107 protein-coding genes and 1 riboswitch (2 of these 108 running past the window's edge) are annotated in these 115,343 nt (G+C 48.1%); of the genes, 74 read left to right on the forward strand and 33 right to left on the reverse strand.

Annotated elements, in window-relative coordinates; translation table 11 throughout:
- From ACZ5R2_RS07150 to ACZ5R2_RS07170, 5 genes are all read left to right on the forward strand, one after another.
- Window positions 1-320 carry the 3' end of a heme lyase CcmF/NrfE family subunit gene (locus tag ACZ5R2_RS07150; RefSeq protein ID WP_464901613.1) on the forward strand. It extends 1,663 nt beyond the left edge of the window, so only the last 320 of its 1,983 coding nucleotides appear in the window; the start codon falls outside the window, past its left edge; the stop codon is at window positions 318-320.
- Between the two features lie 2 nt (window positions 321-322).
- Window positions 323-877, forward strand: a complete 555-nt coding sequence (locus ACZ5R2_RS07155; RefSeq protein ID WP_464901614.1) for a DsbE family thiol:disulfide interchange protein — start codon at window positions 323-325, stop codon at window positions 875-877.
- Entirely contained in the window at window positions 877-1,356 is a 480-nt protein-coding gene (locus ACZ5R2_RS07160) for a cytochrome c-type biogenesis protein (protein WP_464902329.1), read from the forward strand. The genes ACZ5R2_RS07155 and ACZ5R2_RS07160 overlap by 1 nt, the downstream gene beginning before the upstream one ends.
- Window positions 1,353-2,570, forward strand: a complete 1,218-nt coding sequence (ccmI, locus tag ACZ5R2_RS07165) for a c-type cytochrome biogenesis protein CcmI (RefSeq protein ID WP_464901615.1) — start codon at window positions 1,353-1,355, stop codon at window positions 2,568-2,570. Before ACZ5R2_RS07160 ends, ccmI begins: the two co-directional genes overlap by 4 nt.
- A gap of 132 nt (window positions 2,571-2,702) precedes the next feature.
- Window positions 2,703-3,461, forward strand: coding sequence for an MlaA family lipoprotein (locus ACZ5R2_RS07170; protein ID WP_464901616.1), 759 nt, complete (start codon window positions 2,703-2,705; stop codon window positions 3,459-3,461).
- A gap of 103 nt (window positions 3,462-3,564) precedes the next feature.
- On the opposite strand, the gene ACZ5R2_RS07175 is transcribed toward ACZ5R2_RS07170, so the two are convergent.
- Both ACZ5R2_RS07175 and rne read right to left on the reverse strand, forming a co-directional pair.
- Window positions 3,565-4,851 carry an outer membrane protein transport protein gene (locus ACZ5R2_RS07175; protein ID WP_464901617.1) on the reverse strand — a complete coding sequence of 429 codons (1,287 nt, stop codon included), beginning with the start codon at window positions 4,849-4,851 and terminating at the stop codon, window positions 3,565-3,567.
- Between the two features lie 405 nt (window positions 4,852-5,256).
- Window positions 5,257-8,277 carry a ribonuclease E gene (rne, locus tag ACZ5R2_RS07180; protein ID WP_464901618.1) on the reverse strand — a complete coding sequence of 1,007 codons (3,021 nt, stop codon included), beginning with the start codon at window positions 8,275-8,277 and terminating at the stop codon, window positions 5,257-5,259.
- Between the two features lie 726 nt (window positions 8,278-9,003).
- Between rne and rluC the strand changes: the two genes are divergently transcribed.
- A complete protein-coding gene (rluC, locus tag ACZ5R2_RS07185; RefSeq protein WP_464901619.1) occupies window positions 9,004-9,948 on the forward strand; it encodes a 23S rRNA pseudouridine(955/2504/2580) synthase RluC in 945 nt (314 codons plus the stop codon).
- A gap of 76 nt (window positions 9,949-10,024) precedes the next feature.
- Here the strand turns inward: rluC and ACZ5R2_RS07190 are convergent, their stop codons facing one another.
- Window positions 10,025-10,612, reverse strand: coding sequence for a Maf family protein (locus tag ACZ5R2_RS07190; RefSeq protein WP_464901620.1), 588 nt, complete (start codon window positions 10,610-10,612; stop codon window positions 10,025-10,027).
- A 146-nt stretch (window positions 10,613-10,758) separates the two neighbouring features.
- Here ACZ5R2_RS07190 and yceD point away from each other — a divergent pair, with 146 nt between their 5' ends.
- The 14 genes from yceD (at window position 10,759) to ptsG (ending at window position 23,178) form a co-directional block, all read left to right on the forward strand.
- Window positions 10,759-11,283: a 23S rRNA accumulation protein YceD gene (gene yceD, locus ACZ5R2_RS07195; RefSeq protein WP_464901621.1), complete on the forward strand. Its 525-nt coding sequence runs from the start codon at window positions 10,759-10,761 to the stop codon at window positions 11,281-11,283.
- Window positions 11,284-11,314: 31 nt separating this feature from the next.
- Window positions 11,315-11,485, forward strand: a complete 171-nt coding sequence (gene rpmF, locus ACZ5R2_RS07200; RefSeq protein WP_014232495.1) for a 50S ribosomal protein L32 — start codon at window positions 11,315-11,317, stop codon at window positions 11,483-11,485.
- Window positions 11,486-11,494: 9 nt separating this feature from the next.
- Window positions 11,495-12,520: a phosphate acyltransferase PlsX gene (gene plsX / locus ACZ5R2_RS07205; protein WP_464901622.1), complete on the forward strand. Its 1,026-nt coding sequence runs from the start codon at window positions 11,495-11,497 to the stop codon at window positions 12,518-12,520.
- Window positions 12,521-12,525: 5 nt separating this feature from the next.
- Window positions 12,526-13,476: a beta-ketoacyl-ACP synthase III gene (locus ACZ5R2_RS07210; RefSeq protein ID WP_464901623.1), complete on the forward strand. Its 951-nt coding sequence runs from the start codon at window positions 12,526-12,528 to the stop codon at window positions 13,474-13,476.
- A gap of 72 nt (window positions 13,477-13,548) precedes the next feature.
- On the forward strand, window positions 13,549-14,472 hold the full coding sequence (fabD, locus tag ACZ5R2_RS07215) for an ACP S-malonyltransferase (RefSeq protein WP_464901624.1): 924 nt from the start codon (window positions 13,549-13,551) through the stop codon (window positions 14,470-14,472).
- 32 nt (window positions 14,473-14,504) lie between these two features.
- Entirely contained in the window at window positions 14,505-15,239 is a 735-nt protein-coding gene (fabG, locus tag ACZ5R2_RS07220) for a 3-oxoacyl-ACP reductase FabG (RefSeq protein ID WP_464902330.1), read from the forward strand.
- Window positions 15,240-15,473: 234 nt separating this feature from the next.
- Window positions 15,474-15,707, forward strand: coding sequence for an acyl carrier protein (acpP, locus tag ACZ5R2_RS07225; protein ID WP_004406112.1), 234 nt, complete (start codon window positions 15,474-15,476; stop codon window positions 15,705-15,707).
- Window positions 15,708-15,799: 92 nt separating this feature from the next.
- Complete coding sequence (fabF, locus tag ACZ5R2_RS07230) at window positions 15,800-17,041, forward strand: beta-ketoacyl-ACP synthase II (RefSeq protein WP_464901625.1); 1,242 nt, start codon at window positions 15,800-15,802, stop codon at window positions 17,039-17,041.
- Window positions 17,042-17,127: 86 nt separating this feature from the next.
- Window positions 17,128-17,934, forward strand: coding sequence for an aminodeoxychorismate lyase (pabC, locus tag ACZ5R2_RS07235; protein ID WP_464901626.1), 807 nt, complete (start codon window positions 17,128-17,130; stop codon window positions 17,932-17,934).
- The gene (gene mltG / locus ACZ5R2_RS07240; RefSeq protein ID WP_464901627.1) at window positions 17,928-18,941 is read left to right on the forward strand and encodes an endolytic transglycosylase MltG; all 1,014 of its coding nucleotides are present in this window, start codon (window positions 17,928-17,930) and stop codon (window positions 18,939-18,941) included. Before pabC ends, mltG begins: the two co-directional genes overlap by 7 nt.
- A complete protein-coding gene (gene tmk / locus ACZ5R2_RS07245; protein ID WP_464901628.1) occupies window positions 18,941-19,579 on the forward strand; it encodes a dTMP kinase in 639 nt (212 codons plus the stop codon). Before mltG ends, tmk begins: the two co-directional genes overlap by 1 nt.
- The gene (gene holB, locus ACZ5R2_RS07250; RefSeq protein WP_464901629.1) at window positions 19,576-20,526 is read left to right on the forward strand and encodes a DNA polymerase III subunit delta'; all 951 of its coding nucleotides are present in this window, start codon (window positions 19,576-19,578) and stop codon (window positions 20,524-20,526) included. The genes tmk and holB overlap by 4 nt, the downstream gene beginning before the upstream one ends.
- Window positions 20,527-20,534: 8 nt before the next feature.
- Window positions 20,535-21,305 (forward strand): TatD family hydrolase, encoded by a 771-nt coding sequence (locus tag ACZ5R2_RS07255; protein WP_464901630.1) that lies wholly within the window; start codon window positions 20,535-20,537, stop codon window positions 21,303-21,305.
- 442 nt (window positions 21,306-21,747) lie between these two features.
- Window positions 21,748-23,178, forward strand: coding sequence for a PTS glucose transporter subunit IIBC (gene ptsG, locus ACZ5R2_RS07260; RefSeq protein WP_464901631.1), 1,431 nt, complete (start codon window positions 21,748-21,750; stop codon window positions 23,176-23,178).
- A 537-nt stretch (window positions 23,179-23,715) separates the two neighbouring features.
- On the opposite strand, the gene rrtA is transcribed toward ptsG, so the two are convergent.
- Entirely contained in the window at window positions 23,716-24,276 is a 561-nt protein-coding gene (gene rrtA / locus ACZ5R2_RS07265) for a rhombosortase (protein WP_464919430.1), read from the reverse strand.
- Between rrtA and ACZ5R2_RS07270 the strand changes: the two genes are divergently transcribed.
- Complete coding sequence (locus tag ACZ5R2_RS07270; RefSeq protein WP_464901633.1) at window positions 24,268-24,903, forward strand: tRNA-uridine aminocarboxypropyltransferase; 636 nt, start codon at window positions 24,268-24,270, stop codon at window positions 24,901-24,903. The two genes, rrtA and ACZ5R2_RS07270, sit on opposite strands and share 9 nt — an antisense overlap.
- Here ACZ5R2_RS07270 and ACZ5R2_RS07275 read toward each other — a convergent pair.
- The 3 genes from ACZ5R2_RS07275 to ACZ5R2_RS07285 all read right to left on the reverse strand — a co-directional run bounded on the left by ACZ5R2_RS07275 (window position 24,892) and on the right by ACZ5R2_RS07285 (window position 28,136).
- Entirely contained in the window at window positions 24,892-26,205 is a 1,314-nt protein-coding gene (locus ACZ5R2_RS07275; RefSeq protein WP_464901634.1) for an anti-phage deoxyguanosine triphosphatase, read from the reverse strand. The genes ACZ5R2_RS07270 and ACZ5R2_RS07275 overlap by 12 nt on opposite strands.
- Before the next feature lie 37 nt (window positions 26,206-26,242).
- Entirely contained in the window at window positions 26,243-26,827 is a 585-nt protein-coding gene (yfbR, locus tag ACZ5R2_RS07280; protein ID WP_464901635.1) for a 5'-deoxynucleotidase, read from the reverse strand.
- A 94-nt stretch (window positions 26,828-26,921) separates the two neighbouring features.
- On the reverse strand, window positions 26,922-28,136 hold the full coding sequence (locus tag ACZ5R2_RS07285) for a pyridoxal phosphate-dependent aminotransferase (protein ID WP_464901636.1): 1,215 nt from the start codon (window positions 28,134-28,136) through the stop codon (window positions 26,922-26,924).
- Window positions 28,137-28,457: 321 nt separating this feature from the next.
- On the opposite strand from ACZ5R2_RS07285, the gene ACZ5R2_RS07290 reads away from it, so the two are divergent.
- The 7 genes from ACZ5R2_RS07290 (at window position 28,458) to ACZ5R2_RS07320 (ending at window position 36,022) form a co-directional block, all read left to right on the forward strand.
- Window positions 28,458-29,759 (forward strand): isochorismate synthase, encoded by a 1,302-nt coding sequence (locus ACZ5R2_RS07290; protein WP_464902331.1) that lies wholly within the window; start codon window positions 28,458-28,460, stop codon window positions 29,757-29,759.
- Window positions 29,756-31,465, forward strand: a complete 1,710-nt coding sequence (gene menD / locus ACZ5R2_RS07295; RefSeq protein WP_464901637.1) for a 2-succinyl-5-enolpyruvyl-6-hydroxy-3-cyclohexene-1-carboxylic-acid synthase — start codon at window positions 29,756-29,758, stop codon at window positions 31,463-31,465. Before ACZ5R2_RS07290 ends, menD begins: the two co-directional genes overlap by 4 nt.
- Complete coding sequence (menH, locus tag ACZ5R2_RS07300) at window positions 31,452-32,252, forward strand: 2-succinyl-6-hydroxy-2,4-cyclohexadiene-1-carboxylate synthase (protein WP_464901638.1); 801 nt, start codon at window positions 31,452-31,454, stop codon at window positions 32,250-32,252. Before menD ends, menH begins: the two co-directional genes overlap by 14 nt.
- Window positions 32,253-32,286: 34 nt before the next feature.
- On the forward strand, window positions 32,287-33,153 hold the full coding sequence (gene menB, locus ACZ5R2_RS07305) for a 1,4-dihydroxy-2-naphthoyl-CoA synthase (protein WP_464901639.1): 867 nt from the start codon (window positions 32,287-32,289) through the stop codon (window positions 33,151-33,153).
- A gap of 144 nt (window positions 33,154-33,297) precedes the next feature.
- Window positions 33,298-34,284 carry an o-succinylbenzoate synthase gene (gene menC, locus ACZ5R2_RS07310; RefSeq protein WP_464901640.1) on the forward strand — a complete coding sequence of 329 codons (987 nt, stop codon included), beginning with the start codon at window positions 33,298-33,300 and terminating at the stop codon, window positions 34,282-34,284.
- 2 nt (window positions 34,285-34,286) lie between these two features.
- Window positions 34,287-35,768, forward strand: a complete 1,482-nt coding sequence (menE, locus tag ACZ5R2_RS07315; protein WP_464901641.1) for an o-succinylbenzoate--CoA ligase — start codon at window positions 34,287-34,289, stop codon at window positions 35,766-35,768.
- A gap of 86 nt (window positions 35,769-35,854) precedes the next feature.
- Complete coding sequence (locus ACZ5R2_RS07320; protein ID WP_464901642.1) at window positions 35,855-36,022, forward strand: hypothetical protein; 168 nt, start codon at window positions 35,855-35,857, stop codon at window positions 36,020-36,022.
- On the opposite strand, the gene ACZ5R2_RS07325 is transcribed toward ACZ5R2_RS07320, so the two are convergent.
- Window positions 36,019-37,890 carry an MFS transporter gene (locus ACZ5R2_RS07325; protein ID WP_464901643.1) on the reverse strand — a complete coding sequence of 624 codons (1,872 nt, stop codon included), beginning with the start codon at window positions 37,888-37,890 and terminating at the stop codon, window positions 36,019-36,021. The genes ACZ5R2_RS07320 and ACZ5R2_RS07325 overlap by 4 nt on opposite strands.
- 372 nt (window positions 37,891-38,262) lie before the next feature.
- Here ACZ5R2_RS07325 and ACZ5R2_RS07330 point away from each other — a divergent pair, with 372 nt between their 5' ends.
- Window positions 38,263-39,153, forward strand: coding sequence for a Tim44 domain-containing protein (locus ACZ5R2_RS07330; RefSeq protein ID WP_464901644.1), 891 nt, complete (start codon window positions 38,263-38,265; stop codon window positions 39,151-39,153).
- A 228-nt stretch (window positions 39,154-39,381) separates the two neighbouring features.
- Window positions 39,382-39,696 (forward strand): DUF1244 domain-containing protein, encoded by a 315-nt coding sequence (locus tag ACZ5R2_RS07335; RefSeq protein WP_464901645.1) that lies wholly within the window; start codon window positions 39,382-39,384, stop codon window positions 39,694-39,696.
- A 246-nt stretch (window positions 39,697-39,942) separates the two neighbouring features.
- Here the strand turns inward: ACZ5R2_RS07335 and ACZ5R2_RS07340 are convergent, their stop codons facing one another.
- On the reverse strand, window positions 39,943-40,686 hold the full coding sequence (locus ACZ5R2_RS07340; protein ID WP_464901646.1) for a YciK family oxidoreductase: 744 nt from the start codon (window positions 40,684-40,686) through the stop codon (window positions 39,943-39,945).
- 414 nt (window positions 40,687-41,100) lie between these two features.
- Here ACZ5R2_RS07340 and sohB point away from each other — a divergent pair, with 414 nt between their 5' ends.
- Window positions 41,101-42,162, forward strand: a complete 1,062-nt coding sequence (gene sohB / locus ACZ5R2_RS07345) for a protease SohB (protein WP_464901647.1) — start codon at window positions 41,101-41,103, stop codon at window positions 42,160-42,162.
- 185 nt (window positions 42,163-42,347) lie between these two features.
- Here sohB and ACZ5R2_RS07350 read toward each other — a convergent pair whose 3' ends face one another.
- A complete protein-coding gene (locus ACZ5R2_RS07350) occupies window positions 42,348-42,758 on the reverse strand; it encodes an H-NS family histone-like protein (RefSeq protein WP_464901648.1) in 411 nt (136 codons plus the stop codon).
- A 603-nt stretch (window positions 42,759-43,361) separates the two neighbouring features.
- A riboswitch (Lysine riboswitch) is annotated at window positions 43,362-43,561 on the forward strand.
- Window positions 43,562-43,674: 113 nt separating this feature from the next.
- Here ACZ5R2_RS07350 and ACZ5R2_RS07355 point away from each other — a divergent pair.
- Window positions 43,675-45,264 carry a Na+/H+ antiporter NhaC family protein gene (locus tag ACZ5R2_RS07355; RefSeq protein WP_464901650.1) on the forward strand — a complete coding sequence of 530 codons (1,590 nt, stop codon included), beginning with the start codon at window positions 43,675-43,677 and terminating at the stop codon, window positions 45,262-45,264.
- A gap of 105 nt (window positions 45,265-45,369) precedes the next feature.
- On the opposite strand, the gene ACZ5R2_RS07360 is transcribed toward ACZ5R2_RS07355, so the two are convergent.
- Entirely contained in the window at window positions 45,370-46,263 is an 894-nt protein-coding gene (locus tag ACZ5R2_RS07360; protein ID WP_464901651.1) for a LysR family transcriptional regulator, read from the reverse strand.
- A 91-nt stretch (window positions 46,264-46,354) separates the two neighbouring features.
- On the opposite strand from ACZ5R2_RS07360, the gene ACZ5R2_RS07365 reads away from it, so the two are divergent.
- Window positions 46,355-47,584: a multidrug effflux MFS transporter gene (locus tag ACZ5R2_RS07365; protein WP_464901652.1), complete on the forward strand. Its 1,230-nt coding sequence runs from the start codon at window positions 46,355-46,357 to the stop codon at window positions 47,582-47,584.
- A gap of 124 nt (window positions 47,585-47,708) precedes the next feature.
- A complete protein-coding gene (locus ACZ5R2_RS07370) occupies window positions 47,709-48,602 on the forward strand; it encodes a sulfite exporter TauE/SafE family protein (protein ID WP_464901653.1) in 894 nt (297 codons plus the stop codon).
- 98 nt (window positions 48,603-48,700) lie between these two features.
- Here ACZ5R2_RS07370 and rsmS read toward each other — a convergent pair whose 3' ends face one another.
- Genes rsmS through dinG form a run of 4 tightly spaced genes read right to left on the reverse strand, consistent with a single transcriptional unit; the run spans window position 48,701 to window position 52,316 of the window.
- Entirely contained in the window at window positions 48,701-48,874 is a 174-nt protein-coding gene (gene rsmS / locus ACZ5R2_RS07375; RefSeq protein ID WP_464901654.1) for a pleiotropic regulatory protein RsmS, read from the reverse strand.
- Window positions 48,874-49,422 (reverse strand): primosomal replication protein, encoded by a 549-nt coding sequence (locus ACZ5R2_RS07380; protein ID WP_464901655.1) that lies wholly within the window; start codon window positions 49,420-49,422, stop codon window positions 48,874-48,876. The genes rsmS and ACZ5R2_RS07380 overlap by 1 nt, the downstream gene beginning before the upstream one ends.
- A gap of 30 nt (window positions 49,423-49,452) precedes the next feature.
- The gene (locus ACZ5R2_RS07385; RefSeq protein WP_464901656.1) at window positions 49,453-50,223 is read right to left on the reverse strand and encodes a sulfite exporter TauE/SafE family protein; all 771 of its coding nucleotides are present in this window, start codon (window positions 50,221-50,223) and stop codon (window positions 49,453-49,455) included.
- Between the two features lie 17 nt (window positions 50,224-50,240).
- Window positions 50,241-52,316: an ATP-dependent DNA helicase DinG gene (gene dinG, locus ACZ5R2_RS07390; protein WP_464901657.1), complete on the reverse strand. Its 2,076-nt coding sequence runs from the start codon at window positions 52,314-52,316 to the stop codon at window positions 50,241-50,243.
- Window positions 52,317-52,831: 515 nt separating this feature from the next.
- Between dinG and ACZ5R2_RS07395 the strand changes: the two genes are divergently transcribed.
- Window positions 52,832-53,881 carry a porin gene (locus ACZ5R2_RS07395; RefSeq protein ID WP_464901658.1) on the forward strand — a complete coding sequence of 350 codons (1,050 nt, stop codon included), beginning with the start codon at window positions 52,832-52,834 and terminating at the stop codon, window positions 53,879-53,881.
- A gap of 62 nt (window positions 53,882-53,943) precedes the next feature.
- Here ACZ5R2_RS07395 and bioA read toward each other — a convergent pair whose 3' ends face one another.
- A complete protein-coding gene (gene bioA, locus ACZ5R2_RS07400) occupies window positions 53,944-55,221 on the reverse strand; it encodes an adenosylmethionine--8-amino-7-oxononanoate transaminase (RefSeq protein WP_464902332.1) in 1,278 nt (425 codons plus the stop codon).
- A 127-nt stretch (window positions 55,222-55,348) separates the two neighbouring features.
- On the opposite strand from bioA, the gene bioB reads away from it, so the two are divergent.
- From bioB to bioD, 4 genes are read left to right on the forward strand one after another with little or no spacing between them, the layout of a single operon-like run.
- Window positions 55,349-56,401: a biotin synthase BioB gene (gene bioB / locus ACZ5R2_RS07405; RefSeq protein WP_464901659.1), complete on the forward strand. Its 1,053-nt coding sequence runs from the start codon at window positions 55,349-55,351 to the stop codon at window positions 56,399-56,401.
- Entirely contained in the window at window positions 56,394-57,539 is a 1,146-nt protein-coding gene (bioF, locus tag ACZ5R2_RS07410; RefSeq protein ID WP_464902333.1) for an 8-amino-7-oxononanoate synthase, read from the forward strand. Before bioB ends, bioF begins: the two co-directional genes overlap by 8 nt.
- Window positions 57,540-57,550: 11 nt before the next feature.
- Window positions 57,551-58,354, forward strand: coding sequence for a malonyl-ACP O-methyltransferase BioC (gene bioC, locus ACZ5R2_RS07415; RefSeq protein WP_464901660.1), 804 nt, complete (start codon window positions 57,551-57,553; stop codon window positions 58,352-58,354).
- On the forward strand, window positions 58,347-59,027 hold the full coding sequence (gene bioD, locus ACZ5R2_RS07420; RefSeq protein WP_464901661.1) for a dethiobiotin synthase: 681 nt from the start codon (window positions 58,347-58,349) through the stop codon (window positions 59,025-59,027). The genes bioC and bioD overlap by 8 nt, the downstream gene beginning before the upstream one ends.
- Window positions 59,028-59,082: 55 nt before the next feature.
- Here the strand turns inward: bioD and ACZ5R2_RS07425 are convergent, their stop codons facing one another.
- Complete coding sequence (locus ACZ5R2_RS07425; RefSeq protein ID WP_464901662.1) at window positions 59,083-59,256, reverse strand: hypothetical protein; 174 nt, start codon at window positions 59,254-59,256, stop codon at window positions 59,083-59,085.
- A gap of 333 nt (window positions 59,257-59,589) precedes the next feature.
- Here ACZ5R2_RS07425 and htpX point away from each other — a divergent pair, with 333 nt between their 5' ends.
- Window positions 59,590-60,462 (forward strand): protease HtpX, encoded by an 873-nt coding sequence (gene htpX, locus ACZ5R2_RS07430; protein ID WP_464901663.1) that lies wholly within the window; start codon window positions 59,590-59,592, stop codon window positions 60,460-60,462.
- Here htpX and ACZ5R2_RS07435 read toward each other — a convergent pair.
- Window positions 60,447-61,061: a hypothetical protein gene (locus ACZ5R2_RS07435; RefSeq protein WP_464919431.1), complete on the reverse strand. Its 615-nt coding sequence runs from the start codon at window positions 61,059-61,061 to the stop codon at window positions 60,447-60,449. The two genes, htpX and ACZ5R2_RS07435, sit on opposite strands and share 16 nt — an antisense overlap.
- 204 nt (window positions 61,062-61,265) lie before the next feature.
- Between ACZ5R2_RS07435 and ltrA the strand changes: the two genes are divergently transcribed.
- The 15 genes from ltrA to oppF all read left to right on the forward strand — a co-directional run bounded on the left by ltrA (window position 61,266) and on the right by oppF (window position 79,737).
- Window positions 61,266-62,549, forward strand: a complete 1,284-nt coding sequence (ltrA, locus tag ACZ5R2_RS07440) for a group II intron reverse transcriptase/maturase (protein ID WP_464901665.1) — start codon at window positions 61,266-61,268, stop codon at window positions 62,547-62,549.
- 685 nt (window positions 62,550-63,234) lie between these two features.
- Window positions 63,235-67,185, forward strand: a complete 3,951-nt coding sequence (pulA, locus tag ACZ5R2_RS07445; RefSeq protein WP_464901666.1) for a pullulanase-type alpha-1,6-glucosidase — start codon at window positions 63,235-63,237, stop codon at window positions 67,183-67,185.
- A 216-nt stretch (window positions 67,186-67,401) separates the two neighbouring features.
- A complete protein-coding gene (locus ACZ5R2_RS07450; RefSeq protein WP_464901667.1) occupies window positions 67,402-67,824 on the forward strand; it encodes a nuclear transport factor 2 family protein in 423 nt (140 codons plus the stop codon).
- On the forward strand, window positions 67,821-68,555 hold the full coding sequence (locus tag ACZ5R2_RS07455; RefSeq protein ID WP_464901668.1) for an SDR family NAD(P)-dependent oxidoreductase: 735 nt from the start codon (window positions 67,821-67,823) through the stop codon (window positions 68,553-68,555). Before ACZ5R2_RS07450 ends, ACZ5R2_RS07455 begins: the two co-directional genes overlap by 4 nt.
- A 2-nt stretch (window positions 68,556-68,557) precedes the next feature.
- A complete protein-coding gene (locus ACZ5R2_RS07460; protein ID WP_464901669.1) occupies window positions 68,558-69,829 on the forward strand; it encodes an NAD(P)/FAD-dependent oxidoreductase in 1,272 nt (423 codons plus the stop codon).
- Window positions 69,830-69,840: 11 nt separating this feature from the next.
- Window positions 69,841-70,650: a DUF1365 domain-containing protein gene (locus tag ACZ5R2_RS07465; protein ID WP_464901670.1), complete on the forward strand. Its 810-nt coding sequence runs from the start codon at window positions 69,841-69,843 to the stop codon at window positions 70,648-70,650.
- Entirely contained in the window at window positions 70,647-71,885 is a 1,239-nt protein-coding gene (locus ACZ5R2_RS07470; protein ID WP_464901671.1) for a class I SAM-dependent methyltransferase, read from the forward strand. Before ACZ5R2_RS07465 ends, ACZ5R2_RS07470 begins: the two co-directional genes overlap by 4 nt.
- Window positions 71,882-72,406: a DUF2878 domain-containing protein gene (locus tag ACZ5R2_RS07475; RefSeq protein WP_464901672.1), complete on the forward strand. Its 525-nt coding sequence runs from the start codon at window positions 71,882-71,884 to the stop codon at window positions 72,404-72,406. Before ACZ5R2_RS07470 ends, ACZ5R2_RS07475 begins: the two co-directional genes overlap by 4 nt.
- 13 nt (window positions 72,407-72,419) lie before the next feature.
- Entirely contained in the window at window positions 72,420-72,962 is a 543-nt protein-coding gene (locus tag ACZ5R2_RS07480; RefSeq protein WP_464901673.1) for a chalcone isomerase family protein, read from the forward strand.
- 1 nt (window position 72,963) lies between these two features.
- Window positions 72,964-73,497 carry a DUF3833 domain-containing protein gene (locus ACZ5R2_RS07485; protein ID WP_464901674.1) on the forward strand — a complete coding sequence of 178 codons (534 nt, stop codon included), beginning with the start codon at window positions 72,964-72,966 and terminating at the stop codon, window positions 73,495-73,497.
- Window positions 73,498-74,130: 633 nt separating this feature from the next.
- The gene (locus ACZ5R2_RS07490; RefSeq protein ID WP_464901675.1) at window positions 74,131-75,792 is read left to right on the forward strand and encodes an ABC transporter substrate-binding protein; all 1,662 of its coding nucleotides are present in this window, start codon (window positions 74,131-74,133) and stop codon (window positions 75,790-75,792) included.
- A gap of 125 nt (window positions 75,793-75,917) precedes the next feature.
- Window positions 75,918-76,838: an oligopeptide ABC transporter permease OppB gene (oppB, locus tag ACZ5R2_RS07495; RefSeq protein ID WP_438460756.1), complete on the forward strand. Its 921-nt coding sequence runs from the start codon at window positions 75,918-75,920 to the stop codon at window positions 76,836-76,838.
- Window positions 76,839-76,852: 14 nt separating this feature from the next.
- Window positions 76,853-77,755 (forward strand): oligopeptide ABC transporter permease OppC, encoded by a 903-nt coding sequence (gene oppC, locus ACZ5R2_RS07500; RefSeq protein ID WP_438460757.1) that lies wholly within the window; start codon window positions 76,853-76,855, stop codon window positions 77,753-77,755.
- A 21-nt stretch (window positions 77,756-77,776) separates the two neighbouring features.
- Window positions 77,777-78,748, forward strand: a complete 972-nt coding sequence (gene oppD / locus ACZ5R2_RS07505) for an oligopeptide ABC transporter ATP-binding protein OppD (RefSeq protein ID WP_464901676.1) — start codon at window positions 77,777-77,779, stop codon at window positions 78,746-78,748.
- Complete coding sequence (oppF, locus tag ACZ5R2_RS07510; RefSeq protein ID WP_464901677.1) at window positions 78,745-79,737, forward strand: murein tripeptide/oligopeptide ABC transporter ATP binding protein OppF; 993 nt, start codon at window positions 78,745-78,747, stop codon at window positions 79,735-79,737. Before oppD ends, oppF begins: the two co-directional genes overlap by 4 nt.
- A 506-nt stretch (window positions 79,738-80,243) precedes the next feature.
- Here oppF and ACZ5R2_RS07515 read toward each other — a convergent pair.
- Window positions 80,244-81,191: an IS30 family transposase gene (locus ACZ5R2_RS07515; RefSeq protein WP_464901678.1), complete on the reverse strand. Its 948-nt coding sequence runs from the start codon at window positions 81,189-81,191 to the stop codon at window positions 80,244-80,246.
- A 362-nt stretch (window positions 81,192-81,553) separates the two neighbouring features.
- On the opposite strand from ACZ5R2_RS07515, the gene ACZ5R2_RS07520 reads away from it, so the two are divergent.
- The 4 genes from ACZ5R2_RS07520 to ACZ5R2_RS07535 all read left to right on the forward strand — a co-directional run bounded on the left by ACZ5R2_RS07520 (window position 81,554) and on the right by ACZ5R2_RS07535 (window position 85,217).
- Complete coding sequence (locus ACZ5R2_RS07520; RefSeq protein WP_464901679.1) at window positions 81,554-82,234, forward strand: hypothetical protein; 681 nt, start codon at window positions 81,554-81,556, stop codon at window positions 82,232-82,234.
- On the forward strand, window positions 82,224-83,420 hold the full coding sequence (locus ACZ5R2_RS07525) for a hypothetical protein (protein ID WP_464919432.1): 1,197 nt from the start codon (window positions 82,224-82,226) through the stop codon (window positions 83,418-83,420). Before ACZ5R2_RS07520 ends, ACZ5R2_RS07525 begins: the two co-directional genes overlap by 11 nt.
- 560 nt (window positions 83,421-83,980) lie before the next feature.
- Complete coding sequence (locus tag ACZ5R2_RS07530) at window positions 83,981-84,925, forward strand: glutathione S-transferase family protein (protein WP_464902334.1); 945 nt, start codon at window positions 83,981-83,983, stop codon at window positions 84,923-84,925.
- A gap of 109 nt (window positions 84,926-85,034) precedes the next feature.
- The gene (locus tag ACZ5R2_RS07535) at window positions 85,035-85,217 is read left to right on the forward strand and encodes a DUF2986 domain-containing protein (protein WP_464901681.1); all 183 of its coding nucleotides are present in this window, start codon (window positions 85,035-85,037) and stop codon (window positions 85,215-85,217) included.
- On the opposite strand, the gene ACZ5R2_RS07540 is transcribed toward ACZ5R2_RS07535, so the two are convergent.
- Complete coding sequence (locus ACZ5R2_RS07540; RefSeq protein WP_464901682.1) at window positions 85,192-85,674, reverse strand: LabA-like NYN domain-containing protein; 483 nt, start codon at window positions 85,672-85,674, stop codon at window positions 85,192-85,194. The two genes, ACZ5R2_RS07535 and ACZ5R2_RS07540, sit on opposite strands and share 26 nt — an antisense overlap.
- Window positions 85,675-85,771: 97 nt before the next feature.
- Window positions 85,772-86,380 carry a porin family protein gene (locus tag ACZ5R2_RS07545; RefSeq protein ID WP_464901683.1) on the reverse strand — a complete coding sequence of 203 codons (609 nt, stop codon included), beginning with the start codon at window positions 86,378-86,380 and terminating at the stop codon, window positions 85,772-85,774.
- Window positions 86,381-86,527: 147 nt separating this feature from the next.
- Between ACZ5R2_RS07545 and cydH the strand changes: the two genes are divergently transcribed.
- From cydH to ACZ5R2_RS07565, 4 genes are all read left to right on the forward strand, one after another.
- Window positions 86,528-86,620, forward strand: a complete 93-nt coding sequence (gene cydH / locus ACZ5R2_RS07550; protein ID WP_438460765.1) for a cytochrome bd-I oxidase subunit CydH — start codon at window positions 86,528-86,530, stop codon at window positions 86,618-86,620.
- Window positions 86,621-86,629: 9 nt separating this feature from the next.
- Complete coding sequence (locus tag ACZ5R2_RS07555) at window positions 86,630-87,793, forward strand: patatin-like phospholipase family protein (RefSeq protein ID WP_464901684.1); 1,164 nt, start codon at window positions 86,630-86,632, stop codon at window positions 87,791-87,793.
- A 175-nt stretch (window positions 87,794-87,968) separates the two neighbouring features.
- Window positions 87,969-89,186 (forward strand): sugar metabolism global transcriptional regulator Mlc, encoded by a 1,218-nt coding sequence (mlc, locus tag ACZ5R2_RS07560; protein ID WP_464901685.1) that lies wholly within the window; start codon window positions 87,969-87,971, stop codon window positions 89,184-89,186.
- A gap of 132 nt (window positions 89,187-89,318) precedes the next feature.
- Window positions 89,319-90,329: a chemotaxis protein CheV gene (locus ACZ5R2_RS07565; protein ID WP_464901686.1), complete on the forward strand. Its 1,011-nt coding sequence runs from the start codon at window positions 89,319-89,321 to the stop codon at window positions 90,327-90,329.
- Window positions 90,330-90,574: 245 nt separating this feature from the next.
- On the opposite strand, the gene purB is transcribed toward ACZ5R2_RS07565, so the two are convergent.
- From purB to mnmA, 3 genes are all read right to left on the reverse strand, one after another.
- Window positions 90,575-91,945, reverse strand: coding sequence for an adenylosuccinate lyase (gene purB, locus ACZ5R2_RS07570; RefSeq protein WP_438473584.1), 1,371 nt, complete (start codon window positions 91,943-91,945; stop codon window positions 90,575-90,577).
- A gap of 41 nt (window positions 91,946-91,986) precedes the next feature.
- Entirely contained in the window at window positions 91,987-92,604 is a 618-nt protein-coding gene (gene hflD / locus ACZ5R2_RS07575; RefSeq protein WP_438473583.1) for a high frequency lysogenization protein HflD, read from the reverse strand.
- A gap of 85 nt (window positions 92,605-92,689) precedes the next feature.
- Window positions 92,690-93,811: a tRNA 2-thiouridine(34) synthase MnmA gene (gene mnmA / locus ACZ5R2_RS07580; protein WP_464901687.1), complete on the reverse strand. Its 1,122-nt coding sequence runs from the start codon at window positions 93,809-93,811 to the stop codon at window positions 92,690-92,692.
- 255 nt (window positions 93,812-94,066) lie between these two features.
- Between mnmA and ACZ5R2_RS07585 the strand changes: the two genes are divergently transcribed.
- The gene (locus tag ACZ5R2_RS07585) at window positions 94,067-95,371 is read left to right on the forward strand and encodes an inosine/guanosine kinase (RefSeq protein ID WP_464901688.1); all 1,305 of its coding nucleotides are present in this window, start codon (window positions 94,067-94,069) and stop codon (window positions 95,369-95,371) included.
- Between the two features lie 152 nt (window positions 95,372-95,523).
- Here ACZ5R2_RS07585 and aqpZ read toward each other — a convergent pair whose 3' ends face one another.
- Window positions 95,524-96,216 (reverse strand): aquaporin Z, encoded by a 693-nt coding sequence (gene aqpZ, locus ACZ5R2_RS07590; protein ID WP_464901689.1) that lies wholly within the window; start codon window positions 96,214-96,216, stop codon window positions 95,524-95,526.
- A 159-nt stretch (window positions 96,217-96,375) separates the two neighbouring features.
- Window positions 96,376-96,606, reverse strand: coding sequence for a YkgJ family cysteine cluster protein (locus ACZ5R2_RS07595; RefSeq protein WP_464901690.1), 231 nt, complete (start codon window positions 96,604-96,606; stop codon window positions 96,376-96,378).
- A gap of 259 nt (window positions 96,607-96,865) precedes the next feature.
- On the opposite strand from ACZ5R2_RS07595, the gene ACZ5R2_RS07600 reads away from it, so the two are divergent.
- On the forward strand, window positions 96,866-97,309 hold the full coding sequence (locus ACZ5R2_RS07600) for a YcgN family cysteine cluster protein (RefSeq protein WP_438473579.1): 444 nt from the start codon (window positions 96,866-96,868) through the stop codon (window positions 97,307-97,309).
- Between the two features lie 71 nt (window positions 97,310-97,380).
- On the opposite strand, the gene ACZ5R2_RS07605 is transcribed toward ACZ5R2_RS07600, so the two are convergent.
- Window positions 97,381-97,530 (reverse strand): hypothetical protein, encoded by a 150-nt coding sequence (locus tag ACZ5R2_RS07605; RefSeq protein ID WP_464901691.1) that lies wholly within the window; start codon window positions 97,528-97,530, stop codon window positions 97,381-97,383.
- Between the two features lie 233 nt (window positions 97,531-97,763).
- Here ACZ5R2_RS07605 and ACZ5R2_RS07610 point away from each other — a divergent pair, with 233 nt between their 5' ends.
- The 7 genes from ACZ5R2_RS07610 (at window position 97,764) to ACZ5R2_RS07640 (ending at window position 105,726) form a co-directional block, all read left to right on the forward strand.
- Window positions 97,764-98,333 (forward strand): CHASE3 domain-containing protein, encoded by a 570-nt coding sequence (locus tag ACZ5R2_RS07610; RefSeq protein WP_464901692.1) that lies wholly within the window; start codon window positions 97,764-97,766, stop codon window positions 98,331-98,333.
- Between the two features lie 24 nt (window positions 98,334-98,357).
- On the forward strand, window positions 98,358-100,253 hold the full coding sequence (locus tag ACZ5R2_RS07615) for a response regulator (protein WP_464901693.1): 1,896 nt from the start codon (window positions 98,358-98,360) through the stop codon (window positions 100,251-100,253).
- Window positions 100,254-100,390: 137 nt separating this feature from the next.
- Window positions 100,391-101,164: a carbon-nitrogen hydrolase family protein gene (locus ACZ5R2_RS07620; protein WP_464901694.1), complete on the forward strand. Its 774-nt coding sequence runs from the start codon at window positions 100,391-100,393 to the stop codon at window positions 101,162-101,164.
- A gap of 140 nt (window positions 101,165-101,304) precedes the next feature.
- Window positions 101,305-101,757 carry a methyltransferase family protein gene (locus ACZ5R2_RS07625; RefSeq protein ID WP_464901695.1) on the forward strand — a complete coding sequence of 151 codons (453 nt, stop codon included), beginning with the start codon at window positions 101,305-101,307 and terminating at the stop codon, window positions 101,755-101,757.
- A 213-nt stretch (window positions 101,758-101,970) separates the two neighbouring features.
- A complete protein-coding gene (locus ACZ5R2_RS07630; RefSeq protein WP_464901696.1) occupies window positions 101,971-102,687 on the forward strand; it encodes a class I SAM-dependent methyltransferase in 717 nt (238 codons plus the stop codon).
- Window positions 102,688-103,177: 490 nt separating this feature from the next.
- The gene (locus ACZ5R2_RS07635; RefSeq protein ID WP_464901697.1) at window positions 103,178-104,443 is read left to right on the forward strand and encodes a LamG domain-containing protein; all 1,266 of its coding nucleotides are present in this window, start codon (window positions 103,178-103,180) and stop codon (window positions 104,441-104,443) included.
- Window positions 104,444-104,712: 269 nt separating this feature from the next.
- A complete protein-coding gene (locus ACZ5R2_RS07640; protein ID WP_464901698.1) occupies window positions 104,713-105,726 on the forward strand; it encodes a Gfo/Idh/MocA family protein in 1,014 nt (337 codons plus the stop codon).
- Window positions 105,727-106,060: 334 nt separating this feature from the next.
- Here ACZ5R2_RS07640 and ACZ5R2_RS07645 read toward each other — a convergent pair whose 3' ends face one another.
- Window positions 106,061-106,582: a hypothetical protein gene (locus ACZ5R2_RS07645; protein WP_464901699.1), complete on the reverse strand. Its 522-nt coding sequence runs from the start codon at window positions 106,580-106,582 to the stop codon at window positions 106,061-106,063.
- 477 nt (window positions 106,583-107,059) lie between these two features.
- Here ACZ5R2_RS07645 and ACZ5R2_RS07650 point away from each other — a divergent pair, with 477 nt between their 5' ends.
- Window positions 107,060-107,713 (forward strand): TetR/AcrR family transcriptional regulator, encoded by a 654-nt coding sequence (locus ACZ5R2_RS07650; RefSeq protein WP_464901700.1) that lies wholly within the window; start codon window positions 107,060-107,062, stop codon window positions 107,711-107,713.
- Window positions 107,714-107,735: 22 nt separating this feature from the next.
- Window positions 107,736-108,701 (forward strand): alpha/beta fold hydrolase, encoded by a 966-nt coding sequence (locus ACZ5R2_RS07655; RefSeq protein ID WP_464901701.1) that lies wholly within the window; start codon window positions 107,736-107,738, stop codon window positions 108,699-108,701.
- Between the two features lie 398 nt (window positions 108,702-109,099).
- Here the strand turns inward: ACZ5R2_RS07655 and ACZ5R2_RS07660 are convergent, their stop codons facing one another.
- From ACZ5R2_RS07660 to ACZ5R2_RS07680, 5 genes are all read right to left on the reverse strand, one after another.
- Window positions 109,100-110,887, reverse strand: coding sequence for a methyl-accepting chemotaxis protein (locus ACZ5R2_RS07660; RefSeq protein ID WP_464901702.1), 1,788 nt, complete (start codon window positions 110,885-110,887; stop codon window positions 109,100-109,102).
- Window positions 110,888-111,456: 569 nt separating this feature from the next.
- Complete coding sequence (locus ACZ5R2_RS07665) at window positions 111,457-111,606, reverse strand: hypothetical protein (RefSeq protein ID WP_464919433.1); 150 nt, start codon at window positions 111,604-111,606, stop codon at window positions 111,457-111,459.
- Window positions 111,607-111,707: 101 nt separating this feature from the next.
- Window positions 111,708-112,919, reverse strand: a complete 1,212-nt coding sequence (locus ACZ5R2_RS07670) for an acetamidase/formamidase family protein (RefSeq protein WP_464901704.1) — start codon at window positions 112,917-112,919, stop codon at window positions 111,708-111,710.
- Between the two features lie 258 nt (window positions 112,920-113,177).
- Window positions 113,178-113,615 (reverse strand): DUF3859 domain-containing protein, encoded by a 438-nt coding sequence (locus tag ACZ5R2_RS07675; protein ID WP_464901705.1) that lies wholly within the window; start codon window positions 113,613-113,615, stop codon window positions 113,178-113,180.
- Window positions 113,616-113,784: 169 nt separating this feature from the next.
- Window positions 113,785-115,343, reverse strand: partial view of a protein kinase domain-containing protein gene (locus ACZ5R2_RS07680; RefSeq protein WP_464901706.1) — the 3' portion only. The gene runs 187 nt beyond the window's last position; the window shows 1,559 of its 1,746 coding nt (coding positions 188-1,746); the start codon falls outside the window, past its right edge; the stop codon is at window positions 113,785-113,787.

Genomic DNA, 115,343 nt, shown 5'->3' on the forward strand with positions numbered 1-115,343 from the left:
TTGACATCAAGCGTGACGGTAAACTCATCAATACCTTGTACGCAGAAAAGCGCTTTTACACTACTCAACGCTCAATGATGACTGAAGCGGCCATCGATCGCGGTGTGACGCGCGATCTCTACGTTGCAATGGGTGAGCGTTTAGATGACAACGTTTCGTGGGCGGTCCGCCTTTACTACAAACCGTTTGTGCGTTGGATTTGGGCTGGCGCGCTGATGATGGCGATTGGCGGTATGGTGGCGATCAGTGATCGGCGCTATCGTTTTCGCAGCAAGCAGCCCGCCAAAGCCGGCAGCAAGCAGCGAACGCAGGAGGCATAACTATGAGTAAAAAGGTTCTTTATGTCCCTCTAGTCGCGTTTCTGCTACTCGTCGGGGTGTTCTTTATTCAACTGATTAAAAACGCCGGTGGTGATGACCCCACAAAGCTGGAGTCTGTGTTAGTTGGCCAAGCGGTTCCTGAGTTTCGCCTCGAAGATCTCGAGCAAGCCGGGATGCAGCACGACAGGGAGATTTTTGTAGGTCAGCCGTTGTTGCTTAACGTTTGGGCTACCTGGTGTCCGACTTGTTATGCCGAGCATACTTTCCTCAATCAACTTGCCGAACAAGGCGTTAAGATAGTCGGTCTTAACTATAAAGACGATCGCACTAAGGCGATTGGCTGGCTGCGCGACCTTGGCAATCCGTACCTTATCAGCCTGTTTGATGGCCGAGGCATGCTAGGGCTTGACCTTGGCGTGTATGGTGCGCCCGAGACCTTCTTGATCGATGCCGAGGGCATCATCCGTTATCGACATGTCGGCGATGTGAATGCTCGCAATTGGCAAGATAAGCTCGGCCCCATGTATCAGCAAATGTTAGTGGAGAGTGAGTTATGATCAGCCGATCCCTATTGACCTTGATGGCGACCTTGCTGCTCTCTTTCTCTGTGGCGGCATCGATTCAGGTCTACGAGTTTGATGACCCCAAACAAGAGCAGCAGTTTAAGGAGCTTGGCCACACGCTAAGGTGCCCTAAGTGTCAAAACAACACCATCAGTGACTCGAATGCTGAGCTAGCGCAGGATCTGCGTCAGAAGGTGTATGAAATGACCAAAGAGGGTAAGTCAAAGCAGGAGATCGTCGATTATATGGTGGCGCGCTACGGCAATTTTGTTACCTATAATCCGCCACTAACCCCCGCCACTGCAATCTTGTGGCTTGGTCCGTTAGCGGTGATTATTTTTGGTATGACGATGATAGTTTATCGCAGTCGGAGAAAGCTGGCGTCAAAGAGTTCCGAAAAGGGGTGGGATGATAAGCGAGAAGCACGCTTACAGGCTCTTTTGGATGACAAGGATCACGGAGAAAAATCATGACGTTATTTTGGATCGCCTCCGCGATTCTATTGGTATTTGCCGGTTTGCTTGTGGTACTGCCAATCATCAATCGTAAGCAAAACCAAGACCAAGCGCTGCGTGATCAACTCAACAAAGCCTTCTATAAAGATCGCCTGGCGGAATTAAGCGAAGAGAGTGATGAGGGTCTGGTCGAGGATCAAAAGGAGCTGATTGCGGATCTCAAGCAGTCACTCCTAGATGATATACCTGAGCAAGATCGAGTCGCGACTAAAAGGGAGATCAACCCCTGGTTGGTATTTGGTCCATCTTTAGCGTTCCTGCTGGTGGTCACTATCGTAATGTACAACCAGTTTGGCGCCGCAAGCGAGGTGAAGAACTGGCAAGGTGTGGCTGCGAACTTACCTGAGCTATCCAAAAAACTCATGGCACCCGAGGGAGCATCACTGACTGAGCCGGAAATGGATGATCTGACTCTCGCCCTGAGAACCCGTTTGCATTTCCAGCCTGAAGATTCAACCGGATGGTTGTTGCTCGGACGAATTGGATTGGCCAACCGAGATATAGATACCGCCATTGGCGCGATGAAACGGGCCTATCGCCTTGAGTCCGATAATGAAGATATTCAACTGGGTTATGCGCAAGCCTTGATGCTTTCACAAGACCCACTCGACCAGCAGCAAGCGCGTGGTCTACTAGCAAACTTAATGCAACAAGACTTTGTTGACTTGCGCGTGGTGTCACTGCTCGCCTTTGACGCTTTCGAGCAACAAGACTTTTCCGGTGCCATTCGCTATTGGACGATGATGCAACAGATGATCGGTGCCCAAGACCCACGCTATGAGATGCTTGAGCGCAGTATCGAAAGCGCCAAGCTCCAGATGGGGGAGAACGTGGCACCGGGCCGCACCGTGGCGGTGACGATTTCTATTGCTGATCAAGTACCCATCGAGCCCAACGCTCAACTGATCGTATCGGTACATCCGGCTGACGGCTCACCAATGCCGGTCGCTGCCGCTCGTTACCCACTCGGTGCCTTTCCCCGTACCGTGGTGCTGGATGATGGTAATAGTATGATCGAAGGGCGTAAATTGACCGATCTACAGCAACTGATTGTGCGCGTACGGATCGATCACGATGGTAATGTAGGGACTCGAGAAGGGGATTGGTTTGGTGAAAGCGATGTCATGACGTTTGGCGAGCCCGTTGGCGTGGAGATAAACCGTCAATACTAGATAAGCTCATTTGATTAGGGAAGTTCACTTGACTCAACTCGGCAGATTTGGCCATCGCCTATACTTATGTATTGGTTTCACGTCGCTGACAACACCGTATTGGTATCATGGCAAGGCATTCAGGGAGACGATATGACAATCAGACACTCCTCATTGTTCTCTGCCCAGCTTATAGGCTTCTTTTTTTTCGGCCTTGCTGGCTGCGCGTCGGCGCCGGAGCAGGACGGCAGCATAGCAGTGAATGATCCTCTCGAAGGGATTAACCGGGTTATGTGGGATTTCAATTATGATTATTTGGACCCGTACTTTGTCAGACCCGTTTCCCTCGCGTATGTCAATTACACCCCAAGACCAGTGCGTAGCGGCATCGGCAATTTCCTATCGAACCTTGATGAGCCATCGAGCATGGTTAATAACTTGATCATGGGTAACGGCGATAAGGCGGTCACGCATTTTACCCGTTTTTTCATCAACACAACGGTGGGGCTAGGAGGCATCATTGATATCGCCAGTGCCGCGGAGATCACGGCTTATGAAGATAAGACCTTTGGCGATGCCGTCGGACACTATGGGGTCGGAAATGGGCCATATGTGATGGTTCCTGGTTACGGGCCTTGGACCGCAAGAGAAACCTTTGAGCTCGTCGATAGTACTTACGTACCGCTTGCTTATCTCAATTTTTGGGCCGGACTTGGTAAATGGGCACTGGAAGGGATGGAGACACGGGCTCAATTAGTTCAGCAAGAGGCCTTGATTGAGCGTTCACCAGACCCTTATGCCTTTACTCGCGATGCGTACCTGCAGCGACGTGACTTTACTGCGGAAATTGAGCGTACAGACCAAGACGAGTTTGATGAGGATGAGTTTGACGACTTGCTGGATGAATTTTAAGGGCAGAGGCGAGATCGCGTCGCTGCGAGAGACGAGAGTCGAGGGGGCGTGTTTGGAAAGTCCTCGTTTCCCCCACGACTCATGCGTTTTTGTTTGTTAACGCTTAAAATCTATAATTCGCTTGGATGCCGGCTAGCCAGACGTGGCCGGTGATTTGGCCGGTGAAGCTACCGCCGAACCACTCTGCAAGGTCATCTGATGGGTAACCGCGTGACTCCGTCACATCCGCATCTTTCGCTTTGATATAAGTGATACCGCCGTCTAAGGTCCACTGTTTGGACCATTGATAGCTGCCGCCAAGGCTTAGCCATAAGCGGTCGGTTTCTGGGATGGTGATGGTGCGGTTTTTGTCGGAGACGGCTGACGTGTCATAGGCGACACCAGAGCGCAGTGTTACCTTTGAGCTTGCTTGGTAGGTCGTACCGAGGGCAAAGCGATAGTTGTCGCGCCAGTTTTCTACCTTAACCATCGACGGTGTGTCGCGGTCGTCTAGATTGGCTTCGAGTTTGTCAAATGCGCTCCAGTTGGTCCAGTTGACACTCGCGTGCATCGCCCAGTGTTCGCTGAGTTGATGGAAGCTCGCCAATTCAAAAGTGGCAGGAAGGGGTAAGTCCATGGTTCCTTTTTTCTTACTACCGGCAGGTGCAAGGAATCCAATGCCTTCTGCGTGCCCCTCAAGTGTTAGGTCAACCTCAGATTTGTAAGCCATACCGATTCGGTGCGTCTGGCTGATCTGCCAAGTGGCGCCTGCTTGCCAGCCCCAATCAGTGGTATCACCTTCCATATATTTAAGCGTTGTTCCACCAATCAAACTATGGTCAGGGGCGGTTGCGCCAAAGTGACCCTCGGCAAGAATATAACGAAGACCGGCCCCAAAGCTAAACTTGGAATTTAGTTGATAAGCGATGTTTGCGTTAAGTTCCATTGTCGTGATGGAGGCTCGATCACCAAAATGTGATGCAGCGAAATCGCTTCCGAGATCAGCTTCCATACCATAATTTGTCCCGGCAGCAAAGCCAACAAACCATAGATCGTTAAGCTGATGGCTAAGATAAAAGTTAGGGATTATAGCACTATCAGCAAAGTCTTTTGCTTGAGCGCGGTGGGTCTGGCCAAGTAACTTAGTGGTCACCTCACCATCAACACTTATATTCGGGTCAACATAAATTGCCCCAAACGAAACCTGAGTGCCTGTAAGCTGAGTCAGAAGCGCAGGATTACGCCATTGCGCACTGGCATTGTCGGCAATCGCCGCCTCTCCCGCATAAGCGCGACCAAGCCCCGTTGCCGAATACTCGGCTAGCTGGAAGCCAGCAGCGTGCGCGTTACCTGCGATCAGTGTATAGGTAAAAGGAAGTGAAAGAGCTAAAAGTGTCCGTGTATATTTCATTATTTGTTCGCTGAAGTGCGTTTATTGTGGCACGGAATGGTAAGGGCACAAGCGAAGAGAGAACACTTATTTTCTTTCAAAGTGTAACATTTAGTGATTTATGCTGACTGTGTTTAATTAAGTAGTGTATATATCTAGTCGGTCTGAGTTATATCAGAGTATTGGGCGTACAGATGTAGTATGGAAGAGCCGACTGGTGTGACGCGTGTACGCTGAAAAAACTCAGGGGCGAGAGGCGAGAGGCGAGAGGCGAGAGGCGAGAAATTTTTGCAGCCGTGGCCGCCGCTGTCAAGTATTGCCCCCCTCGAGCAAAGCGTACTCGCAGGGCAAAGCCCGGTCTCGACTCTCGAATCTAAAAAAACCCGCACGAAGCGGGTTTTTTTATTAACGAACGATTCTAACAGATTAGAAGTTCGGTTTGGTCATCGCAGCACCGGCTTGGTTACGAGCAACCTGGCTACCTGCGCCTTTTTGCTGATAACGCTCAGTGCGTAGTGGGGCAGCAACCACTTCGATCTCTTTGATCTCTTGTGGACCAGCGGCTTTTGCCATTGCAGCTTGTGCGTGACCTTTCAGGGCTGCCTTTGTCTGCTTGGCAGCAGCTGGGGCGGCCTTGACGGCGTCTTGTTTCGCTGCAGTTGGCTTCACAGGCGCTGTTTTTGTTTCTTGCACTGGTGCAGGCTTAGCTGCTTGTGGCTTAGAAACAATCACTGGATTCACTACTGCTGGCACGATCAAACGCTTTGTTGCTTCAACGACTGGGGTCTCAACAACAGCTGTGTTCTTAACCACTGGAGTTTCAACCGCTTGTTTCTTCGCTGCCTTTGGCGCTTTTGTCTTAGCTGCAGGCGCGCGGTAAACAATCACTTTACCCATCGACATCTCAGGGCAAGCTACACCGCCAATAGGAGCCACCGCTTGGTTACCCTTGCGTGACTTCTTAGCACCTGGCTTAGGCAAGTCGTATTTCGGCATCACTTTACCCATCGCCATCTCTGGAGAGGCAACACCACCTGCACGCAGACGGAATGGATTAGGACGACGATCGCGACCGCGACGGCGGCGCTGACCACTCGCACGTAGGTGGCGTGGAGAGCGGCGGTTACGACGGCCTTTCTTCTCACCATTTTGTGCGTTGTCATCGCTTGCAGCGGTTTCTGCAGCTGATTGAGACTTGGCTTTTTCAGGCTTACGTGCTGCTTTTACTTCCGCAACTTCGCTCGCTTTCTCGACTGGCTGAGCTTGCTGCTCGGCTTGATCTTTAACGCGAATGCTCTTGTTCAGCTTGCGACGTTGACGACGCTCCTTGATGCGATTCGCTTTTTCTTCTTTACGTGGTGATTCTGGCTTATCGGTTTGCGCATCAGCAGCAATTTGTAGGCCTTGCTCTTCCACTTTAGAAGGCTTGTTTGACTCATCACGCTTGTTACGACGATCTTGTCGTGGCTTGCGAGACGGTTTCTTCTCTGCGCCTTTTGCCTGTGCATCTTGCTGCTCAGGTTTCTCATCGCGCGTTGGTCTACGCTTATTCTTATCGCGGTTGTCACGATTATCGCGGCTATCACGATCACGGTTATCGCGGTTATTACGACGACGTTGGTCGTTGCGATTACCACGGCGCTGACGGTTGTTTGAGCGTGGCTTCTCTTCTACGACATCTTTCTTCTCTGGCTCTTTCTCTTCAGATGAACCAAATAGGAAGCTAGTAATCGCTTTGAAGAAGCGCGATAGGCCTGAGCCTTGGCTCTCTTTCGCAGCAACCGCTGGTTTGCTTGGCGCAGCAGGAGCAGGAGCCACTGGCGCTGGAGCCACCTTTTCAGGAGCAGCAAAGCCTTTTAGTACCGGCTCTTCAACCTTCTTAACTTTAGTTTCGCTCTCGCCCGCATCGCGTGCTTCAGCTTCTTTCATTGCCTCAAGCTTTTTCGGCACGAGGTAAGAAAGGATGTTTTGCTCTTCACCATCGCGAACACGGATAACCTCAAAGTGTGGGGTCTCCATATCTGAGTTTGGTACGATGGTGATCTTAACTTCTTGGTTGCGTTCGATGTGATTAACAGAGCGGCGTTTCTCGTTAAGCAGATATGAGGCAATCGACACCGGTACCACAGCCAGAACTTGTGAGGTGTTGTCTTTAAGCGCTTCTTCTTCAATCAAACGCAGGACTGACAGTGCCAGTGACTCGTTGTCACGCACTACGCCGGTGCCGCTACAGCGCGGACAGATGTGGTGGCTGGCCTCAGCCAATGAAGGGCTTAGGCGCTGACGTGACATCTCAAGCAGACCAAAGCGTGAGATACGACCAATCTGAACACGAGCGCGATCAAGGCGCACAGCATCACGCAGGCGGTTCTCAACCTCGCGCTGGTGACGGACAGGGGTCATATCGATAAAGTCGATAACCACCAAGCCACCAAGGTCGCGTAGACGTAACTGGCGAGCAATCTCATCGGCTGCTTCAAGGTTGGTGTTGAGTGCGGTTTCTTCGATATCACCGCCTTTCGTCGCGCGTGCTGAGTTGATATCGATCGAGGTTAGAGCTTCAGTCGGGTCGATAACAATTGAGCCGCCAGAAGGTAGGCGAACTTCACGTTGGAACGCAGACTCGATTTGGCTTTCGATTTGATAGTGGCTAAATAGCGGTACTTCACCGTCGTACTTCTTAACACGGTTAATGAAGTCAGGGCGAACCAGACGAATGTGCTCAACCGCACGCTCGTAGATAGTGTTGCTGTCGATCAGGATCTCACCGATATCGCGGCGCAAGTAGTCACGGATTGCACGAACAATCACGTTACTCTCTTGGTGGATCAAAAACGGTGCAGCGTTTGAATCAGAAGCTTGCTTGATTGCGCCCCAGTGATTAAGCAGAACGTTTAGGTCCCACTCAAGCTCTTCTGCGCTCTTACCAACACCGGCGGTACGAACGATAAGGCCCATACCTTGTGGCAGTTCAAGTGTGCTCAGTGCTGCTTTCAGTTGGGTACGCTCATCGCCTTCGATGCGGCGAGAAATACCACCGGCACGAGGGTTGTTTGGCATTAGGACTAGGTAGCTACCGGCGAGTGAGACGAAGGTGGTTAGGGCTGCGCCTTTGTTACCACGTTCTTCTTTTTCGACCTGAACAATGACTTCCTGACCTTCTTTCAGGACTTCTTTGATGCTAGGGCGACCTTGGTAGCTATAGCCTTCTGGGAAGTATTCGCGAGCAATTTCTTTTAGTGGGAGGAAACCGTGTCGCTCAGCGCCATAATCAACAAAAGCAGCTTCAAGACTTGGTTCAATTCGGGTGATGCGGCCTTTATAAATATTGGCTTTCTTGGATTCGTGTCCAGGACTTTCAATATCAAGGTCGAACAGTTTTTGGCCGTCGACCAGCGCAACGCGCAACTCTTCTTTTTGAGTTGCGTTAATTAACATTCTTTTCATTTAAACAATCTCGTTATCTTTTTCATTTTGTTGCTTGCTGCTTGCCCATTCGCGGCGTCAGATCCCGTGGTTACATAGTTGCAGCCTCCCGGCTGGAGGGATGCTCGTGGACGCTTCAGTTATCACCGGCCGCACAGTAGGCTGACGGGTGACCCACAATAGTGTGGAGATACTCAACACGAATGTTCCCGAGTAGAACAGCAAGCTTATCTTTGCTCAAGATTGTCTTACGCCCGATGCGGCAATCCGAGACAAAGTGTCTACTCTTTGGTTTTGCTTCTCTCATATCGCTGGGTAACTTCATTCTCTGACGAGGACTACGAATTAACCGTAAGTCGGATCGAGTCAGGAGGAGTGAAGGTCAGGATGTACTAGCTAAAGTACTGATGAGTTAGTGCAAAGGTAGTCGTAAAATGACTTCTGCACCAGTTGCAGAACTGAACTATAGCAGTGACAACAAAAGTCAGCAATCTGCTTTGTTATAAACAGGCGAAAATAGCGCAAAATAATTCAATCACTGTGACCCCAAGCCCCATTCTGTCGATGATTGGTGGTTTTACCAGCGATAGGTGTGCAGAGATTATCCACATCCATTGCTTGAACAACAATCTCGACCAAATCGAACCGATTTGAAACGATTAACAGGATAAATAATGTGAATTAGACCGGTTTTGGATGGTAAACTGCCGCTAATCGTGTTTACGAACTTCCCTTGAGCAAATCTAAATGAATGAAATTAGAACGAAAGTCCAACTTATCGACATCGATGAGGATATGGCAGGTCAGAGAATTGATAACTTTCTGCGCAATCAGCTTAAAAATTTGCCAAAGAGCATGGTGTATCGAATTGTGCGCAAGGGAGAAGTGCGTGTAAACAAAAAGCGCATCAAAGCCGAATATAAGTTGCAAGCGGGCGATGTCGTGCGTATCCCGCCAGTGACCTTGCCGGTGACAGAAGAAACCCAAGCCCCAAGCACCAAGTTAAATAAAGTCGCTGAGCTTGAGCACAACATCATCTTTGAGGATGAACATATGCTGATCCTCAATAAGCCATCGGGCACCGCCGTTCATGGTGGCAGTGGCCTAAAGTTTGGCGCGATTGAGGCGCTGCGTGCGCTAAGACCCGAGGCGCGTTTTCTCGAGTTGGTGCACCGTATTGACCGAGATACCTCTGGCATCTTATTGGTGGCAAAAAAGCGCTCGGCACTGCGTCACCTTCAGGCACAGTTTCGCGAAAAAACCGTGAAGAAATTCTACTTTGCGTTGGTAATGGGTAACTGGAAGCCAAGCTGCAAGGTAGTGACGGCGCCTTTGCTCAAAAATGAGGTCAACAGTATTGTTCGCGTTAATCCAAACGGTAAACCATCGGAGACGCGGTTTAAAATTCTTGAGCAGTTTGAACACGCAACCTTATTGCAAGCCAGCCCAATCACGGGCCGTACCCACCAGATCCGCGTGCACACTCAGTATACCGGCCACCCTATTGCATGGGATGACCGCTACGGGGACCGCCGCTTTGATGCGTACACCGGTAAAGTGGGCTTGGACCGCCTGTTCTTGCATGCGGCCAATATTCGCTTTATCCACCCTAAAACCGAGCAGTGGATGGAGATAGACGCACCAATGGAGGCCAAGCTGGAGCGCGTGCTGACCGGGCTGCGTGCAAAATAACGGCGTACAAAATAGCTGTGTGCAAACTAACGGGCACTATTGCTTTAGAGCACTATTGTTTTAGAGCACTATGCGCTTAAAGTACGTTGATTCCCTGATTGGCAAGCATATCAGTCAAGGTAATCAGTGGCAGGCCCACTAGCGTGTTGGGATCTTTGCCCTCCAAGCGCTCAAACAAGCTGATGCCAAGTCCTTCACTTTTAAAACTGCCGGCGCAATTGAGTGGCTGCTCTTTATCAACATAGCGCTCGATCTGCACTTGGGTGAGCGTACGAAAATGAACATGGAATGGCTCGACAGTCGTTTGGGCCTCGCCCGTCACACTATTAATAAGGCTAAGCCCAGTGTAAAAGGTGATCACCTGGCCACTTTGTTCGCTCAGTTGCTCTATGGCTCGCTCACGGGTATGCGGCTTACCAATGATTTGCCCATTGATCACGCACACCTGATCGGAGCCAATGATAAGACGCGGTTGTGTTTCATCACCGATGCACGACCGCGCTTTTTGCTCAGCAAGGCGGGTGACTAACTGCTGTGGCGTCTCATTGTCGAGAGGGGTTTCGTCGCAATCGGGCTGAGCGGTGACAAAAGGCAACTCGAGCTTGGCGAGCAGAGATTGACGAAATGGCGAAGTCGATGCTAAAACAATTTGGTAATGTGTCATTTTTTAATCACTTGCTGTCAAAAGTGTGAGTTGGGTAGACACAATATCGATGATAGAATTGTAACGCTAGCCAAAGGCAAAAAAACTCCAACTTTTTTGCCTTTTCCTTTGACTAATTTTTAATTGGAAGATAATATTCGCGCCCTATGCAAAAGGTAAAAATACCGCGAACGGTTGATCCCCAAAAAACCGCGCAAAAACGACTCGATTTCGATGGCATCATCCAAGTCAGTCTTTTTAAGCGATTAGAGGAGTCAGTCGAAGGCGTAAAACGCGACGCACAAGTCAACGTGTCATTTGGGCATGATGAACAACGACTGGTTGTTATCTCTGGTAAAGCTAACATCGAAGTCGACCTTGAGTGTCAACGCTGTAATGAGGTTTTCACACATTTGTGTGAAGTCCAATTCACTTATACTCCCTACTATAGTGAGAAAAGTGAAGAGGAAGCACCGGAAGAGTACGATTTGGTAGATCTGAACGAGTACGGTGAGTTAGACCTGATTCAGTTAGTTGAAGACGAGTTCATCCTAGCATTGCCTCAAATAGCCATGCATGACGAAGCGGATTGTAGCGTTAACTCAAACAACCTGGTTTTTGGTGAGATTCCAGAAGAAATTGTGGAAGACAAACCGAATCCATTCGATGTTTTAAAAAGTCTAAAGAAGTAATTCTCTAGACATTAGCACAGGAGTAGGGTCAATGGCCGTACAGAAAAACCGTAAAACTCGTTCTAAGCGTGGTATGCGTCGTTCACACGATGCGCTAACTACAGCTGCTCTATCTGTAGACGCGACTTCAGGTGAAACTCACCTACGTCACAATGTAACTGCTGAAGGTTACTACCGTGGCAAAAAGGTTATCAACAAGTAAGGTTGACCTTTGCAAAATATAACCGTTGCACTTGATGCAATGGGCGGAGACTTCGGTCCTCGCGTTACAGTGCCTGCCGCCGTGCAGGCACTGTCGCATTTCCCAGCGCTAAAAGTGATCCTTGTCGGTGATCATCAATCGATTTCCACCCAGCTTTCTCAACTTGGCCGCAGTGAAAACGCTCAGCTGAGCATTTGTCATGCCGATCAAGTCATCTCAAACCACGAAAAACCCTCAGTCGCACTGCGTCATTATCAACGCAGCTCAATGGCCGTGTGTCTCGACCTTGTAGCACAAGGTAAAGCGGACGCGGTTGTTAGCGGAGGCAACACCGGCGCCTTGATGGCACTGTCACGCTTTAAACTCAAACTGCTACCAGGTATTGAACGACCTGCACTGGTCACCGCTTTACCAAGTATCACGGGTAAACGTACCTGGATGCTCGATTTGGGCGCCAATATCTCTTGTGATGCGGATTCCTTATTTCAGTTTGCCGTGATGGGCAGCGCTTTGGGGGAAAATAACCTCGCAGTACCACCGCGAGTTGCCCTGCTCAATATTGGTGAGGAGGAGATCAAAGGTAACGATCAGGTCAAACGTTGCTCAGAGATGCTCACCCACAGCGAAGCGATTAATTATGTCGGCTATATCGAAGGAAATCAGATCTTTAATGATGTCGCAGATGTGATAGTGTGTGATGGGTTTGTGGGTAATGTTTGTCTTAAAACCTGTGAAGGTACCGCCCAGTTGGTGGTTGACAAGCTGAAAAGTTGGACGGCGAAGGCCACCATTCGTGGTTGGTTGCTGCGATGTTTACTCCCCGAACTATTTACCCAACTAAAAACACTGAACCCCGACCAGTATAACGGTGCAAGTTTGCTAGGATTGCGCGGCATTGTTATAAAAAGTCATGGAAGTGCCGATGTTACCGCGTTTACCAATGCAATTGGTGAAGCAGTCAACGAGGTAAAACGACAAATACCGAGCCGCATCAGTGATCGTCTGGAAGCGGTATTACTCGAGAGGCATTATTAGTCTTCATGTTTAGCAAAATTTTAGGTACTGGCAGCTACCTGCCGTCTCAGGTGCGTACTAACGCAGATCTAGAGAAAATGGTAGAGACCAGTGATGAGTGGATTGTTACCCGCACGGGTATCAAAGAGCGTCGCATTGCTGCTGAGAATGAAACGGTCGCCGATATGGCACACTTAGCGGCAGAGAACGCTATCGAAATGGCCGCGATCGATAAAAACGATATTGATATGATCATTGTTGCCACCACCAGCGGCAGCCACGCGTTTCCGTCATCTGCATGTCAGGTGCAAGCCAAATTAGGTATCCAAGGCTGTCCGGCCTTTGATGTCGCAGCAGCCTGCTCTGGCTTTATGTATGCGCTGTCTATCGCAGACCAGCACGTCAAGACCGGTATGTGCAAGAATGTACTTGTGATTGGTGCTGACGCCCTATCCAAGACGTGCGACCCAACCGACCGCTCGACCGTGATCCTATTTGGTGATGCCGCGGGTGCCGTTGTGATTGGCGCGAGCAAAGAGCCTGGAATTTTGTCTACCCATATTAATGCAGATGGCCGCTTTGGTGATCTGCTCAGCCTTGAATACCCTGAGCATGGTGGTGATCCAGATAAGTGGTTACACATGGCAGGTAATGAGGTGTTTAAAGTCGCAGTCACCCAGCTATCAAAGCTGGTTAAAGATACGCTGGCGGCCAACGATATGCACAAAACCGAGCTCGATTGGCTGGTCCCTCACCAGGCAAACTACCGAATTATTTCGGCGACGGCGAAAAAACTCGCGATGTCACTAGACCAAGTAGTGATTACCCTCGATAAACACGGTAACACCTCGGCAGCCACGGTACCGACGGCTCTTGATGAAGCGGTGCGTGATGGACGCATCAAGCGTGGTCAAATGCTACTGCTAGAGGCATTTGGTGGTGGCTTCACCTGGGGCTCTGCCCTGGTGAAATTCTAATCTCTCTAATTTAGCCATCGGCACTGTTGTGTCGGTGGCTGAGATTCAATTTTATTGCTTAAGGAAAAGAACATGAGCAAGTTTGCTATCGTATTTCCAGGTCAAGGCTCACAAGCGGTTGGTATGCTAGCCGATCTTGCTGAGCAGTATGAAGTGGTCAAACAGACCTTTGCTGAGGCATCTGAAGCGCTTGGCTACGACCTTTGGGCGTTGGTACAAGACGGCCCAGTTGAAGATCTCAACCAAACCTTCCGCACTCAGCCAGCCCTTTTGGCTTCATCTGTTGCTATTTGGCGCGTATGGCAAGAGCTGGGTCTAGAGCAGCCTGCTAATCTTGCTGGCCACAGTCTAGGCGAGTACTCAGCACTGGTTTGTGCTGGCGTGATTGATTTTAAACAAGCGATCAAACTGGTTGCGCTGCGTGGTCAATTGATGCAAGAAGCGGTTCCTGCAGGAACGGGCGCTATGTACGCCATCATCGGCTTGGATGACGAGGCGATTGCCAAGGCTTGTGAAGAGGCGGCGCAAGGTGATGTCGTGTCACCAGTAAACTTTAACTCGCCGGGTCAGGTTGTGATTGCGGGCAGTAAAGCTGCGGTTGAACGTGCTGGTGCGTTGTGTAAAGAAGCAGGCGCTAAGCGTGCGTTGCCGTTGCCAGTGTCTGTGCCGTCACACTGTGCTTTGATGAAGCCAGCTGCAGATAAACTGGCCCTTGCACTGGAAGAGATCGAGTTCAACCAGCCAGCACTGCCTGTGATCAACAACGTTGATGTGGCTGCTGAGACCGATCCTGCAAAAATCAAGCAAGCCCTAGTTCGTCAGCTGTACAGCCCAGTTCGCTGGACGGAAAGTGTACAACTGATGCACGAGCAAGGCGTCGAAAAACTGCTAGAGCTTGGCCCAGGCAAGGTTCTGACTGGTCTAACCAAACGAATTGTGAAAGCACTGACTGCTGCGGCAGTGAACGATGTTGCGTCGCTAGACGCAGCCAAGTAAGTGTTCAATACCATTAAGGGAAAACAACAATGATGAACCTAGAAGGCAAGGTTGCACTGGTAACCGGTGCAAGCCGCGGCATTGGCCGTGCGATCGCAGAATTGCTGGTTGAGCGCGGTGCAACTGTGATCGGTACAGCAACCTCAGAAGGCGGTGCGACTGCGATTAGTGACTATTTAGGCGATAACGGCAAAGGAATGGCACTTAACGTGACTGACGTTGAATCTGTTGAGTCGACCTTGAAAGCGATCAACGCTGAGTTCGGCGCGATCGACATTCTGGTCAACAACGCGGGTATCACTCGTGACAATCTATTGATGCGCATGAAAGATTCAGAGTGGGATGACATCATCAACACCAACCTGACGCCAATCTACCGTATGTCAAAAGCGGTACTGCGCGGCATGATGAAAAAGCGTGCGGGCCGCATCATTAACGTCGGCTCGGTTGTCGGCACTATGGGTAATGCAGGTCAAGCGAACTACGCGGCGGCTAAAGCGGGCGTGATCGGCTTCACTAAATCGATGGCGCGTGAAGTGGCTTCACGTGGCGTGACGGTGAACACGGTTGCTCCTGGTTTTATCGAGACGGATATGACCAAAGCACTTAACGATGAGCAGCGTGCGGCAACACTGGCTAACGTACCAGCGGGCCGTCTTGGTGACCCGAAAGAGATCGCATCAGCAGTGGCATTCCTTGCATCACCTGAGGCAGGTTACATAACTGGCGAAACTTTGCATGTAAATGGTGGCATGTACATGGTTTAATGCTAAAGTTGGTTGAGTTTAGACAATAGTTGATATTATTGCGCTAAACTCCCCCCAGTTTTGGTTAAGTCTTGCACATAAAATGTGCATGATATAGGTCAAAAATGAGCTGAATTTCGGTTAAAATCGCAAAAATCGTGGTTTGACCAGCAAGGACCCCCTTGCAACTTTCATTAGTTCTAATAAACTACGGAAACATCGCATTTAGGCGACATCTGTAAAGGAAAATTAAAAATGAGCAACATCGAAGAACGCGTAAAAAAAATCATTGTTGAACAGCTAGGTGTAGACGAAGCAGAAGTTAAAAACGAAGCTTCTTTTGTTGACGATCTAGGTGCGGACTCTCTAGACACTGTTGAGCTAGTTATGGCTCTAGAAGAGGAATTCGACACTGAGATTCCTGATGAAGAAGCAGAGAAAATCACTACTGTTCAAGCTGCAATCGACTACGTAAACAGCGCTCAGTAATTTACTCTCCCAGGCGGCCCTCTGGCCGCCTGTGTTTTAATTAGTCTCTTCTATTCCCTCATAGAAACATTTACACCCCGGAGAATAAGATCGTGTCCAAGCGTCGCGTCGTTGTCACTGGCATGGGTATGTTGTCACCGGTAGGCAACACTGTTGAATCTTCATGGAAGGCCCTGCTTGAAGGTCAAAGTGGCATTGTCAATATTGATCACTTTGAAACCGAAAATTTTGCTACTCGTTTTGCAGGTCTAGTTAAAGACTTTGATTGCACCGAGTACATGTCTAAGAAAGATGCTCGTAAGATGGATTTGTTTATCCAGTACGGTATCGCAGCGGGTATCCAGGCCCTTGATGATTCTGGACTAGAAGTTAACCCAGACAACGCTCACCGCGTTGGTGTGGCGATTGGCTCTGGTATCGGCGGCTTAGACCTTATCGAAGCGGCGCACACCGCTCTAACACAGAAAGGCCCACGTAAAGTGAGTCCATTCTTTGTTCCTTCAACCATCGTTAATATGGTTGCTGGTAATCTTTCTATTATGCGTGGTTTGCGTGGTCCAAACATTGCGATCGCAACGGCGTGTACAACGGGTCTTCACAACATCGGCCATGCAGCACGTATGATTGCGTATGGTGATGCTGATGCAATGGTGTGTGGTGGTTCAGAGAAGGCGTCAACTCCACTGGGTATGGCGGGTTTTGGTGCAGCGAAAGCGTTGTCAACACGCAATGATGAACCGCAAAAGGCGTCTCGTCCATGGGATAAAGGCCGTGATGGTTTTGTTCTTGGTGACGGCGCGGGCATCATGGTGCTAGAAGAGTACGAACACGCGAAAGCGCGCGGCGCGAAAATTTACGCTGAGCTGGTTGGCTTTGGTATGTCAGGTGACGCTTACCACATGACCTCACCGAGCGAAGATGGCTCAGGCGGCGCTCTAGCGATGGAAGCGGCGATGCGCGATGCGGGTATTGACGGCACACAAATCGGTTACGTCAATGCACACGGCACCTCAACACCTCAAGGTGATGTGGCTGAAATCAAGGGCATCAAGCGTGCGCTTGGCGAAGAGGGTGCTAAACAAGTTGTGGTTTCGTCGACCAAGTCAATGACAGGTCACCTATTGGGTGCAGCCGGCTCGGTCGAAGCAATTATCACTGTGATGTCACTGGTCGATCAGAAAGTTGCACCAACCATTAACCTCGATGATCCAGAAGAGGGGCTTGATATTGATCTAGCGCCGCACACTGCGCGCGATGTTGAGATGGAATACGCGCTGTGTAACTCATTTGGTTTTGGTGGCACAAACGGCTCGCTGATCTTCAAGAAGATCTAATCTGCTCGCGTGACACTTGTTTTCTAACGGCTTGATGCTTAGCATTAAGCCGTTTTGTTTTTTGTAGCAAGGAAAGGAGTCAGCCTGTGTATTTGGTCGATGGTCAAAAAAACCATGACATCAGCGTGCGCGATCGCTCATTTCAGTATGGCGATGGGGTGTTCACGACGATTCTCACTCGTAATGGCACTCTTGTCCGCTGGCAAGATCATTTGGCTCGCCTTAAGCGGGGCTTGTTTAGACTCGCGATCCCCGAGCCAGACTGGCCCAACGTAGAGCTTTGGCTGGCACAGGTGATGAGCACTGAGCCACTCGCGGGTATCAAGCTGCACATCAGCCGTGGTCAGGGTGGGCGTGGATACAGCCCCACTGGTTGTGACGCTCCGATGGTGACGGTGAGCTCGTTTGCGTTTCCGGCACATTACCAAAACTGGTATCAAACGGGTGTTGAGCTGGGTATTTGTCAGCAACAGCTGGGGCTTAATCCTATGCTCGCAGGAATAAAGCATAATAACCGTCTTGAGCAGGTGATGCTCAAAGCAGAGATGGAGCAGCAGGGCGTTGTCGACGGGGTGGTGTGCGATCTCAATCAACATGTGGTCGAGACCACGATGGCGAATATTTTCTGGCGTCGCGGGGATGTACTTTACACGCCGAAAATCGAACAGGCTGGCGTGGAAGGTGTTGCGCGGAATTTTGTCGTCAATCATGCTGAGCAGTTTGGGCATCAGGTCAAAGTCGGTAGCTTTAGCCTGCAAGATTTACTTTGTGCTGACGAAGTTTATCTGACCAATGCGTTAATAGGCGTTGCGCCAGTGCGTAAAATCGCGCACCATGCTTTTTCATTTGGTCCACTTGCCGAGCAACTACGCAAGAGTTATATGTCGTGTTAAAAAAACTGTTTATTTTTCTCCTTTTAGTATCGGTGATGGCTGCCGGTACGTTTTTCTATGCCCAGCAGCAACTCGAGCAATTCCTTGCTCAACCGGTTGATATTGAAGCGCCAGAGATGCTTCCTGTGCGCCGCGGTGCCAATGTCAATAGCGTCATCAATCAGGTGGTGGCACAAGGCTGGGTCGAGGCATCACCGTTTGGTCGTCTAGTGCGTCATCTTGAACCCGAGCTTGTGGATATTAAGGTAGGTACTTTCTCTGTCACGCCAGATATGAATCTCAAGCAGCTTCTTGAGCTAGTGGTTTCTGGGCGAGAGCACCAGTATTCGATTACGTTTGTCGAAGGTAGCCGTTTTGAGGAGTGGCGCGGCCAGCTCGCCGTTGCCAAGGGCTTAGAAGTTGTCACTCAAGATATGAGCGAGGCAGATATAGCGGCGGAACTTGGCATTGAGCGCGACAAACTCGAAGGACTTCTTCTTGCTGAAACCTATAACTATACCCAAGGTACTAGTGATTTGGATATTTTGCGCAGAGCGAATCGCTCTTTGCAATCTCACCTTGAACGTATTTGGGCGGACAAGCAAGAAGATCTGCCACTCGAGACGCCTTACGAGGCATTGATCTTAGCCTCGATAATTGAGAAAGAGACCTCGGTTGCCGAAGAGCGTCCCCGCGTATCTGCGGTGTTTGTTAATCGCTTGAATGTTGGCATGCGCCTCCAAACGGACCCAACCGTGATTTATGGTATGGGTGATACTTATCAAGGTCGGATTGGTCGTAAGGGACTGGATACACCAACGCCGTACAATACGTATATTATTAATGGTCTGCCACCAACGCCAATTGCCATGGTGGGGGTTGCGTCTCTTGAAGCGGCGCTCAACCCAGAAGACAGTGATTATTTCTATTTTGTTGCCAGCGGCACGGGCGGGCATGTGTTCTCAAAAACACTTGCCGAACATAACCGCGCGGTACAAGCCTATTTACGTCATATAAGAAACAAATAATGAAATCAGCTAAATTTATCGTCATCGAGGGTTTAGAAGGGGCGGGCAAGAGCACGGCCATCAATTGCGTGATCGAAACACTTAAGGCTCATGGGGTGGAAGATATCCAACAGACCCGTGAGCCGGGGGGCACCTCATTGGCTGAGGCCTTACGCACCTTGGTTAAACAGGAGCACGCGGGTGAAGAGTTGATCGATACCACTGAGCTACTGCTGATGTATGCAGCGCGTGTGCAATTGGTAGAAAATAAGATCAAACCAGCGCTAGCCAATGGGGCTTGGGTTGTTGGTGATCGTCACGATATGTCGTCTCAAGCTTATCAGGGCGGTGGTCGTGGCATTGCGGCATCAACCATGACTGCGCTGCGCGATATCGCGCTAGATGGCTTTAAACCCAATCTGACCTTGTATCTGGATATCGAGCCTAAGCTTGGTTTAGAGCGCGCCCGCGGTCGTGGTGAGCTCGACAGGATTGAGAAGATGGATATTAGCTTTTTTGAGCGAACCCGTGAGCGCTATTTGGCGCTGGCTAATCAAGATCCTTCAGTGCTGATCGTGGATGCCAGCCAAAGCATTGCCGAGGTCGGGGCGGATATTGAGCGTCAACTGACGGATTGGCTGAGCAAGGAATCTGCGTGAACACACTCTACCCATGGCTTAAACCACTCTGGCAACAGTGGCAGCCGTCACTGACTCAAGCCAGTTTTACTCAAGCTTGCTTGCTTAGCGCGGCAAGTGGCTTGGGGGCGTCAACACTGGTCGAAGTGTTAGCTAAGACACTATTGTGTAAATCATCTAATGAAGAAGCGTGTGGTTTCTGTCATAGCTGCGATCTGTTTGATGCCGGGACGCACCCTGATTTTCACCAAGTCGCTCCACCCGAGCCAGGTAAGTCAATATCGGTTGAGCAGATCCGTCAATGCCAAGCATGGGCTCAGCAGGCCTCTCAATTGGCCGGTCAACGCATCATCTGGATTCATCACGCGCAAGCGATGACGGAGTCTGCATCCAATGCGCTGCTTAAATCGCTTGAGGAGCCGAGTGCAACTTGTAGTTATGTCCTCACGGTGGAAAAGGGTAGTCAGTTGCTGCCAACGATTACCAGTCGTTGTCAACAGTGGCATATTGTCACCCCAGAATTTAGTCAAGGGCTATCGTGGCTCAAGCAGCAAGCGGACAGTCAACTCGCACCGCTGGCACTGACCCTAGCTGGGGGAGCGCCGCTTCTTGCGCAGCAGTTGATCACTGATAAGGCGGTGGGCGACTATCAAAAGCTGGAGAGCAGCCTCGTGAATGCTCTTGAGCAGCCGATGTTTGGCGCGTGGAATGAAGTAGCCAAGGTAGCGGCAAGTGATTACGCTATGACGCTAACCTGGTTATGGTTACTGTTGGCGGATGCGCAGAAAGCGCAGCTTGGCTTGAAAGCAGATCAGCAACTTCCAGGTGCTGAGCGGGTTGCCAAGCTGGTGGAGCAACAACTGCTCTATACTCAGACTCATCGGCTCAGTACACTTATCGACCAATTTAACACCCATTCTGGATTAAACCGTGAATTACTGCTGTTAGAGTGGTTAATGGCATTTTAAGAGAAACCATGTTTATAGACTCCCATTGTCATCTCGACAAACTTAATTATGACGACCTTCATCTTGATCTCAGTGATGTGATCGCCAAGGCAGAGCAAGCTAAGGTGACCGAGCTACTCTCGGTTGGTGTAACCATGAAGTCCTTTGCCAACATGCTGGCGATGATCGAGCCATTTCCACAAGTGCATGCCTCTTGTGGTGTGCACCCGCTGGATGTTGAGAGTGATTTTGATCTCATGCAGTTTCGCTCTTTCGCTGAGAGCCCAAGAGTGGTTGCGATTGGTGAAACGGGGCTCGATTACCACTACAAACCGGAAACGGCGCAGCTCCAGCAGGAGCGTTTCCGTCAGCAGGTGGACTTGGCGGTTGAGCTGAATAAACCCCTGATCATTCATACTCGTCAGGCCCGTGAAGATACCTTAGCTATCTTGCGTGAGCATCAAGCCCACAAGTGTGGCGGAGTGATCCACTGCTTTACTGAGGATCTGAGCTTTGCACAGCAGGCAATGGAGCTTGGGTTCTATATCTCAATCTCGGGGATCGTCACCTTCCGTCAAGCGACTGAGCTTAAAGAGGTTGTAACCGCTTTGCCGCTCGATCGCCTATTGATAGAGACCGATTCACCGTATCTTGCCCCTGTGCCTCATCGCGGTAAAGAGAACCAACCTGCGTATGTTGTTGAGGTTGCCGCCTATATTGCCCAGTTAAAAGGCATCTCGATAAACGAAATCGCGCAGCAAACCAGTGAAAACTTCCGGGATCTTTTTTTGAGGAGATAAAAAACTCCGCTACCTAAGGGCGCCTATCGGCGCCCTTATTTTTGCTTGTTGGCGAGTACTTAACCGCTAAGGTGATGCTACTCGCACGAATCCTGATTTTAGTGCAGCTCGTTGCGATGAACTTAATGTTCTTTGCGAAAAAAGATTATGACGTTTTTATTTGTAGAGTGAAATTAATCAAAATACGGTATAAGTACATGTATTTATTTGTAAATGTGTTGTGATTGGGTGGCTTTCAAGCCCATATTAATTGTGATCTGACTTAGACTTTAAAATTAAAGTCCCATGTTAACTAGCAAATCACGACAGGCTCAATATATATTTAGAGGCGGAAAATATAATGCACAAAAATGATTACATTTTCACTGAGGACTAACATTAAGGCTGCGGGGGTGTGCCGTTAGGCCTCAGCAATTACAAAAACTTTATCAGGAGCATAACTATGTTTAAAAACCTTTTTGCAAACCTGCAAAAAGTCGGTAAGTCACTGATGCTACCAGTATCAGTACTGCCAGTTGCAGGTATTCTATTAGGGGTTGGTGCAGCAAACCTTGGATTCATTCCAGAGATTGTTTCACACCTAATGGAACAAGCGGGTGGTTCAGTATTTGGTCAAATGGCGCTACTATTTGCAGTAGGTGTAGCACTTGGCTTTACTAACAACGACGGCGTAGCAGGTCTTGCTGCAATCGTTGGTTACGGTATCATGACGGCAACGCTAAGCGTTATGGCTGACGTGATGGGCGTTGAAAGCATCGATACTGGTGTTCTAGGTGGCATCCTAGTCGGTGGTGTAGCTGCTTGGTCATTCAACCGCTTCTTCAAGATCCAACTTCCAGAATACCTAGGCTTCTTCGCTGGTAAGCGTGCAGTGCCAATCATCACAGGTTTCGCTGCGATTGCACTGGGTATTGTACTATCTATCATCTGGCCACCAATTGGCGGCGCTATCTCTACCTTCTCTCACTGGGCGGCAGAGCAGAATCCACAAGTTGCATTTGGTATCTACGGTATCGTTGAGCGTTCACTGATCCCATTCGGTCTGCACCACGTGTGGAACGTACCTTTCTTCTTCGAAGCGGGTCAATGTGCTAACGCAGCGGGCGAGATCAACAACGGCGTTCTTACTTGTTACCTAGTGGCTGATGATGCAACACGTGCAGCTGGTAATGGCTTCGGTCAGCTAGCGGGCGGTTACATGTTTAAGATGTTCGGTCTACCAGCAGCAGCAATCGCAATTGCGCACTCTGCTAAGCCTGAGAACCGTGCAAAAGTAATGGGTATCATGGCGTCAGCAGCACTGACTTCATTCCTAACGGGTATCACTGAGCCAATCGAATTCTCATTCCTATTCGTCGCGCCAGTACTATACGCTATCCACGCTCTACTAGCGGGTACTGCATTCTTCCTAACTAACACGTTCGGTATCGTACACGGTACATCGTTCTCACACGGTCTGATTGACTTCACTGTTCTATCAGGTAACGCGCAGAACATGGGCATCATGGTTGGTCTAGGTCTAGTTTACGCAGCTATCTACTACGTAGTATTCCGCGCAGTTATCAAGGCAATGGATCTTAAGACTCCAGGTCGTGAAGACGAAGACGAAGCAACGGCAAGCGCAGCACAAGGCTCTGACATGGGTTCTGACCTTGTAGCAGCGTTCGGCGGCAAAGCAAACATCACAGGTCTTGACGCATGTATCACTCGTCTACGCGTTGCAGTAGCAGACACGGAAGCGGTTGACCAAGACAAGCTTAAGCAGCTAGGCGCAGCCGGTGTGGTTGTTGTCGCTGGCGGCGTACAGGCTATCTTCGGTACTAAGTCTGACAACCTAAAAACTGAAATGGATGAGTGGATTAAATCCCACTAATTTTCCCAAATCGGTTAATAAAAAAAGAGAGGCTTAGTGCCTCTCTTTTTTTTATTTCCGATTTGGGAGAATCGAGAATCGAGAATCGAGAATCGAGAATCGAGAGTCGAGAAGCGAGAGGTGGTCGCTGTGAAAGCACAGGTTATCTGCGATTAACATCACTAGCTTTGAGCTTTCAAAAACGAAAAGCGCATAAGTATGGCGCTTTTTCACTGTAACTACCCTCGATTACGACCACCCCGGCTCTTGAAGGGCGCTAGCCAGCTCAAGTCTCTCGCTTCTATAGTGGAGACGCGAGAAGGAGTGGAGAAGTGAGAAGGGGTCGTTGTGATAGCACAGGTCGTCCGCGATTAACGTTGGTTGCATTAAGCTTTCAGAAACGAAAAGCGCCTAAATACGGCGCTTTTTCACAATAAATACCCACAAGTAGGGTCGCCTCGCCTCTCGTAGGGCGCCAGCCCGGCCTCGCTTCTCGATTCTTTGTTTACCGCTTCTCGCAGGACGATAGTCCGATCTCGCCTCTCGCCTCTACTACCACTAGCTACGACGAAGACTAAAGCGATAAAACGCAACAGCAAAAGCCAAACCAAGCACAGTGCCGATAAAATGAGCATCGATGGCGACGTTGGCGTTGATTAGGCTGGCGGTTTCCGCTGAGGGGCCGACGAGTTGCTCCCACGCGACTTTGGCGCTGATGCCTATCACTAGCAGCCAACTGCTGCGGCGGCCATTGAGGGCCTCATCCAGAGCGTAGAAGGCGAACACACCGTGCAGGACGCCAGAGAGGCCGAGATAAACGTCGACATCGCCAGCAAAGTTGGTTAGGCCGATACATCCAGATAAAGCCAATAACAGCCAAGTTAGCTGCCTTGGTGCCGGTTGGAAGATAAACACCATTACCCAAAATGTGGCAAGGTTAATCAATAGATGATAGGTGTTGGTGTGGCTAAAGTGTCCGGTTATAATCCGCCACCATTGGCCATCCAGTATGTATTGTCGGTGCCAACTGACGTACACTTGCGTGCTGTCAAATTGCAGTATGAGCGCAATGACGCTGACGATTATCACGACTAAGTAGGGTTTTAAACTATGTCTCACCATCAATCCCATGGTTCACGTTATTGCCAAAAGTGCGGTAAGGCCAACAAAGCGTGTATCTGTGAGCATATCCTTGCCCTGAAAGCCCAAACTGAGTTGATTATTCTACAGTATGATTCCGAGCAAAATCATCCACTTGGTAGTGCGAGAATTCTATCCTTGTCGCTGGAAAACGCGCGACTGTTTATTGGTGAAGACTTTTCTGAGCATCACGAGCTCAATCAGCTACTGGCTCAGCCTAATTACCAGCACTATATCTTGTACCCAGGTGAACAGGCGATTGCACTGAAGACACTGTCAACCAGCGCAACCAACAAGAAAGTTCGCCTTATCTTGCTCGATGGGACATGGAAAAAAGCCTACAAGATGTGGCAACTTTCAGCAAACTTGCAAGCGCTGCCTTGTGTGGCCCTGCCAAGTGATATTCGTGGTGATTATCAGATCCGCAAAGCCCCCTCTGATAATGCACTTTCCACGGTGGAAGCGGGGTATCATGCACTATCAATTTTACAGCCAGAGTCAGATTTTTCGCCGCTGTTGGAGGCATTTCGCTCCATGATCCAGTTCCAAATTGATCAGATGCCTCCAGGCGTGTTTGAGCGCAACTATCTGCGCTCAGAGATGTGAGGAAAACAACTGCTGGTGAAGTCTTTTCGCTCGACCATCTGTCATTGCCGCTACATAGTCACAAATGACCCGCATCTGCAAATCTCTGTTTGGTGCACGACGCCACAGGTTCTGCTGCTGGATCGGCAATAGCCGCTCAGGGTCGCCACTGAGTGCCTCAAACAGCTCCATAATGATTTGCTGCCCTTTGTATTCAGCGACTTGTACCTCCGGTACTTGGATAACATACTGGCTGACAAAGCGCTTAAGAATATCCAACGCAATCGCCATCTCCCGTGTGAGCACGGCGTTGTAGCGTAACAGTGGACTGTTAAACCCAGCCTCTACACACTCCAGCGATATGCTGGTGAGCAGTGCATTGACCATACCTCCGATCGCATCTTTGCGCTGATGGTGTAGGCCTGAGAACAGCATCTCGCTGATTGAGTTGATATGCTGCTCGAACCACTCATCACCCGACTCAACCAGTTGCGTTGCAGCGGCCTCCTGCCATTGTTGACGTGAGACCATACCCAACACAATCGCATCCTCTAAGTCATGAACACCGTAGGCGATATCATCAGCAAGCTCCATAATTGAGCAATCAAGCGACTTGTAGCGGGTCTTATGATGCTGATGCTGCGGGTCATAATTAGGACGAAACTGACGGAAGAGACTGCGCTCGTCGTCACCAAGCGGTTGGCATACCCATTCGAACAGAGCAATGTCACAATCGTATATCCCCTTGGCTGGAGCCCAGTCTTTAGCGCGTATTTGCCTTTGCGTTGTAGGGTATTTGGGGGCTTGGCGACAGTGTGCCTGGGAGATGAGCGCTGGGTACTTGATCAGTCCAAGTAAGGTTCGACGTGAGAGGTTCATACCAAAGTGCTCAGTATAAGGCTCAAGTTGAGTCACAATACGAAAGGTTTGGGCATTGCCCTCAAAGCCACCATGATCACGCATCATGTAGTTGAGGGCATTTTCTCCACCATGCCCATAGGGAGGATGGCCAATATCATGCGCAAGACAGATGGCCTCGATCAGCGCCGCGCTCGGCAGTAAATCTAGGTTATCGCTCTGCTTCTTTTTTATCTGTGCAACAATGCCTGAGCCGAGCTGTGCAGCCTCGAGGGAATGCGTAAGTCGAGTGCGATGAAAGTCATCGACACTACTGCCGTGGACTTGAGTTTTCGCCTGTAGACGACGAAAAGCGGCAGAGTGAAGGATCCGAGCACGATCGCGCTGAAAGGGGCTGCGATGATCATCACGGCGGATCTTGTGTTCGTCATCGTGACGGTCATTCCATCGGGCACAAATAGGCATGGGTTAATGACTTCCTTTTCCAACGGTAATCTGGGGTTTAGGTTATCTCATCGAGCGAGAGGCTAAAGCTTGGGGCAAATACTTCTAAAAAGTACGTCATCTCGGGTGTGCGACGCTGCTCAAGTGTGACATCCAGGCGCTTTTTGGCTAGCTCAAACTCATGGTTACCCGCACTGATCTCTTCCAGACACTTAAGATAAGCACACAGGGTGTCCGCTTGCTTGACGATCTTGGTGTCTTCCTCGTGCGCTTGGTGAGATAACAAGAAGGGCGCAAAATCCTGCTGAAATTCCTCAGGGAGCATAGACAGAAGTTTGTCCTCTGCCGCAGCCTCAATCTTTTTGTACTCTTTGGCAATCTCTGGATTGTAGTATTTCACAGGAGTCGGTAGATCGCCGGTCAGCACTTCACTGGTATCATGATACATGCCAAGCAGGGCGATACGTTCTGGGTTTAGGTTCCCAGCAAACTTTTTGTTTTTTATCACCGCCAGCGCATGAGCAACAAAGGCAACTTGTAAGCTGTGCTCAGAGACATTTTCTAGCGAGACGGAGCGCATTAGCGGCCAGCGTTGGATAAGCTTCATCCGAGCAAGGTGAGCAAAAAAATGACTGGTTTGCATACGACTTCCTTTTGACCGTCATTATCGATGTGAAAACAAAAAGACACTCAAACGAGTGTCTTTATATTTCGATTGATACGTCTATGTTAGCGGCTTATTGCGAATAAGTAGACAAGAATTTTTCAAAGCGACCTATCGCTGTTTCGAGATCATCGAGGTGAGGTAGTGTCACGATGCGGAAGTGATCCGGCTTTGGCCAGTTAAATCCAGAGCCTTGAACCAAAAGAACTTTCTCTTGGATAAGGAAGTCGAGCACCATTTGTTGATCATCGTGGATCTTGTAGCGTTTAGTGTCGATTTTTGGAAACAGGTACATCGCCCCCTTTGGCTTCACGCAAGAGACCCCTGGGATCTGGTTGATCAACTCATAGGCGCGGTCGCGCTGTTCGAGCAAACGCCCGCCCGGCAGGATTAACTCGTTGATACTCTGATAGCCACCAAGCGCAGTCTGAATAGCATGTTGCATCGGCACATTGGCACACAAGCGCATCGAAGCGAGCATATCTAGACCATTGATATAGCCTTGTGCAAGGTGCTTCGGACCAGTGAAGAACATCCAGCCGCCGCGAAAACCACACACGCGATAGGCTTTAGATAGACCGTTAAAGGTCGCAACGAGAACATCCTCGGTCAGACTCGCTACCGAGGTGTGCACCGTACCGTCATACAGTACTTTATCGTAGATTTCATCGGCAAAGATGATCAACTTGTGCTGACGCGCGATCTCAATCAACTCGAGCAGAAAATCTCGGCTGTAGACAGCACCGGTTGGGTTGTTTGGGTTGATGATCACTAGGCCACGCGTTTTCGGCGTGATCTTGGCGCGAATATCATCAAGATCAGGGTACCAGTCAGCTTGCTCATCACAGGTGTAGTGCACTGCGTTACCGCCCGATAGCGCAACGGCTGCGGTCCATAGCGGGTAGTCTGGTGAGGGGACCAGCATCTCATCGCCATTATTGAGCAGAGATTGCATCGCCATCACGATCAGCTCAGACACGCCATTACCGATATAGACATCCTCAACGTCGAGGCTGCGAATACCTTTTTTCTGGTAGTGTTGAACAACCGCTTTGCGCGCGGAGTAGATACCTTTGGAGTCGCAGTAACCTTGAGAGGTCGGCAAGTTTCTGATCACGTCGACCAAGATTTCATCTGGGGCGTCAAAACCAAAAGGGGCCGGGTTGCCGATATTCAGCTTAAGAATTTTATGCCCCTCTTCCTCCATTTTTTTAGCATGTTTCAGTACAGGACCGCGTATATCGTAGCATACATTGTCGAGTTTGCTCGACATGACGATATTTTCCATTGTTAAACCCCAAATAAATGATACTTTCTATCATTAAACCATAGAAAAATAAGGTTTGATAGAATAAAAGCCTGTAAGGCGTTATTAAATAGCCAAAAGATTGCAAAGCGCTGAGTTGTAACCGTAGTCGTAAGAAGAGAAATGGGGAACAAATATCAGACATTTGTGCTTTAAACTGCGCACTTTTCTTGATTTGAGCCGTTGCAATCAATACATTAGCTTTCTAATGATAGAAACGATAGTTCTACAGATCTGATCGCAAAGTGTATTATCACCACCGATCACTGAGATGAGGATACCGAATTGAACTTCGCTGCCACGATGACTTCGCTGATTGAACAGATCAGCACAGCGCCAGCCGAACAGGTGCGATTTACCCAGCCCTTGGGTGATCAATTCGTGGTGGAGAAACATCAGTTGGTGGATTGGTTAGATGCTCAGCCCTTGTATCCCAAGTTTTTCTGGCAAGACCGTCAAGGTGATGAGTGTGTCGCCGCGCTTGGGCAGATGTACACCTTTCACCAACCAGCGCCAGCGTATACGATTTTGGCACAGCATCAGCGTGTTTGGGGGGGACGTGCGTTTTCTCCTATTAGTAAGGGAGCACCGCGCTGTCTCTCTTCGCTATTTTTTCTGCCGATCATCGAGCTGATTCTACAAGCCGGAAAGTGGTGTCTGGTTGTTAACACCAACCGCTCGCGAGACGATGCTATCGCGGCGCTTAACCGTCTGACTTTTGAAATAATCCCACAGCAATGCTCGACGCCCAAAGTGCTTTATGCCTCCCATAACCCTGAGCAAGCGCAATGGGATCAGCTTGTAGAGCAGGCGTTGGGAGAGATTGAACAAGATAAGTTTAAAAAAGTGGTCTTGGCGCGCAAGTCTACGCTTGAAATAGCACAAAAAGTGTCGGCAGCGGCGGTGATGAAGGCCAGTATTGCTAACAATCACGACAGCTTTCACTTTTTGTTTGCCATGGATGCCGGGCACAGCTTTATTGGTTCGACACCAGAGCGCCTTTATCGGCGTGATGATCGAGTTCTGCTTACCGAGGCACTAGCCGGTACCATCGGTCGTGGCGTTAATGACGAGCAAGATCAGCAGCTGGCACAATGGTTGGCTCAAGATGACAAGAATCTACAAGAAAACCAATATGTTGTGGATGATATCGTAGAGCGTTTAACGCCGCTGTCTGAGTGCATTGAGGTAGAAGAAAACACCGAGTTGATTCGATTGCGCCGTGTGCAGCACCTCAAGCGCTCGATTTATGCCCAGCTAAAGGATGAGGTCAGAGGTGACAAACTGCTCGATGCCTTGCAGCCCACTGCAGCAGTCGCCGGCTTGCCGCGCGAGCCCTCGATGCAGTTTATTGATCAGAATGAGCCATTTCTGCGCGGCTGGTATGCAGGCTCGGTAGGCTATTTAAGTCATGAGCGGGCCGAGTTTTGTGTTGCGATCCGCAGCGCTTTGGTGATGGATCGCACGGTACACCTGTTTGCTGGAGCGGGGATTGTTGCCGGATCCAAGGCTGAGTATGAGTGGCAAGAACTCGACAAAAAGCTAGCGACTCTGCTAACACTGCTGGTAGAAGAGAAAACCGAAATTAGTGGAGTGTGCCCGTGAGCCAAGAGCAAACCCAACTCAATCGCGTCTGGAGCCATATTGTGCTCGAAGAGCTCTATCGCCACGGGGTTCGTGATGTCTGTGTTGCCCCGGGCTCTCGCTCAACACCGCTGACGCTCGAGGCGGATGCGCACCCAAACCTTCGACTTCACACTCATTTTGATGAGCGCGGGTTGGGCTTTTATGCCCTGGGCCTCGCCAAATCGAGCACCGATCCAGTTGTGATTATCGTCACCTCCGGCACTGCGGTAGCCAACCTATTACCTGCGGTCGTTGAATCCGGACTTACCAAAGAGCAGCTGATTGTACTGAGTGCTGATCGGCCACAGACGCTGATCGACTGTGGCGCCAATCAGGCGATCAATCAAACCGGCATATTCTCTAGCCATGTAGTGCAAAGTCTCGACTTACCGAGTCCTAGTCGTGATTACCCTTGGCTATTAACCACGCTTGATCAAGTTCTCTTTAACCAGCAGCAGTCGGGAGGCAGCATCCATATTAATTGCCCTTTCCCCGAGCCACTCTACGGCGAGGTTGATTGCGAGCTGTTACTCAAAAGCCAACCTGAGCTTGAACAATGGTTAGCTCAAACCATACCGTATTGTCGCATTGACCAACGCCGCGCTGTCGCGCCGCTTGATTGGGCGCTAACCCATAAAAAGGGTGTATTGATCTTAGGCCGGCTTAGAGTGGAGCAAGCTGAGCAGGCATTGCTTTTGGCTGAGCGTTTGGGTTGGCCAGTATTGGCAGACCCACAGTCGGGCGTGAGCAGTGACTGGGCTCACTATGACCTCTGGCTGCAGACAGAGAAGGGGCAAGACATACTGCAAGGCTGTGAGTGGATTGTGCAACTCGGTGATCGCGTCGTCTCCAAGCGTCTCAATCAATGGATTGAGCGGCAGGTACGTCAGCACCATGTGTCCTATAAGTTGATAAGTGAGTTAAATCAGCGCCTTAATCCAGACCATCTTGCGCAATATCGGGTGATAACCGAGATAGACTCTTGGCTTGCCGGTCTCACAGAACACCTTAGTGATACCCAGCCAGCTTGGTGTCAAGCAGACGATAACTGGCGAGCGCAGGTTGCTGAACTCGTTGCACAGCAGTGTCAGTCCAACTCACTGACCGAGCTTGGTGTTGCGCGCTGGGTAACCAAACAGACATTGGCCAAATCACTGTTTATCGGTAACAGCCTGATTGTGCGCTTAGTTGATATGGTGGGGATAGCCCAGAGCAAGCAGGTATACACTAATCGCGGCGCATCGGGTATTGATGGCTTGGTAGCAACTATGGCAGGGGTACAGGCACACCAACAGCAGCCGATGATCATGGTGCTGGGTGATACCTCTCTGCTCCATGACCTAAACTCACTCGCCCTATTGAGGCAACAAACCGCGCCTACGCTGGTGATTGTGACCAACAACGATGGCGGCGCCATCTTTGACTTGTTACCGGTGCCCGCCAAACAGAAGAGTAGCTTGTACCAGATGCCACATGGCTTTGATTTTCAACATGCTGCATTGCAGTTTGGTCTTGAGTATAGTGTGGTCGATACCCTGTCTGACCTAGAAAGGGTAGCCCAAGAGCACTTTAGTTGTGGACCGTCTCGTCATGGGTGTGGCGCACGAGTGATTGAAGTGAACACACCGCCGGATCAAGCTTTCTCCCATATCAAACAGTTGGTGGCTAGCCTTGCTGCTCTATAGCGATTACCGCCCGCCTAGTGTTGCAAATGATCCCGCTAAACCTTTGCTGGTGTTTCTGCATGGTTTTCTTGGCAGTGGCGACGATTTTGCGCAAGCTCTAGGTTATCTCGCTAACTATCCCACTCTAAGCATTGATCTACCTGGGTTTGGTGCGAGCTACAAGCTAACCTGTCACGATATCACTCACTGCTTAGAGCTTGTCAAAACCACGATTAATCAGCATATTGAGATAAATCAGCACGTGATACTTGTCGGCTACTCGATGGGAGGCCGCCTGCTACTTACTGGTCTCGCCGAAGGGATCTTTACCTCGCTGCCGCTACTCGGTGCCGTGGTCGAGGGCGCGCATTTTGGTTTGAGTGATGAGCACATGCGTAAGTCTCGCCGTAAACATGACGAGCAATGGGCGCAGCGGTTTGAGCGCGAGCCCACAAAGGCGGTGTTGAAAGACTGGTATCAGCAGCCGGTTTTTAGCTCACTCACAGAGCGGCAGAGGCAAGAGTTAATCACTATGCGCAGTCACAACGATGGCCGCTCGATTGCCGCCATGCTACGTATGACTTCGTTATCGGCGCAGGCGGATCTGCGCACGGCACTGCACCGCCAAAGCGTGCCTATCCACTCAATTTGTGGCGATAAAGATAGCAAATTCAAACAGCTTGCCGAGCAAAGTGGTTTTGCAACTACCCTTATTGAGCAGGCTGGACACAATACCCATTATGAGCGCCCACAAGCCTTTGCCCGGGTGCTATGCGAAATTACTGAGTCATTGCTGCTTTGTAAGTGAAGCTCAGTCCGAAAAATCTAGTTAGGAAATAACCATGGCAAAAACAGTCGGAATCAGTGAACAAGAGTTGTACGCACCGGTCAATTGGCAAGATTGCAGCGATGCCTATGAAGATATTCAATTCCATAAGTCGGCAGATGGGATTGCCAAGATCACCATTGCCCGTCCTCAGGTTCGTAATGCGTTCCGCCCTCAAACCGTCAAAGAGATGATCAATGCACTGGCAGATGCGCGTTATGATGAGTCGGTAGGGGTGATCATTCTTACCGGTCTTGGCGAGGATGCATTCTGCTCTGGTGGCGATCAGAAGATCCGTGGCGATTACGGCGGCTACAAAGATGATACTGGTACCCACCATTTGAATGTACTCGACTTCCAACGCCAGATCCGTACCTGTCCGAAACCGGTTATCGCCTCGGTGGCTGGCTGGGCTGTTGGTGGCGGTCATGTATTGCACATGATGTGTGATTTGACAATTGCTGCTGAAAACGCCCAGTTTGGTCAGACTGGACCAAAAGTGGGTTCGTTTGACGGTGGGTGGGGCGCTTCCTACATGGCGCGTATCGTGGGTCAGAAAAAAGCGCGTGAGATCTGGTTCCTATGCCGTTTCTACGATGCACAGGAAGCTCTGGATATGGGATTGGTCAATACGGTTGTGCCTGTCGCTGATCTGGAAAAAGAGACAGTGCGCTGGTGTCGTGAGACGCTTCAACATAGTCCAATGGCCCTGCGCTGCCTGAAAGCGGCGCTGAACGCTGACTGTGATGGCCAAGCCGGTCTACAAGAGCTGGCGGGCAATGCGACCATGATGTTCTATATGACGGAAGAAGGGCAAGAGGGGCGCAATGCCTTTAATGAAAAGCGTCGCCCTGATTTTAATAAGTTTCCACGCAACCCATAAAACTATTTAATTCAATATCTTAATTTAAATGCCTCCATTATGTCACTCCCTTAACAAAGGCTTACATTATGGAGGTTACTTTCTGTAAAACCTGTTCTAAACTTCTGCCACAACTTTCGAACCTGACCTGCCTTAGGAGTCCCCATGCGTTCAGTCAAACTCTACCTTTACCGCCTGCCGATGGATAGCGGCGTGATCCTTCGTGATGAAAAACTGAGTGAGCGCGTTGGGTATGTGGTTAGGCTTAGTGATGGTCATCGCTCAGGGTTAGGGGAGATTGCGCCGCTGCCGGGGTTCAGTCCTGAATCACTTGATGATGTTTATCAGCCGCTGATCAGTGCATGCCAGCATTGGCAGCAGACCGGTGAGATGTTGACTCAAGACTTACCCGCGAGTGCCGCCTTTGGCCTATCCATGGCAGAGCTCGAGCTCGAGGGAGCAATACCAGAGCAAGGCAACTACCAAGTCGCCCCATTGTGCACTGGTGACCCTGATGAGTTGCTGCCTGCCCTCAATCAAATCGAGGGTGATAAAGTGGCGAAGGTTAAGGTCGGACTGTACGAGCCAATTCGCGACGGAATGTTGGTCAATCTGTTTCTCGAATCGATGGGCGATCTCAAGCTACGTCTTGACGCCAACCGAGCTTGGACACTAGAGCGTGCGCTCAAGTTTGCCCAGTACATTCCACCCTCGATGCGCCGACGCATCTCATTTATCGAGGAGCCTTGTCACTCCCCAAGCGATAGCCTGACCTTTGCAATTGAGACTGGGATTGCGATTGCATGGGATGAAACCCTACAAGAAGCGGTGCGCGGGCCAGACTTTCGCCTAGAGGACCTGACTGGAGCCAAGAGTATTGTTATCAAACCAACGCTGATTGGCTCAGTGAACCGTTGTATTGAGCTGATCGATAAGGCCCAGAGCCTTGGGATCCGCCCCGTGTTAAGCTCGAGCTTAGAATCAAGTCTTGGCTTAACTCAGATTGCGCGCTTGGCTCAGTGGAAAACTCCACAAGTGACACCGGGCCTTGATACGATTGGTCTCTTTCAGCGCCAGTTGGAAGTGGCTTGGCCTGGGTGTGAGCTAGCGATGGATTCTATCGAGCAACAAAGCCTGATTTGGCAGGGTTAATCATGCGTCTTCCCTGGCATCAATATGCCGAGGATTGGCCGGATGCGCCAGCCCTAATACACCAGCTTGAGGTCATAAGTTGGGCCCGGCTCGCGAGTCGGGTTGACACGGTTGCGAGTATGCTTGAACAGCAAGGGGTTGTTCACGGTGATGTGGTCTGTCTCTTGGGCCATAACTCGCTAGAGGCGCTGCTGGTCTATTTGGCCAATATCCAATTAGGCGCAATTAGTGCTTGGCTAATGCCTGAGCCCGCCGCGGTGAGCCTGAAAAAGTGTCAACACATTTACCAGCAAGGTGAGCCAGTTAAAGTCTTTTGTAGTGACAGTGACTGGCAAATTTTGCTGCGAAGTGGTTCTAAATCCGGTGTGAGCGCGCTCAATAGGATAGTCATCTCAGAGCATTTTCTGTCAAATGACTCGGGCAACAGTGACTTTGCTAACGGTAAAAGGTTAGATAGCCAATCAATGGTACAGCCAAAGTCGCAAGCCACTGCATTTGAACCACAGCAATTGGTCAGCATTGTGTTTACCTCCGGCTCGACAGGTCAGCCAAAGGCAGTAGCGCATCAATATACTCAACATCAGGCCTCAGCAGAGGGTTTGCTGGCGCAATTTGACTATGCTCGTGATGATAGCTGGCTGCTCAGCTTACCTATGTTTCATGTCTCTGGGCTCGCTATAGTGCATCGCTGGTTGGTACGTGGCGCGAGATTAAAATTGGGGCGTGGCGATCTAATCGCTGATATTGGTGGTGTGACCCACGCCTCGTTGGTACCCGCTCAATTAAAACGCTTGCTAGAATCAGGACAGGATTTGAGACTTAAACGCGTCCTGCTTGGGGGAGCGCATATTCCGCTTGAGCTTGCCAAGCAAGCACAGCAGCTCGGGATTGATACCTGGCTTGGTTATGGTATGACTGAAATGGCCTCGACGGTCACCGCAAAACCTGTCGATGGTCAGCCGGGAGTGGGGAGCCTGCTGGCGAGTCGTGAACTCATACTTGATGAGCAGCAGATACTGGTTAAGGGCGCGACCTTAGCTTGTGGCTACTACTGTCAGGGCGTGCTTCATCCGCTGGTGGATGAGACTGGCTGGTTTCACACCAACGATCTTGGGCGATTTGTCTCTGGGGAGCTCAATATCGATGGTCGAGCTGACAACTGCTTTATCTCCGGTGGAGAGAACATCCATTGCGAGGAGATTGAGTTAGCCACCAATCGCCACTCTGATGTGGTTCAGTGTGTGGTTGTGCCAGTCGAGGATGCCCAGTTCGGTGCACGGCCATTACTTCTGGTTGAGACACGTTCGCCGCTAGATGTGCAAGATATACAGAACTTTCTAGCGCAAGAATTGGTTAAATTTAAGGTGCCCGAGCGTATCGAATCCTTACCCAGCGCCCTTATCGGTAGAGGGATTAAGCTATCTCGTTATCAGGTTAAGCGCTGGGTAAACAGCCACTTCACTGAACTTAAAGTTATTTTCTAGCACCTTTCGATATTTCAAACTCGTTGGCCAAGAAATTATTCTTACTGTATTCACGTTCAGTAAATATAGGATAATTGGCCAGCGCGATGGTGAAATGGATTTTAATAGTGGTGATTGTGTCTGCATTGGGAGTGGCACTTAGCAGTGAGGCGTTAGCTAAATCGCTGGCCGAGTTGGTCGCTTTTGTCGGCTTAATTGCCTTGGTGTGGCATCGTCGTGTGCACACCAAGACAAAACCTAAGTCGATGCGCTAGCGGAATTCGGCTCTCAACGCCCTGACTTTTTCGAACATCACTTGATTTGTCGCCTCTTGCGGCGCAACCGGCTCTCCCGCTTCGACCTCAATTCTTGACCAAAAACGGCTTGGTAGCCCTTTGCAGGCGCGCCCTTTGTAACGGCTAAAGTAACTGCCCCACATGCCTTTTAGTGCCATTGGGATAACCGGAACAGGGCTTCGGCGTAAAATAATATCCATGCCACGCATAAATTCTTGTACCTCGCCATTGTGCGAAAGCCTGCCCTCAGGGAAGATACAAACGATATGGCCGTGATTTAACGCCTGCTCCACTTCAGTGAACGCACGGCGAATAGAGCCACGTCGCTCAGCCGAAATAGGGATCACGCCAGCACGATTGAGAAAGCCGCGAATAGGCTTGAAGTTTGCGTAATCTTCTTCCATCACAAAGCGGATCAAGCGAGGACAAACCGCGCTGAGCAGCAGCGCATCCATATAACTAACGTGATTACAAACAATTAACGCGCCGCCCTGCTTGGGAATATGATGCAGGTTCTTATGCTTAACTCGATACATAGTATGGGTCAGCACCCAAACCAAAAACCTCACCGCAAATATGGGTTCCTTGTGGATCAGCTTAATCACCATCAACACATTTAATACGGCAATTAACTTAAATACCCCAATTATCGTCATTTCAAGCACCGATAGCGCGACAATACCAAGCACAGCGCTACCCACCATGAACAGCGAGTTAATAATATTCAGTCCGGCAATTACTTGCGCGCGTTGCTTTTCATCGGCACGTTGCTGCATCAGAGCGTATAGTGGCACGATAAACAGGCCCCCGGATGCGCCAAGTAACAATAGGTAGCTAAACAGAGGCCAGAGTTGTTGGTAGCTGATAAATTCCATCAAGGTGTGAAAGCGCGGTAACTCGTTGGGAACGGCTTGGGCCATCAGCCAACCAAACAGGCTGATCCCCACGCTACCGATTGGCACAATACCGATATCAATTCGGTTGTTGGACAATTTGTCACAAGTTAGCGAGCCTAGCGCAATTCCAATTGAGAATAGCGCCAGTAAGAAAGAGACGGCTGCCTCGTTACCGCGCAGATGAATTTGGGTGAAGTTGGGAAATTGAGTCAAATACACCGCCCCCAAGAACCAAAACCAACTGATGGCGATCACACACCAGAAAATCGTATGATCTTGACGAATAATGGCCAGCGTTGCCTTGGTTTGTCGATAGGGCTGCCATTTAAAGCTTATGCTTGGATCTCCAGCGGCGGCAAACGGAATACTCCGGCTTGATAGGTAACCGGCAATGGCAAACAGGACAACGGCCCCGGCAGCAAGATAGCGCGCACTCTCGGCTGAGGCGATAAATCCAGCCCCGATGGTGCCAAGTAATATGGCGAGAAAGGTGCCAGTCTCAACCAAAGCGTTGCCTGATACCAGCTCTTCTTGTTTGAGCTGCTGGGGAAGTAAGGCATATTTGACTGGACCAAAAAAGGCCGATTGCGTGCCCATTAAAAACAGCAGCAAGAGCAAAATCAGATAGCTTTGGGTAATAAAACCAATTGCACCCAGCAGCATGATCGAGATTTCAAACAACTTGACCTTGCGAATGTACCAAGATTTCTCGTATTTATCGGCAAGCACGCCTGCAGTCGCAGAGAAAAGAAAGAAGGGTAGGATAAACAAGCCAGCTGCTAGGTTGATAAACAGATTACTTGAAATCGGCAGCGCAGCGCTGCCAGCGAACGCGACGAAAATTAACAGCACATTTTTAAAGATATTGTCGTTGAACGCACCAAAGAACTGAGTGACAAAATAGGGTAGAAAGCGTCGCGAGCGAAGCAGTGTGGATTGGTGGTTAGCCATCAATGTTCCTTATGATTGCCAACTGGCAAGATAGTTTGAGATTAAGTCCGGGAGTCGCTGTTTACCATCGACGGAGTGCGAAGATAGAATCGGTCCTACAATAGTCAATATACCCAAGTGACCGACTTGGCTAAAAACTGAGGGCGGCTAGCCTAGCAAATCTCGCTGAAACTGCATCTTGAGGTCACTTGGGTATATATTATGAACCATGGTTTATAACGTCAATGCTTGTGCTGGTGGTGTTTCGTGACCTTGGTTACAGCATTGCGCAATCTGCAATATCCTGATACATCAATTCAACGTCGCAAAGTTCCAAAACTAACAGGATGACGTTACTATGATGTTGCAATCATCCATCTATCAAGGAACTGTATGAAACGTTTACTCTCTCTTATCGCACTGATCATCGTCTCTGTGTCGGTTGCACCCTACGCGGAAGCAAAACGATTTGGTGGCGGTAAATCATTTGGTAAGAGCTTTAGAACAGCGCCGGCTCCAAAACAGCAACAGCAAAACACTAATACCTTACGTCGCGATCAAAACCAAACGCAGAACCCTGCAGCGGCTAACTCAGGGCGTCGTGGTATGATGGGGGGCCTTCTGGGTGGCCTGTTAGCGGGTGGCTTGCTCGCTGCGTTCTTTGGCGGAGCATTTGAAGGTATTCAATTTATGGATATTTTGATCATCGGTTTGATTGCCTATTTTGGATTTAAGCTGATGCGTGGTTTGCTTGGCAGTCGCCAGGGCAGCATGAATCAGTATCGTTCACAACCAGCGTTCGGTGGTCAGGCTCCGAATATGGATAGACCTAATATGCAAAGCTTTGAGCAGTCGGGTGCCCCTGAACAACCAAGTGCGCAGGGTTTCGGTGCTCAAACTGATGTCCCACATAACTATCCAGCCGGTTTTGATCAAGCGGCGTTTATTAATGGCGCTCGTGAGCATTACCGTATTTTGCAAGGTGCATGGAATCATAATGAGCTTGAAACGATCCGTGAATATGTATCAGCAAGTCTATTTGAAGATTTGAGCGCCGAGCGTGCAAAACTGTCTGGCGAACAGCATACCGACGTTATGTACGTGGACGCGGAAATTGTGCGTGCCGACTACGACGCAAACAGCGCTCAGCTCAGTCTGCAATTTACGGGTCGTTATCGTGATACGGTTGAAGCGATTGAAGAGGATATCCAAGATATCTGGCACCTAGAGCGCGATTTGACCGTCCCTAATGCCCCATGGCTGATCGTCGGCATCCAAAGCTAACTCACTTGTTATTCAGTTTACAACGCCCAAGCAAACGCTTGGGCGTTGTGCTTTTAGGTACTCTTAACCTATCTCTAACTTCTATACCCAAGCAAATCTCGCTGAAACTGCACCTTGAGGTCACTGGAGTATAGATAAGGTATATAGTTATAAACTTAAGCTGGCAGATATTATCCAGAACTTTCGTCCCCCAAGCTTATCTTGAACAAACAGACAAGGAGTCGCTGAATGAATAAGCATAAACACGAGCAGCTATCACAACAGCAGCAAGACCAACTGGATGCGGCTGTTTTCCGTCGCTTGCTCGCACACCTTGACGCGAATAAGCAGGTACAAAATATCGACTTAATGATTTTGGCAGGCTTCTGCCGCAATTGCTTTAGCAAATGGTACAAGGCAGAAGCCGAGCAACTCGCGTTGGACATCGATATCGACGATGCGCGTCAAAGAGTGTATGGCATGACTTACGACGAGTGGAAGACCAACCATCAACTCCCAGCCACCCCGGAGCAACTCGCGGCCTTCGAGGCCAAAAACAAGTAAGTTTCGAGGTTCGAGGATGGGTGTTGCCCTACGAGGAGCGAGGAGTCCAGCGCGCGTTGTGGGTGACTCGCTCACCGTAAGCGAGGTTGCGAGCTTTTAATCTAAGTAAACGGCGGCACCACTTTTTGAGAAACGATGAAACTACCACACCTAGCAGACTACTCGTACCTCGGAACAAAGTGTAACTCGTCCCTCGCACCTTTCTTCGCACCTCGGAACGAAGTGTAACCCGATCCTCGCCCCTTTTTAATTTTTAGGCTGTGCGTCAATGCATTGACCGTGTATGTCTCGTCCTTCTGGTGCCATGAGATACAGATAGAGGGGCATGATATCGAGTGGCGTTTTCAACTCTGAGGCATCCTCGGCTGGAAAAGCTTTGGCGCGCATTCCTGTGCGAGTGCCACCAGGGTTAATTGCATTGACTCTTAGGTTGGAGTCACTGTATTCATCCGCCAATACTTGCATCATTCCTTCAGTGGCAAATTTAGAGATAGAGTAGCTCCCCCAGAATGCACGTCCTTGGTGACCGACGGTTGAAGATGTAAACACTAGTCGGCCATCTTCACTTTTCTTTAATAGGGGTAACAGCGCCTGGGTCATCAACATGGCCGCTTTGACGTTGGTCTGCATTACTTCATCAAACATGCTCTCTTCTATCTGATCAAATGGGCACAGGACACCAAGTGCGCCTGCATTGTGCAGCACCCCATCCAGTTGGCCAAATTGTCCCTCTATGGTATCAGCCATGTCGAGATAATTCTGTTTAGTCGCTCCCATCATATCCAAGGGGATAATGGCGGGCTGTGGGTAGCCTGCAGCCTCAATTTCATCGTAAACTGCTTCGAGCTTGTCGACTGTTCTACCAAGTAAAATGACCGTGGCACCATATTGTGCAAAACTCAGAGCGGCCTGTTTACCAATACCTGCTCCTGCTCCGGTAACTAATATAACCTTGTTTTTTAATGTATCAGCTGAGACTAAGTAATCCAAAATACGATTCCCTATTACGTCGTGTAATCAAGTATGAGGTAGTGAGTCCCTAAGTAACTTTTGAGGTCGTTGGCTCTCCTTTACCGGGAGGATTGCTTTGCTTGTTGTCTTCTGTAGGGATCGAAGCGATAGATTCAATCTGTTCGCCCTCGGCACCAATTAACCAAGCAAATATGAACAAAAACGCACCTTTGAGTTACTTAAGTATAATTGTCAGTTGTGTTTATTTCTTCCTGAACAGTACAATAGCCTAACAATAAAGTACAAAACAATAACTACGTTCGGCTTAATTGAACACGGTGACACCGATGGATCTTGTTTGCTCTGTTGTGAGACAGTTAGTCGTGCAATCTGGTTCTAAGCTTACAGCTGATCTGTTTTGTCGGTATTTGAAATATGATAGAGGGAAGAATATTGGAATTTTTGTTGGACTACGGTCTATTTTTCGCCAAAATCGCCACGATAGTGATTGCTATCGTTGTGTTATTAGTGTTAGCAAAGGCGGTCAATGGTAAGCAAAATAGAACTAAAGGTGAGTTAGAGATCACTGACCTCAGCCAATCTTATAAGCAAAACATCGAGCAACTTGAACATCATCTACATGATGCTGCTTTTATCAAGGCTCGAGATAAAGCTGAGAATAAAGCTGAGAAAGAAAAGAACAAGGCACGCGAAAAAGAGATTAAAAAGGCTGAAAAAGAAAAGCAGCTAGATACAAAGCGTGAACCACATCTGTTTGTTCTTGATTTTCATGGCAGTATTGACGCTAAAGAAGTCGCGTCTCTGCGCGAAGAAGTCACCGCAATTATCTCGGTGGCTCGAGAGGGGGATGAGGTATTACTTCGACTAGAGTCAGGTGGGGGAATGGTGCATGGTTACGGTTTGGCTTCCTCTCAATTGGATAGAATTAAAGCAGCTGGTCTGCCATTGACTGTTGCCGTGGATAAAGTCGCAGCAAGTGGCGGTTATATGATGGCTTGTATTGCCGATAAATTAGTCTCAGCTCCCTTTGCTATCGTTGGCTCTATTGGTGTAATTGCCCAATTGCCCAATTTCAATAAACTGCTAAAAAAGCATGACATTGAATATGAGCAACTAACTGCAGGTGAATACAAGCGCACATTGACTATGTTTGGTGAAAACACCGATAAAGCTCGGGATAAGTTTAAGCAAGAGCTTGAAGAAACGCATGACTTGTTTAAAGATTATATTCGCCAACGTCGCCCACAGCTTGATCTATCAAGCGTTGCAACGGGTGAGCATTGGTTTGGTACCACCGCAAAAGACAAAGGTCTAGTAGACGAAATTACCACCTCTGACGATATTATTGTGGCAGCATGTAAAGACAAAACCGTGCTACAGATTCAATATGTACAGAAGAAAAAATTGGCAGACAAGTTGGTAGGCGTTGCCGGTGAAGTGGCGGATAATGTTTTACTAAAACTTATTCAGCGTGCTCAAAAACCGATTGTATAACCCCAAGATACTTAGGGCTACAATGTGAGTTGCCATAGCCTTCAGGGTCCTAACTCACTATTGTTGGTCTTTTGTCAGAAATAAGTAAATATTACTTATTTGGTTCACATACCAAATTGCATGCACAAAATACTAAAAAAGGCTCATAAATGAGCCTTTTTTCATATCAAGTGAAACTTGAAAGTTTAGATTGCAAAGTCTTCTAGAGACTTGCCTTCATCCAGCGCAGCTTGGATAACAGATGGAGTGCGGCCTTGGCCTGTCCATGTTTTCTCTTCACCCGACGCATCGACATATTTGTATTTTGCTGGACGAGGAGCGCGTTTGGCTTTTGGCTTAGTTTTAGTCGCTTCACCAGACAACGCAGAAATTAATGCTTCAACGTCGATACCATCTTTAGAAATTTGCTCGGCAATAGCAGCAAGTTTTGCTTCTTGTTCTGCTTTTGCTGCTTGCTCAGCTTCTGCCGCGTCGCGGCGTTCATCGACAACAAGGGTAAATTTTTCTAACGCTTCTTCAAGTTGCTCTAGAGTTAGTTCACGTGCGAAGGCACGAAGACTACGGATATTAAGTAGTGTTTTTGTTAGTTCCGACATGACTCTTCCCATTAATTAATTAAGTCAACATTAAATATCATATACCCAATATTAGAGTGTGACAATAATATATAGACAATATGCTCGCGCATACTATAGGAAGATTAAAATTTCGCAATCTAAATCGCGCTTTTATTGTCGCAAAAGTTAGAATAATTGCTTCATTTATTGACACTAGAGTCTAAAAATTGTTCCCACAGTAGTGAACTTATGCACTAAAACATCCTTTAGTGACTTTTTTATCTTATCTTTTGAGTGGTTTTTGTTCAAAATGTCGCAAAACAAATCATATGGCTAAAAATATTCTTTTTTTAACAAAAGTAGGGAATATCCTGCAGCTTTCACTGCAGCGTGATCTAGATCACGCTTGTGTGACGCTATCAGCTACTAAGGTTTTGCCTCAAGTTGACCATTGGTTAATTGAAGGTTTGGGGAAGGTTTCGCATCTGTAGCACGCTAGGTGCGCCTCTTAGGCGATGTGACAGTTATCTAGGTATAATGTGTTGCAAATCAAAATTCCATAAGTAGAATGACCCGCACCTAATGCTTGAGCATGTTAAATCTGTTGCAAATTCTTGTTTGTGAGGTGATTAATTTTAAAGCTCAAGCGGTAGAGGCGCGATAGTAGATCAGTAGCGTTGGTTGGGGTGATGCCAATGAACCCACGTGAAAGGCTCTATCGCCGAAGTAGACTTGCTCATCAAGGCAGTTTGCTGGGGTTGCGCTCGAAAGACGCAACACTGCCATAGTCTATACTCACAAGGTATGTGGGGTAGAAATTACTATGGAGCGCTACTGTGGGGTTGGGTTGGGCTTTCGCCGACCTTTCTTATCTCTAGCCATCACTTATCGGTGCTGGTTTCACTACAGTAGATCTCTGACCACATAACTACAATGAATTTGGTTTTTGAAGATCATGAATTTAATCGATTTTGCATCGTCCCCGATGTCATTAATACCAGCCTTGGTAGCTCTCACATTAGCGATTGTAACCCGTCGCGTATTACTCTCTCTTGGTGTTGGTACTGTGCTTGGTGCGCTGCTGCTTAACGGCTACTCTCTGTCAGCATCTGCAGGCTACGTAGGTTCGGTAGTCTCAAGTGTGTTTGTTGAAGACGGCGGTGTCAACGAGTGGAATATGAGTATTGTTGGCTTCCTTGTGCTTCTTGGCATGATGACCGCATTGCTAACCCTTTCTGGTGCAACTCGTGCTTTTGCAGAGTGGGCTCAGTCTCGAGTTAAGAGCAAGCGTGGCTCTAAGCTTCTAGCGGCATTTCTAGGCGTATTCATTTTTATTGACGACTATTTTAATAGCCTAGCAGTCGGCGCGATCTCTCGCCCGGTTACCGATCGCTACTACGTATCACGCTCTAAGCTGGCTTATATCCTTGATTCAACTGCAGCACCTATGTGTGTACTCATGCCAGCTTCAAGTTGGGGTGCTTACATCATGACGATCGTTGCAGGTATCTTGGTCTCTCATGGTGTAACTGAATACTCTGCAATCGGCGCTTATGTGCGCATGATCCCGATGAACTTCTACGCGGTATTTGCGCTATTGATGGTCTTTGCCGTGGTTTGGTTCCAACTTGACGTTGGTCAAATGCGTAAGCATGAGATTGAGGCCTCACAAGGCCATGGCTTTGAAGACGACAAGTCAGCAAAAGAAGAGCTCAACGAAGACCTTGGTATTGAGCCAAGTGAAAACGGTAAAGTATCGGATCTAATCCTACCTATCGTCGCGCTTATCGCAGCCACGGTAGTTGCCATGCTCTATACTGGCGGCTCAGAGCTTGCCGCGGAAGGCGAGGCCTTCAGCCTTCTTGGTGCCTTTGAGAACACCGATGTGGGTCGCTCGCTGATCTACGGCGGCGTGATCGGTCTGGTTGTCGCTCTTGTGACGGTATTCAAACAAGGCATGCCAGCGATTGAAATCGGTCATGCACTTTGGGTAGGTGCTAAGTCGATGTTTGGTGCGATCCTGATCCTGGTGTTTGCATGGACAATCGGTACGGTTATCGGTGATATGAACACAGGTAGCTACCTGTCGACACTGGTAGAAGGCAATATTGGTCCACAATGGTTACCGGTTATTCTATTCTTGCTGGCGGGTGTCATGGCTTTCTCGACCGGTACTTCTTGGGGTACGTTTGGCATCATGCTACCAATCGCTGGTGATATGGCAGCAGCGACGGACATCGCCCTGATGCTACCAATGCTAAGCGCCGTACTTGGTGGTTCGGTATTTGGCGACCACTGCTCACCAATCTCGGATACAACCATTTTGTCTTCGACAGGTGCACGTTGTAACCACATTGACCACGTAGCGACTCAGCTGCCCTATGCGGTATCAGTGGCTGTGATCTCAGCAGTTGGTTACATCACGCTAGGCTTTAGCTCTTCGATCGCAATCTCATTTGTTGCAACGGCAGTCGCCTTTGTTGCGGTATGCTTTGCTCTATCAGCAATGTCTAAGTCTAAGATGGCAAGCTGCGCGAAAGCGTAATTTGGTAAAAACGTAACGCTAAACGCCGCTTGATATTGTCGAGCGGCGTTTTTGTTATTTATGACTTCTATACCCAAGTGACCTCAAGTTAAAGAGTCTATTAAATTAGCTTGGGTCGATATGAGCGGTGACCAAGCGCTGTTTAAGGTAGTCAACGAATAATCGAGTACGAGTGTGCTCGTAATCAAGCTTGGGGTAGTATGCATAGACAGTTTGTTCCTCGGCACTAATATCGGGTAGGAGGCGAACCAATTGACCCCTCTTTACCTCATGCTCAATCATAAATTCACTGACGATCATTATCCCCATCCCTGCCTTTCCTGCATAAAAAAGGGCTTCTGGATTGGTGGTAGAGAAGTTACCACTAACCAGCAGACGCTTGTTGTTTAAGACACGGTATTCTCGCTCGGGGCGCTCGCCCCAAATCAACACATTATGATGTTGTAGATCCTCAAGGGACTCGGGCTGACCATACTTTTCGATATAGCGTGGCGCAGCATAGAGGCCGACTTGGCGTTCTAACAGTGGTGTTTGTCTCACACTGAGTGAATTAAGTTGCTCTAATTCACGAGAAATAAACACATCGAGGTTCATCTCGGGAATTTGGCCAGGCACTGTGGTGATTAGCTGGATACGAATATCAGGATAAAGCTCTAGAAACTCGTTTAAATACTGCACAAGAAACTTAGAGCCCACTGCAACCGTCGCGCCAATTTTAAGCAAGCCCTTGGGGGATGCGCTCAGTGAGCGAGTTTCATCGACCAGAGATTGCCAGCCTTCAATCGACTTTCGACTGCCATGATAAAACAACACCCCAGCCTCTGTTTGCGATAAAGAGCGGGTAGTCCTACGCAATAGTTGAGTCCCTATCTTGTCTTCCAACCAACTCACACGCTTACTCACCGCCGAGCTTGTGGTGTTCAACCGACGAGCTGCGCCATTAAAGCTCCCTTCCTCAACCACCTTAATATATGTATTGACACACTCGATCCAGTCCATGGTGTCCCCCGTTTATTGTTTCCTAGTTGGAATTAATCAGTTTCCATAATGCCCAATTATCACAGTTGAAACAATAATATAGACTACGGGCATGAATAAAAATAACCCCTCATTTAATCCTACCCCGATGCTGTTAGCGATGATGATCATTGCAACTGGCCAAGTTGGTGTGAGTATTTACTTACCCTCACTGCCACTGATGAGCGACTCATTGGTGGTGAGTTCAACGGACATCCAGTTGGTGGTGACGCTGTTTCTGATTGGCTTTGGTGGCTCACAGTTGTTTTATGGTCCGTTATCAGACGCCATCGGTCGTCGCCCTGTGTTCTTTATCGGCCAGGGGATTTATATCTTGGGAACCCTGGTCTGTCTAACATTAGCAGACAGCTATTTGGCGCTGGTGGTGGGTCGTCTATTACAGGGCTTGGGAGCAGGAAGTGCCTCGGTGCTTGGTCGCACCGTGCTCAGAGACAGCTACGATGGTGCCCAGTTAACCAAGGCTCTGTCTTATATATCGGTGACCGCATCAATTATCCCTATTGTCGCTCCGGTCTTGGGAGGGTGGTTGGCCTTTGAGTTTGGTTGGCAATCTGTTTTTGCGGCTGTATTGGTTTATCTTGCTGTGATTATTGGCCTTGGCTGGCGAGTACTGCCAGAGACCTTACCATATGCAAAAAAGCGATTTAAACCAGGCACAGTGGCGGTGAATTATGCCAAGCTGATGGTCAACTGGCAGGTGATTCAAAGCGCAAGCTACAACTGGATTACATTCTCTGGCGCAGTGGTCACGCTAAGCCTATTGCCGTTCTTAATGCAGACTGTGCATGGTATGACAGTTGCCCAGTATGGTAGCGTGATGCTTATTCCTTCACTGGGCCTATTGGCCGGCACCATTGCCCTTAATGTTCTCAACCGTCATCTAAGCTCACAGTACTTGCTTGCCTTAGCAATGGGGATTGTGTCTATCGCGGGTGTGTGGCTGTTAGCGAGTACCCCTAGCGCTCATAGCCTGGTGATTGCTTTTACTGGTTTTGCCTTTGCTCAAGGGCTGTCCTTTCCTATCTCAATATCGCTGCTGCTCACCCCGCATAAACAACAGGCGGGTGCGGTCTCGGCCCTGTCAGGTTCGGTGCAAATGATCCTAGCAGGTCTTATGGCTGCAGTACTGGTTGAAGTTTGGGTAGTTGATCAAGCTAGCCTTGGACGCTTTTACCTAGTCTGTGCCGGGTTGATGCTGTTCTTTTTGTCCTCGAGAGTCCTCTATCAGTTTATATTGGGCGGCGAAGAGAAGTTAGACGATTACAATAATGAGCATATCTAGTAACAAAGTGTTGCTAGAGATTTGTTAATGTAATTAGCCTAAAGAGTAAAAGTTGGTTTATTACGTGGCACAGTCGCCAAATTGTGGTTAAAATCGCGCGTTTTTTACTATACGGCGACATAAAATGAGCGTGTTAACCCTTCTTCAGGCTGGTCTGATTATTGGCGGTCTGACCTTTATCTTCATGCTGGTGCAAGCATGGCGAGCCAAGCGCCACACAGAGCAAACGACCAATGTAGTCGCAGTGGGCGCAATTGGTGCTTTTGCCAACTTCTGTGACACCTTAGGTGTTGGCAGCTTTGCGATTAAAACCGCTGGCTACAAACAGTTTAAATTAGTTGATGACAAAGACTTGCCCGGCACCTTAAACGCGCAAGCCGCCCTCGCTACTGTGGTTCAATCGCTGATCTTTCTTACCGCAGTTGAGGTCGATATTACGACACTCTTGAGTCTGATTGCGTCGGCTTGTGTTGGTGCGACGATTGGAGCCCGTTTGGTTGCCGGACTTGATCGCCAAATGATTCGTTTAATTATGGGCTGTGCTCTGCTTGTCGTCGCGTTACTCATGTTTGCCGGTCGTCTTGAGCTGATGCCCCTTGGTGGCACAGAGATGGGACTGTCAGGGACAAAACTGATTGTGGCCATTATCGGTAACTTTATCTTTGGCGCCCTGATGACCGTGGGAATTGGTTTGTATGCGCCATGTATGACGATGATCTATTTGCTGGGCATGAACCCGATTGCGGCGTTTCCAATTATGATGGGATCGTGTGCGTTTCTGTGTTTCTTTTCTGCAGGCAGCTTTATCCAGCGTCGAGCACTGAATACCCGCGCGGCCCTCTCTGTGGCGATCACAGGTCCTATTGCCGTCCTTATCGCCGCATTGATTGTTAAGTCGTTAGATCTCGACACGCTCGCGTGGCTGGTTGCCTTTGTCGTGCTCTATACCTCAATTACTATGTTTCGTTCATGGTTGGCAGGTAAGGAAGAGTCAGCTAAGGCTGTTACTGCGCAATAAGCGCTGGTACAGGCTGGTCGCGTTAAACAAGTGATAATAAAAAAGGGAAATGCGCTCGCGCATTTCCCTTTTTTTAACCAATGATTTCCAGCGAGGTATTAGCCCTCTTTGGCAACCTTGCGCAGCAAATCATTGCGCACAATCTCTAGCGCTTTCAATGCAACCTCTGGGTCAATGTCATTACTCTCAAGTAGAAAAATCAGGTCTACTGCAAGCTTGATGTCTTCAGGTGCCTGTTCAAGACCATTATTTGGCTGGGTATCTGTCGTCATTATTGGTGCTTCTCGCGATAAGTAATTTGTCGTTCAATTTTGAGCTTGGCGCTCCGGCAACGCTCAAGCCTCTGCTCAGCAGTGAGCAGCGCTTGCTGGGCTTGTTGCTGATAAAACGCTGGGGCAGTGTTTAATGCGCGCTGTTTGTCTAGCACCATCTCATGCAAGCGTCTTTCCCACTCCTGGTGCTGTGCCAGCTCTTGATAAAGCACGTTGATCGGCTTGCGAAAATAGCTCGAGTGCTTGGGTTCTCTTGAGCGAATCTTAACCGTGGAGAGCTCACGCTGAATCGCGGCGATTTGGCTGATCAAGCGCTCGGTAAGGTATTCGGCTCGCAATTGAGTGAGTAGTCCTGCCTCTTGTTCACGGCGAATAGAGTTGACGATGGATCGGGTTTCTGCAACGCAAGGTACCAACAATCTAGAACGGGATTGAAACAGCCGCTCATCAAACAGCGGCAGGTGGTGTTCCCCCCTGTGTCGGTCGACTTGGGCAGCTTGCTGTGCGAGCTCGTCTAACAAGCTGTCGACTTTTTCCATTTCAACCATGAAAATTACCTATGCTGATCAAAGACTGACTTAAAACCATGCATCAATCGCCAGTTTGACGGCGAGCACGATCACAACGGTAACGAAAACGGGGCGGATAAATGCAGCGCCAAAGCGTATCGCTGAATGTGCACCGACGTAGGCCCCCAACATCAAGCAAACGCCCATGGTTAAGCCTAGCAGCCAGTTAATATGACCGAGAAGGGCAAAGGTCACCAGAGAGGTAAAGTTACTGGTGAAGTTCATTGCCTTGGCAAGCCCAGAGGCAAGCAAAATATTCAAGCGGTATAGTGCCATGGAGCTCACTGTCCAAAATGCACCGGTGCCGGGACCTGCAACACCGTCATAAAAGCCAAGGGTAAATCCTTGCAGATACTGCTTCTTATTTACTTTAGAGCACTTCGCTGGCAGCGTATTTTGATTGGCATTTTGCGACTTCGGCCACAAGGTGTAGACCGCCGTCATTAAGATCACCAAAGGTAGCGCTTTTTCTAGCCATTCAGTACTGATGGCGTCTACGACCAAGGTACCGGATATTGCGCCAATTAAAGTGGCGATAAAAGCCGGAATCCAAAAGCTTGGTTCGAATAAATTCTTTTTGTAATAGGTAAAGGCGGCCGTCGACGAGGCAAAAGATGCAGCCAGTTTGTTGGTACCTAGTGCGATATGCGGCGGCAGGCCTATCGATAGCAAGGCTGGGACGGTGAGCATACCACCACCACCGGCAACCGCATCAATAAATCCCGCAACGAATGCCACCAGCGCGAGTAGGGCTAACACACTCGGTTCTAAAAATTCCATAACTTCTTTCTTATTGTTTATTTGTGTATTGTGCGCTTAAACGGAGGTAATGAGTCCAAGAGAGATTTTCCGTAACGCTTTGAAACCACGCGGCGATCAAGCAGGTAGACTTTACCAGAATCGGCCTCTTTACGCAGCAGTCGCCCAACAGATTGGATCAGCTTTTTACTCGCCTCGGGGACCGCTATCTGCATAAAGGGATTGCCACCACAGCGTTCGATATACTCCGAGTGAGCTTGCTCCACCGGTGAGGTTGGAACGCCAAACGGTATCTTGGTAATGATCAAGTTAGTCAACTCATCACCGGGTAGGTCCAAACCCTCTGAAAAGCTGCCAGTACCAAATAGCACGCTGGTTTTACCGCATTGGACCAAGGTTTTATGTTTTTTTAGAATTTCAGCCCTTGATGCATCGCCTTGAACCTGTAGTGCCCAGCCCTTTTTAGTGAACAGGGTCGCGAGCTTCTCCGCTACCTGATTCATCTGCCAGTAAGACGAGAATAGAATCAAATTAGCCTGTTTGTCTTCAATTAACTTAGGCACAATATCTATAAGATATTCGGTAAATTGAGGCGCTGAAGGTTCGTACTTCATTGCCGGGATGATCAGCTCAGCTTGATTTGGGTAGTCAAAGGGCGAGGCCAGCGCCAAGAATTTAACCCCATCTTCCGCACGTTCACTAATCCCGGCCTGGCGACAAAAATAGCTAAATTGATTGAGCGCCCTAAGGGTTGCAGAGGTGACCACCGCACCAATACAGCGACTCCATATCTGTTGGTCAAGCTGCCAGCCAACCTCGAGTGGTGACACGGAGACGATGAAATCACCCTCACGATCTGGGTTGAGTTCAAGCCAGCGGGCAAGCGGTGCGCCTTTCTCACGCGACGGCTCTGCCATTAAAGACCAAACCTGAGCAAGGTTGTCACAGCGCTGAATGTAAAAGCCGAGTTCGGCCAAGGCAGGCTCGGCGAGCCTTGATGCCAGCTCGCCATCTTTTACTCGCTCTGAGATCAGATCGGCGATCTTACCAGTAGACTGCGCTAGCTTTTGCGTGCTGCTCTTGAGCCCCTTTGCCTCCTCAAACAGCCAAGTCGGCAGTTCACCGTTTTCAAAGCGATAGATACCCTCATCAAAATGAGCCGGATCAAATTGCTTAGGCATTTGAGTTAAGGTCGGGATGATCGTTTGAATCGCTTCCTGCAGGTCGTTTCTAAACCGAGCTGCGCGCTTTTCATCGGCCAAACTGGCGTATTTGGTGATGACCTGATTCAGACGCTCCAGCCAAGTTGCGGCGCCTTTCAGGCTCGCCGCTGCTGATGAGTGCTCACGAGCCACATGAGGCAGATGGTGTGCTTCGTCAAACACATAAATGGTGTTCTCAGGCTCGGGTAAGATGATGCCGCCGCCGAGGTCCGCATCGGCCATTACTAGGCTGTGGTTGGCAATGATCACATCCGCCTTGTCCAAATCAGCACGCGCTTTTGAGAATGGACAGCCACGGTGTGCTGGTAAGCTGTTATTGCAAGAGTGTTTATCGCTAACAATCAGCTTCCACAGCTCATCTTTAATCGGCTTGGGCCAACTATCACGATCACCATCCCACTTACCCTCACTCAAGGCTTTGTGCAAGCGAGCCAGCAGTTCGACATCTTTTGCTTTTGGCTTGCTCTCAAACAGGGCGGTTTGCCCGCCATCTTCGCCAGAGACGACGGCAAGTTTTTCGGCACAACAGTAGCGTTGTCTCCCCTTGGCGAGAATAAATTCGAAATCGAGATCGGTAATACGTCGATAGAGCGGCAGGTCTTTGTTAATCAACTGCTCTTGAAGTGCCACGGTCGCGGTTGAGATCACCACTTTACGGTTATTCAGCACCGCAACAGGAATAGCGCCCATCAAATATGACAGAGACTTACCAATCCCCGTTCCTGCTTCAGCCACAATCATGCGTGTCGATTTATGGTACTCCCCGCAGAGTGATTTCGCGATCTCGGCAACCAGATAGTTCTGTGATCGGCGCGGGACAAAGTTATCAAGCTGAGCCTGAAGGTTTTGATAGCTCGTACGAATCGATTTTTGGATGTTTGGTGTCAGCATATGGGGTCCTGTTGAGTGAACCGGCGAGTCTAGCACATTTGACTGGCTATCAGGTAATAAACACTAGAGTTGTGTTGCTTGCAATAAATGTGATCTAGATCACAAAAACACCTAGTAACAACACAGCGTTAAGTCAGGAGAAGAGTAATGAAAATGAAATGTTGCAAACTAAAGTTAACAAAGTTTGCAATTTTGCAATGATAGGTTAACTGCTCTAATTATCAGTAGTTTGTTCTAAATTTGAGATGTTTCAACTGGTTACTAAATAACCATGAGATGATGAAAGAGAAGTTGATGTAAAAAATGCAAAATCATTTAAGTGTCTGAAAACTATCGATATTTATCTTTTTTGACATCTCTTTGGTCGGGTTTGACATAAATATTTATCTTTTGCACTCTGCCGTTAGACATTTAACGGCGCGAATATCATGCCACTAAGAGCATGAATTGGCGCCAATAAAACTAAAAAGGGAACCAGGATCGGTATCCCATACTAAGAAAAGGCAGTGGAAATTATGAAAAAAACCTTACTAGCATTAGTTGTTGCTTCAGCAGCAACGTCAGTAAATGCAGCAGAAATCTACAAAACGGATGACAGTGCGATTGACTTTTACGGTCAGTTGCGTACTGAGCTTAAGTTCAAAGATGCAGATAATCATAAGGCAGATTTGAGTTCAGGTTCATCACGCATGGGTATTGATGGTAGTCACGCCCTATCAAGCTCTGTAGATGTTCTGGGCAAGGTTGAAGTGGGTGTACGTGACAATAAAGATGTTAATGTACGTTTGCATGAATTTGGTTTTGCAGGTGATTTTGGCACAATTAAGTTTGGTAAGCAGTGGACTACGGGTGAGGATATCTATGGTGCTGATTACTCTTATTTCTTCGGTGGTACGGCGCTGCGTGACCGTACACTAAGTGACGCATTGCATGATTCACAAGTGAAATACAACTACACGGCTGACAGCTTTTGGGTACAGGGTAGCTGGGGTCTAAACGAGAACGAATCAAACCAAGACTTGTATGAAATTTTTGCTGGTACAGAGTTTGGTGCTCTAAACCTTCACGTTGGTGCGGGTGTTAACCGTGACTATGCACATGTAGTTGGCGAAGATAAATCTGACACTGATGCACCAAAAGATGTTAAGGCTGACCTGCAAAATACTTACTTTGAGCTAACGACTGAGTACGCCTTAGGTGATCACTTAATCGGATTTACCTACTACAACGCTGAGGTTGAGCGCAAAGACTCATCGCTGACGGTAAAAGAAAATGCGTTTTCACTGGCTGGCATCTTCCAGGCAACAGAAAAGACTGCGCTATACGGCGGTTATGAGTTTGTCGACCAATCAGCATCTGGCGCTGACATTGTAGATGGTGATGGCACGCTTATCTACCTAGGCTTGGAACACCGCTTCAATAGCTGGGCACGCACTTATGCAGAATATGCTTACGCTGATGGTACGACACTAGGCTACAGCAACAAAGGTTCTGAGACCGTAGTTGGTTTCACTACAGCTGATGGTGAAAGCAATTTTGCTATCGGTGCGCGTTTCTACTGGTAATCTAAACAGTAATGTTAATAGGGCTCGGCACTGACCGAGCCCATTTTTATTATGGGAATCCATTAAGCAAAACAACACGGTTTTTCGACTGCGCGAGCAATAGCCTCTACCAACCTAGCTATATCTTCTCTTTGACTAACAAATGGCGGCATCACATAAATCAGCCTTCCAAACGGACGTATCCACACCCCTTTTTCAACAAAGTGACACTGTATCACCTCCATATTGACGCTCGAATGTGTCTCAACCACGCCAATTGCCCCTAACCAGCGGACATCTTTTACTTGAGGGTAGACCCGGAGTTTAGGTAAAAGCTGAGCAAATGTCTGCTCAATACTAGCGACCTGTTTTTCCCACTCTCCTTGCAAGAGTATCCCCAAACTTGCGTTTGCGACTGAGCAAGCCAGTGGGTTAGCCATAAAGGTCGGCCCATGCATAAAACACCCTGCTTCGCCGCCGCAAACTGTATTGGCGACCTCACGACTGGTTAAGGTCGCTGACAGGGTCATATAGCCCCCGGTCAGCGCTTTGCCGACACACATGATATCTGGCACAACGCCTGCGTGCTCACAAGCAAACATTTTGCCGGTACGGCCAAATCCAGTGGCGATCTCGTCTAAGATCAATAGCACGCCATAACGATCGCATAGATCCCTGACGCCGCGCAGATAATTAGGGTGATAAATACGCATTCCGCCAGCCCCTTGGACGATAGGCTCAAGGATAACCGCGGCAATCTGGTGATGATGGTCGGCGAGCTTGCAGTGAAAATCATTGAGATCTTCAGGATCCCAATCGCCGCCAAAGCGGCATCTTGGCGACTGAGCAAACAGGTGCTCGGGTAAAAAGCCTTTATAGAGCGAGTGCATTGAGTTGTCAGGATCGGTCACTGACATCGCAGCAAACGTGTCGCCGTGATAGCCGTGGCTTAGGGTGAGAAATTTGGGCCGAGATTGGCCTTTGGCGTGCCAGTATTGCAGCGCCATCTTAAGGCTAACTTCCACCGCCACCGAGCCCGAATCAGCTAGGAAAATGTGTTCCAGGCTATCAGGGGCAAGTTCTAGCAGCTTTTTGCCGACATCAATGGCGGGCTGATGGGTGATCCCGCCAAACATCACATGTGCCATGGTGTCTATTTGCAGATGTGCAGCTGCATTGAGCACAGGGTGATTATAACCATGGATCGCAGCCCACCATGATGACATGCCATCGATCAGTTCGGTACCGTCTTCTAAGATTAAGCTGACACTATGCGCACTCACGACGGGGTAGCAGGTCAGAGGTGATATTGTTGATGTGTAGGGGTGCCAGAGATGCTGGCGGTCAAAGGCGAGATCCATAGCCATGAATATTTCCTGGTGATTGAAAAGTAAGCTAATGTCAACCTCGTTAAGTTAAACGAGGTTGACACCAAAAAAGGTCGAGGTAGACTAACCAACAATCGGATTAAAATCAAAAGGATTCATTTTGCAAGTTCGTCACAATTGGACAGTAGAGGAAGTCCATTCACTGTTGGCTAAGCCGTTTATGGACTTAGTTTTTGAAGCACAGCAGGTTCATCGGCACTTTCAGCAACCGAATCAGGTTCAAGTCAGTACGCTGCTTTCGATCAAAACAGGTGCCTGCCCAGAGGACTGTAAGTATTGCCCGCAAAGTGCTCGGTATACGACCGATGTCAGTAATGAACCACTTATGCAAGTCGACAATGTCCTGCAGGCGGCGCAGAAAGCCAAAGCCGCGGGGTCAACCCGTTTTTGTATGGGCGCGGCGTGGAAGAACCCAAAGCAAAGGGATATGCCGATGCTTACCGATATGATCAAAGGGGTCAAGGCACTGGGGTTAGAGACGTGTATGACGCTCGGTATGTTGACACCAGACCAAGCACAGACCCTAGCTGAGGCCGGACTCGACTACTACAATCATAATCTCGACACCTCTGCCGAGTACTACGACAAAATTATTACCACTCGTACTTATCAAGATCGGTTGGACACGCTCGCCCACGTTCGCGATGTGGGCATGAAAATCTGCTCCGGCGGGATTATTGGCATGGGTGAAAATCACGATGACCGAGCCGGATTACTGGTAGAGCTGGCTAACTTGCCTACCCAACCCGAGAGCGTGCCAATCAATATGCTGGTTAAGGTTAAAGGTACGCCACTAGAAGAGGCTGAGGAGATTGATCCTTTTGATTTTGTGCGCTTGATTGCAGCGGCGCGCATCATGATGCCGAAATCGGCGGTACGTCTATCGGCAGGGCGAGAAAATATGAACCCTCAGATGCAGGCTTTGTGTTTTTTGGCAGGGGCGAATTCGATTTTCTACGGCTGTAAGCTGCTTACTACCCCAAACCCAAGTGAGGATAAGGACTTGCAGCTATTTGCCAAGCTTGGGATCAACCGAGAGCCGGCCGTGCAAAAGCCTGACGAGATTCAAGCGAGTGAGCTGCTTGAGCGTGTTGCTGAGCGAGTGACAGCCAGGCCGGGCAAAGACGATCTGTTCTACGATGCCAGTGTCTAAGTTTGCGCAGCGCATTGATAAAGCACTGCAATCGCGTAGAGAGGCAGGGCTTAGTCGAGCATTGCAACCTGTGATCGCTGGTAATCAAACCGAACTTGAGTGTGATGGTCGGCGATTTTTCAATTTTTCCAGTAATGATTATCTTGGTCTCGCTCATGACCCTGAGTTACTTAAGGCTTGGCAGCAGGGGCTAAGCATCTATGGCTCAGGCAGTGCTGCGTCACCTTTGGTGACGGGGTTTAGTCATGCACATCAAAATCTCGAAAGCGCCTTGTGTGATTGGCTAGGCTATGACAGGGCGATTTTGTTTAGCAGTGGCTTTAGTGCTAACCAAGCAGTGCTATTTAGCCTATTACAACCGGGCGACCGAGTGATCCAAGACAAACTCAATCACGCCTCGCTTATCGAGGCAGGGATCTTGTCGCCGGCGACGATGCGCCGTTTTCGCCACAACGATATCTCTCATCTCCAACCCATGCTGAGGAAAGATTGCGTCAACCTAGTCGTGACGGAGGGGGTGTTTAGCATGGATGGCGACTGTGCCCCTTTGGTTGATATTGAGGCCGCGTGTGGTGAACATTCCTGGTATATGGTCGATGATGCCCATGGTGTCGGAGTGTTGGGTGAAGAAGGCCGTGGCAGTTGCAGCGCAGCGCGGGTGCATCCGGACATCTTGGTGGTCACATTTGGCAAGGCTTTTGGCTTATCCGGGGCAGCAATCTTGTGTAGCGAAATGCTCGGTGACTATTTGACCCAATTTGCTCGTCATCACGTCTATTCGACGGCGATGCCGCCAGCGCAGGCACACGCTACAACGCATGCGATTAGCATGATTCGCTCCCAGCAGTGGCGTCGAGACAAGCTTGGTGAGCTATCGGCCCTGTATCATAAAGAGTTACAGGATCTGAATGAGTATCGCGCCACGTCTACGCCGATCAAACCCTTTGTTGTTGGCTCAAGTACCCGCGTAGTGGCGATGGCTGATTACCTTCGGCAACAAGGCCTGTGGGTGACCCCAATTCGTCCACCAACGGTTGCAACCAATACAGCGCGACTGCGCATCACCCTGACAGCCAACCATACAATCAAGCAAATCAAAACCTTGGCAGCAGGACTGCGTCAAGCGATACAACAATAAGGAGCCGCTTAATGGGGGCAGTCTCTTCTAGTAGCGATACTTTTGATGACAAGAATGCGATTGCTGAGGCTTTTGGCCGTGCAGCGCAAACCTATGATACTCACGCACAATTACAGCGGGACGTGGGTCAGCGTCTAATGGCTCAGCTGCCTGCGGACATGCGTGGTATGCGGGTACTCGACCTAGGCTGCGGGACAGGGTACTTCTCTCTTCAACTGCTCAATCGCGGGGCAACGGTGGTGTGCGCTGACTTGTCCAGTCATATGTTGCGTAGAGCGCAAGTGCGCTGTACTAGCCCGCGTGCTAGTTTTATCCGGGTTGATGCTGAATCTTTGCCATTTTCCGATGGTGAGTTTGACGTGGTATTTTCCAGTCTAGCGTTGCAGTGGTGTCGTGATCTCAGTGTCCCGCTCTGCCAAGCGCGTCGTGTGACCAAACCTGGTGGATTGATCGTCTTTAGCACTTTGCTCAAAGGAACCTTGTGTGAGCTGGAAGCCGCATGGGCGCAAGTGGACCAGTGTCAACACATAAATCAATTTATCACCTACAATCAGGTAAAAGTTGCGTTAGCTCAAGCGAGCTGCACTCATAATGCACTAGACTTGCCGACCATTGTAATGTGGTACTCATCGGCCTTAGCCGTGATGAGAGACCTTAAGGGGATTGGTGCAACCCATGTAGCGGGGCGCGGGCAGGGCCTGACTAGCCGTCAAACCCTGCGCCAAGTCGAGTCGGCTTACCAAGAGTTTAGAAGTCAGGAAGGTCTATTACCTGCAACTTATCAAGTTTGTTTAGGGGTTATACAGCATGATTGATGCTTTTTTTATCGCTGGTACAGATACTGATGTCGGCAAAACCGTCGCGTCAAAAGCTATTTTGCAAGCACTGAATGCTCAGGGGAAGCGCACCATCGGATACAAGCCTGTGGCTGCGGGTAGTGAACAGACTGAATTGGGACCACGCAACTCAGACGCTCGTCATTTGCACTCCGTTTCGACGGTTGAGGTGAGCTATGAAGACGTTAATCCTTATCCATTCCTGTTGCCAGCTTCGCCACACATCGCCTCAAAAGCAGAGAATGTTGCGATTGATTTCAGCTTGATTTCGCAAAAACTTGAGCAACACAAGCAAAATTCTGATGTGGTGTTAGTTGAGGGCGCAGGTGGTTGGCGCGTGCCAGTTAATGACCACGAGTCATACTCGAGTTGGGTGCAGCAAGAGAAACTGCCGGTCGTGTTGGTGGTCGGTATCAAGCTCGGTTGCTTGAGTCATGCTATGTTGACGGCAGAAAGCATTATTGCCGATGGCCTTGAGATTGTCGGCTGGGTAGCTAACCGAGTCAACCCGGGGGCGGAGAATTACTCCGAGATGATCAAGTGCCTTGAAACTCGCATCCCAGCTCCTAAGATGGGGGAGATCCCGTACACACCTAACCCGAAACGCAAGAACTTGGGTAAGTACATTGATTTAACGCCACTACAAAAGTAGTGATCAAAAAAGCCAGAGCTGAGTCTCTGGCTTTTTTATCTGCAATACCCAGCCATCATTGCTCGCGAGCAAGCCCCATTAGCGCAAACTGTGTCTCAGCAATCTGTTGGTCTTTATCGTCGTTAACAGTAGGCAAGCCTAGCTGTTGCTTTGCTTCATTTTCCGAAAGACCTAAGTGACAGCATAGTAGGTCAATGGCCATCTGATACTCGTTGTTTACTTGTGACATCCTATTATCCTTATTTTGTTTTCCTTAAGCCTCATTTGGCAATTTAAACCCTGCTTGACCCTATCTCAATACGACCATGGTCTAATACTATTTGTGTAATGTTAATTAATTGTTGTTGCAGTTTTGAGTTTTTTGACGGAGATCTCAATCTGTTGTAAGCCCTTGTTGTGCTTATGTTGAGAGGCTCTCAAGGAAATACCACTGTTAACAATAAGTTACGTAATCTACAAAATGTTTCAATTTAGCTCTTAACCTTCAAGTCAAAAAATTAGACTATATATACTTAAGTAACCTCAAGTGATAATCGAATCACGTTTTCCAGTGGAGAAATGAATGAAACGCGTATTACTCTTTCTAGCAACGAACCTGGCGGTGGTGCTAGTCCTAAGCGTTGTACTTAACATTGTCTATGCAGTCACTGGCATGCAGCCTGGTAGTCTCTCTGGGCTACTTATCATGGCCGCCGTCTTTGGTTTTGGTGGTGCACTTATCTCTTTGATGATGTCTAAGAGCATGGCACTGCGCTCTGTTGGGGGCATGGTGATCGAAAGTCCGCGCAACGAAACGGAGCACTGGCTACTTGAGACGGTGTCCCGCCAAGCACAGCAAGTTGGTATCGGTATGCCGACAGTGGCGATCTATGATTCTCCAGATATCAATGCATTTGCAACAGGCGCCAAGCGTGATGACTCGCTTGTTGCTGTATCGACCGGTCTATTACACAATATGACGCGTGATGAAGCCGAGGCCGTGTTGGCACATGAGGTAAGCCATATTTCAAATGGCGATATGGTCACCATGACTCTGATGCAAGGCGTTGTGAATACCTTTGTGATTTTCTTGTCTCGCTTTATTGCCAACATCGTTGCATCAAGTCGCGATGACGAGGGGCAGGGTGGCACCAATATGATGGTGTATTTTGGTATCTCCATGGTGCTCGAGTTGGTGTTTGGTTTCCTAGCGAGTTTTATTACCATGTGGTACAGCCGTCATCGTGAATTCCACGCCGATGCGGGCGCCGCACAGCTCGTAGGTAAGCACAAGATGATTGCAGCATTGGAGCGACTTAAGGTAAGTCATGAGCCGCAACTTGAGGGTTCGATGATGGCCTTTGGTATCAACGGCAAGCGCTCACTAAGTGAGCTGCTGATGAGTCACCCACCGCTAGACAAGCGTATTGATGCTTTGCGTCAACAGCAATACTGATTCACCCCTTTTAAACGAAACCGAGCCAAGTGCTCGGTTTTTTGTTTGCCCAGCGAAGCTGGCAAACCCGTCAGGTTGAAAGAAACCTGAATCACCCCGACTGAGGGGAAGATAATCTGAATCGCAAGGGCGTTGCTGGCCAACGGCAGGGTCTGAAGGAAGCGATAGGAAGTTAACAGTACACAACGTAAGTGAAGACTAGGCGTCCCCCCTGTTTCGGCAGCTTTGGTGGGTAAGCGTGCAAAATAGCGCGAAGCCCGATACTCAGTCAGACCTAAGCTGTGCTTGAGGGTGGCATTGTTAACAGGGAGCCAGTGCAGTAACTGGGGAAGCCTGGCACCACATCCGGGCAAATGCCGGAAGCGCTGAATCAAGGTGAAAGCCAAGCTCAGCGTTGGTGTGAGGTGGCAGATGAATCCGTAGTAGTGAGTAAAGCTTGGCCGGTGAAAGCCAGTAATGGTGTGGAGGACAAAACCAAGCAGATCATCAGCAATATGTCTGATGGAGTGCAGGTTGCCAAAAGCAATCCAGCGCTGCGAAGGGATGAAGTACATTTTAAGTCTGTGATGAGCAGATGTTTTTTTTTTAGTGGTACCCAAACCGGTTCGCTATCGGGGTATTCCAGCTTGGTCAGTTATGGAAATAATCGACTGAAATGAGAAACCGTACATGGGAGTAGCTTTGATGAACTTTAGTAGATTGCCCTTGAGCTAGAAGGCTAAAGAGTGAAGTGAAATAAACCGACACGAAGAAGAAATATCGCGCCCCCACACAGCGCACAAACCGAAGGAAGAGATGAGACTTTGAGAGTTTATTACAGTTTGTATGGGCACTTATTAAGTAAACGTCGCCTGTACAAAGGATTTATCAAAGTGAAGAAAGCAAAAGGCGCGGCTGGAATAGATAAGCAGAGCCTGAGTGACTTCGCCTCAAATCTGAGTGATAACCTCGACTTACTTCTTCTGGAGCTTAAAACCAAGCAGTATTCCCCTCAGCCAGTCAGGCGGGTAGAGATCCCCAAAGACGGAGGAGGAGTAAGACTCCTTGGTATCCCGACAGTTCGGGATAGAGTCGTTCAACAAGTCTTGAATGATATCCTCACTCCCATCTTCGAAGAGCGGTTCCATCCATCAAGCTTTGGATACCGTCCAAAACGAAGTTGTCACGATGCTATCAACAAAGCCACGATGTTTATACGCCGATACGGTCTACAGCATGTGGTGGACATGGACTTATCAAAGTGCTTTGACAAGCTCGATCATGAGCTGATCTTAAAGAGCATCCGAAAGCGTGTCACAGATAGCAGCGTACTGGCACTGATTAATCAGATGCTAAAAAGTGGTGTGATGATAGATGGCTACAGGCAGCAGACAGAAATAGGCAGTCCGCAGGGAGGGGTGATAAGTCCCTTGATAGCGAATATCTATCTGGATACATTCGACCAAGAGATGCGCAGACGAGGTCACCGTATCGTTCGCTATGCAGATGACATACTGATCTTCTGTCGTAGTCGAAAGGGTGCAGAGAATGTGTTATGTCAGGCGAGTAAAATACTGGAAAGCGATCTGAAGCTTAGCGTCAATCAGAGCAAATCCCACATAGCGCATAGCGATGAGGGAGTGAAGTTCCTTGGTGTAGAAATCGGGAGTCGATATACCCGTATTCAAACGAAGAAACTGTCAGCGCTGAAAGAGAAGCTAAAGCAGATGACCAAGCGCAGTGGTGGAAAACCAGTGAGTCAGGTGATATCAGATCTCAATCTAGTACTGAGGGGTTTTAGCCAGTACTTCAGGATAGCCAATAGTAGCAAGGAGTTCAGGCGTATAGCAGGTTGGGTAAGACGAAGGCTGAGAAGTATCCAGTTAAGACTGTGGAAGAAACCGACACGGCTACACCGTAGGCTAAAACAGTTAGGCTATAGTCCGCCGTTTAAGTTTATCAATATGACGAACTGGAGAAACTCGTTAAGCCCTTTAGCGAGTCTTGCGATGCCAAACCAATGGTTCAACGACCTTGGTCTGGTCAACCTTGATCATGTTAGAACAGGGTATGTGTTCAGCGAATATGCTGAATGGAAATGTGCATGAGCCGTATACGAGGTCCGTACGTGCGGTTCTGTGAGAGGGATGAGGCGGTAACGCCTCACCCTACTCGATGTTTCTTCTATACCTAAGCAAAATCAACCTGCCATTACGTATTTAGTCAATGTCACTACGTTAAAGAGTTCTCAGAAACACAATAATATATTTCAGAAATAACTCAAGGTCACACATGGATTAAGGGTGCATATACTAAGCTAGTGAATAATAAATGAAATATAGTACTGACTATAAATTTAGTCTTGTCATATTGGAGGCTTGGCTATTAATTTACTGCAGGTTGTTCGAAAACTGGCACTCTTTTATAACTGTCTAAATACAGTGAGGGAATATTTTAGGTATATGCTTGTTAGTACAAAGTGTGAGTTGAGTGCTCAGGGATGACTGGCTAGGGTGGATATATCATAAGGACAGGGAGGAGAAGGGCGTAGAGGTTTTTTTGAGTTCAATCATTAATTGTAGATCTACAAAATGTGACCTTTTATTGAAGATTCGCATATTTTAATAAGATAGTGCTGTTGTTATACCTAGGTCACAAACTGTTATTTCCACTTGTTATTACTATTTTCTCGTGCTTTGCAATTGTTATTTTGCTGTACCCACATTTGCTTTTTCATCAAGTAAACAGCAAAACGCAACAATAAAAATATTAAGAAAGAATAGGGCTAAGTTAATGGAAATAAGAATAAGTACACTGGCTAAATATACCATGCCAATGTTTGCCGCCTTCGCACTGTCAGGCTGTGGTAGTGATGATGATAAACCGGGTGGCGGCGGAGAGCCGGATGACCTATACCCTGCTAGTGAAAATGAGGTTGTAATTTATTACAAGCGTGATGCCGATGAAGCTCGCTCAGCGAATTACGATGGCTGGGGGCTGCACCTATGGAATGGTGAGGGGTGTACCAGTACCGACCTTGAGGCCATGGGCATTGCGAGTGGCGGTACGGAGTGGGAAAAACCATTTTTAGCCACGGGTATCAATAGCACCTACGGGGCTTACTATGTACTTAAAATCAACCCTGATGCGTCTGACCCTCATGAGTGTATGAACTTTATCCTACACAATGGTGATGATAAGGCATTTGGTAGTGCCAACCAGAAAGTTGAGCTACGTAATCTAGACGATTCACGAGGGGTATTTGGTTTTCATGGCAGCAGCCAACTGTACTACAGCCCGATCGCTGAGCGTCCTATCTCAATTGATGGCCAAAAGGCTCATTGGTTAGATGACAAGACCATTGCTTGGGAGTCTGCAAGCAGCGCAGACACCATTGAGCTGCGCTACAGCCTAACCAACGATATCGTGATGGATGAAGAAACCAAAGAGGTCTCAGGAGGCACGGTGGTTGAGCTTGAGCAGGGCTCAGGATTGAGCGACGATCTTAAGTCGCGCTTCCCACACTTATCCGATCTTGCCAGTGCTGAGATCAACGTTGATGATGCCACTCTACGCGAGATCCTTAAATCACAGATCGTGATGGTGGCTTACCGTGCCAATGGACAAACTCTGGCAGCGACAGAAGTGCAAAAAGCGGGTGTGCTTGATGCGGTGTTTGCAGATAAAGACGCAGGTAACGCTATCTCGGAAGAGCTCGGTGCGATTGTTGAAGGTAATGATGCGACATTCAAGCTCTGGGCACCAACTGCTCAGAGTGTCGAGTTGGTGATCTATGAAGACGACAAAACCGTCGACCGAACGGTGACTATGACGGTGGATCCGGTAACGGGCATTTGGGCCAGCGATATGCTTTCAGGCGTCGTAGGTAAGTACTACCGTTATGGTGTCACAGTTTACCACCCAACCACCAAGAGTATTTTAACGCGTCTAGTGACAGACCCTTACTCTCTGAGCCTATCAACCAACTCGACTTACTCACAAGTTGTTGACTTAAATGACACCAGCTTGATGCCAGAAGGTTGGGCTGATCCGGGTTATGAGCGTCCAACCGTGACCAAAGATGTTGACCACGTGTTGTATGAGTCGCACCTGCGTGACTTTAGCTTCAGTGATCGCTTTGGTACGGCGGAGTATAATGGTAAGTACCTTGCTTTGACAGAGCCAGAACGTGAGTCAGTGACTCACCTGCAAGCGCTTAAAGATGCTGGTTTGACCTCGCTACATATTCTTCCTGCGTTTGATATCGCGACCGTCGATGAGGCCAATCAGGTCGATATCACCGATACCGTCGGTGACCTCTGTGCTGCAAACAGCGCTGCGGCAGTGTGTGGTGATGTCGATTCAGCAACGGTGATCGAAGATCTGTTGGCAAGCTACGACCCATCGACTGGCGACGCGCAATCATTGATGGACGACCTGCGTGGCCTTGATAGCTTTAACTGGGGCTATGACCCATTCCACTACACGGTGCCAGAGGGCAGCTACGCAACCAATGCGGAAGGAACGCAACGTATCCTTGAGTTTCGTCAAATGGTCAAAGCGACCCATGATATGGGGCTCAAGCTTATCATGGACGTGGTGTACAACCACACCAATGCATCTGGTGATAACGACAAGTCAGTGTTAGACAAGATTGTTCCGGGGTACTACCACCGCTTGAATGCCAACACTGGCGATGTCGAGCTTTCGACTTGTTGTGACAATACCGCCACCGAGCACCTGATGATGGGTAAGCTGATGGTCGACTCACTCAAAGTGTGGGCAGATGATTACCGCGTGGATGGTTTCCGCTTTGACTTGATGGGACACCAACCTAAGCCTCTGATGGTTGAGGCGCTGGAAGAGGTTCGCAAGCTCGATCCTAATACCCTGTTCTACGGCGAAGGCTGGGACTTTGGTGAAGTGGCAAACAACGCTCGCTTTGAGCAGGCCACCCAGATCAACATGGCAGGCACAGAGATTGGTACCTTCTCAGACCGTCTGCGCGATGCAGTGCGTGGTGGCAGCCCATTCGATGGCGGCGTTGACAGTAACGGTATGCACTCACTGCGCTACAACCAGGGCTTTGGTAATGCGGGTTATATCAATGATGAGGCTGCACAGATTGACAATCGCGAGTCTGATCTCCTGCACAACCAAGACCTGATCCGCGTGGGTATGGCGGGCAACCTAGCCGACTTTGTTATTCTTGATAACGAAGGCAACACAATGCGTGGCCAGGATGTTGACTACGGCGGTGCACCAGCGGGCTACACCAAGCACCCTTCAGAAAATATCTCCTATGTGTCTAAGCACGACAACCAAACCCTTTGGGATATCAATGCTTATAAGATTGCCGCTGGGACCAGCTCTGCAGAGCGTGCTCGTATGCAAACCGTCGGTCTATCGACTGTGATGCTGGGTCAAGGCATCCCGTTTATCCACATGGGCTCTGAGCTGCTTCGTTCTAAGTCGATGCAGCGTGACTCCTACGACTCAGGCGATTGGTTCAACCGTGTTAAGTTTAATGGCGATGACAACAACTGGAACGTTGGTTTGCCACGGCACGACAAAGACGGTGATAACTGGTCACTGATCCAACAGTTGATCCAGGATTCAACGGCTAATCCAGCAACCGATGATATTGAGTTGACCAAACAGCAGTTTATGGAGCTACTGACGATACGCAGTTCAAGCGAGCTATTCCGTCTTGAAACGGCTTCAGAGGTAATGAACCGTGTTGACTTTAGAAATGTCGGTCTCGACCAAGAGCTTGGACTGATTGTAATGTCAATCGATAACGCAGGCTTCTCACTCAATGACGAATACAGCGCGATTGTAACGGTGCTCAACTCGACCACAACGGCGCAAGAGTTCGATATTGAAGGGGCGACAGGCTTTAGCTTGCATCCAGTGCAGCAAAGCTCGGCAGACAGTATTGTTAAAGATGCCTCATTTGATGATGAGCGCTTTGTTGTGCCTGCATTGACGACGGCGGTGTTCGTTCAAACCAATGGCGATGGTCTTGCGGTTGACAACAGCAACAAGGATCTCGACTCCATCCCACCTTATGGCAACAATCCAGTGTATGTCAGAGGCGGTATGAACGACTGGCTTGTCAATGACAACTGGCAAATGAGCTTTGTTGGCAATGGTCTGTACTCCGTTACCGGTTTCCTTGAAGTGGGTGAGTATGGGTTTAAGTTTGCAGACCCAAGTTGGAGTGTGCCGAATGTAGGATGTGACAACTCAACACAAAGTGGCACCAGCATTGATTTAGGTACCGCCGGCGACTGTGTGCTCAATGTTGAGGAGGCGGGTAAGTTCACCTTCACCCTCAATGCGAGTCATGTTCAAGATTCGACTATCGAGCTTCCTATGGTGTCGGTTGTTGTGGCACCCGATATGCCAACCTTTGGTGATACGGACTTGTATCTGCGTGGCTCAGTGACATCGTGGGACCCCGTTGAGGTGGCTAAATTTAGCTATGTGGCTAATGATGTTTACCGGTTAGATATCGACCTTAGCGTAGGCGACTATGAGATGAAGATAGCCGATGCAGGGTGGACAGCCAGCACAAACTTCGGTGGTCTGGGTAGTGTTGTGCTTGATACTGAGTTAGTGATGGACGCGGGCGATGAAAGCAGCAATCTCACGTTTGCAGTGACGGAAAATGGCACTTATAGCTTCACGCTGAACGCCATAGACCCGAGTGCACCAGTGCTCATCGTTAGTAAAAACTAACCAGATGCCAATACCTTAATTGAGGCAAGCCCCACTCATTTGAGTGGGGCTTTTGTTTGTGTGTGATTGATCGTTCTAAATTTGACTGCGGTATAAGCAGGTTAAGAAAAGTTGTACAAAAAAAATCTTGTATAACTTTTCGGGCATGAACTATGTTTTGTATGTTGTACAAAAAATAAACTTGTACAGTTAACGACGGCTAAGGGGTAAACGATAATGGACATCGATAGCGTAGCGGCTTTTTACCAACAGCTCGACAAGAGCAATTTGCATACCCTCCCTAATATCTACCATCAGGATGTGGTGTTCGAGGATCCGGCTCATCGGATGCATGGCATTAATTCACTCGAACAATATTTTATTTCCATGTACCGCAGTGTTAATAGCTGTCAATTTGATATTCATACTGCAGAGCAAGTGGGTGATCACGGTTACATTCGCTGGTTGATGCGTCTATCCCACGCCAGATTGGCCAACGGTGAGCCAATTGAGGTCGAGGGTATCACCTACGTTGAGTTCGCTGAAGGAAAAGTGATACATCATCGCGATTACTTCGACTTGGGGGCGATGCTGTATGAGAAACTCCCAGTTTTAGGGCGCTTGATCACAGCTATCAAACACAAGTTGGGTCAGTCATGAGCACCGTTCTCATCACTGGGGCAACGTCAGGCATTGGCTTGCAGCTTGCACGTGATTATCTTCAGGCTGGGTGGCACGTTATAGCCTGTGGTCGCAATCAAGCGCAGCTTGAAAACCTTGCAGCACTTGATGGGCAGATGTCGACCTTGTGCTTTGATGTGACTGACAAAACCCAAGTTGAGCAGGCATTTTCAGAGTTGTCAGAGACGCCGATTCTGTGGTTGTTCAATGCGGGTAGTTGCGAGTACATCAACGATGGGCATGTCGATAGCGACCTCGTGCAGCGGGTAATGGATGTCAACTTCATTGGCGTGGTGCGCTGTGTCGAGGCATGCCAAAGTCTTTTTGAGCGTGGTCACCGGGTAGCATTCGTGGGCTCTATTGCCAGTGAGGTTGCTCTGACTCGCTCAGAAGCCTATGGAGCCTCAAAAGCCGCATTGAGTTACTTTGCAAGAAGTTATCGTAATGATATCGCGGCCAAAGGGGTCGAGGTCTCACTCATTTTTCCCGGATTCGTCAAGACCCCCCTCACCGATAAAAATGACTTCGCGATGCCAATGCTAGTTAGTGTCGAGCAGGCGTCGCAACGGATCCGAGAGGGTCTCGAGCAAGGGCGTGAGTATATTTATTTTCCTGCTCGGTTTACTTGGATTTTACGCGTGATCGGTGCTTTACCGTATCGCTGGCAATCATTGATCACCGCCAAGCTGGTCGGTTCACAGGAGCAATAACAATGAAAATCGCTATCATCGGCAGTGGGATATCTGGGCTAACGTGTGGCTACTACCTGGCTAAGGAGCACGATATCACCGTTTATGAAGCCAATGACTACATCGGCGGGCATACAGCAACCAAACGGGTAGTGGTTCAAGGCGAGCTGGTCACGGTCGACACTGGCTTTATTGTCTATAATGAGCGCACCTATCCTAATTTCATACAGCTTTTGAACGAGATAGGCGTCAAGGGTAGACCCACTAGCATGAGCTTTTCAGTACGCAACGATGCCAATGGTCTCGAATATAACGGTCATACGTTAAGTACCTTGTTTGCTCAGCGTAGCAACTGGTTCTCGCCTCGCTTTTATCGTTTTATTTTTGAAATCATTTGCTTTAATCGCTTGGCGAAGCAGCAGGCACAAAGCAGTGCCCAAGACGAGACCCTTGGTGATTTTCTCAGCCAGCATAGTTTTAGCACCTTCTTTAGCGAGAATTATATCTTGCCGATGGGAGCGGCGATCTGGTCTTCGACTCTGGCGGACATGCGCGCATTTCCTCTGCGCTTCTTTTTACGTTTCTTCCTCAATCATGGTTTGCTGGATATCGTTAATCGACCCCAATGGTATGTCATCGAGGGAGGCTCGGATGCGTATATCGCACCGCTGACAGAGCAATTCAAAGCCAACATTCGCCTTAACGCTCCGGTGACTCGCGTGGCGAGAGATGCTGCAGGGGTCATGGTACAAAGCAACGGTGCAGTAGAACGTTACGATCAAGTGATCTTTGCTTGTCACAGCGACCAGGCATTGCGACTGCTTGACGACCCGAATGAGGATGAAAGTAAGATCTTGTCGGCAATGCGGTATCAAGCCAACGAGGTAGTGCTGCACACAGACACCAGTTTGTTGCCGACAAGGCCGGCGGCGTGGGCGGCGTGGAACTACCATCTAAGTGGGGAAGAGGGTCAGGAGCAGCGCTTGCCGTCATTGACCTACAATATGAACATCCTGCAACATATCAATGCGCCAGAGACGTTATGTGTGTCGCTTAATTGCTCTGATGCACTCGACTCAGACAAAATAATCGATGCTTACACCTACCACCATCCGGTCTTTACACGCGAGTCGATCGCGGCAGCGCAAAACAAGTCGCAGGTCAATGGGGTGAATCGCACCTGGTACTGCGGCGCCTATTGGCATAATGGCTTCCACGAAGATGGAGTGCGTAGTGCACTTGACGTTATTTCTGGCATAAACCGTGTCTCGCTAGCAGCCAAAGGGGCAGCGTAGGAGTCGACATCATGTATAGCCGCTTATACACAGGAGAAGTTCGTCATCGCCGTTTGGCACCCGTTGAGCACCAACTTTGCTACTCGCTGTTTATGCCTTGTATTGACCTCGATGAAATCGAACAGCTGCAGTCGAAAGTGTTTGTTTTTGGTCAACGCTGGTGGCATTGGGCTCGTTTTAAGCGCGATGATTACCTTGGACAAGGGCCACTTAAGGCCGCGGTACAAGACAAGGTCTTTGAGCTAACCGGAGTGCGCTTGTCCGGACGTGTGGAGGCTGTGGTGCACCTGCGCTACCTAGGGCTATTTTTTAGCCCAGTGAATTTTTATTACCTGTATGACGAAAGTGGGGCTTGGCGTTTTTTGCTCGCAGAGGTAAGTAACACCCCGTGGAACGAGCGCCACTATTACGCCCTGCCAGCGGATCAGGGCGAGGAAGGAGCGAACTGGCAGCATCCTAAAGCCTTTCATGTCTCGCCTTTTAACCCGATTAATCAGCAGTACATTTGGAAGTTGAAGCCGCCGGGCAAGCGGCTGTCGATTCATTTGGAGTGCCACACCGCCGAGTGCCATAGTGCTGAAAGCTCGGATGCCGGCAGTTCGGCCTCAAAAAATAAGGTTTTCGATGCGACGATGGCAATGCGGCAGCAAGCATTGACATCGTCGTCGCTACTGCGTGTTTTACTGAAGACTCCCAGCCAAACCTTCAAGGTTGTGTTGGGTATTTATTGGCAAGCACTCAAGCTTTATGTCAAGCGTGCGCCACTCTACTCACACCCCAAAAAGAATGTTCGACCTGATAATAAGGAGAGCTGCCAATGATTAATGCCACGACATTAACCTTCCCAGCCAACATGACCCGTATTGATCGCAGTGCTCGTGAATGGATAGTCGGTAGGCTTGAGCGACTGCCCAAGGGTCAGTTGACCATTATCGAAAGCTATCTAGAGCCGCAACACGTGACCAAAGTCGGTGAGTCTCGCCCCACTGAGCCAAAAGCGACCTTGGTGATCAAAGACAGCCGCTTTTTCTCGCGCTTGTTGCAAGGGGGCAGTATTGCAGCCGGGGAGGCCTATATGGACGGTTGGTGGGACAGCGGTGATTTAACCAGCGTAATGGAGTTGATGGCCGTGAACCTAGCTACTCTTGACTCACTGCGCAGTCGCACCAGTTGGCTGGGTCAAATGACAGTACGCTTTGGTCACTGGTTGAGACGCAACACCCTCAGCCAGTCGAAGAAGAATATCCATGCTCACTATGATCTCGGCAATGATCTCTATCGCCTGTTTCTTGACAAAAACATGCTTTACTCTTCAGCGCTGTATCTCAACACCCACGACACACTGGAGAGCGCTCAGAAGAATAAGATGGCGCGCTTGTGCGAGCAACTTGAGCTAAAGAGTGACGATCACGTGCTCGAAATAGGTACCGGATGGGGGGCAATGGCTATCTTCATGGCGCAGGAATACGGCTGCAGAGTGACCACCACGACGATTTCTGAGCAGCAGTATCAATATGCGAAGACGCAGATTGAGGCCTTAGGGTTAGAGCAGCGAATCACGCTGCTCAAACAAGACTACCGCTTGCTTGAGGGACAGTTTGATAAGGTGGTCTCGATTGAGATGATTGAGGCAGTTGGTAAAGCGTTTCTTGCTTCCTATGTAGCAAAGTGTCAATCGTTACTGAAAAAGGGCGGTCGTTTTGCCATTCAAGCCATCACCATCGCAGATCAGCGTTATGACAGCTACAGTCGCAACGTTGATTTTATCCAAAAATACATCTTTCCGGGCGGCTTCCTTCCCTCGATTGCCAAGCTGGCTGAAGTGAGTAGCAGGCACAGTGATTTTGTTATCCGTGATGTGTTTGATATTGGCGGTGATTATGCCCAAACACTGAATGAATGGCGCGCAAGGTTTGACCAGCAAATCCAGCAGGTTCGCGCCCAAGGCTATGATGAGCGCTTTGTTCGGATGTGGCGTTATTATCTGTGCTACTGCGAGGGAGGGTTTAAGGCCAAAAGCATTAGCACGGTCCAGATGACCTTTGAGCGCTCATGAACTGGCTTGTCCAAAAGCCGCTCATCAGTGTGTCGATCTGGTTTCAAACCGTTTGGTTTATCGCGGTTCTTGGCCGAGAGAGTGGGTTACTGTTATTGGTGCTAGGGCTCGCACTTGGTGGCTGGTTGATTAGTCGCGCCTATTGGCTGCGTCTCGAGGGCGTGCTGCTATTCATGGCGATTGGCCTTAGTGTGGATAGTTTCAATATTCTCGTTGGCTTGTTTGTGTTTGAGTCGGCGTGGATACCCGCTTGGCTGTTGTTGTTATGGCTGGCATTTTCACTCTACGCATTTGTTTTGCTGCCGGGGTTAAACCGTTTGCCGAAACCACTCGTAATAATGTTCGGTGGGTTGGGTGGTTGCTTAAGTTACCTCGCCGGACTCAAGTTCGGGGCAGTGGCTACGACATTCAATATAGTGTCTTTTGTCTGTGTCCTCGCTGTTGAATGGGTATTATTGCTAGCTATTGCATCATACCTCATTGCACGGTTCCCATTAGTGCAAAAGGACACTGGGGGGTGATATGAGAAACTTAATGTTATTGTTCACACTGACTTGGAGTTGCCTTAGTGTGGCTCAACCTACCGCTCTACAAACCGATGCAGAGTGGCGCTCATGGGGGCGTGTCGGCAGTGCGGAGCTGACCTGGCTGTTCTTCGACGTATACCGATCAGAATTGTATTCACCAAAGGGGCAATATCGCTTATCGCACGATGTGTCTCCACATCCTTTGGCACTCTCCATCACTTATCAGCGCGATATATCTTCTGAAAATCTGCTTAAAGCCACGCGAGATCAGTGGGCAAAGCTTGGGTTTTCAGAGAGGGAGATCCAGCAGTGGAGTGGCGAGCTGGAAAACATTTATCCAGACGTCGCACCGGGCGACAGATTAGTTTATGTCAGTGACGGTCAGCAGGGATATTTCGAGTACCGCGCTGCAGGTAGTACCAATTGGCTGTCTATCGGTAGTCTGTCCGACGAGCGTGCGAGCGATGCGTTCTTGTCTATTTGGCTCTCGCCAAATACCGAGTATCCTAAGTTGCGTCGTCAACTAATTGGTTTGAGTAGGGCTGGATGAGATGAATCTATTCAAAAGCATAATTGTGCTCTTCATTGCGCTGAGTGTCGGTTGCAGTGCAGATATTGATGATTACGGGCAAACTAGCCCGGACTTTGATCTGTTTGGTTTTTTCGATGGTCGGGTAAAAGCTTGGGGCATGGTCCAAGATTACTCTGACAAACAGACACGCCGCTTCGAGGTTGACATTGTTGGTGTGATTGATGGGCAAACCTTGACCTTGGTTGAAGACTTTGTGTTTGACGACGGGGAGCTTTCACAGCGCATTTGGGTCATTACGCGCCAAGGCCCAGGTCAATATACAGGGACTGCCGACGATGTGGTGGGTGAGGCTACCGGTGTCGCATCTGGCAACGCACTCAACTGGCGCTACCAGATGGATCTAGCCGTCAGCGGCGATACTTACAGGGTGACCTTCGATGACTGGATGTATCGTCAAGATGAGCGCAACATGTTCAACATCGCTACCATCAGCAAATTTGGCGTCGATGTGGGCACCGTGACGCTATTTTTCACCAAGGTCGATGCTCCATAGCCATCGGTTTTAGGATTGCTGTCTTCCTTACTATCCCGTCCCTAACATCACTCTAGTGTCGACCTCTCTTACGCCGATATTGCGCCACTATATGGCTTTAACATTGATGACGTTAACATTGTTTCTCGCGTCAAATCATAGCGCTGTGCTGCTTTTTTGGGCTGTCACAAGAATGTGCGTAACTCAATGATAATAGGTGATATTTTTTTCCAACGATAAATTTGCTCTTCAAAAGGCCTTGCAGTGTTGGTAGCGATAAGTAGCGTAGAAAAGTCCATTTGTTAGATTAATGTTGAAAATACGCGCCGAAAGACAGGATAAAGTGCCAAGATTGGCTAAAATATCAGCGCAACTTATATATCTGACTGTAAAACCTGTTGTTTTAGCGTGGTAAATGTTGATGTGTGCCATTGGGTGTAGAATTAAATGCTGACAATGTGCGGTATTGGGCAAATTATTGTGCGTTTGATTACATTTTTGTGGCAAATTACTCCGGTGATTGGTAATGTGTGCTCTATCTGTAGGTGATGAAGGGATTTTTAGGTCATTTATACAGCCTAAGCCCGCAGCTTTTCGTTCAAGCTGGCAGCTACAGAAGTCATGGATGCAAAAATATAACTTGGAGTTTAATGCATGTATAAGAATAAAATTACTCGCGCTCTCTTCTTGGGTGCGGGCCTGTCACTTGCGCTTGTTGGTTGTGGCGATAAGCCAGAAGAAAAACAAGCGGTTCAACCTGAATCTCAATCTCAAACTTCAGAATCTGGCCTAGCGGCTGTCCAAGAGCTGGTACGCGGTAATGGTACTGAGGTTGCATCTATCGACCCACACAAAACGGAAGGTGTACCAGAGTCTCACGTTATTCGTGATCTTCTGGAAGGTCTAGTAAACCAAGATGCAGATGGTAACACTATCCCTGGTGTTGCAGAGAGCTGGGAAACAGAAGACAACAAAACCTTCGTTTTCAATCTGCGTAAGGATGCTAAGTGGTCAAATGGCGATCCTGTGACGGCGGAAGACTTCGTTTACAGCTTCAAGCGCGCTGTTGATCCTGCAACCGCGTCTCCTTACTCTTGGTACATCGAATACACCACGCTTGAGAATGCCAAAGAGATCATTGCCGGTGAAGCCGACAAGGAAACGCTGGGCGTACGTGCTATCGACGAGCACACACTCGAGCTGAAAACCACGAAAGCCCTACCATACTTCGTGGCAATGATGGGTCACACCACCATGAAGCCAGTACACCGTGAAACGATTGAAGCACACGGCGACAACTGGACCAAGCCTGGAAATTTTGTTGGCAATGGTGCCTTCACGTTGAATAACTGGGTTGTCAACGAGCGTATTGAGCTTGTACGTAGTGAGACCTACTGGGATAACGACAACACCACACTAGACAAAGTGACATTCCTGCCGATTGAAAACCAAATTGCAGAGATGAACCGCTTCCTATCGGGTGAAATCCACATCACTGACGAACTGCCTATAGAGCACTTCAGCCGTCTACAAAAAGAGCACCCTGAGTCAGTATCGGTTCAAGGTTTCCTGTGTACGTACTACTACGGCTTTAATAATGAAAAAGCACCATTTGATGACGTGCGCGTACGTACTGCACTGTCTTACGCCATCGACCGCGATGTGGTATCAAACATCATCATGGGCCAAGGTGAAAAACCAGCTTACTTCCTAACCCCAGAGGTAACCGCAGGCTTCAACCCTGATATGCCAGCTTACGCTGAGCTGTCTCAGGAAGAGCGTGTTGAAGAGGCGAAGAAGCTACTGGCTGAGGCAGGCTTTGATGCATCTAACCCACTTAAATTCAACCTGCTATACAACACCAGTGAGAACCATCGTAAAGTGGCTACGGCCATACAGTCAATGTGGAAACAAGCACTGGGTGTTGATGCAACGCTTGAAAACCAAGAGTGGAAAACCTACCTAGATACGCGTCGTCAGGGTAACTTTGATGTAACTCGTGCTGGTTGGTGTGGTGACTATAATGAGGCCTCTTCTTTCTTAACGCTGATGCACTCAAATAACACCTCAAACGATCCAAAGTACGCTAGCGAAGAGTACGACCAGGTAATGGAGAGTGCAATGCTTACGACTAGCGATGAAGAGCGCCAAGCACTGTATCTAGAAGCTGAGAAACTGCTTGCGCAAGACATGCCGATTGCTCCTATCTACCAATACGTGAAATCTCGCCTAGTGTCGCCGCAAGTCGGTGGTTTCCCAAGCAACAATGCGGAAGACAAGATCTTCTCAAAAGACTTGTACCTCAAAGCGCAATAATCACGTATCACGCTAAAAACTATAACAATTAGGGCCTGTCATGGCAGGCCCTTGATTTTCTATTACCCGGATTTGGTAGTAGACCTTGCTAATTAACATATGTCACAGACTGGAAGAGTGAGATTATGCTTAAATTCATTGCTAAAAGGATCTTTGAAGCGATTCCAACCATGTTGGTTTTGATCACGGTTTCTTTCTTTCTTATGCGTTTCGCGCCAGGTAATCCATTCTCTACCGAGCGCCCACTACCACCTGAGGTAATGGCCAATATCAACGCAAAATACGGCTTGGATAAGCCGGTTATCGAGCAATATTTCACTTACCTTGGCAATATTGCTCAAGGTGATTTCGGCCCTTCATTTAAATACAAAGACTTTACCGTAAATGAGCTTATCGCTAGCTCGCTGCCGGTATCGGCGAAAGTCGGCTTTGCCGCGTTTATCTTTACCGTATTGATGGGGGTCAGCGTCGGCACCATTGCTGCACTGCGGCAAAATACCTGGCTCGACTATTCAATCATGGCCACCGCCATGCTCGGGGTAGTGATGCCATCCTTTGTGTTGGCACCGGTTCTGATTTATGTCTTCTCTATCAACCTTGGTTGGCTCCCGGCTGGTGGCTGGCATGATGGTTCGTTCAAGTATATGGCACTGCCTGTGCTTGGGATGTCTCTACTTTACGTGGCAACGTTTGCTCGTATCACGCGTGGCTCAATGATAGAGACGCTTAACAGTAACTTTATCCGCACGGCACGTGCCAAAGGGCTGAGCTACCGCTACATTATTCTTAAGCACGCCCTACGTCCTGCCTTACTGCCCGTTGTCTCGTACATGGGACCAGCCTTTGTCGGCATCATTACTGGCTCGGTAGTGATTGAGACCATCTTTGGCCTGCCGGGGATCGGTAAGCTGTTTGTTAACGCCGCCTTTAACCGCGACTACTCGCTGGTGATGGGGGTGACCATCCTGATTGGTTTCTTGTTTATTTTGTTCAATGCGGTTGTCGATATTCTATTGGCCTACATTGATCCTAAGATTCGCTACTAGGTTGGAGTTTTGACATGTTGACGAAAAAAGAAAATTTAGATGCGATCGAAAAATTCTCAGAAAACCTAGAGATCGAGGGTCGCAGCCTTTGGCAAGACGCGCGCATTCGTTTTATGCGTAACAAAGCGGCGATGGCGAGCCTGATCATTCTGATTGTGATGACCCTCTCGGTGATCTTCTTGCCGATGATTGCCCCATTTGGCTATGCCGAGACCGATTGGTACGCGATTCACTCAGCGCCATCGCTCAAGCACTGGTTTGGTACCGACGCATTGGGTCGCGACTTGTACGTACGAACCCTAGTTGGTGGGCGTGTGTCACTGATGGTAGGCATTATGGGCGCGCTGGTTGCCGTAGTGATTGGTACCCTGTATGGCGCGGCATCGGGCTTTATCGGGGGTAAGGTGGATCGCGTGATGATGCGTATCCTCGAGATCCTCTACGCGGTGCCGTTTATGTTCCTAGTTATCGTACTGGTGACCATCTTTGGCCGTAATATCGTATTGATCTTTGTCGCGATTGGCGCAATTGCGTGGCTGGATATGGCGCGTATCGTTCGCGGTCAGACACTGAGCCTGCGCAGCAAAGAGTTTATTGAAGCGGCGCACGTTTGTGGCGTGAGCAAATGGAACATTATCACTCGTCACATCGTACCGAATGTACTGGGTATTGTGGCAGTGTACTCAACCTTGTTGATCCCAAGCATGATCTTGACCGAATCCTTCCTATCGTTCCTTGGCCTTGGTGTGCAAGAGCCGATGACCAGTTGGGGTGCGCTATTGCAAGAGGGCGCGAACACCATGGAAGTGGCGATTTGGCAGCTGATTTTCCCTGCGCTATTTATGGTCGTGACCCTGTTCTGCTTTAACTATGTGGGTGATGGTCTGCGTGATGCGCTTGACCCGAAAGACCGTTAAGACAAGATTGAGGAAGTAACAATGAGCTTATTAGACGTTAAAGATTTGCGTGTCGAGTTTACTACTCAAGATGGTATTGTCACCGCAGTCAATGATTTGAACTTCTCACTGAATCAAGGTGAGACATTGGGTATCGTGGGTGAGTCCGGCTCGGGCAAATCACAAACGGTATTCTCGATTATGGGCCTTTTGGCCAAAAACGGCATTATCTCGGGTAGTGCCAAATTTGAAGGTCGTGAGATCCTAAACCTGCCAGAGAAAGAGCTGAATAAGGTTCGTGCTGAGCAGATCGCGATGATCTTCCAAGACCCAATGACCTCGCTCAATCCTTACATGAAGGTCAGCGATCAGCTAATGGAAGTGCTGATGCTGCACAAGGGGATGGGCAAAGCCGAGGCATTTGAAGAATCGGTACGCATGCTTGAAGCGGTGAAGATCCCAGAGGCGCGCAAGCGTATCACTATGTACCCACACGAATTCTCAGGCGGTATGCGCCAGCGTGTGATGATCGCAATGGCGCTGTTGTGTCGTCCGAAGCTGTTGATTGCTGATGAGCCGACCACCGCGCTTGACGTGACGGTCCAAGCCCAGATCATGGATCTGCTTAACGAGCTTAAAACCGAATTCAACACCGCGATCATTATGATCACTCACGATCTGGGTGTGGTCGCAGGCTCGTGTGACAAGGTATTGGTGATGTATGCCGGTCGTACCATGGAGTACGGTACGGTAGATGATATCTTCTATAACCCAAGTCACCCGTACGCTGAGGGGCTGCTCAAAGCAATCCCTCGCTTGGATATCGTAGGCGAATCTTTGCCGACAATTCCAGGCAACCCACCAAACTTGTTGCGTCTGCCACCGGGCTGCCCTTATCAAGAGCGTTGTCACCGTGTGACGGATCGTTGTAAACAAGAAGCACCTATCTTGCAGCCATTTGGTCAAGACCGTCAGCGTGCATGTTTTTCTGATTGGGAGGCTTGGGCAAAATGAGCGCAGAAAAGAAACTACTACTCGATGTAAAAGATTTGAAAGTGCACTTTAGCATCGCATCAAAGTCGGCTTGGCCATGGAGCAAACCGGCAAACCTGAAAGCCGTCGATGGTGTCGGTATTCGCCTTTACGAGGGTGAGACCCTTGGCGTAGTGGGGGAGTCGGGCTGTGGTAAGTCAACCTTCGCTCGTGCGATCATCGGCCTAGTAGAAGCCACCGACGGTGAGGTGGTTTGGCTTGGTCAAGATGTGACCAAGATGAAAGAGGTTGAGCGCCGCGATACTCGCAAAGAGATGCAGATGATCTTCCAAGACCCGCTTGCATCGCTTAACCCGCGTATGACTGTGGGCGATATTATTGCCGAGCCACTGCGTACCTTCTACCCGTCTTTGTCTAAAGACGAAGTGAAGGCGCAGGTTAAAGAGATGATGGCGCGCGTAGGCTTGCTGCCTAACGTGATTAACCGCTACCCACATGAATTTTCTGGGGGCCAGTGTCAGCGTATTGGTATTGCGCGTGCACTTATCTTGAAGCCGAAGATGATCATCTGTGATGAGCCAGTGTCGGCGCTCGATGTATCGATTCAAGCTCAGGTAGTCAATCTGCTTAAAGAGCTGCAAAATGAGTTTGGTTTGTCGTTGGTGTTTATTGCTCACGATCTCTCTGTGGTTAAGCACATCTCAGATCGTGTGTTGGTGATGTATCTCGGTAATGCGGTTGAGCTTGGTGAGGCCGACGCGCTGTTCTCTGAGCCAAAGCACCCATACACCCGCGCTTTGATGTCAGCCGTACCGATCCCTGACCCTAAAATCGAGCGCAACAAGAAGATTGAGATGCTTGAGGGCGATCTCCCATCACCAATCAACCCGCCATCAGGCTGCGTATTCCGCACCCGCTGCCCACAAGCAACGGACGAGTGCGCCAAGCGCAAGCCAACCATACAAGGCAGTGATGTCCACGCCGTATCTTGCTTGCACGTTGCAGTTTAATTAATTACCGATTCAGCCTGTGACAGGCTTAAGCGCGGCATTCCTCGGAAGCCGCGCTTTTTTTTCCTTTCGGAAAAAAGAGGGGCGGGGTACGAATTACACTTCGTTCCAAGTAGCGAGGAGTCCTAGCATACTCGCAATTCAAAGGGAAGATCTTGCGCGAAGACACTAAGGTCTGATCGATTTCAAAAAGATTGGCCACTTGCAATATAGATTGTGACTTTTTCTATACTCGTCTATTAGTTGAGGTAATGTGGAACACTGATAACAAACATGCCTTTGCCCTGAAATGAGTTGAGACAAGTTACAGTCGGTGAGGTAACTTCAAAAGTTCGCATTAGGTTTTGTAATCCAAAGGTGGCTACCTTTAATTGACCACTACACGCCACCTGTTCGTAAGCTTAAAAGCTACATTGAGAATATCGATAAATTTAAATTAATCATTCTTGATAATGCATATGTTGATTGTTCCCGAATTCAACTGCGAAGTGCGACACTCTCCAATATCAAGCAGCTAAAGCCATTTTGGTAAATACAATGGCTGGCTGTTTGAAGCCTAAACACTTTCTTGGTCGATAATTTATCCGCGATAAAGCAAACTCTATATCAATGTCCGTCACCGTCGATAGATCGGTTCCTTTCTTCACATATTGCCTCAAAAGGCCGTTCGCATTCTCATTAGCACCTCGCTCCCAAGAGCTATAGGGATGAGCAAAGTACACATCTGCCTCCAACTCTTTTGCGATAGTTTCATGACCTGCAAACTCTCGCCCGTTGTCCGCGGTGATGGTATGCACATGCTCCTTGTAAGGCATGAGTAGCTCTATTGTCGCCTGGGTAACGTCATCGGCTGACTTAGATGGTACTTTCTTTACCAAGTAAAACCGGGTCTTACGCTCTAAAATAGTTACCATTGCGCCTGTACCATGCTTACCTAGAACAGTGTCAATTTCCCAGTCACCAAACCGCTCTCTGCTGTCAACAATGCTTGGTCTGTCATCAATTGAAACGGCATTCTTAATCGCAGGAGCTTTCTCTTTTTTACCGCGACGATACCGCTTATGGCCTTGCCTCAAGTGGCGATATAATTTACCGCCTGAGCGCTTGTCGCTAGCAACAAAACGATAAATCCACTCATGGCTGACTGCTGCGCCGGCTTTCGTTAAGACGTTGGATATCTGCTCTGGACTCCAATCCGCCTCTAGAAGAAGACGAATAAAGTCAACACGTTCCTCTGGAATTCGGTATTTTAGTGCAGCTCTCCGTCTGGTGATGGACACCATCTGTGCCGTGCTTGGACAGTAATGATTGCTCTTACGGCCTCTTTTTAGCTCTCGATAAACCGTCGAGCGATGGCATTGAACTGTTTTAGCGATTTCAGAAACTGAAATTCCCCGTTCCAAAAGAGCAGAAATCTGGTATCTTCTGCCCTCGGTCAACTGCTGATAATTCATGGTAGTACTGCTTGTTTCTTTGGCGAGAAGAGCGTACCACTTTCAGCAGTTGGCTTCCTCTTCTACACCTTCCCATGAATGTCGCACTTATTATCTGAAATCGGGTTTCATAAAGTAGAATTATGGAACTGTATTCTAAATTTACATGAAGTAATGGGTTGCTTCATCTATTCTCAACTAACTAAAACTGAACGTAAGAGATAATAATTACAAAAATACTATTGCTTTGTTGCACAACATTGCTAAGTTCCTTTCCGTCTTTTGCCAGTAATGACATTGATTGGTCTAGCCCCGGCATAGACCTAGAGTTACAGCAGGGTAAATCGTACCAACAAAACATTCTCATAGGTAACTTACCTTCTGTGAATAAAATCAAGATAAGAGCCAGTAAGTCCATTAAAGATTGGATTTCTATCTCGCCTAGCGTAATTAAAAAACCAATGCCAAACAAATACTACAGTGTAAATATTATAGTTAACATTCCAGATGATGAATTAATTGGTAGCTACTTTGGGAGGTTGAGGGTTATCTCTGTCAACCCAAAAGAAGAGATATCTGAGCCTCTCGATATATCGTTGGATATTACAGAGGGGCGACTGGCAGTATTGCCCGAACAACCAGGTGAGGAAAACGATGAAACAGTGCAAGGAGTAGACTCTGATGGAGATGGGGTTCGAGATGACATACAAATATATATAGCTAGGCAGTTTTCAGAATCAGAGGCAATTGCTGAAGCAATGATTGATCTGGCTAGAGTTTATCAAAAAATATTGGCTCAGTCAGACTCTGAGAGCAAATCAATCGAAAACTACAAACTATATGACTTGGCATGGAATTGTGCTTACTTCGCTCTGCAAGGAGACACAAAACCGATTAGGGTTTTAGAGGCCAAAGTTCTCAGCACTAGAGAAAGAACTAAGGCATATATAGCTTTTAACAATCATCTAGCTACGGCTGATATTTCTACTACCACGGAAAATGATTACTCCAAATTGTGTACTTTCGATATTAATAGTTTATTGGTGGATGATGATGAAATATAGACTAGCAGTGTTATGTGGATTATTGTTTAGTTTTGATGGGATAGCAAAGGATAGAGATATTTGCCCTATTGGGCTTACTTTATTCTATTCAAATGGAGTCCTCGGGACAGTAAATAAAACCAAAGAGTCATTGCTAGCCCTGAAATCTGAGCTGACAAAAAAAACTGTTGATACTGAGTTAGAGGGACAGATTTTTTATAAACCTATTTTTAATCCGTCTAACGGTATTCTTGACTTTTTTGAAGCTGTTGAGCAAAAGCTTAATGTTGAAGAGACGAAAATGTGGTTATACATTTCTGGCGTTGAACCTATGCCAGAAGAGCTAAAAAAAGAGTTCGCGAGAATAGCACAGAAAAGAATTGAAGAGTCAAATATAAACCAAATAGTGAGGTCACATGTAGTAAAATACACTAACGAGTTAGATCAAGGCAGAAAAATTGTAGTTGTCGCCCACTCTCAGGGTAACTTTTTTGCAAATCAGTCATATTATTTAATCGATGCAGACTTACAAAGAAGTTTTGGTATAGTCGCTGTCGCTAGCCCTGCATCTTACGTTCCTGGTGGTGGGCTACACACCACGATTACCGAAGACTTGGTGATGGCAAGTGTTCCTGGTTCATTAGAGCCAAATGTAAACAACTTTTCAGGCTACAATTATGGTGACTACACTGGCCATGGCTTTGTTGAATCATATATGCACAATGGAACTGAAGCTAGGAATAAAATTATCAGTGATACGTTAAAAACATATGAACGACTTTACTTTGATTCAGAGAAACATGGTACGGGAGGCTTTTCAGCAATATTGACTTGGCGCGATCAAGATGACGTTGATCTTCATGTTTTAGAGCCGTCAGGCACTCACGTGTACTATGACAACCCTAAAGGCCAAGGTACATTAGATGCTGATTTAAGTAATGGCACAGGTCCTGAGAAATATTACATCGCGTGTCAAGACTTACAAACAGGTACTTATCGCGTTTCTGTAAGTTATGTGATTGACCTATTTAAGCTTCCGATGGAGGAAGACGCATTTACAAAAATAGAAACTCCAAACTATTCAGAAGCTAAGGGTCAGAGTTACTGCGCTGAGTGTGGATCATTATCCTATCGACAACCAGTTCGCCAGTTTGATATAAAAGTTAAAGGCAATAAACTGAAGGGTTTTATGTATAAGGTGAATTAGTAGTCTCAGCATCTAACAACTGACGTACTACAATCTTACCTGAGATATAAATAGTTCTAGACCAAAAAGCCCAGTGACTGCTGGGCTTCAGACTACTGTCGTACGATATGTATATCTTCGATAATAAAAGTAATCCGTAATCTTATAATTTAGCAAATTCTATAAAACGCTTTTGTCCAGAACCTTGCTGGTTGGCATCGTGACGGTTTTGTGGATGGTCAAGAAACAGCAACAGAACACAGGCAGAATACTGACTGGGCACTTTACTTGTGTAACCAGAATTTATTGTCCACTGACAAATCTCGCCCTCGCCATGTATTTGTGTCACCGTGTATTTGACAGAACGGGTAGCGCGTTATACTTGTTCCAGGGGGAATGAAACCTCTCAACACCAACAGATGCCTCGCCTCTCGTAGGGGAAAGCCCGTACCGGCACCTCGCCCCCTGTGTTTTCCGTCAGTTTTTTTGAATATCTTAATCGGAACTTCTAGGGCATCAATTATGTAATGGTTTCTTATACTCAAGGTTAGATGCATTACAGCGGTCGTGAGGAGTATGGTATGGGTAAGCTGGTCAATGGGGTTTGGCATGATGTGTGGTATGACACGGCCAATAGTGGTGGGAAGTTTATTCGCGAGGATGCTGGGTTCCGCGATTGGATTCGAGATGAGCCCGATGCACAGTTTACGCCTGACTCAGGGCGATATCATTTGTATGTGTCACTGGCTTGTCCTTGGGCGCATCGTACACTGATTTTCCGCCAGCTTAAGGGACTCGAGCCACATATCGATATCTCGATAGTCAGTCCAGATATGCTCAGTGATGGCTGGCAGTTTCCTTGTCCCGAGCCTTTGCATAGCGCGAACTTCTTACACCAGGTTTATACCCACGCAAAGCGCGATTACACGGGACGTGTAACGGTTCCGGTGCTGTGGGATACGCACACTCAGACTATTGTTAGTAACGAGTCCTCCGAGATCATTCGTATGTTCAATTCAGCGTTCGATCGCTTGACGGGAAATGACGACGATTATTATCCGCAGGCACTGCGCGAGCAAATCGATAGTTGGAATGAGTTTATCTATCCCAACATCAACAATGGCGTCTATCGCTGTGGGTTCGCCACGACTCAATCGGCCTATGAGGAGGCGTATCACCAGTTGTTTTCCGCGCTTGATCGCATTGAGCATCACCTGGGTGAGTCGCGTTATTTGGTCGGTGAGCACATCACCGAAGCGGATTGGCGATTGTTTACCACTCTGATCCGCTTCGACTCGGTGTATGTTGGTCATTTTAAATGTAATAAGCAGCGCATCGAAGATTACGTTGCACTTAATGGCTACATGAAAGAGCTGTATCAGTATCGTAAAGTCGCGCTCACCACTAACTTTGAGCATATCAAGCGACACTACTATTTTAGTCATACTGGTATAAATCCCACTCAGGTAGTCCCTGTCGGGCCTGAGTTAGATCTGCTCTCACCACATGGTCGAGAGCAGCTTTAAATGCTGTGAGGCGACTTCACCAAGCGCTAATATACAGGCTATTGAGCCTGCATATTGAGGTCACTTGGCTATAGGTATATACTTCGCCCCGAATTTTGGAGGGGCGACAATGAACCGCAAGAAGAAGATTAACCAGATCTTAAAAACCAAGCAGAAGAAGCAAAATGCCAAACTGCATAAGAGCAATAAGCCACAATACATCTCAAAAGCCGAGCGTGAAAAGATGGCGCAAGAGCAAGTTGAGCCAATGGCTGAAGCGGCAGAAGTTACAACAACAGGTGATTCTCAATAGCCACGTAGCGACTGGCTTGATCAATCAGAGATTGGGCCGTCAAGGAATGCACGCTATACACCACCACTTCGACGCCAAAGCGCTGTTTGATCCGCTCAGCCAACACGTCGAAGTCACCGTCACCAGAGAGTAATACGATGGTATCCACGCTACTGGCCTTCTCATAGATATCTAAAGCAATACCCACATCCCAGTCCCCTTTACTGCTACCGTCCATGCGCTGCGTCAGCGGTTTGAGTTTCACCTCAAAGCCGATGCCACGCAAGATGTGGTGGAACTGGCGCTGTTTCTCTTGTCGACTGGCAATAGCGTAGGCGTAAGCGCTGTCGATAGTGTAGTCAGATGAGACTTGATCCCACAGCTGATTGTAATCAAAGTTGCGCGCGAAGGCCTCGCGAGTGGTGTAATAAATGTTTTGCACATCAACAAAGATGGCCGCGGTCCGTTTGGTTGCCATAATCAGCCCAAGAGAGAAAAGAGGTTAGGGTAACTCAAGGCGCTCGATCGATAAAGCCTTGATCAGCATCTGTAGTCTCGTTACCAGAAAACGCGGCTTAGAAACGATAGGTTATCCCAACGTTGGCTGAGAACTGATTAATCCAATCCGCTTTATAACGAATAATACAATCACCCGTATCTCCGCTAGGTAAATTACACGCTGCACTTGAGCTGCTATCGACCACAGTGCCAAGCCAGCGAAATTGACCGTTGAGATACCAATTAGCTCCGATCTCACCCTCAAGACCGGTAAATAGGCTGGCTGACAAGCCAAACTCGTCGTCTACCCAGCGTGCATTGGTGTAACCGCCACCAATACCAATCCCTAGATAGCTATTAAGTTTGGGCTTAAACGGGTAGTAGGCAGCGCTTTGGAAATGTAAATAGTGAGCACTAACACTCGATGCCACGCTTTCAACCTCAGTACCTTGGTAGTGGTAAAACAAGCCTATTCTTCCTGCTTTAATTGGGGTTTCGATTTGAACAGCAAAACTCTCTGAGGGTTTAAAGTCGTATTCATTGTCTTGTTCGTCGATAACTTTACCGCCCCCGGTAAAGCCAATCCAAGGCGTGATATAGACGTCGGCTGTCACTGATGTGCTATGCACTAAAAGGATGAGAAGAAGAGGAGCGAATAAGTAGGACTTCGCGGTGTTATTACTCATAGTGCATGCTTCCCTGTAATTAAAGAGGCTATATCTTATTTGTGAACATAACATCAGAACTGTTAATAACTTACACTGTATTATTGAACAATAAATGTTCTGCCATATATATTTAGTATGCATGTAATTTACTTAAGGGGAACAAAAATGATGGATCAAGATCTTAGAGCTGCGATCGCGATCGTTGCTGTTATCTTTACGGTATTGATTGGTTTTGGCGTGGTTGCGATCGCCAATTAAGGTTTACCCATGGGGGCCAATTTCGGCACAGTCTCCAATCTCAGCAGTGAGCTGAGTCAGGGGCGATTTGGGCGCTACAGTCTTGGCAAGACAGCACTGGTTACCCAAGGCGGTGGTCAGAGAGGCATTTTTACCGCCGGTGTACTTGATGCCTTTCTGATGAGTGACTTCGACCCGTTTGATGAGTTTTATGGCACCTCAGCAGGGGCAGTGAACCTATGTGCCTTTCTCAGCCGACAGCACACCCTAGGTCGGCAGTTTTTACTTGATGTGACCACCCATGACGAGTTTTTCAGTCTTTTGGGCTTTCTCAAGCAAAACCGTTATCTCAACCTAGAATGGGGATTCGAGCGCTTAAGGCACTTTCCTCTCAAGCTAGACCTTGATCTCGCCCGTCAGGTACTCGGCGAGCGCAAAGCATTTGCTGCTGTGACCTGCGCTAACACTCTCAAGGATCGCTACTTAAACATGCTCGGTGGTAATTGGTTTGAGGTCTTGCTTGCGACCTGCGCAATCCCGTATTTGTATAAGACATCGGTCAGTGTACAGGCACATGATTACTATGATGGTGGCGTGTCAGCGGCAATCCCGGTCCAGCAAGCCTGGCGGAATAATGCTCGAATGATTGTGGTGATCCGCACTGAATCGCAAGAGTTTGAGCTAGCAGAGAAAATGCATGCGCCTCAAGCCTTTCTCAAGCAATCCCCAACCGATGGTCATTGGGAGCAGCAGGTGGAGCGTTGGAAGCAAACTTGGAGCGGCTTTCTTAACGATAAAGTGGGCCAAATTAAGCAGGTTCGCCGGGCTAGGGATAAGCGCGCACGGCTCAGTGGTGCCCAACTCAACGGTGGTCGTTGGCTGTTTGGCGCGCAGGATCTTTATCGCCTAAGTCACCTACTGGGAGAGCGCTTTGATAGCAGCTTTGCTGACATGCTTTTGGTTCACTATCAAACCTATTCTCTGACCCAGCAGTTCCTAAATAACCCGCCCGATGATTGTTTTGTTGCTCAAATTAAGCCTGCTGAACCTCTACGCTCGAGTGCCCTGATGAGCGATAAAGAGGACCTAATCTACGACTATCAATTGGGTTTAGATGCGGGTTATCGCTTTGTAGATATCTTTATGCGATCAAATAAATTAGCCAGTGGTTCGGATAATTTTGCTTTAAAATGATTGGTTTGATCGTTGTTTTGTGACTAAGTTGCCGCGAACTTCTCAACCTGAATGTTGATTGCCCGCGCAAACATTACACACTGTTTGTGACTTTTATCACGCATGAGTGCTAAACTACTTCACAATTACTTCGCAAAGTAAAAAAATTGCTAGGTTATTGATTTAGGAGTTCACTATGTACACGGCTCATCCTGGGCACATTGACCACATAAAACAGATAAACGCTGGCCGTGTGTATAAGCTGATCGACCAAAGGGGGCCGATCTCGCGTATCGACCTGTCCAAACAGAGTGAGCTTGCGCCAGCGAGTATCACCAAAATCACCCGCGAATTGATCGCGGCTCATCTGATCCATGAGACCACGGTACAAGAGGCGACCAGCCGTGGCCGTCCGGCGGTAGGACTGCAAGTCAATAACGAGGGTTGGCAGTTTTTATCGATGCGTCTTGGGCGAGGCTATCTGACCATCGCCTTGCATGAACTCGGTGGTGAGGTGTTAATCGATACCAAAATCGATATTCACGAGATTGACCAAGACGATGTTCTGGCTCGTCTGCTCCACGAGATAGACGAATTCTTTCAGACCTACGCAGAGCAACTCGATCGCGTCACCAGTATTGCAATCACCTTACCAGGCTCGGTCAATTCAGAGCAGGGCGTGATACTGGATATGCCACACTACAACGTCAAAAATCTCGCGCTTGGCCCTGAGATCTACAAGGTGACGGGGCTGCCGGTGTTTATCGCCAATGACACACGCGCCTGGGCACTTGCCGAGAAGCTCTATGGTCACTCGCAAGATAATGATAACTCGGTGCTGATCTCTATCCATCATGGTTTAGGGGCCGGGATTATTGTTGACGGCCGTGTGTTGCAAGGGCGCCACGGAAACATTGGTGAACTGGGGCATATTCAGATCGATCCCGAGGGTAAGCGCTGTCATTGTGGCAATCGAGGCTGCCTTGAGACGGTCGCGAGTTCCCAAGCCATCCGCGAACAGGCGACAGAGCGAATCGCCGCTGGTGAAGCCTCTATCCTTGAACATGACGAGGAGATTTCGGTTGAGAGCATCTGCGCTGCCGCTGAGCAGGGCGATAAACTGGCGATCGATGTGGTCGAGCAACTCGGCCAGCATCTTGGCGCCGCTGTTGCCATTGTGATTAACTTGTTTAATCCCGAAAAAATTTTGATTGGCGGTGCCATCAATCAGGCAAAGGATATCCTCTATCCAGCGATACAAAAGTGTATCGAGAGCCAAACGCTGCCCGCATATCACCGCGAGCTTGAGGTGGTGGAGTCGCGATTCTACAAACAAGCCACCATGCCGGGGGCGGCGCTGATCAAGCAAGCGCTCTATGATGGTCTGTTGCTGATGACTGTGGTTGAGGGCTAGTTGCATCAAACTCATGCCCACAACGCGTCATAGCGCACTGTGTTGCAACCGGTGACTTAACACCGCTCTCTTGTTCATGTTAGATTGTTACCAGTAAATGGATGTAACCTAACAAGATTTTAAGAGAGACTTATGTCTGGAGTTCTTAATACCGTTGATCAGCGCACCAATTTGGTGGGTGAAAATCGTCTTGAGCTATTGCTCTTTCAACTCAACAGTCGCCAGTTCTTTGCGATTAATGTCTTCAAAGTCAAAGAGGTCCTTAAGGTCCCTCAACTGACCCAACTCCCCGGTTCGCACCATAATATCAAAGGGGTGGCCTCACTGCGTGGAGAGTCGGTTCCCGTGATTGATTTGCGGGCCGCAATTGGCTTCCCATCTTCTGTGGACTCTGGCTGTGACGAGCAAAACCTGATCATTACCGAGTACAACCGTTCAGTACAGGGGTTTCTGGTCGGCAAGGTGCGCAATATCGTCAATACGGCTTGGAGCCAAATTCAGCCGCCACCGAAAACCACTGGCCGAAACAACTACCTGACCGCTATTACTCAGGTTGAAGACAATGGCACAAGCCAAATTGTCGAGATCATTGATGTTGAAAAAGTCCTCGCAGAGATAGTCGAGTACGATGCAACCATCTCAGCAGAGGTGTTGGATTTAAGTCTGACTGAGGCAATGCAAGGCCAAAAAGTATTGGTGGTGGATGATTCGGCGACCGCGCGCTCACAGGTCAAGGCGACACTATCTCAACTCGGCATCGAGATCATTGAGTGCTGTGATGGTGCACAGGCTCTAAGACTTTTGACGCAGTGGTGTGACCAAGGTCGAGACCCGAGCCGCGAGTTACTGATGATGATCACGGACGCGGAGATGCCTGAAATGGATGGCTACAAGCTTACCCATGAAATCCGCAGCGACAAACGCATGGCGAACTTGTTTATCACCCTAAACACGTCATTGAGCGGTAGCTTCAATGAGGCCATGGTACGTAAAGTTGGTTGTAATTTATTTATCTCAAAATTCCAACCAGACCTTCTTGTTGATGCTGCTCAGCAGCGCCTGCGTGACGTCTTAAGGTCAGAGACGAGAATCGAGAGGCGAGAATCGAGTGGAGATCGTGGGGATTACAAAGGGTTTCTGTGATTATCCACGCTGACTTAAGCGAATAACGACGAAAGGCACCAGAATAGGGTGCCTTTTTCTATTGAACTCAAAAAATCTTTTGCTTAAGCATGAGTGAAAGAGTTGTTTTATCAGCGGAGCATGACACGCTCGCCTCTCGCCTCTCGCCTCTCGCCTCTCGCCTCTCGCCTCTCGCCTCTTTTCTAAGGGGAATAAAAAAGCCCAGCGATTGCCGGGCTCAAATAATAGGTTGTATTCGAAGCCGATTACAACTCGTCAGTCAGCTCAATCGCTTGACCGATGTAGTTCGCTGGTGTCATCTGTTTTAGACGCACTTTTTCAGCTTCTGGAAGCTCTAGGCCGTCGATGAAGTTACGCATCGCTTCGCCGTCTACGCGCTTACCGCGGGTTAGCTCTTTTAGCTTCTCGTATGGCTTCTCGATGCCGTAGCGACGCATCACGGTTTGTACAGGCTCAGCCAGTACTTCCCAGTTTTGGTCTAGCTCAGCCAGTAGCGCTTCACGGTTCACTTCTAGCTTGCTGATACCTTTCAGCGTTGAAGTGTAAGCGATGATCGCGTAGCCCACACCCACACCTAGGTTACGTAGAACCGTAGAGTCGGTTAGGTCACGCTGCCAGCGAGAGATAGGCAGCTTCTGTGCTAGGTGACCAAATACGGCGTTTGCCAGACCTAGGTTACCTTCAGAGTTTTCAAAGTCGATTGGGTTAACTTTGTGCGGCATGGTTGAAGAGCCGATCTCGCCAGCAATGGTCTTCTGCTTGAAGTGACCTAGCGCGATGTAACCCCATACGTCGCGATCGAAGTCGATCAGGATAGTGTTGAAGCGTGCAATCGCATCGAACAGTTCAGCGATGTAATCGTGTGGTTCGATTTGAGTGGTGAACGGGTTCCAAGTTACACCTAGAGATTCAGTGATGAACTCTTGTGAGAACTTGTGCCAGTCTAGTTCAGGGTAAGCGGATAGGTGTGCGTTGTAGTTACCTACTGCGCCGTTGATCTTACCAAGAATCTCAACTGCTTCAATCTGCTTGTATTGACGTTCCATACGGTATGCAACGTTTGCCATCTCTTTACCCATGGTAGATGGAGACGCTGGCTGACCGTGGGTACGTGATAGTAGCGGGATATCACGGTACTCAACCGCCAATGCTTTGATAGCATCGATGATGTTCTTGATCTCTGGAAGAATCACAGTCTCGCGTGCTTCTTTAAGCATTAGCGCGTGTGACGTGTTGTTGATGTCTTCAGAAGTACATGCAAAGTGAATGAATTCGTTTACTGCGTGCAGTTCAGGAACGCCCGCAACTTTCTCTTTCAGGAAGTACTCAACCGCTTTCACGTCGTGGTTCGTCGTGCGCTCGATCTCTTTGATGCGCGCTGCGTCTTCTTCGCTGAAGTTTGCTGCTACGTCGTCTAGGAATTGGTTTGCTTCAGCGCTAAATGCAGGTACTTCTGCGATTTCTGCAGTTGCCGCAAGCTTCTGTAGCCAACGGATTTCAACGATAGTGCGGTACTTTAGAAGGCCAAACTCACTAAAAATGCTACGCAACGCAATCGTTTTACTGCCGTAACGGCCATCTACCGGTGAAACAGCAGTCAGTGCTGACAGTTCCATGTTGTTCTCCTGAGTGTTGAGGTTAAGATAGGTTTAGTCGATTACATACGGGCGAGCAAGATTTGCGCTTGCTCAACCATTTTCTTACGACTGAAAATTAGGTGGCGGCGTTTTCCGCCTACTTGACGCCAGAGCACTGCGCTACGAATTCCCGAAAGGAGCAGGGCACGCACACGCTGCTGCGTGCCGGTCTGTTGCAAGACCGCTGGGGTGCCGGTCACTTGGATACGAGGACCGATTGGGCTGATCACATCCAGGTAGACGCTGGCGAGGTTGCTGATCATCTGCTCATCGAAGAGGTCATAATGATCGAGTTGACGTTCAAGCATGCTCAAGCGGTCGCCCAGTTGTGCCATTGAGTCACGACGGGCATGCAGTTTACGCTCAAGTGCCATCAAACTGATGATATAACGGGTGATTTCGCTACCCGCTGGCGAGTTATCGATCCCCTTTACCAGGCACTCTAGACCCAGACGCAGGTCTGACTCGCGGCCGTAAACGCCAAGCGTGCTGCTTGGGTTAACATTGAGGATCGCTTTTAGAGAAGTTTCAAACGCGGCGGAATCGCAGGTCCCATTCTTAGCCACTTCTTGGACGAGGGATACTGCTTGGCAGATACCGGCAAAGGCAATCGTGCGGTCGTATAGATCATGTGCCACGTTTTACTTCTCCTTAAAAACTAACTAGCTAACAATCAAAAATCTCAAACCGCTATCGCCAGTTGTGCTGGCGATAGCGATGGGTTTAGATGCGCTCTTCGATGATGCCGCCACCAAGACAAACCTCGCCTTGATAGAACACCGCTGATTGACCTGGGGTCACAGCAACTTGTGGGTCATCAAATAGCACCTTGATGGTGTTCTCATCCACAGGAACCACGGTACATGGGATGTCGGTTTGACGGTAGCGTGTTTTCACTGAGCACTTGAATGGCTCTGTGATCGCGCTGCGGTCAACCCAATGCAGTTGAGATGCAACCAGGCCGTTAGATTTAAGCAGTGGATGATCGGCGCCCTGTACTGCAATCAGTACGTTACGCTCAAGATCTTTGCCTGCTACATACCACGGATCTTCGTTGCCACCGCCGCCTTTTTGCCCACCGATGTGTAGGCCTTTGCGTTGACCTAGCGTGTGGTACATCAGACCTTGGTGCTCACCAATTTCTTTACCCTCAGGCGTTTCAATTTTACCCGGTTGCGCTGGCAAATAGCGAGACAAGAAGTCCGTAAATTTGCGCTCACCGATAAAACAGATGCCGGTCGAGTCTTTCTTCTTAGCTGTGATCAAGTCTTGCTCTTCAGCAATACGGCGTACTTCTGGTTTCTCTAGATCACCGACCGGGAATAGGCTACGTGCCACTTGGTCGCTGCTCAGAGTGTAAAGGAAGTAACTTTGATCTTTGTTGCCGTCTAAGCCGCGCAGCATTTGCGGCTTTTCACCATTCTCAGGGAATGAGCGACGCACGTAGTGACCCATTGCAATGTAGTCAGCATCGAGCACGTCATCTGCAAAGTCCAAGAAGGCTTTAAATTTGATTTCTTTGTTACATAGAATATCTGGGTTCGGGGTACGACCTGCTTTGTATTCGGCAAGGAAGTACTCAAACACGTTGTCCCAGTACTCGGCAGCAAAGTTGATGGTGTGTAGGTGAATACCTAGCTTGTCACAGACCGCCTGAGCATCGGCAAGGTCTTCTGCAGCTGTACAGTATTCTTCATTGTCGTCTTCTTCCCAGTTCTTCATGAACAGGCCTTCCACCTGGTAACCTTGTTGCTTCAAAAGGTAGGCAGAAACAGACGAATCTACACCGCCGGACATACCGACAATTACTTTTTTATCGCTGTTAGCAGAACGGTTTTCTGACATTACATAACACCACTAGATTTAACTGGACGGTGATTCTAACAGAAACTATTTCAGGGTGACAGTTCCGAGATCGAAATCACAATTCTCCTGTATTTCGCCTTGTCCCTACCACTCCTTAACAGGGTCTTTTGCTCAGGCACGCGGATTGTAACTGAGTAAAATAATAAAGCAAACGTTTGCGTTGATTTGATTAATTGATGTACGTCACACAGAGGAGTAAACTGCCGTTTTTTCGACTTCCAGAGCAGACCCGAAATGAAATTTCCAGGCCAGCGCAAATCAAAGCACTATTTTCCAGTTCACGCCCGTGACCCACTAGTCAGTCAATCTCAAGAAGATAAGACTATGGCGGGTACCCACATTATCGGTATTGACCAAACCTTGGTTGATATTGAAGCTAAGGTCACCACGGACCTAATTGAGAAATACGGCCTGAGTAAGGGACACTCTTTGGTGGTTGATGATCAAACCGCTGAGGCGCTGTATAACGAGCTTAAGCAATCTGGGCTAATCACCAACGAATACGCAGGCGGCACGATTGGTAACACCCTGCACAATTACTCGGTGCTTGCCGATGATCGCTCAACGCTGCTTGGCGTGATGAGCCAGGATATCAAAATTGGCAGCTACGGTTACCGCTATCTATGTAACACCTCGAGCCGAGTGGACCTCAACCACCTACAAGGTGTGGATGGTGCGATTGGTCGCTGTTTCACTCTGATCACTGAAGATGGTGAGCGCACGTTTGCAATCAGTGAAGGTCAGATGAACCAGCTTCACCCTGAGAGCATTCCAGAAGAAATCTTTGCTACGGCTTCTGCACTAGTGCTGACGGCTTATTTGGTGCGCTGTAAATCAGGTGACCCAATGCCGGCGGCGACAATGAAGGCAATCGAGTACGCGAAAAAGTACGACGTGCCAGTAGTGTTAACGCTTGGCACCAAGTTCGTTATCCAAGATGACCCAGAATACTGGCAAGCGTTTTTGCGTGACCACGTGACCGTTGTTGCGATGAATGAAGATGAGGCTGAGGCACTAACGGGTGAAGCTGATCCACTAGCGGCCTCTGACAAGACCCTAGAGTGGGTTGATTTGGTGCTGTGCACGGCAGGCCCAGTTGGTCTGTTTATGGCCGGTCATACAGAAGAAGAGAGCAAGCGTGAAACCTCGCTGCCACTGCTGCCGGGGTCAATTGCTGAGTTTAACCGCTATGAGTTTAGCCGTCCGGTAGCCAAGGATCTATGTGATAACCCAATCAAGGTTTACTCACATATTGCACCGTATATGGGTGGCCCAGAGAAGATCAAGAATACCAATGGCGCTGGTGACGCAGCATTGTCAGCCTTGCTGCATGATATGGCGGCCAACAAATACCACCGCGAGAACGTGCCAAACTCTAGCAAGCATGCCCATGCTTTCTTGACTTACTCGTCTTTCTCTCAGGTTTGTAAGTACTCAAACCGTGCCAGCTATGAGGTGCTAGCTCAGCACTCACCACGCCTATCGAAAGGTCTTCCTGAGCGTGAAGACAGCTTAGAAGAGGCGTACTGGGAGCGTTAAACCACAGGGGCGGGGAGCGAGTACACCTTGTTTCAAGAAGCTCAGGTTGCGAGGAGCGAGTAGTTGATCACGTGTTGATCGATTACTCGCTTTTTTTGTGTCTCTAGCGCAACTGTAGAGGAGCACTTGCCAGTGCCCTCAAATGGTTTAGCTTAATCGTCTTTGGTGCCAATGACGCGGTAGATAATGGCCCCAAGTACAGCGCCAATGATTGGGGCAACCCAGAATAGCCACAGTTGGGACAAAGCCCAGTCGCCGACGTAGAGGGCAACGCCAGTACTGCGTGCTGGGTTAACCGAGGTATTGGTTACTGGGATGCTGATGAGGTGGATAAGAGTCAGGCCAAGGCCAATGGCGATAGGAGCAAATCCTGCGGGTGCCCGCTCATCGGTTGCTCCCATAATGATGATTAAGAACATCATGGTCATGACAATCTCACACACCAGGGCGGCCAGCATCGAGTATTGGCCGGGTGAGTGCTCACCAAACCCATTGGAGGCGAAGCCGGATGAAACCACATCAAAGCCCTCTTGACCTGAGGCGATGACATACAACACACCACCCGCGAGCAAGCCACCAATCACTTGAAAGATGATATAAGGCACAACATCTTTGGTCGCAAAGCGCCCGCCGCTCCATAAGCCGATAGTCACAGCTGGGTTTAGGTGACAGCCTGATATATGACCGATGGCATACGCCATGGTGATCACGGTCAGGCCGAAGGCGAGTGAGACACCAAGCAGGCCGATGCCAACATCTGGGAATGCAGCGGCAAGCACAGCACTACCACATCCTCCAAGCACGAGCCAAAATGTTCCTATCAGTTCTGCTAGGTATTTGTTCATCGTTGAGTCCTTTTATTTTACTTGTCATGAATCCGTTCTTTTTCAAACTAGTCAACATTTGACCAATTCGGTGAGGGGGAACAAACAACAAGGCAAAATAGCAGGATTAGTTAGGGATATCTCTCAACGCTGAGACGGGGCACCAGTGTGGGCGAAAAACTAGGTAACCTTTTCGAGGTAGATAAGATTGTCCATTGCCTGCGTATTGGTTTTTCCACAAATGTCTTTGTCGGCTTTAAATTCATGACAGACACGTGGGCGTTGTGGCTGGCCAAAAATTTTGCACAGATTGTTCTCATCAAGATGCTCGCAGCGCACATTGGCGGGCTTGCCGAGAGAACTGATCGATGGGGCGATACAACAAGCGCCACAACCCAAACGACATTCCATAATTAAAACCTCACACGCAGGATAAATCGGGAGGGCAATTATCGTCATTTTTCTGCTTGTGGGAAGCTTTTTCCTGCGAAAAAGAGGCGAGAGGCGGGATCGCGTTGCTGCGAGAGGCCAGGGGAGATCGTTGAAGCTCTCTGCATATCATTTATATTGCTAGTATTAGTTTGTAGTGACGACAGAGTTGCTTGCACTTTGAGCGGTGAACGTATATATATGCAGGCCGTTTTTGAATTTGAGTAAGTAGGAACACCGCATGGCAAATTTTTGGCAGCAAAAGTCTTTAGCTGAGATGACTGATGATGAGTGGGAGTCGCTTTGTGATGGCTGTGGTAAGTGTTGCTTGCACAAATTGATGGATGAGGACACCGATGAGGTTTACTACACCAATGTGGCGTGTAGTTGGCTTAATAGTAAGACGTGTGCGTGTAAGGATTACCCGAACCGCTTTACCTCGGGTGAGGAGTGTCTAAAGCTGACTCGTGAGAAGATTGATGAGTTTCATTGGCTACCAGACACCTGCGCTTATCGCCTGCTCGCAGAGGGTAAGCCTTTGCCCGAATGGCATCCTTTGATCACCGGGTCAAAATCGGCAATGCATGCTGCTGGTGAGAGCGTACGCAATAAAGTGGTGTATGAGATTGATGTGGTGGACTGGCAAGATCATATCCAAAACCTACCTGCGGATTTCAAAAAGTAACCTCGGTTAACGCAGCCCGCCACTTGCCGGGCTGCGACGTTCACATGAATAGGCTGGCTATCTCTCACTCGTTAAATACCGGTTCCGCCGCTACTCGCACTCGCCCCGCCACCACCAGCCACTGGACAGCCATCAATCTTGTTTTGCTTGTAAACTCTCATATCGAATGTAGCATCGAAACCCTCTAGCTGATAACCCCCGTCTTTGACCAAACTATCCAAACAATACGTTACCAAATAGATGTCGTCGTAATTAATGACACTGTCTTGTGTAACATTATGTGCCTTAACCTAAGGCTCGCCAATATGAGTCGCACCATGGGTGCGTAAAGGCATCAAAAGCTTCACAACAACAGTGGGTTAAATGTGACCTTGGTGCTGAGGGGGGAGTGGTTTAAACCGCTGACTTATGTCCTAGACTGCCTGTTAATGAGTAAAGTAACCACAGGAATATTATGTCTATATTTAGTCGTCGGTTTGATGATCTATCAATCCGAAGCAAAATCTTGGCATGCTTCTCGATTCCAGTCTTTTTGATCTTAACGGTGTCGATCGCGGTGCACAAAAATACTCAGTCGATGGTTGAAGACAATGATTGGGTGACTCATACCCATAAAGCCATTGCGCGTGCGCAGGAGTTGCTCAGTCTTATCGTTGATAAAGAGACTGGCAAGCGAGGCTTTCTGATCACCGGAGAGGAGGTGTTTCTCGAGCCTTATCACACATCATTGCGGTTATGGGATGAAAAAATCCAGGCGTTGTCGGTACAGGTTAGTGATAACCCACCACAAGTAGAACGACTTAAGGTGATAGATGACTTGCACGATCGCTGGCTGTTAGAGGCTGGCCGTAATGAGATAGCGCTGCGGCGCGCCGTTCGCGATGGCCAACAACCAATGCAGAGTGTGATTGACCTAGTTCGTGAGCAAAATGGTAAAGCCATTGTTGACGAGATCCGCGAGCATATTGCCACTTTTATAGAGATTGAGCGCGAATTAATCGCAATCAGGATCGCGCAATCATAAAGGTCGGCTAACCAAACCACGCTAGTGTTGTTTCTAGGTACTTTCTTAACTGCTGTTATAGCACTAGCCATTGCGATATGGGCATCAAACCGAGTTAAACGTCGGATAGGATTACTGCTTGACGCGACCCTTCAGGTTACGCTTGGGCAATTAGAACAGGGGCTTGGAACGCTCAACTCGAGTCGCCATCAGTTTGGTCGCGATGAGATTGCGCAGCTAACCCGTGGGCTAAAAGAGATGGCATCGAGTTTGGTAGAAAGTGACCACAAAATGCGCGAGTACAACGACAAGCTGCGTGAGGAGAGTGAGAGAGCCGAGGCTGCAGCGCTGGCTAAGTCCGAGTTTCTTTCTACCATGAGCCATGAGATCCGCACGCCGATGAATGGTGTGATCGGCATGACTAATTTGCTGCTTGATACTCCCCTCGATGAGCAGCAGCAACGTATGACCGAGACAGCAAAAAACAGTGCTGAGTCGCTGCTATCGATCATCAACGATATTCTTGATTTTTCAAAAATTGAAGCAGGCAAAATTGACCTTGAGGTGATCGATTTTGATCTTGCAGAGCTGGTCGAGGATATTGGCGCAATGCTCTATTTTGCCGCTGAGCAGAAAGAGATCCATTTGATCTGCCCAGCGACCCCAATGTTAGGGCATTGTTATCGTGGAGACCCAGGTCGTATTCGACAGATCTTGAACAACCTAGTTAACAATGCGATCAAGTTTACTGAACAGGGAGAGGTGGCGGTTTTTGTCAGTTTTGAACCGCGAGGCGATACCAACACCCTAGTGCGCTTTGAGATAACGGATACTGGCATCGGCATCAGTGAGGAGCAGCAAAGAAAGTTATTCTCACGCTTTTCTCAGGCGGATAGCTCGACCACACGCAAGTATGGTGGGACAGGCTTGGGGCTGGCCATCAGTAAGACTTTATCTGAGATGATGGGGGGCGAAATTGGCGTTACCAGCACGATAGGGCAGGGCTCGACCTTCTGGTTTACCATCAACCTTGAACACTCAAATCAGGATAGTGTGGTGTATTTACCCAGCGGTAACTTGAAAGAGCAGCGTGTGCTGGTGGTGGATGATAACGAGACTAACCTTAATCTGATGACACAATTGCTAGAACGCTGGCAGATCCCGCATACCCTGGCTTCCAGCGGTGAACAGGCGCTTGAGAAGTTGATGCTAGCGGCTGAAAAAGGCCAAGCATACTCGATTGCAATACTGGACTATCAGATGCCTGAGATGGATGGTATTGGCTTATCGAAGCGAATTCGAGCCCAGGAAAACCTACAGCAGACTAAGCTGGTAATGTTCTCTTCTGTTTCCCAGCGAGGTGAGGTCCAGTTGCAAAAGAACTCGGGTTTTAGCGGTTATCTCACCAAGCCTATGCAGCAAGCAGACTTACTCTGTGTGCTTGAAAAGGTATCAGGATTAGATAGCAGCCATCCTCCAAATAGCCTTGTGACCAAGGAGACCCAAGGTAAGAAAGTTCAGTTTGATGCGCGGGTATTGATCGTCGATGACGTTACCACTAACCAGATCGTATTACAGTCACTATTAACAAAGCATGGGATCAAGTCTGATAAAGCCAAAAGCGGTATCGAGGCGTTAGCGGCCTTACGTAGCCAAGTAGATTATGACTTGGTGTTTATGGACTGCTTAATGCCGGAGATGGATGGCTATGAGGCGACACGAGAAATACGCAACCCCGACAATGCCAATATCCGCCACGATATCCCAGTGATTGCGATGACAGCCAATGCGATGCAGGGCGACAAGGACAAGTGTCTTGCAGCGGGTATGGATGATTATCTGACGAAGCCTATTAATAAAAAAGCACTTGAAGAGGCGTTAAATAAGTGGCTTATCGGCAATGCCATTGACCAAGGGGGAGCATTAAGTGTTGATGATTAAGTGTGGTTAACCTTTATGGTCAAAAAGAAGCGATAATACCCTTTAACCAAGACGTGGACACTAATGAGGTTTGTAATGTGTGATAAATCTGCGCATGTTAGTATAACGGTTTGTTTTTATTAATGTGGTTAAGCCTAATGAAGAGTGATGTAAGGGTGGCATTGGTTCAATACCGTGCTGTGAAAGGGAATATTTCAGAGAACATAAAAAGGCACAAAGCCTTCTGCGCTAGTGCAGCAAGCTTAGGGGCAAACATTATCGTGTTCCCTGAGCTATCATTAACCGGTTATGAGCTTGAGCGGTTGAATGAGTTAGCCATAAATCCATCATCTTCACCAGTTCAAGCGCTTTCTGACACTGCAGTTGCCAATGGTTTAACGATCATCGCTGGCTGCCCCTTAGCAAGTGGTCAGGCAAAGCCTTATATCAGTGCCGTGATTTTTCACCCAAGCGGTGATATTGCTTACTATCGAAAGCAGTACCTACACCAGGGGGAAAGTGAGTTCTGTATTGCTGGCGATGAAAATTACAGCTTTACCATTGGCCAAATAAAGTTTGCGCTCGCGGTTTGCGCCGATTTTACCGAGCCCCGCCATTATCAAGAGGCGAAAGCCTCTCACGCCGATGTCTATCTTGTTAGTGCCTTGATTTCACAAACTGGATTCGCCTTTGATAGTAATTTGCTGTCAGGCATTGCGAGTAAGATCAATATGCCGGTGCTGTTATCTAATTTTGTCGGAGAAACTGGGGGCTGGAGTACAGCCGGACAATGTAGTGTTTGGGATCGTAACGGCGATAGCGTTATCCAAGCTAGTCAAAGCCAAGAGGGTATAACGATTTGTACAATCTCCAGCAATAAAGTCTACGATGGGAAATTTCAGCCATTGCAGCAAACGAAATGCTCGAGCTAGCACAGAAATACCACTTTTTGTGTTTGGGTATTTATCCGGTACAAGTCGTGTTGACTTCATTTGACCTAGGACGCCCAATGGCATTAAGTTAGAAATCAGGCCGATGGTCAGTTAACCAGTGAGGGGAAAGTGTGAAGTCTATGGAACTTAAAGTGCCACCTATAGTGTTAGTGGCGATTTGCTTGCTCTTAATCTGGTTCATCAATGATGGAGAAATGGGGGCCTTTTTGCCTTTCAGCCTTCGGTCTATTCTATGGATTTTAACCAGCATGACTTCAGGGGTTATATGTATTTTGGGCGTTTGGGAGTTTAAACGTTACCAAACCACGGTGAATCCAATGACACCCGAGTGCTCAGCAAGCTTGGTGCAGACAGGTTTATATCGTTACACACGAAACCCAATGTATCTTGGGTTTGCGGTGTTTATCTTCGGCTGTAGCGTGTTTGCAGGAGGCATGCTCACGCTACTCATAACTCCGGTGTTCATCGTCTATATGACGATGTTTCAAATAAAACCGGAAGAAAGAGCCTTAGAGCAAATGTTTGGCTTAGAGTATTTAGAATATAAGCAAAAGGTACGCCGTTGGTTGTAAGCTACCTCATCCCTTTCAGTTAAGATTATCAGTTGTAGGACACCACAAAACATTGGCCTCATTTATCTGAATCAAAGTGACTATAAATTCTTCGCTATTTCGGGTAGGTAAAAATAGGCATTGCTTACATATTAATCGGTGTTATGGCTGATTTTTTCTTGTATAATCCCCGCCCAATTTTTACTCCTATTGATGCTAAAGAGGAAAAATACAATGAAATCAGATATGTACTCGACATTTGCTAGTGAGTATGACGAGGTCATTCAAGACAACATTTACAATGCAAACTTGGAACGTCCAACACTTCAATCAATGCTACCGCCATTGGTAAACCTCAATGTGGTCGATCTGGGTTGTGGCTCAGGGGTTTACGCTCAATACCTGCTTGCACAAGGTGCTGCGAAAGTAACTTGCATTGACTATGCCAAAGAGATGGTTCAACTGGTGGCAAGAAAAGCTCAACTCGCTGGAGTCAGTAACAGAGTCGATGCTTATGTGCAGGACCTGTCAAAGGGCCTACCAAATGAAACTGATGCAAGTGCAGACTTAGTTATCTCACCTCTCATGGTTCATTATCTTGAAGATCTCACCCTGCTTTTTGGTGATGTCCATCGTATCCTTAAAACTGGTGGCTTATTTGTATTCTCTACTCACCATCCATTTGCAGATTTTGAGTGCTCCAAGTCAGGGAATTATTTTGAGCGCGAATTAGTTCAGCAAGAGTGGGACACAGTGGGTAAGTCCGTGCAAGTCCAATTCTACCGCCGCTCATTAACCGAGATCACTAATGCCTTAACGCAAAATGGTCTAGCAATTACGCAAATTTCAGAGGGTGAGGTAGATGAAAAAGTGAGAGTTATGGATAGTGAAACCTACAAATACCTCGCTAATAACCCTAACTTCATCTTTATCAAGTGTCAGAAGAGTTAAAGTCTGAAAAAACATATCTAGATAGCACGTTGGCTGAACATCAGAATATCAATTCGAATGCTCAGCCTCAGGTATCGCAATTGAGCAGAGTAAGTGGGTATTGAAAACAAATCCAAGCTACTCGTGATGCTATATTTGGCTTGTTCGACTTTGACCCTCCAGACAACCACCCCTAATGACATCTCCAAAGTTGCTGGTGCAAATCACTCGCCGGTGCACCCTTGTCTTACAGTTTAGAGAGCACGCTGTATCGACGGTTTCCTCTATAACGAACTTTTATGTTGATAACTTTATGCGACTGACGAGATGGCTGGCTCTAAAAAGTGAGATATCGGCTGGAGAAAGTGAAAACGTATACACCATTGAGTGGATTAGTTCACAGTTCATCACATTGTTTATATGTGAATGGAATATTTGCAAGCTAATATATTTTTGAATCAACAATATAGGCCAGCTTGGCCTTTCTTTTGATCTGTGAAATGAGGGAACCATGAAGAAAACGTTTACACTATCTATTTTGATGCTTAGTCTGTTTGGCTGCGGTTCAAGTAGCAGTGAGGGTGATGATGGTGGTGTTGATGGTGGTGTTGAAGGCGGTGTTGCCGTCCCACCAGCAGACCCAAATAGTCGTACTGAGTTGACTACCTACTCTCGTCTTGGTTACGCCGCTGAGGGCTTGGATCCTGGCGATGTGGCCAATCTGCCGATCCCAGCTAACGCGGGCGAGGGTGCTACGTGGGTTGAGCAACCTGACTTTACTGACCATTTTGACTACGTCTTCGAAGCAACTGAAGAGCGAGTTGATTTTGGTGCACGCGATCAATGGTACAACTTTTACCATAACGATTGGGACGGCCCTGGCGCGACCTATTGGCGGGAAGACCATGTATCGGTGGCTGATGGCAAGCTGACCTTGGTGAACTCTCGCAACCCAGAAGATCCCAAGCAAGGTCGTGAACTGGGCGGAATTTTTGCGGGCTGTATTGCCTCAAATGGCAGTGTAGAGTACCCAGTGTTTGTCGAGGCAAGCATGAGCTTGGCCGATCTTTCTATGGCTTCTGCGGTATGGCTGCTTACGCCTGATGACACTCAAGAAATAGATATCTTGGAAGCCTATGCCGGCGCTGATAATGGTAATGACTACTTTTCAAAATTTATCCACTTGAGTCACCACTCGTTTATCCGCGACCCGTTCACCGACTACCAACCTCGTGATGTGAACAGCTGGTGGAAAGACGACAGTGAAGTTGGGGATCAGGGTAAGTATGCTAGCTGGGGCGAGCATAACTGGAATGGCGGTAATCGTCAGTATATCCAAGTGGGTGTGAACTGGATTAACCCTTATCACTTTGAGTACTTTGTGAATGGAGAGCTGGTGCGGGTGCTCTACAATAAGGCCTTCGCTACCAAAATTAATGGTGCCTGGACTTACAGCTACCCCACGCTGGATGAAAACAACGATATCCACAACGATGAGTGGGGCTATCAGGCAGTGGCTATCCACGCTACCTCAGGCCTAGGCGATGACTTTGAATTTGCTAAGCTGAAAGGAGCCAGCGAGGCATCGAGCGTATCGGTGATTGACCCTTACGACTACCAAAATGGTCAGGGCTTTAACAAAGCAGCAGACATCATTATTAATATGGAGCTGCAAAGTTGGTGGACCTTTGATCCTACTGATGCAGACTTGGAAGATCCGAATAAAAATACCATGCTGGTTGATTGGATCCGTACCTACAAGCCAGTGGCTGGCTAACCACATCTAGTCTTACTCGTTAACAAAAACCAGTATCGTCCGATACTGGTTTTTGATGGGTTTTGCAGAAAGGGGGGGATTAAGGCATTTTCATTCGACCAGCGTCGTGTCATGTTAGGCTCACAGGGCGATACGTGAAAAATAAAATGGTTCTCTGACTTGGATATTTTGGATTGACTATATTATTCAGATGTACGCTATTTATCTGTTCATTAGTTTGTATATGCAATGGTAAGATTTCCTCATAGCAAATATCAAAGGAAAACAAATTGAACAATAAGAAAGCACGCTGGGGTGTTGCAGGGCTGGGTAAAATTGCACATCGCTTTGTTACAGATCTGAGGATGCAGGTTGAAAATGCAGAGCTCTATGCTGTCGCAGCGCGAAATAGACAGAGAGCGGATAGTTTTGCAAGCCAATATGAGTGCCAACGAAGCTATGGTTCGTACACAGAGCTAGCAAACGACCCTAATGTAGATATTGTCTATATTGCGACTATTCACCCATTCCATAAAAGCTTGGTTGAATTATTTTTAAGCCATGGAAAGCATGTTTTAGTCGAGAAACCAGCCTTCACTAACTTAAAAGATTGGGATGCTATGTCGACTCTTGCTAGAGAAAAAGGTTTGCTTTTGGCGGAAGCAATGAAAACGGTCGTATTTCCAGCATATCAAGCTTTGAAGCAGTTCATAAAAGAAAAGAACGTGGAAATTAACGCTATAGAAGCTTCCTTTGGTAGTTGGCATGAGTTTGATAGTGATTGGCACTTATTTAATCCAAAACTATGTGGTGGTGCGACTTTAGATGTTGGCGTATATGGCCTTTGGCTATACGCTGATTTATGCCAACTCAGCAATATCCCTGTGCCGAAGCCAACGGTCGAGTACATAAAGGATAACTGCCAAAGTGAAGTAGATGAAAACGTTGTGTTTAGATTTGATGGTCAGATAAAAGGTGAAATTTGCGCTTCGATCACGCGTAATCTAAAACGTGATGCGATTATTCGAGGACCAGAGCTAGAAATTGTTATCCATAACAAATGGTGGAACCCGAAAACAATCGACATATCATTTAAAGGCCAGCAAACGCAAATTTCAACGCTTGTTAGTGGTGGTGGGTTTGAATACGAGATTGAGCATATATCTTCGCTGATTCTAAACAAGATTAACTATTCGGACGTGATACGCAAAGAAACGAGTCGACAAGTTATTTCCATTATGGAAGAGTCTTTAGTCGAGAATGGCTTTGACTATTTAGTTTACTCAGCATCCCCAAGCCGCTGATAAGTTATAAGAACAAATCGTCTTTTCGGTGGGGTATTACAGGTCCCTTGATATCCCCTCCGAGTTTGCCTGGTAGGTGATTTGTATCCTAACCATAGCTTACTAATGAGTTTAAGGTCACTTGGGTATATAAATCACCGATTATCGTCCAAGATTGATAAGGTTGACCAAAAAGGAGTGTCAGTTTTTTAAGTTGTCTCGCTGTAAGTTTGATGCTGAAAGAGGAGCGAATCGATGACTCTAGCCAAACATCATATATGAATGATTGAGCAGTTGATTTAAGCATGATGTTAGCAGTGTTTAAGTCAAGGTTTTATCACTTTGGCTGGTATGGTTACTCCCTCTCAATTCGACGCCAAGCGATATTGATAGGCAGTTCAAACATAACAATTTTTTGCGAATTGACGCTAACAATATGAGCAAGCTTGCCATTATATGATTTGAGATAGATATGTTCTCGATTGGCAAAGCGAAAACCTAACGTATCAAATGACTCTCTAATTCTCGGGTTGTCCCAATAATGTAAATTCTTACAAGACGGGTACGTTAACTCAGCAACCCTTTTCCCCTCAAATACCAATTGAAAGCTCGGTATGTCTTCTTTATAACGCCACCTCCACGCATTACCCATGCCACCTGCGCTGGTATGATAGTATTTTTCGCAAGATATAGTGCGTACATCATTCTGCTGGCTGCGTAAGTCAGTAATAGTCAGTTCGTAGCTATAGGGAGACTGCTCTATGGGCCTTGGAATTAGGCCATCAATTGAGTTGTATATGGCGACGAGAGCCGAACCACATCCTGATAACAGAGGAATTACAGAAATCAATCCAACAATTTTAAACTTAAAGTACATATAAACTCTTTGATTGAAAATAATCGAACACTAATCCAAGGGGAATGGCTCAATTACGATTTTTGACCTTTAAAATCAACGATTTAAAACACTACTCGATAGATTTTGTTAAGTCAATATCGGTGAGATAGTGAGCTTAAAATGCGCCTTTACTTTGGCTAATTTCAACTGCACAAATTTGTGAGGAGTTGCATAACAGGACTTAATACGCCGTTTGCTGCATCACGTGTTTACGACGATATTGCAGCTAATCAGTTTGGAGCAGTATTGGACGATAATTTAAGCCTGAAACACATGTGGCAGTCGGTCCGCACCAGCAAATACCTCGCATCTTTCAGCTCAGTCAATGTGGGACGAAAGTCATAGAGTTCGCCATCACCAATCGATCTGTGAAACGCTCAGGCAAAACTTGTAGTTGACTTTAACTTTGAAATGTATAATTATCAAACTTATAGTTGACTATAAGTTTAAATCTAAATGACTGTGACAAAACGTGAAATCAAGACAGCCAAAAACAAACAGGCAATCCTTCAGGCTTTGTTGTCTAAATTGGATAGTCAAGAGTTTGATGAAATAAAAATTAGTGAACTTTGCTCATCAGCATCAATTTCGCAAGCAAGCTTCTACAACTACTTTCCTCATAAAGCTGACATTTTGGTCTACTACATTCAGCTTTGGTTGGTTGAGGTTTACTGGTTAAATTCAGTTGAGAATAAAAAGATAGGACTTAAAGCGATAGAAGGCCTTTTTGACAATGTTGCTGAAATTTACACTAAGCGTCCAAGGCTAATGAAAGAGATAATTTCCCTACAAATTAAGTCTAATAGAATACTTGGAGGCTCCTCTCTTTCCGATGCAGACAAATTGGTTGCTTTTCCGGATTGGGATAACGTTGAGTGTATAAATATTGAAAACCTAGCAAGTCTAATGTCCTTAGGTGTTCAACAGGCGATTGAAAAGAATGAACTACCTGTAAATAGTGATTTAACTACTTTGATAACCGCATTATCGGCCATATTCTATACGGTACCGATCATTTTTAGTCATGCATCTGAATATGACATTAAAGACGCTTTTAGAAATCAAATGAACCTGTTTATTTATGGGGCTGCCCATTCTCTGACCAAATAAACATGAAGTAAATGGACGTACAATGTATAAAAAACGACTTTTCCTACCCACGCTCTTAAGTTTGACAGGGTGCATAACAGTACCTAGCACGCTAGATGATGACCATAGCTTACCTTTTACCGAGTTAAATAATTATAAGTTCCATACCTATATAGAAGGTACCAATGAGAATGATGTTATTATTGTCGTGCACGGGGGCCCCGGTGGCGATCACACCTACCTTAAATCACTGACGCCTTTGTCAAAGCAACATCAGATTATATTTTATGATCAAAGAGGAGCGGGCCTTTCTCCGAGAGTCAGCAAGACACACCTGACTTTGGAGAAATACCTTGATGACCTCGATGCGTTTGTAGATTATTTCTCAAAGGGTAACAAAGTTAAATTAATCGGACATTCGTTTGGAGGGATGTTGGTTTCTGGTTACTTGTCTTCTCATCCTGAAAAAGTATCTCATGCAGTTATAGTTGAGCCTGGTATGTTGGACTCATCATCTGCAGCAGAGTTTGTTAAACGAATGAAGGGTTCACAGTCGATTGGTAGTTTATTTTTTTTACTTAGGCATATGGCAGCTTACCCATTCGTCAAAAAGTTTGACGGACACGAAGGTTTTGATTACGTCATGACTAAAACACTGAATCGTAATGAACCTGGAGCACCCTATCAGTGTGAATACGACTCTATGCCGCCAGATGCCTTTTCAAGAGGAGGATATGAGGCTTTCAATACAATGCTAAGGCCAATAATGAGCGACCCATCAGCTTTTCACTATGACTTAACGGAGGGTATTTCATCCTATAACGGAAAGTTGATGCTTATTAGTAGTGAATGCAGCTATTTTGGTTATGAGTTTCAAGATCGTTATCATATGCCCAAACTACCAACTCAAACTGTTCACGTGATGGCTAAAGGTATGGGTCATAACATGTTGACACTTAATCCTGAGTGGAGTTTGCATACTATCACTGGTTTCTTTGACGAACTATAGACGATATGGCTTGGAGAAACAGCTAAACAAGCATTGAGGTGAGGTCACTTGGGTATAGAATACCTCCAACTAGATTGCCCTTAATATTGAGATGATTTAGAGATCTCTCTCATGATCCTTAAGCTGTAATACTGTTGCGTTGTATTACAGCTTATCGTTAGACACTAGAAGGTGATAGTTCAATTTTTCATAGGTTTGTTGAAACAAAATAAAGGGCGATTTTTGCCTTACTGCTCGATGTTTATTGCCCCTAGTTCACTTACTCTCAATTCCGCTAGCGTTAAAAATCGCCTTCAATGAATAGGCGAGTATCTATTTAGGCAAACGCAGGATAACTTAAGCCAGACAGCACCGTTTTTTTAGTGCCACCAGCTCAAGCCTCATCGTTTGCATTACTCTTAGCTTAATTTGAATCTCCCCACCAACTCGCCAAGTGAATGGTTTGTCTCTGCTAACTGACTCATATTACTGGTGGCCTGCAAGGTGTTTTTTTCTAAGCCTTGAACAGCGAGATTCATATTGGTCATGTTATCTGCTATCTCTGAACTGACCTGAGTTTGTTCGGTTGCTGCTTGGGCGATTTGAGCACTGGTTTCAGTAATATTATCAATCGCATTCACTATCTCAGATAGGTAATTGTGGATTTCATTGGTCGCCTCAGAAGTCTCTGTGCTTTGAGCCTGAGTGCGCGATAGGGATGAAACGACTTCCTCACTACTGGTGTGCAATAGCCCTAGCATCTGATTGATCTGTGCAGTGCTTTGCTGAGTGCGAGCCGCTAGAGCGCGTACTTCGTCGGCAACAACCGCAAAGCCACGGCCCTGCTCTCCGGCGCGGGCAGCTTCGATAGCTGCATTAAGTGCGAGTAGGTTGGTTTGTTCAGCAATATCGCCAATCACGCTCAAAACGGTATGAATTTGTTCAACATTGCTGACCATAGAGTTAATCGACTCTGACATATGGTCAAATTCTTTGGTTAGAGAGTTGACGCTGTCAACAGCACCGGCAACCACAGCTTCACTATCAGAGGCATGGCGATTAGCACTTTGAGTCAACTCGGAGGCTTCCGATGCGCTTGCTGCGACCTGCGTGGCGGCGGCATTAAGTTGTGTTACTGCCGCAGCTGCACGCTCTAATTGGATATTGTGCTCTTGGACCATATCCTTGTTAGAGTTAGTACGGTTTTCTAGGTGCTGAATATCTTCTGTCGATTGATTGGTGTATGCACTGATCTCAGCCATCATCGAGTTGAGTTGAGTGATGAACTTATTGATGCTTGCTGCGATTTCTCCCAGATCATCTTGAGTCTTGATGTCTAACTGTTGGGTAAGATCGCCTTCGCCACTTGCCAGTTCTGCTACCAGTGTTTTTAATTCGACGATAGGTTTAAAGGCAACCCGCAGGATAAGCAAAGCAATGACAAGCACGATCGCTGCCACACTGAGTGTACTAACGAGGATATTCTGGTTTAATTCACTAGTGCTTGCTTCGATATAGTGATTATCAATATAACCAATGACTTGCCACTCAACGTCGTTAAACTTAATTGGCAATATAATTGAAGCCTCGAGCTCGTCTGTCAGATTGGAAAAAAGGACGGAGCCAGAGTCATCTTGGATGACAATAAAGCTGCCTTGTTGTTGGATCTCAGCAAGATTATCGAGCAGTGACTTAAGGTTAATTTCGAAAATGTCGACGCCTGCGTCGCTATTGAGCGATGGTTGAGCAATCGCTATGATTGGCAGCCCTTCAACATATTCAACGCTACTGATATAGCCACCCTCTGACATCGGTTGATTGGCCATATCTTGATAGCGCTGTTCAAGTTCTGGTGAGAACTCTAGAAAGGTGGGTTGTGCACTTTGTAGGTTCTCAAGACTGGGTTCTGGACTAAACACAGTGCCATACATAACTTTCACTATGCGATGAAAGCCCGATGAGCCTAATACCTGAGCCATATTGGAAAGGCTAAGAGGGGTGCTTCCTGCATGCCGTAGAGATGCGTTTAGTTGGCTTTCAAGCTGCTGACTAATTAAGGTAATTTGTGTATTGAGTGCTTGAGTATCCGATTCAGTGAGCTTCTCTTGGATAAAATGCCTTGAGCTAAGGTAAGAGGCAGTGATTGAGATCAACAAAAGAGAAAAGATGACCATCACAATAGTCTTCTTGAATGACAACGTTTTCATAAGGGTTCCTTGTTTTACTCCTAATACTCTCGTTTTGTCGTGCTAGTTCCATCGTTCGATGCTGAGAGCGGCAGTTATCACAGTTGAAATTAACGTTACTTGCTTGTTTATAATGCGATTTTTCTCGTTTAGGTTGTGAGTGATCAAACGAGGTATCTAATGAACATAAAACACGAATGTGTAAACGTTCTCAATTGTTGGACTTAAGAGATGTGCAGTAGGCCACTAAATCGGCAGTATTTTGTTTGATATTGATGGGTGGCGTTCGAATATATAAAAATATCTAAGGAGTAAATTAAGAGTCTACTTCAGGGCTCTCAAACAACTCACCTAGGAAAGTAAGTCGCAAAACAATTAGTATGATGTTTTGTTAATTAAGAGTTAAAGCTTACCTGTTAGATATGGAAAATAATAACACTGAACTAATCAAGGAGCCTGTTGCACATATAAAACATACTTCGTACTTAAACTTTTAAGGTATTACTGCCTAGATTACTACCAAGCAACTGTGTCATTAAGCCAATGACCAAGAGAAAATGACTGCCCCTAAAGTTTTTTAACCAAATACCTTATTCGCGTTGAACTTCACCAAAGGAAGCATCTTGAAGATAGTTGATGACTTGCTCCACGACCGAGGAGTGATTTCTAAGCTGGTGGTGCATCAATGGCACTTGCCAATAGTCATTCATACCTTCGAGTGTTGCCGAATCGACACTCACCAAGCCGTCATTGGGTTTTGCGAATAAGTAAGAGGTCAGGGTGGTGGTTTTTAGGGGTTAGCCTGCGCTACGGAGCACAAGCTAACCTAGGGATGATTCAATTAGTCTTGTTCAAATTCCGCAAAGTCGGCTTTACGGATTTTGGCGTGGATCCCCTTGGTTTTATCGACGACCTGAGAGACAGCAAAGTCAGTATTGGCACTCAAGTAGGCCAGTGCGACTTCCTCGCTGATACCGTACTGATTAACCAGGAAACGAATGGATTCACGCGTTGCGTTTTGCATCGCGATGTTCAGGTCTTCATCAAGACCCACAGGCATCCAAAATTCAGCGGTTTCTCCGAGCGGCGTGTCAATGAAGGCACCAGGGATCGCCTCTGAGCCTTGCTTGAGAAGGGTCAGCTTAAAGGTTGCGCGAACCGAGGCTTCCAGTGCCGTCAAGGCCACTTCACCATCGCCTTGGTTAAAGTGGCTATCACCTGTGTAGAACATCGCACCATCGACGTTCACTCGGTAGTAGGCGCTCGTGCCTTCAATGAGGTCTTTTACGTCAAGGTTGCCGCCAAAGTATTGCGGTGCAACGGAGTGGATTGGAAACTCTTTATCCGGTGCAACACCCATGATGCCCATGAAAGGGTTGAGTGGGAATACGATGTTCTTATCACCCGAGGCAAGTCGACCAAAATAGCTACCATCTTTTTTGAACACGGGAGACAGGATCGACACATTACCAAAGCGCTCAGGAAACTCGGCACTTGGGTTAGGTAAGGCCTTTCTTCTCGGGTATTCGCCCACGAGTGCGCCTTTACCGTGACGGTTGGAGATAACGCCGTAGGGTACACGCGGCTCAAGCTTAACGATATCCACTTTAAGCACGTCACCAGGCCTAGCACCTTTGATCTCAACAGGGCCAGTCACAATATGTGGACCGTCTTTAAAAAAGTCATGCTCCAAATCAGAGCCTGCAATGTCTACCGCGTCTTCTAAGACAAACTCTTTTGCGTAGCCATGCTCACCAAAGTATTTGAGTGGGTCTCGGCCTTGATCCTCCAAGATCCCCTCATGAGACACGGTGTCAAATACCACGATGTCGCCCGAATTAATCGAAGCCACTGGTGGTGTTAATCGGTTGGGCAGGTAGCCCCACATAATGGTGTTAGTTGTTGATGGAACATAGTGTGAGTTAGCGTAACGGCCAGACTCGATAAAGGTGGGTTCATCATAAAGAGGCTGCAATACTTCAATGCCATCCATAGTGGCCGCTTGAACAGATAGAGAACAAGCCAACAGCGCAAATAGTGACTTTTTAGTCATTTTTACTTCCTTGGTTTTATTGTAAAACAACCTGTTAAAGCAAATGACATGCCGTTATTCTCACTAGTTATTCGGTAAGGGTTCCGGAAAGCTAGGTGTGGCCAAATTGCTGTATTATGGGGCGAAGTGATGCGTGGTTGCACTTTAAGTGCGCAATATGTCTTGGGGTTAAGGTAGGTGGTTGGGCTAGTATGGGTAATGCTTGATCGAATGAACAGTCAGCCCCTGAGTTCGAGGGGCTGCACCAAGTTAGCGTGATCAGAAACCGCGCTGCTTCCAAAACTGGGCTTGGTCACGTGCAGTGACCTTAAAGGTTTTTTCCGCTACGGTGCGACCGTCGATCTCAAGCACCATGCGCCACTCTCCAAGGTTGCTCTCTAGTCCCTCACTTGGGTGGAGCAGTTGAATGGTGTCACCAAGGTAAAAATTCCAGTCGTTGCTGCGCACATAGATCTCACCATCAAACCGCTCTAGCACTTGGCCTTTCTTGTTGACGATCCCCGGATGATAAATGCAAAAGTTCAATAATGTGCCCTTGGCTTTTTTGATGTTGACAATAAAGCCAAACTCAATGCCTTCATCAGCCGGTACAACTGTGGTGAACTCTTTGATTTTAGGTAGGTCTTTGGACTTTGCATCCCAATGAGAATAGATGCCGTAAGAGGTCATTTCGATAACCGGGGAACGTTTAGCCACTTGCAATAAACTCCAACAATAAGGATGCGGGGTGCGGGGACGGGCTTTGCCCTTAGAGGTGCGAGGAGTATTGCGGTTGGTGAATGTTCCTCGCTTATTGGAACAATTTTTCCCTACCCAGAATGAGTGCGCATGCTAAACCATATTGGCAAGAAAAGGAATGAGGATATTAAAGCATTGCGACCCATTGCAGCATGACGATGAGAGCCAGAACAGCGGTTGAGAGCTTCCAGAATATCAGTGGGTTGCGTTTTATCAGCGGGCTGTCTTTCAGTTCTTTCTGCAGGGTTTGGTTGGGTGTGTAGAGGTCAAGTACAAACTCCGACAGCACATCATAGCGCCTTGCTGGAATATGGTGTGTGCCCTTTTTCAATGCTAGATCAACCCACGCGGGTATATCATCACGAAATTCACTAATGGGGCGATAGTGCCAGTTGGTGTGCCGTGCACTTTGCAGGCTTTGATTGCTGGAGGCTTGATAGGGCAGCTCACCAGTGAGCATCTCATAGCCAATTACCGCCACAGAAAACAGATCGGAGACCGTATCGGCTACACCGGCATTGATGTATTCCGGCGCGATATAATTGAGTGCCCCGAGTGGGACAGAGTCGTGATTTTCAGGCTCTATCTCGTCTAGGCCGAGCGATTTGACAGAGCCGAAGTCGATGATCTTGATTGAGCCACTGTCTGTTACCATGATGTTCTCAGGTTTTAGATCACGATGAACCATCTCAGCGCGTTGGAAAACTCGTAGCGCTTTAACGATCTCATCAAGCAGCAAACGTACCTGTTGTAAGCTAGGTTTAGGATTGTCATACATCCATTGACGCAAGGTCACGCCCTCGATGTACTCACAGACTTGATAGAGAAATTGTGAGTCGGCTGGGGTGGGATACATGCGCATGATCCGCTCGCTACTGAGTTGACTAGCGACCCAATACTCGTTAGCAAACAGTTTGAGCGTGCCGATGTCGTCACTGTCGTTTTGTGATGGGGTTTTGAGTACGTAATGCTGGTTATTGGCTTGGTTATTAACTAAGTAGACGTGGCTGCGAGTTCCTGCGTGGAGCACATTTTCTACTTCAAAGCCTTCCAGCACATTGCCTTCTTTGAGGGCGGGGGGGATCGCGCGACTGACAATATTTTGCTGATACTCAAGCTGAGAGTGGTCAGGCAATTGCAAGATATTCATCGCAAGGCAGGTGATATTATCGTGGCTCTGATCTTGATAGGCGCTTTTACACAGCTGGTGGCAGAGCAGTTCATAGTCGCCCTCTGCTTCACTAAGCATCTGTTCCATCTGGCCATGAGCAACATAATCGTGTAAGCCATCGGTGGTCATCAAGAAACGATCGCCAGGCTCAAGGCTGATCGATTGGTAGTCGACGTCGAGTGAGGAGTCCATCCCGAGCGCACGCGTTAGGTAGGCCGTTTTACCAAAATTGATCCGCTGATGGTCTCGGGTCAATTGTTGTAATTTCTTACCCCTGAGTAGGTAGATCCGCGTATCACCAACATGAAATAGGTGGGCGGTATTGGATTTAATGATTAGGCAACTAAAGGTGGTGACCAGGCCGTTATGGGCTGGGCCGTACTGAGCGCCTTGCTCGAATAGCCAGGTGTTGAGGGAGTGAAGGATCTTATTTGCCGAGTGTTTGATGCTCCAGCTGTGTGGGGTCGCGTAGTAATCGTCAATAAACTGCATCACCGCGGTCTGGCTGGCTTTCT

This window comes from Vibrio sabulosilitoris, assembly GCF_055391395.1.

Excerpts from the sequence above, each read along its gene's own strand:
- ACZ5R2_RS07155 (WP_464901614.1), top strand. The coding sequence starts at position 323 with ATGAGTAAAAAGGTTCTTTATGTCCCTCTAGTCGCGTTTCTGCTACTC.
- ccmI (WP_464901615.1), top strand. The coding sequence starts at position 1,353 with ATGACGTTATTTTGGATCGCCTCCGCGATTCTATTGGTATTTGCCGGT.
- ACZ5R2_RS07170 (WP_464901616.1), top strand. The coding sequence starts at position 2,703 with ATGACAATCAGACACTCCTCATTGTTCTCTGCCCAGCTTATAGGCTTC.
- ACZ5R2_RS07175 (WP_464901617.1), bottom strand. The coding sequence starts at position 4,851 with ATGAAATATACACGGACACTTTTAGCTCTTTCACTTCCTTTTACCTAT.
- rne (WP_464901618.1), bottom strand. The coding sequence starts at position 8,277 with ATGAAAAGAATGTTAATTAACGCAACTCAAAAAGAAGAGTTGCGCGTT.
- rluC (WP_464901619.1), top strand. The coding sequence starts at position 9,004 with ATGAATGAAATTAGAACGAAAGTCCAACTTATCGACATCGATGAGGAT.
- ACZ5R2_RS07190 (WP_464901620.1), bottom strand. The coding sequence starts at position 10,612 with ATGACACATTACCAAATTGTTTTAGCATCGACTTCGCCATTTCGTCAA.
- yceD (WP_464901621.1), top strand. The coding sequence starts at position 10,759 with ATGCAAAAGGTAAAAATACCGCGAACGGTTGATCCCCAAAAAACCGCG.
- rpmF (WP_014232495.1), top strand. The coding sequence starts at position 11,315 with ATGGCCGTACAGAAAAACCGTAAAACTCGTTCTAAGCGTGGTATGCGT.
- ACZ5R2_RS07210 (WP_464901623.1), top strand. The coding sequence starts at position 12,526 with ATGTTTAGCAAAATTTTAGGTACTGGCAGCTACCTGCCGTCTCAGGTG.
- fabD (WP_464901624.1), top strand. The coding sequence starts at position 13,549 with ATGAGCAAGTTTGCTATCGTATTTCCAGGTCAAGGCTCACAAGCGGTT.
- fabG (WP_464902330.1), top strand. The coding sequence starts at position 14,505 with ATGAACCTAGAAGGCAAGGTTGCACTGGTAACCGGTGCAAGCCGCGGC.
- acpP (WP_004406112.1), top strand. The coding sequence starts at position 15,474 with ATGAGCAACATCGAAGAACGCGTAAAAAAAATCATTGTTGAACAGCTA.
- tmk (WP_464901628.1), top strand. The coding sequence starts at position 18,941 with ATGAAATCAGCTAAATTTATCGTCATCGAGGGTTTAGAAGGGGCGGGC.
- ACZ5R2_RS07255 (WP_464901630.1), top strand. The coding sequence starts at position 20,535 with ATGTTTATAGACTCCCATTGTCATCTCGACAAACTTAATTATGACGAC.
- ptsG (WP_464901631.1), top strand. The coding sequence starts at position 21,748 with ATGTTTAAAAACCTTTTTGCAAACCTGCAAAAAGTCGGTAAGTCACTG.
- ACZ5R2_RS07270 (WP_464901633.1), top strand. The coding sequence starts at position 24,268 with ATGTCTCACCATCAATCCCATGGTTCACGTTATTGCCAAAAGTGCGGT.
- ACZ5R2_RS07275 (WP_464901634.1), bottom strand. The coding sequence starts at position 26,205 with ATGCCTATTTGTGCCCGATGGAATGACCGTCACGATGACGAACACAAG.
- yfbR (WP_464901635.1), bottom strand. The coding sequence starts at position 26,827 with ATGCAAACCAGTCATTTTTTTGCTCACCTTGCTCGGATGAAGCTTATC.
- ACZ5R2_RS07285 (WP_464901636.1), bottom strand. The coding sequence starts at position 28,136 with ATGGAAAATATCGTCATGTCGAGCAAACTCGACAATGTATGCTACGAT.
- ACZ5R2_RS07290 (WP_464902331.1), top strand. The coding sequence starts at position 28,458 with ATGACTTCGCTGATTGAACAGATCAGCACAGCGCCAGCCGAACAGGTG.
- menB (WP_464901639.1), top strand. The coding sequence starts at position 32,287 with ATGGCAAAAACAGTCGGAATCAGTGAACAAGAGTTGTACGCACCGGTC.
- menC (WP_464901640.1), top strand. The coding sequence starts at position 33,298 with ATGCGTTCAGTCAAACTCTACCTTTACCGCCTGCCGATGGATAGCGGC.
- menE (WP_464901641.1), top strand. The coding sequence starts at position 34,287 with ATGCGTCTTCCCTGGCATCAATATGCCGAGGATTGGCCGGATGCGCCA.
- ACZ5R2_RS07320 (WP_464901642.1), top strand. The coding sequence starts at position 35,855 with ATGGTGAAATGGATTTTAATAGTGGTGATTGTGTCTGCATTGGGAGTG.
- ACZ5R2_RS07325 (WP_464901643.1), bottom strand. The coding sequence starts at position 37,890 with ATGGCTAACCACCAATCCACACTGCTTCGCTCGCGACGCTTTCTACCC.
- ACZ5R2_RS07330 (WP_464901644.1), top strand. The coding sequence starts at position 38,263 with ATGAAACGTTTACTCTCTCTTATCGCACTGATCATCGTCTCTGTGTCG.
- ACZ5R2_RS07335 (WP_464901645.1), top strand. The coding sequence starts at position 39,382 with ATGAATAAGCATAAACACGAGCAGCTATCACAACAGCAGCAAGACCAA.
- ACZ5R2_RS07350 (WP_464901648.1), bottom strand. The coding sequence starts at position 42,758 with ATGTCGGAACTAACAAAAACACTACTTAATATCCGTAGTCTTCGTGCC.
- ACZ5R2_RS07355 (WP_464901650.1), top strand. The coding sequence starts at position 43,675 with ATGAATTTAATCGATTTTGCATCGTCCCCGATGTCATTAATACCAGCC.
- ACZ5R2_RS07360 (WP_464901651.1), bottom strand. The coding sequence starts at position 46,263 with ATGGACTGGATCGAGTGTGTCAATACATATATTAAGGTGGTTGAGGAA.
- ACZ5R2_RS07365 (WP_464901652.1), top strand. The coding sequence starts at position 46,355 with ATGAATAAAAATAACCCCTCATTTAATCCTACCCCGATGCTGTTAGCG.
- ACZ5R2_RS07370 (WP_464901653.1), top strand. The coding sequence starts at position 47,709 with ATGAGCGTGTTAACCCTTCTTCAGGCTGGTCTGATTATTGGCGGTCTG.
- rsmS (WP_464901654.1), bottom strand. The coding sequence starts at position 48,874 with ATGACGACAGATACCCAGCCAAATAATGGTCTTGAACAGGCACCTGAA.
- ACZ5R2_RS07380 (WP_464901655.1), bottom strand. The coding sequence starts at position 49,422 with ATGGTTGAAATGGAAAAAGTCGACAGCTTGTTAGACGAGCTCGCACAG.
- ACZ5R2_RS07385 (WP_464901656.1), bottom strand. The coding sequence starts at position 50,223 with ATGGAATTTTTAGAACCGAGTGTGTTAGCCCTACTCGCGCTGGTGGCA.
- dinG (WP_464901657.1), bottom strand. The coding sequence starts at position 52,316 with ATGCTGACACCAAACATCCAAAAATCGATTCGTACGAGCTATCAAAAC.
- ACZ5R2_RS07395 (WP_464901658.1), top strand. The coding sequence starts at position 52,832 with ATGAAAAAAACCTTACTAGCATTAGTTGTTGCTTCAGCAGCAACGTCA.
- bioA (WP_464902332.1), bottom strand. The coding sequence starts at position 55,221 with ATGGATCTCGCCTTTGACCGCCAGCATCTCTGGCACCCCTACACATCA.
- bioC (WP_464901660.1), top strand. The coding sequence starts at position 57,551 with ATGGGGGCAGTCTCTTCTAGTAGCGATACTTTTGATGACAAGAATGCG.
- bioD (WP_464901661.1), top strand. The coding sequence starts at position 58,347 with ATGATTGATGCTTTTTTTATCGCTGGTACAGATACTGATGTCGGCAAA.
- ACZ5R2_RS07425 (WP_464901662.1), bottom strand. The coding sequence starts at position 59,256 with ATGTCACAAGTAAACAACGAGTATCAGATGGCCATTGACCTACTATGC.
- htpX (WP_464901663.1), top strand. The coding sequence starts at position 59,590 with ATGAAACGCGTATTACTCTTTCTAGCAACGAACCTGGCGGTGGTGCTA.
- pulA (WP_464901666.1), top strand. The coding sequence starts at position 63,235 with ATGGAAATAAGAATAAGTACACTGGCTAAATATACCATGCCAATGTTT.
- ACZ5R2_RS07450 (WP_464901667.1), top strand. The coding sequence starts at position 67,402 with ATGGACATCGATAGCGTAGCGGCTTTTTACCAACAGCTCGACAAGAGC.
- ACZ5R2_RS07455 (WP_464901668.1), top strand. The coding sequence starts at position 67,821 with ATGAGCACCGTTCTCATCACTGGGGCAACGTCAGGCATTGGCTTGCAG.
- ACZ5R2_RS07460 (WP_464901669.1), top strand. The coding sequence starts at position 68,558 with ATGAAAATCGCTATCATCGGCAGTGGGATATCTGGGCTAACGTGTGGC.
- ACZ5R2_RS07465 (WP_464901670.1), top strand. The coding sequence starts at position 69,841 with ATGTATAGCCGCTTATACACAGGAGAAGTTCGTCATCGCCGTTTGGCA.
- ACZ5R2_RS07470 (WP_464901671.1), top strand. The coding sequence starts at position 70,647 with ATGATTAATGCCACGACATTAACCTTCCCAGCCAACATGACCCGTATT.
- ACZ5R2_RS07475 (WP_464901672.1), top strand. The coding sequence starts at position 71,882 with ATGAACTGGCTTGTCCAAAAGCCGCTCATCAGTGTGTCGATCTGGTTT.
- ACZ5R2_RS07480 (WP_464901673.1), top strand. The coding sequence starts at position 72,420 with ATGTTATTGTTCACACTGACTTGGAGTTGCCTTAGTGTGGCTCAACCT.
- ACZ5R2_RS07485 (WP_464901674.1), top strand. The coding sequence starts at position 72,964 with ATGAATCTATTCAAAAGCATAATTGTGCTCTTCATTGCGCTGAGTGTC.
- ACZ5R2_RS07490 (WP_464901675.1), top strand. The coding sequence starts at position 74,131 with ATGTATAAGAATAAAATTACTCGCGCTCTCTTCTTGGGTGCGGGCCTG.
- oppB (WP_438460756.1), top strand. The coding sequence starts at position 75,918 with ATGCTTAAATTCATTGCTAAAAGGATCTTTGAAGCGATTCCAACCATG.
- oppC (WP_438460757.1), top strand. The coding sequence starts at position 76,853 with ATGTTGACGAAAAAAGAAAATTTAGATGCGATCGAAAAATTCTCAGAA.
- oppD (WP_464901676.1), top strand. The coding sequence starts at position 77,777 with ATGAGCTTATTAGACGTTAAAGATTTGCGTGTCGAGTTTACTACTCAA.
- oppF (WP_464901677.1), top strand. The coding sequence starts at position 78,745 with ATGAGCGCAGAAAAGAAACTACTACTCGATGTAAAAGATTTGAAAGTG.
- ACZ5R2_RS07515 (WP_464901678.1), bottom strand. The coding sequence starts at position 81,191 with ATGAATTATCAGCAGTTGACCGAGGGCAGAAGATACCAGATTTCTGCT.
- ACZ5R2_RS07525 (WP_464919432.1), top strand. The coding sequence starts at position 82,224 with ATGAAATATAGACTAGCAGTGTTATGTGGATTATTGTTTAGTTTTGAT.
- ACZ5R2_RS07530 (WP_464902334.1), top strand. The coding sequence starts at position 83,981 with ATGGGTAAGCTGGTCAATGGGGTTTGGCATGATGTGTGGTATGACACG.
- ACZ5R2_RS07535 (WP_464901681.1), top strand. The coding sequence starts at position 85,035 with ATGAACCGCAAGAAGAAGATTAACCAGATCTTAAAAACCAAGCAGAAG.
- ACZ5R2_RS07540 (WP_464901682.1), bottom strand. The coding sequence starts at position 85,674 with ATGGCAACCAAACGGACCGCGGCCATCTTTGTTGATGTGCAAAACATT.
- ACZ5R2_RS07545 (WP_464901683.1), bottom strand. The coding sequence starts at position 86,380 with ATGAGTAATAACACCGCGAAGTCCTACTTATTCGCTCCTCTTCTTCTC.
- cydH (WP_438460765.1), top strand. The coding sequence starts at position 86,528 with ATGATGGATCAAGATCTTAGAGCTGCGATCGCGATCGTTGCTGTTATC.
- ACZ5R2_RS07555 (WP_464901684.1), top strand. The coding sequence starts at position 86,630 with ATGGGGGCCAATTTCGGCACAGTCTCCAATCTCAGCAGTGAGCTGAGT.
- mlc (WP_464901685.1), top strand. The coding sequence starts at position 87,969 with ATGTACACGGCTCATCCTGGGCACATTGACCACATAAAACAGATAAAC.
- ACZ5R2_RS07565 (WP_464901686.1), top strand. The coding sequence starts at position 89,319 with ATGTCTGGAGTTCTTAATACCGTTGATCAGCGCACCAATTTGGTGGGT.
- purB (WP_438473584.1), bottom strand. The coding sequence starts at position 91,945 with ATGGAACTGTCAGCACTGACTGCTGTTTCACCGGTAGATGGCCGTTAC.
- mnmA (WP_464901687.1), bottom strand. The coding sequence starts at position 93,811 with ATGTCAGAAAACCGTTCTGCTAACAGCGATAAAAAAGTAATTGTCGGT.
- ACZ5R2_RS07585 (WP_464901688.1), top strand. The coding sequence starts at position 94,067 with ATGAAATTTCCAGGCCAGCGCAAATCAAAGCACTATTTTCCAGTTCAC.
- aqpZ (WP_464901689.1), bottom strand. The coding sequence starts at position 96,216 with ATGAACAAATACCTAGCAGAACTGATAGGAACATTTTGGCTCGTGCTT.
- ACZ5R2_RS07595 (WP_464901690.1), bottom strand. The coding sequence starts at position 96,606 with ATGGAATGTCGTTTGGGTTGTGGCGCTTGTTGTATCGCCCCATCGATC.
- ACZ5R2_RS07600 (WP_438473579.1), top strand. The coding sequence starts at position 96,866 with ATGGCAAATTTTTGGCAGCAAAAGTCTTTAGCTGAGATGACTGATGAT.
- ACZ5R2_RS07610 (WP_464901692.1), top strand. The coding sequence starts at position 97,764 with ATGTCTATATTTAGTCGTCGGTTTGATGATCTATCAATCCGAAGCAAA.
- ACZ5R2_RS07620 (WP_464901694.1), top strand. The coding sequence starts at position 100,391 with ATGAAGAGTGATGTAAGGGTGGCATTGGTTCAATACCGTGCTGTGAAA.
- ACZ5R2_RS07625 (WP_464901695.1), top strand. The coding sequence starts at position 101,305 with ATGGAACTTAAAGTGCCACCTATAGTGTTAGTGGCGATTTGCTTGCTC.
- ACZ5R2_RS07630 (WP_464901696.1), top strand. The coding sequence starts at position 101,971 with ATGAAATCAGATATGTACTCGACATTTGCTAGTGAGTATGACGAGGTC.
- ACZ5R2_RS07635 (WP_464901697.1), top strand. The coding sequence starts at position 103,178 with ATGAAGAAAACGTTTACACTATCTATTTTGATGCTTAGTCTGTTTGGC.
- ACZ5R2_RS07645 (WP_464901699.1), bottom strand. The coding sequence starts at position 106,582 with ATGTACTTTAAGTTTAAAATTGTTGGATTGATTTCTGTAATTCCTCTG.
- ACZ5R2_RS07650 (WP_464901700.1), top strand. The coding sequence starts at position 107,060 with ATGACTGTGACAAAACGTGAAATCAAGACAGCCAAAAACAAACAGGCA.
- ACZ5R2_RS07655 (WP_464901701.1), top strand. The coding sequence starts at position 107,736 with ATGTATAAAAAACGACTTTTCCTACCCACGCTCTTAAGTTTGACAGGG.
- ACZ5R2_RS07660 (WP_464901702.1), bottom strand. The coding sequence starts at position 110,887 with ATGAAAACGTTGTCATTCAAGAAGACTATTGTGATGGTCATCTTTTCT.
- ACZ5R2_RS07670 (WP_464901704.1), bottom strand. The coding sequence starts at position 112,919 with ATGACTAAAAAGTCACTATTTGCGCTGTTGGCTTGTTCTCTATCTGTT.